Source organism: Streptomyces sp. NBC_00083, assembly GCF_026343295.1.
In the GTDB taxonomy this organism is placed as follows: domain Bacteria; phylum Actinomycetota; class Actinomycetes; order Streptomycetales; family Streptomycetaceae; genus Streptomyces.
In genome coordinates, this window is sequence record NZ_JAPELY010000001.1 from 1484984 (window position 1) to 1598436 (window position 113453).

General features: G+C 72.3%; 106 protein-coding genes and 1 riboswitch (1 of these 107 cut by a window edge). Of the genes, 72 read left to right on the forward strand and 34 right to left on the reverse strand.

Annotation, left to right across the window (positions count from 1 at the left end; genetic code table 11):
- Both OOJ98_RS06430 and OOJ98_RS06435 read left to right on the forward strand, forming a co-directional pair.
- Positions 1 to 623 carry the 3' portion of an NlpC/P60 family protein gene (locus tag OOJ98_RS06430; protein ID WP_267053637.1) on the forward strand. Its footprint begins 406 nt before the window's first position, so only the last 623 of its 1029 coding nucleotides appear in the window; its start codon lies off the left edge, out of view; it ends in the stop codon at positions 621 to 623.
- Positions 624 to 639: 16 nt separating this feature from the next.
- Positions 640 to 1872 (forward strand): hypothetical protein, encoded by a 1233-nt coding sequence (locus tag OOJ98_RS06435; RefSeq protein ID WP_267053638.1) that lies wholly within the window; start codon positions 640 to 642, stop codon positions 1870 to 1872.
- A 27-nt stretch (positions 1873 to 1899) separates the two neighbouring features.
- Here the strand turns inward: OOJ98_RS06435 and OOJ98_RS06440 are convergent, their stop codons facing one another.
- Complete coding sequence (locus OOJ98_RS06440; protein WP_267053639.1) at positions 1900 to 3156, reverse strand: glycosyltransferase family 87 protein; 1257 nt, start codon at positions 3154 to 3156, stop codon at positions 1900 to 1902.
- 162 nt (positions 3157 to 3318) lie between these two features.
- Here OOJ98_RS06440 and OOJ98_RS06445 point away from each other — a divergent pair, with 162 nt between their 5' ends.
- The gene (locus OOJ98_RS06445; RefSeq protein WP_267053640.1) at positions 3319 to 4461 is read left to right on the forward strand and encodes a glycosyltransferase family 4 protein; all 1143 of its coding nucleotides are present in this window, start codon (positions 3319 to 3321) and stop codon (positions 4459 to 4461) included.
- A 670-nt stretch (positions 4462 to 5131) separates the two neighbouring features.
- On the opposite strand, the gene OOJ98_RS06450 is transcribed toward OOJ98_RS06445, so the two are convergent.
- Positions 5132 to 6928 carry a long-chain fatty acid--CoA ligase gene (locus tag OOJ98_RS06450; RefSeq protein WP_267053641.1) on the reverse strand — a complete coding sequence of 599 codons (1797 nt, stop codon included), beginning with the start codon at positions 6926 to 6928 and terminating at the stop codon, positions 5132 to 5134.
- A gap of 276 nt (positions 6929 to 7204) precedes the next feature.
- Between OOJ98_RS06450 and OOJ98_RS06455 the strand changes: the two genes are divergently transcribed.
- The 6 genes from OOJ98_RS06455 to OOJ98_RS06480 all read left to right on the forward strand — a co-directional run bounded on the left by OOJ98_RS06455 (position 7205) and on the right by OOJ98_RS06480 (position 12196).
- Positions 7205 to 7966 (forward strand): metallophosphoesterase, encoded by a 762-nt coding sequence (locus tag OOJ98_RS06455; protein WP_267053642.1) that lies wholly within the window; start codon positions 7205 to 7207, stop codon positions 7964 to 7966.
- 191 nt (positions 7967 to 8157) lie between these two features.
- Positions 8158 to 8637: an SRPBCC family protein gene (locus tag OOJ98_RS06460; RefSeq protein ID WP_267053643.1), complete on the forward strand. Its 480-nt coding sequence runs from the start codon at positions 8158 to 8160 to the stop codon at positions 8635 to 8637.
- A 2-nt stretch (positions 8638 to 8639) separates the two neighbouring features.
- Entirely contained in the window at positions 8640 to 9770 is a 1131-nt protein-coding gene (locus OOJ98_RS06465; RefSeq protein ID WP_267053644.1) for an ArsA family ATPase, read from the forward strand.
- A 69-nt stretch (positions 9771 to 9839) separates the two neighbouring features.
- Positions 9840 to 10274 carry a DUF5304 domain-containing protein gene (locus OOJ98_RS06470; RefSeq protein ID WP_267053645.1) on the forward strand — a complete coding sequence of 145 codons (435 nt, stop codon included), beginning with the start codon at positions 9840 to 9842 and terminating at the stop codon, positions 10272 to 10274.
- A gap of 138 nt (positions 10275 to 10412) precedes the next feature.
- The gene (locus OOJ98_RS06475; protein ID WP_267053646.1) at positions 10413 to 11366 is read left to right on the forward strand and encodes an ROK family glucokinase; all 954 of its coding nucleotides are present in this window, start codon (positions 10413 to 10415) and stop codon (positions 11364 to 11366) included.
- Positions 11367 to 11443: 77 nt separating this feature from the next.
- Positions 11444 to 12196: an endonuclease/exonuclease/phosphatase family protein gene (locus OOJ98_RS06480; protein WP_267053647.1), complete on the forward strand. Its 753-nt coding sequence runs from the start codon at positions 11444 to 11446 to the stop codon at positions 12194 to 12196.
- A 23-nt stretch (positions 12197 to 12219) separates the two neighbouring features.
- On the opposite strand, the gene OOJ98_RS06485 is transcribed toward OOJ98_RS06480, so the two are convergent.
- A complete protein-coding gene (locus OOJ98_RS06485; RefSeq protein WP_267053648.1) occupies positions 12220 to 12825 on the reverse strand; it encodes a hypothetical protein in 606 nt (201 codons plus the stop codon).
- Complete coding sequence (locus OOJ98_RS06490) at positions 12818 to 13597, reverse strand: carboxylesterase (protein WP_267053649.1); 780 nt, start codon at positions 13595 to 13597, stop codon at positions 12818 to 12820. Before OOJ98_RS06490 ends, OOJ98_RS06485 begins: the two co-directional genes overlap by 8 nt.
- A 156-nt stretch (positions 13598 to 13753) precedes the next feature.
- On the opposite strand from OOJ98_RS06490, the gene OOJ98_RS06495 reads away from it, so the two are divergent.
- The 5 genes from OOJ98_RS06495 to OOJ98_RS06515 all read left to right on the forward strand — a co-directional run bounded on the left by OOJ98_RS06495 (position 13754) and on the right by OOJ98_RS06515 (position 18770).
- Positions 13754 to 14533, forward strand: a complete 780-nt coding sequence (locus OOJ98_RS06495; RefSeq protein WP_267053650.1) for a 1-acyl-sn-glycerol-3-phosphate acyltransferase — start codon at positions 13754 to 13756, stop codon at positions 14531 to 14533.
- A gap of 55 nt (positions 14534 to 14588) precedes the next feature.
- Complete coding sequence (locus OOJ98_RS06500; protein WP_267053651.1) at positions 14589 to 15803, forward strand: MacS family sensor histidine kinase; 1215 nt, start codon at positions 14589 to 14591, stop codon at positions 15801 to 15803.
- Positions 15800 to 16498, forward strand: coding sequence for a response regulator transcription factor (locus OOJ98_RS06505; RefSeq protein WP_267053652.1), 699 nt, complete (start codon positions 15800 to 15802; stop codon positions 16496 to 16498). Before OOJ98_RS06500 ends, OOJ98_RS06505 begins: the two co-directional genes overlap by 4 nt.
- A gap of 142 nt (positions 16499 to 16640) precedes the next feature.
- On the forward strand, positions 16641 to 17669 hold the full coding sequence (locus OOJ98_RS06510) for a 6-phosphofructokinase (RefSeq protein ID WP_267053653.1): 1029 nt from the start codon (positions 16641 to 16643) through the stop codon (positions 17667 to 17669).
- A gap of 102 nt (positions 17670 to 17771) precedes the next feature.
- On the forward strand, positions 17772 to 18770 hold the full coding sequence (locus OOJ98_RS06515) for a 2-hydroxyacid dehydrogenase (RefSeq protein WP_267053654.1): 999 nt from the start codon (positions 17772 to 17774) through the stop codon (positions 18768 to 18770).
- A gap of 22 nt (positions 18771 to 18792) precedes the next feature.
- Here OOJ98_RS06515 and OOJ98_RS06520 read toward each other — a convergent pair whose 3' ends face one another.
- The 3 genes from OOJ98_RS06520 to OOJ98_RS06525 form a co-directional block, all read right to left on the reverse strand.
- Positions 18793 to 20643, reverse strand: a complete 1851-nt coding sequence (locus tag OOJ98_RS06520) for an anthranilate synthase family protein (protein WP_267053655.1) — start codon at positions 20641 to 20643, stop codon at positions 18793 to 18795.
- A gap of 106 nt (positions 20644 to 20749) precedes the next feature.
- Positions 20750 to 20857: a trp operon leader peptide gene (locus tag OOJ98_RS34885; protein ID WP_353963736.1), complete on the reverse strand. Its 108-nt coding sequence runs from the start codon at positions 20855 to 20857 to the stop codon at positions 20750 to 20752.
- A gap of 9 nt (positions 20858 to 20866) precedes the next feature.
- Positions 20867 to 22864, reverse strand: coding sequence for an N-acetylmuramoyl-L-alanine amidase (locus OOJ98_RS06525; protein ID WP_267053656.1), 1998 nt, complete (start codon positions 22862 to 22864; stop codon positions 20867 to 20869).
- A gap of 197 nt (positions 22865 to 23061) precedes the next feature.
- Here OOJ98_RS06525 and OOJ98_RS06530 point away from each other — a divergent pair, with 197 nt between their 5' ends.
- Positions 23062 to 24393 (forward strand): class II 3-deoxy-7-phosphoheptulonate synthase, encoded by a 1332-nt coding sequence (locus OOJ98_RS06530; RefSeq protein WP_267053657.1) that lies wholly within the window; start codon positions 23062 to 23064, stop codon positions 24391 to 24393.
- 166 nt (positions 24394 to 24559) lie between these two features.
- Positions 24560 to 24817 carry a bacterioferritin-associated ferredoxin gene (locus OOJ98_RS06535; RefSeq protein ID WP_267053658.1) on the forward strand — a complete coding sequence of 86 codons (258 nt, stop codon included), beginning with the start codon at positions 24560 to 24562 and terminating at the stop codon, positions 24815 to 24817.
- Positions 24818 to 24857: 40 nt separating this feature from the next.
- Here the strand turns inward: OOJ98_RS06535 and bfr are convergent, their stop codons facing one another.
- Positions 24858 to 25337: a bacterioferritin gene (gene bfr / locus OOJ98_RS06540; RefSeq protein ID WP_267053659.1), complete on the reverse strand. Its 480-nt coding sequence runs from the start codon at positions 25335 to 25337 to the stop codon at positions 24858 to 24860.
- Between the two features lie 154 nt (positions 25338 to 25491).
- Here bfr and OOJ98_RS06545 point away from each other — a divergent pair, with 154 nt between their 5' ends.
- A complete protein-coding gene (locus OOJ98_RS06545) occupies positions 25492 to 26124 on the forward strand; it encodes a sulfite oxidase-like oxidoreductase (RefSeq protein WP_267053660.1) in 633 nt (210 codons plus the stop codon).
- A gap of 24 nt (positions 26125 to 26148) precedes the next feature.
- Here the strand turns inward: OOJ98_RS06545 and OOJ98_RS06550 are convergent, their stop codons facing one another.
- The 5 genes from OOJ98_RS06550 to thiO form a co-directional block, all read right to left on the reverse strand.
- Positions 26149 to 27000, reverse strand: coding sequence for a deoxyribonuclease IV (locus tag OOJ98_RS06550; RefSeq protein WP_267053661.1), 852 nt, complete (start codon positions 26998 to 27000; stop codon positions 26149 to 26151).
- A 7-nt stretch (positions 27001 to 27007) separates the two neighbouring features.
- Positions 27008 to 28987, reverse strand: a complete 1980-nt coding sequence (gene pknB / locus OOJ98_RS06555; RefSeq protein ID WP_267053662.1) for a Stk1 family PASTA domain-containing Ser/Thr kinase — start codon at positions 28985 to 28987, stop codon at positions 27008 to 27010.
- An 88-nt stretch (positions 28988 to 29075) separates the two neighbouring features.
- Complete coding sequence (locus OOJ98_RS06560) at positions 29076 to 29870, reverse strand: thiazole synthase (protein ID WP_267053663.1); 795 nt, start codon at positions 29868 to 29870, stop codon at positions 29076 to 29078.
- A 2-nt stretch (positions 29871 to 29872) separates the two neighbouring features.
- On the reverse strand, positions 29873 to 30073 hold the full coding sequence (gene thiS / locus OOJ98_RS06565) for a sulfur carrier protein ThiS (protein ID WP_267053664.1): 201 nt from the start codon (positions 30071 to 30073) through the stop codon (positions 29873 to 29875).
- Positions 30070 to 31263: a glycine oxidase ThiO gene (thiO, locus tag OOJ98_RS06570; protein WP_267053665.1), complete on the reverse strand. Its 1194-nt coding sequence runs from the start codon at positions 31261 to 31263 to the stop codon at positions 30070 to 30072. Before thiO ends, thiS begins: the two co-directional genes overlap by 4 nt.
- Positions 31261 to 31373, reverse strand: a riboswitch (TPP riboswitch). It overlaps the preceding gene by 3 nt.
- A 140-nt stretch (positions 31374 to 31513) precedes the next feature.
- On the opposite strand from thiO, the gene OOJ98_RS06575 reads away from it, so the two are divergent.
- The 5 genes from OOJ98_RS06575 to OOJ98_RS06595 all read left to right on the forward strand — a co-directional run bounded on the left by OOJ98_RS06575 (position 31514) and on the right by OOJ98_RS06595 (position 36576).
- Positions 31514 to 32737 (forward strand): NAD(P)/FAD-dependent oxidoreductase, encoded by a 1224-nt coding sequence (locus OOJ98_RS06575; RefSeq protein ID WP_267053666.1) that lies wholly within the window; start codon positions 31514 to 31516, stop codon positions 32735 to 32737.
- 614 nt (positions 32738 to 33351) lie between these two features.
- Positions 33352 to 33717: an Rv2175c family DNA-binding protein gene (locus OOJ98_RS06580; RefSeq protein WP_267053667.1), complete on the forward strand. Its 366-nt coding sequence runs from the start codon at positions 33352 to 33354 to the stop codon at positions 33715 to 33717.
- A 154-nt stretch (positions 33718 to 33871) separates the two neighbouring features.
- Positions 33872 to 34522, forward strand: a complete 651-nt coding sequence (gene thiE / locus OOJ98_RS06585) for a thiamine phosphate synthase (protein ID WP_267053668.1) — start codon at positions 33872 to 33874, stop codon at positions 34520 to 34522.
- Between the two features lie 151 nt (positions 34523 to 34673).
- Positions 34674 to 35591, forward strand: coding sequence for a methylenetetrahydrofolate reductase [NAD(P)H] (gene metF / locus OOJ98_RS06590; protein WP_267053669.1), 918 nt, complete (start codon positions 34674 to 34676; stop codon positions 35589 to 35591).
- A gap of 61 nt (positions 35592 to 35652) precedes the next feature.
- Positions 35653 to 36576 carry a hypothetical protein gene (locus OOJ98_RS06595; protein WP_267053670.1) on the forward strand — a complete coding sequence of 308 codons (924 nt, stop codon included), beginning with the start codon at positions 35653 to 35655 and terminating at the stop codon, positions 36574 to 36576.
- Between the two features lie 61 nt (positions 36577 to 36637).
- Here the strand turns inward: OOJ98_RS06595 and OOJ98_RS06600 are convergent, their stop codons facing one another.
- From OOJ98_RS06600 to OOJ98_RS06620, 5 genes are all read right to left on the reverse strand, one after another.
- On the reverse strand, positions 36638 to 38149 hold the full coding sequence (locus OOJ98_RS06600) for an NAD(P)/FAD-dependent oxidoreductase (protein ID WP_267053671.1): 1512 nt from the start codon (positions 38147 to 38149) through the stop codon (positions 36638 to 36640).
- A 31-nt stretch (positions 38150 to 38180) separates the two neighbouring features.
- Positions 38181 to 38798, reverse strand: a complete 618-nt coding sequence (locus OOJ98_RS06605; RefSeq protein WP_267053672.1) for a DUF4126 domain-containing protein — start codon at positions 38796 to 38798, stop codon at positions 38181 to 38183.
- A gap of 349 nt (positions 38799 to 39147) precedes the next feature.
- Positions 39148 to 39756 carry a TetR/AcrR family transcriptional regulator gene (locus tag OOJ98_RS06610; RefSeq protein WP_267053673.1) on the reverse strand — a complete coding sequence of 203 codons (609 nt, stop codon included), beginning with the start codon at positions 39754 to 39756 and terminating at the stop codon, positions 39148 to 39150.
- Between the two features lie 11 nt (positions 39757 to 39767).
- Positions 39768 to 41852, reverse strand: a complete 2085-nt coding sequence (locus tag OOJ98_RS06615) for a YhgE/Pip domain-containing protein (RefSeq protein WP_267053674.1) — start codon at positions 41850 to 41852, stop codon at positions 39768 to 39770.
- Complete coding sequence (locus OOJ98_RS06620) at positions 41824 to 42603, reverse strand: ATP-binding cassette domain-containing protein (protein WP_267053675.1); 780 nt, start codon at positions 42601 to 42603, stop codon at positions 41824 to 41826. The genes OOJ98_RS06615 and OOJ98_RS06620 overlap by 29 nt, the downstream gene beginning before the upstream one ends.
- 198 nt (positions 42604 to 42801) lie before the next feature.
- Here OOJ98_RS06620 and OOJ98_RS06625 point away from each other — a divergent pair, with 198 nt between their 5' ends.
- From OOJ98_RS06625 to OOJ98_RS06635, 3 genes are all read left to right on the forward strand, one after another.
- Positions 42802 to 43341 carry an SAV_6107 family HEPN domain-containing protein gene (locus OOJ98_RS06625; RefSeq protein ID WP_267053676.1) on the forward strand — a complete coding sequence of 180 codons (540 nt, stop codon included), beginning with the start codon at positions 42802 to 42804 and terminating at the stop codon, positions 43339 to 43341.
- A gap of 284 nt (positions 43342 to 43625) precedes the next feature.
- Entirely contained in the window at positions 43626 to 44384 is a 759-nt protein-coding gene (locus OOJ98_RS06630) for a bifunctional 2-polyprenyl-6-hydroxyphenol methylase/3-demethylubiquinol 3-O-methyltransferase UbiG (protein ID WP_267053677.1), read from the forward strand.
- A gap of 276 nt (positions 44385 to 44660) precedes the next feature.
- Entirely contained in the window at positions 44661 to 45050 is a 390-nt protein-coding gene (locus OOJ98_RS06635; RefSeq protein ID WP_267053678.1) for a DUF3040 domain-containing protein, read from the forward strand.
- 562 nt (positions 45051 to 45612) lie between these two features.
- On the opposite strand, the gene OOJ98_RS06640 is transcribed toward OOJ98_RS06635, so the two are convergent.
- The 4 genes from OOJ98_RS06640 to OOJ98_RS06655 form a co-directional block, all read right to left on the reverse strand.
- Positions 45613 to 48051 (reverse strand): DUF3488 and transglutaminase-like domain-containing protein, encoded by a 2439-nt coding sequence (locus OOJ98_RS06640; protein WP_267053679.1) that lies wholly within the window; start codon positions 48049 to 48051, stop codon positions 45613 to 45615.
- Positions 48048 to 49418, reverse strand: coding sequence for a DUF58 domain-containing protein (locus OOJ98_RS06645; RefSeq protein WP_267053680.1), 1371 nt, complete (start codon positions 49416 to 49418; stop codon positions 48048 to 48050). Before OOJ98_RS06645 ends, OOJ98_RS06640 begins: the two co-directional genes overlap by 4 nt.
- Positions 49418 to 50428, reverse strand: coding sequence for a MoxR family ATPase (locus tag OOJ98_RS06650; protein ID WP_267053681.1), 1011 nt, complete (start codon positions 50426 to 50428; stop codon positions 49418 to 49420). Before OOJ98_RS06650 ends, OOJ98_RS06645 begins: the two co-directional genes overlap by 1 nt.
- A gap of 201 nt (positions 50429 to 50629) precedes the next feature.
- Positions 50630 to 51196, reverse strand: coding sequence for a carbonic anhydrase (locus OOJ98_RS06655; protein ID WP_267053682.1), 567 nt, complete (start codon positions 51194 to 51196; stop codon positions 50630 to 50632).
- A 410-nt stretch (positions 51197 to 51606) separates the two neighbouring features.
- On the opposite strand from OOJ98_RS06655, the gene rsmH reads away from it, so the two are divergent.
- The 16 genes from rsmH to OOJ98_RS06735 all read left to right on the forward strand — a co-directional run bounded on the left by rsmH (position 51607) and on the right by OOJ98_RS06735 (position 69302).
- Entirely contained in the window at positions 51607 to 52557 is a 951-nt protein-coding gene (gene rsmH, locus OOJ98_RS06660) for a 16S rRNA (cytosine(1402)-N(4))-methyltransferase RsmH (RefSeq protein ID WP_267053683.1), read from the forward strand.
- On the forward strand, positions 52554 to 53060 hold the full coding sequence (locus OOJ98_RS06665) for a septum formation initiator (protein WP_267053684.1): 507 nt from the start codon (positions 52554 to 52556) through the stop codon (positions 53058 to 53060). Before rsmH ends, OOJ98_RS06665 begins: the two co-directional genes overlap by 4 nt.
- A gap of 4 nt (positions 53061 to 53064) precedes the next feature.
- Positions 53065 to 54981 carry a penicillin-binding protein 2 gene (locus OOJ98_RS06670; protein WP_267053685.1) on the forward strand — a complete coding sequence of 639 codons (1917 nt, stop codon included), beginning with the start codon at positions 53065 to 53067 and terminating at the stop codon, positions 54979 to 54981.
- A gap of 65 nt (positions 54982 to 55046) precedes the next feature.
- Positions 55047 to 56663 (forward strand): UDP-N-acetylmuramoyl-L-alanyl-D-glutamate--2,6-diaminopimelate ligase, encoded by a 1617-nt coding sequence (locus tag OOJ98_RS06675; RefSeq protein ID WP_267053686.1) that lies wholly within the window; start codon positions 55047 to 55049, stop codon positions 56661 to 56663.
- 4 nt (positions 56664 to 56667) lie between these two features.
- Positions 56668 to 58089 carry a UDP-N-acetylmuramoyl-tripeptide--D-alanyl-D-alanine ligase gene (gene murF, locus OOJ98_RS06680; protein WP_267053687.1) on the forward strand — a complete coding sequence of 474 codons (1422 nt, stop codon included), beginning with the start codon at positions 56668 to 56670 and terminating at the stop codon, positions 58087 to 58089.
- Positions 58086 to 59156, forward strand: coding sequence for a phospho-N-acetylmuramoyl-pentapeptide-transferase (mraY, locus tag OOJ98_RS06685; protein WP_267053688.1), 1071 nt, complete (start codon positions 58086 to 58088; stop codon positions 59154 to 59156). The genes murF and mraY overlap by 4 nt, the downstream gene beginning before the upstream one ends.
- Positions 59138 to 60577, forward strand: coding sequence for a UDP-N-acetylmuramoyl-L-alanine--D-glutamate ligase (gene murD / locus OOJ98_RS06690; protein ID WP_267053689.1), 1440 nt, complete (start codon positions 59138 to 59140; stop codon positions 60575 to 60577). The genes mraY and murD overlap by 19 nt, the downstream gene beginning before the upstream one ends.
- A 59-nt stretch (positions 60578 to 60636) precedes the next feature.
- The gene (gene ftsW, locus OOJ98_RS06695; protein ID WP_267053690.1) at positions 60637 to 62019 is read left to right on the forward strand and encodes a putative lipid II flippase FtsW; all 1383 of its coding nucleotides are present in this window, start codon (positions 60637 to 60639) and stop codon (positions 62017 to 62019) included.
- A gap of 6 nt (positions 62020 to 62025) precedes the next feature.
- A complete protein-coding gene (murG, locus tag OOJ98_RS06700; protein WP_267053691.1) occupies positions 62026 to 63111 on the forward strand; it encodes an undecaprenyldiphospho-muramoylpentapeptide beta-N-acetylglucosaminyltransferase in 1086 nt (361 codons plus the stop codon).
- A 65-nt stretch (positions 63112 to 63176) separates the two neighbouring features.
- Complete coding sequence (locus OOJ98_RS06705) at positions 63177 to 63947, forward strand: cell division protein FtsQ/DivIB (RefSeq protein ID WP_267055543.1); 771 nt, start codon at positions 63177 to 63179, stop codon at positions 63945 to 63947.
- A gap of 277 nt (positions 63948 to 64224) precedes the next feature.
- Positions 64225 to 65430, forward strand: coding sequence for a cell division protein FtsZ (ftsZ, locus tag OOJ98_RS06710; RefSeq protein ID WP_267053692.1), 1206 nt, complete (start codon positions 64225 to 64227; stop codon positions 65428 to 65430).
- Between the two features lie 45 nt (positions 65431 to 65475).
- Complete coding sequence (gene pgeF / locus OOJ98_RS06715; protein ID WP_267053693.1) at positions 65476 to 66204, forward strand: peptidoglycan editing factor PgeF; 729 nt, start codon at positions 65476 to 65478, stop codon at positions 66202 to 66204.
- 6 nt (positions 66205 to 66210) lie between these two features.
- Positions 66211 to 66930: a YggS family pyridoxal phosphate-dependent enzyme gene (locus tag OOJ98_RS06720; protein ID WP_267053694.1), complete on the forward strand. Its 720-nt coding sequence runs from the start codon at positions 66211 to 66213 to the stop codon at positions 66928 to 66930.
- 140 nt (positions 66931 to 67070) lie between these two features.
- A complete protein-coding gene (locus OOJ98_RS06725) occupies positions 67071 to 67691 on the forward strand; it encodes a cell division protein SepF (RefSeq protein ID WP_267053695.1) in 621 nt (206 codons plus the stop codon).
- 71 nt (positions 67692 to 67762) lie between these two features.
- On the forward strand, positions 67763 to 68047 hold the full coding sequence (locus tag OOJ98_RS06730; RefSeq protein WP_114035728.1) for a YggT family protein: 285 nt from the start codon (positions 67763 to 67765) through the stop codon (positions 68045 to 68047).
- A gap of 49 nt (positions 68048 to 68096) precedes the next feature.
- A complete protein-coding gene (locus OOJ98_RS06735; protein WP_267053696.1) occupies positions 68097 to 69302 on the forward strand; it encodes a DivIVA domain-containing protein in 1206 nt (401 codons plus the stop codon).
- A 375-nt stretch (positions 69303 to 69677) separates the two neighbouring features.
- On the opposite strand, the gene ileS is transcribed toward OOJ98_RS06735, so the two are convergent.
- Positions 69678 to 72818: an isoleucine--tRNA ligase gene (gene ileS, locus OOJ98_RS06740; RefSeq protein WP_267053697.1), complete on the reverse strand. Its 3141-nt coding sequence runs from the start codon at positions 72816 to 72818 to the stop codon at positions 69678 to 69680.
- 562 nt (positions 72819 to 73380) lie between these two features.
- On the opposite strand from ileS, the gene OOJ98_RS06745 reads away from it, so the two are divergent.
- From OOJ98_RS06745 to OOJ98_RS06765, 5 genes are all read left to right on the forward strand, one after another.
- Entirely contained in the window at positions 73381 to 74184 is an 804-nt protein-coding gene (locus OOJ98_RS06745) for a TraR/DksA C4-type zinc finger protein (protein ID WP_267053698.1), read from the forward strand.
- Positions 74185 to 74245: 61 nt separating this feature from the next.
- Positions 74246 to 74815, forward strand: coding sequence for a signal peptidase II (gene lspA / locus OOJ98_RS06750; RefSeq protein ID WP_267053699.1), 570 nt, complete (start codon positions 74246 to 74248; stop codon positions 74813 to 74815).
- A 114-nt stretch (positions 74816 to 74929) separates the two neighbouring features.
- Positions 74930 to 75871, forward strand: a complete 942-nt coding sequence (locus OOJ98_RS06755) for an RluA family pseudouridine synthase (RefSeq protein WP_267053700.1) — start codon at positions 74930 to 74932, stop codon at positions 75869 to 75871.
- On the forward strand, positions 75868 to 76341 hold the full coding sequence (locus OOJ98_RS06760) for a GNAT family N-acetyltransferase (RefSeq protein ID WP_267053701.1): 474 nt from the start codon (positions 75868 to 75870) through the stop codon (positions 76339 to 76341). Before OOJ98_RS06755 ends, OOJ98_RS06760 begins: the two co-directional genes overlap by 4 nt.
- 178 nt (positions 76342 to 76519) lie before the next feature.
- A complete protein-coding gene (locus OOJ98_RS06765) occupies positions 76520 to 78106 on the forward strand; it encodes a Na+/H+ antiporter (protein ID WP_267053702.1) in 1587 nt (528 codons plus the stop codon).
- An 88-nt stretch (positions 78107 to 78194) separates the two neighbouring features.
- Here OOJ98_RS06765 and OOJ98_RS06770 read toward each other — a convergent pair whose 3' ends face one another.
- Positions 78195 to 79271, reverse strand: coding sequence for a mechanosensitive ion channel family protein (locus OOJ98_RS06770; RefSeq protein WP_267053703.1), 1077 nt, complete (start codon positions 79269 to 79271; stop codon positions 78195 to 78197).
- 30 nt (positions 79272 to 79301) lie between these two features.
- Between OOJ98_RS06770 and OOJ98_RS06775 the strand changes: the two genes are divergently transcribed.
- Complete coding sequence (locus OOJ98_RS06775) at positions 79302 to 79874, forward strand: dienelactone hydrolase family protein (protein ID WP_267053704.1); 573 nt, start codon at positions 79302 to 79304, stop codon at positions 79872 to 79874.
- A gap of 143 nt (positions 79875 to 80017) precedes the next feature.
- Here OOJ98_RS06775 and OOJ98_RS06780 read toward each other — a convergent pair whose 3' ends face one another.
- From OOJ98_RS06780 to OOJ98_RS06790, 3 genes are all read right to left on the reverse strand, one after another.
- Positions 80018 to 80830, reverse strand: coding sequence for a thioredoxin domain-containing protein (locus tag OOJ98_RS06780; protein ID WP_267053705.1), 813 nt, complete (start codon positions 80828 to 80830; stop codon positions 80018 to 80020).
- 54 nt (positions 80831 to 80884) lie between these two features.
- A complete protein-coding gene (locus OOJ98_RS06785) occupies positions 80885 to 81559 on the reverse strand; it encodes a hypothetical protein (RefSeq protein ID WP_267055544.1) in 675 nt (224 codons plus the stop codon).
- A 114-nt stretch (positions 81560 to 81673) separates the two neighbouring features.
- A complete protein-coding gene (locus OOJ98_RS06790; protein WP_267053706.1) occupies positions 81674 to 83002 on the reverse strand; it encodes a DUF2252 domain-containing protein in 1329 nt (442 codons plus the stop codon).
- A gap of 225 nt (positions 83003 to 83227) precedes the next feature.
- Here OOJ98_RS06790 and dnaE point away from each other — a divergent pair, with 225 nt between their 5' ends.
- Complete coding sequence (gene dnaE, locus OOJ98_RS06795) at positions 83228 to 86776, forward strand: DNA polymerase III subunit alpha (protein ID WP_267053707.1); 3549 nt, start codon at positions 83228 to 83230, stop codon at positions 86774 to 86776.
- A 72-nt stretch (positions 86777 to 86848) separates the two neighbouring features.
- On the opposite strand, the gene OOJ98_RS06800 is transcribed toward dnaE, so the two are convergent.
- Positions 86849 to 87028, reverse strand: coding sequence for a hypothetical protein (locus OOJ98_RS06800; RefSeq protein ID WP_267053708.1), 180 nt, complete (start codon positions 87026 to 87028; stop codon positions 86849 to 86851).
- A gap of 263 nt (positions 87029 to 87291) precedes the next feature.
- Between OOJ98_RS06800 and OOJ98_RS06805 the strand changes: the two genes are divergently transcribed.
- The 4 genes from OOJ98_RS06805 to OOJ98_RS06820 all read left to right on the forward strand — a co-directional run bounded on the left by OOJ98_RS06805 (position 87292) and on the right by OOJ98_RS06820 (position 91153).
- The gene (locus OOJ98_RS06805; RefSeq protein ID WP_267053709.1) at positions 87292 to 88542 is read left to right on the forward strand and encodes an NYN domain-containing protein; all 1251 of its coding nucleotides are present in this window, start codon (positions 87292 to 87294) and stop codon (positions 88540 to 88542) included.
- A gap of 73 nt (positions 88543 to 88615) precedes the next feature.
- Positions 88616 to 89623 carry an ABC transporter ATP-binding protein gene (locus OOJ98_RS06810; protein ID WP_267053710.1) on the forward strand — a complete coding sequence of 336 codons (1008 nt, stop codon included), beginning with the start codon at positions 88616 to 88618 and terminating at the stop codon, positions 89621 to 89623.
- Positions 89620 to 90465 (forward strand): ABC transporter permease, encoded by an 846-nt coding sequence (locus OOJ98_RS06815; RefSeq protein WP_267053711.1) that lies wholly within the window; start codon positions 89620 to 89622, stop codon positions 90463 to 90465. The genes OOJ98_RS06810 and OOJ98_RS06815 overlap by 4 nt, the downstream gene beginning before the upstream one ends.
- A gap of 34 nt (positions 90466 to 90499) precedes the next feature.
- Positions 90500 to 91153, forward strand: coding sequence for a hypothetical protein (locus tag OOJ98_RS06820; RefSeq protein ID WP_267053712.1), 654 nt, complete (start codon positions 90500 to 90502; stop codon positions 91151 to 91153).
- A gap of 69 nt (positions 91154 to 91222) precedes the next feature.
- On the opposite strand, the gene ybaK is transcribed toward OOJ98_RS06820, so the two are convergent.
- The 4 genes from ybaK to OOJ98_RS06840 all read right to left on the reverse strand — a co-directional run bounded on the left by ybaK (position 91223) and on the right by OOJ98_RS06840 (position 95447).
- Positions 91223 to 91717 (reverse strand): Cys-tRNA(Pro) deacylase, encoded by a 495-nt coding sequence (ybaK, locus tag OOJ98_RS06825; protein ID WP_267053713.1) that lies wholly within the window; start codon positions 91715 to 91717, stop codon positions 91223 to 91225.
- A gap of 17 nt (positions 91718 to 91734) precedes the next feature.
- Complete coding sequence (locus tag OOJ98_RS06830; RefSeq protein ID WP_267053714.1) at positions 91735 to 92514, reverse strand: LON peptidase substrate-binding domain-containing protein; 780 nt, start codon at positions 92512 to 92514, stop codon at positions 91735 to 91737.
- 5 nt (positions 92515 to 92519) lie between these two features.
- The gene (locus OOJ98_RS06835; RefSeq protein ID WP_267053715.1) at positions 92520 to 93596 is read right to left on the reverse strand and encodes a hypothetical protein; all 1077 of its coding nucleotides are present in this window, start codon (positions 93594 to 93596) and stop codon (positions 92520 to 92522) included.
- A gap of 210 nt (positions 93597 to 93806) precedes the next feature.
- Positions 93807 to 95447: an oxidoreductase gene (locus tag OOJ98_RS06840; RefSeq protein ID WP_267053716.1), complete on the reverse strand. Its 1641-nt coding sequence runs from the start codon at positions 95445 to 95447 to the stop codon at positions 93807 to 93809.
- A 135-nt stretch (positions 95448 to 95582) separates the two neighbouring features.
- Here OOJ98_RS06840 and hisD point away from each other — a divergent pair, with 135 nt between their 5' ends.
- From hisD to OOJ98_RS06890, 10 genes are all read left to right on the forward strand, one after another.
- Complete coding sequence (gene hisD, locus OOJ98_RS06845; protein ID WP_267053717.1) at positions 95583 to 96941, forward strand: histidinol dehydrogenase; 1359 nt, start codon at positions 95583 to 95585, stop codon at positions 96939 to 96941.
- A gap of 32 nt (positions 96942 to 96973) precedes the next feature.
- Positions 96974 to 98098, forward strand: coding sequence for a histidinol-phosphate transaminase (locus OOJ98_RS06850; protein ID WP_267055545.1), 1125 nt, complete (start codon positions 96974 to 96976; stop codon positions 98096 to 98098).
- On the forward strand, positions 98095 to 98688 hold the full coding sequence (gene hisB, locus OOJ98_RS06855; protein WP_053727805.1) for an imidazoleglycerol-phosphate dehydratase HisB: 594 nt from the start codon (positions 98095 to 98097) through the stop codon (positions 98686 to 98688). Before OOJ98_RS06850 ends, hisB begins: the two co-directional genes overlap by 4 nt.
- Positions 98689 to 98690: 2 nt before the next feature.
- Positions 98691 to 98855 (forward strand): hypothetical protein, encoded by a 165-nt coding sequence (locus OOJ98_RS06860; RefSeq protein ID WP_267053718.1) that lies wholly within the window; start codon positions 98691 to 98693, stop codon positions 98853 to 98855.
- On the forward strand, positions 98852 to 99496 hold the full coding sequence (gene hisH, locus OOJ98_RS06865; RefSeq protein ID WP_267053719.1) for an imidazole glycerol phosphate synthase subunit HisH: 645 nt from the start codon (positions 98852 to 98854) through the stop codon (positions 99494 to 99496). The genes OOJ98_RS06860 and hisH overlap by 4 nt, the downstream gene beginning before the upstream one ends.
- Positions 99496 to 100224 carry a bifunctional 1-(5-phosphoribosyl)-5-((5-phosphoribosylamino)methylideneamino)imidazole-4-carboxamide isomerase/phosphoribosylanthranilate isomerase PriA gene (gene priA / locus OOJ98_RS06870; RefSeq protein WP_267053720.1) on the forward strand — a complete coding sequence of 243 codons (729 nt, stop codon included), beginning with the start codon at positions 99496 to 99498 and terminating at the stop codon, positions 100222 to 100224. Before hisH ends, priA begins: the two co-directional genes overlap by 1 nt.
- Positions 100221 to 100625, forward strand: coding sequence for a Rid family hydrolase (locus tag OOJ98_RS06875; protein ID WP_267053721.1), 405 nt, complete (start codon positions 100221 to 100223; stop codon positions 100623 to 100625). Before priA ends, OOJ98_RS06875 begins: the two co-directional genes overlap by 4 nt.
- The gene (gene hisF, locus OOJ98_RS06880; protein ID WP_267053722.1) at positions 100622 to 101377 is read left to right on the forward strand and encodes an imidazole glycerol phosphate synthase subunit HisF; all 756 of its coding nucleotides are present in this window, start codon (positions 100622 to 100624) and stop codon (positions 101375 to 101377) included. Before OOJ98_RS06875 ends, hisF begins: the two co-directional genes overlap by 4 nt.
- 123 nt (positions 101378 to 101500) lie before the next feature.
- Positions 101501 to 102088 carry a transcriptional regulator gene (locus OOJ98_RS06885; RefSeq protein WP_267053723.1) on the forward strand — a complete coding sequence of 196 codons (588 nt, stop codon included), beginning with the start codon at positions 101501 to 101503 and terminating at the stop codon, positions 102086 to 102088.
- Positions 102089 to 102106: 18 nt separating this feature from the next.
- Entirely contained in the window at positions 102107 to 103348 is a 1242-nt protein-coding gene (locus tag OOJ98_RS06890; RefSeq protein ID WP_267053724.1) for an MFS transporter, read from the forward strand.
- Between the two features lie 12 nt (positions 103349 to 103360).
- Here OOJ98_RS06890 and OOJ98_RS06895 read toward each other — a convergent pair whose 3' ends face one another.
- Complete coding sequence (locus OOJ98_RS06895) at positions 103361 to 103993, reverse strand: TIGR03085 family metal-binding protein (protein ID WP_267053725.1); 633 nt, start codon at positions 103991 to 103993, stop codon at positions 103361 to 103363.
- 83 nt (positions 103994 to 104076) lie between these two features.
- Here OOJ98_RS06895 and hisI point away from each other — a divergent pair, with 83 nt between their 5' ends.
- Positions 104077 to 104427 (forward strand): phosphoribosyl-AMP cyclohydrolase, encoded by a 351-nt coding sequence (gene hisI / locus OOJ98_RS06900; RefSeq protein ID WP_100574534.1) that lies wholly within the window; start codon positions 104077 to 104079, stop codon positions 104425 to 104427.
- Between the two features lie 9 nt (positions 104428 to 104436).
- On the forward strand, positions 104437 to 105921 hold the full coding sequence (locus OOJ98_RS06905) for an anthranilate synthase component I (protein WP_267053726.1): 1485 nt from the start codon (positions 104437 to 104439) through the stop codon (positions 105919 to 105921).
- On the opposite strand, the gene OOJ98_RS06910 is transcribed toward OOJ98_RS06905, so the two are convergent.
- Positions 105911 to 107131, reverse strand: a complete 1221-nt coding sequence (locus tag OOJ98_RS06910; protein ID WP_267053727.1) for a S53 family peptidase — start codon at positions 107129 to 107131, stop codon at positions 105911 to 105913. The genes OOJ98_RS06905 and OOJ98_RS06910 overlap by 11 nt on opposite strands.
- 329 nt (positions 107132 to 107460) lie before the next feature.
- Here OOJ98_RS06910 and OOJ98_RS06915 point away from each other — a divergent pair, with 329 nt between their 5' ends.
- From OOJ98_RS06915 to OOJ98_RS06945, 8 genes are all read left to right on the forward strand, one after another.
- Entirely contained in the window at positions 107461 to 108117 is a 657-nt protein-coding gene (locus tag OOJ98_RS06915; protein WP_267053728.1) for a TIGR02234 family membrane protein, read from the forward strand.
- 111 nt (positions 108118 to 108228) lie between these two features.
- Complete coding sequence (locus tag OOJ98_RS06920) at positions 108229 to 108498, forward strand: HGxxPAAW family protein (RefSeq protein ID WP_267053729.1); 270 nt, start codon at positions 108229 to 108231, stop codon at positions 108496 to 108498.
- Between the two features lie 72 nt (positions 108499 to 108570).
- A complete protein-coding gene (locus tag OOJ98_RS06925) occupies positions 108571 to 109110 on the forward strand; it encodes a DUF2752 domain-containing protein (protein WP_267053730.1) in 540 nt (179 codons plus the stop codon).
- 166 nt (positions 109111 to 109276) lie between these two features.
- Positions 109277 to 110086 carry an indole-3-glycerol phosphate synthase TrpC gene (gene trpC, locus OOJ98_RS06930; protein ID WP_267053731.1) on the forward strand — a complete coding sequence of 270 codons (810 nt, stop codon included), beginning with the start codon at positions 109277 to 109279 and terminating at the stop codon, positions 110084 to 110086.
- Between the two features lie 3 nt (positions 110087 to 110089).
- Positions 110090 to 110260 (forward strand): tryptophan biosynthesis modulator TrpM, encoded by a 171-nt coding sequence (gene trpM / locus OOJ98_RS34915; protein ID WP_368081949.1) that lies wholly within the window; start codon positions 110090 to 110092, stop codon positions 110258 to 110260.
- Positions 110261 to 110419: 159 nt separating this feature from the next.
- Complete coding sequence (trpB, locus tag OOJ98_RS06935) at positions 110420 to 111709, forward strand: tryptophan synthase subunit beta (RefSeq protein WP_267053732.1); 1290 nt, start codon at positions 110420 to 110422, stop codon at positions 111707 to 111709.
- Positions 111706 to 112521 (forward strand): tryptophan synthase subunit alpha, encoded by an 816-nt coding sequence (gene trpA, locus OOJ98_RS06940; protein ID WP_267053733.1) that lies wholly within the window; start codon positions 111706 to 111708, stop codon positions 112519 to 112521. Before trpB ends, trpA begins: the two co-directional genes overlap by 4 nt.
- An 84-nt stretch (positions 112522 to 112605) precedes the next feature.
- Positions 112606 to 113433: a thioredoxin domain-containing protein gene (locus OOJ98_RS06945; protein WP_267053734.1), complete on the forward strand. Its 828-nt coding sequence runs from the start codon at positions 112606 to 112608 to the stop codon at positions 113431 to 113433.
- Positions 113434 to 113453: the final 20 nt, after the last annotated feature.

Genomic DNA, 113453 nt, shown 5'->3' on the forward strand with positions numbered 1-113453 from the left:
TCGACCGGCTCAGCGAGCGGCAGACCGGCCAGCTCCACGAACTCCAGCACGAGCAGCGCCGGCTGGCCCAGCAGCGGGCCGAGGCCGGGCGCAAGCTCGCCGAGCTGGAGCGCAGCCGCACGGAGGTGGCCCGGCACAAGCGGACCGTGGAGTCGAAGCTCGCCCAGGCGCGCCGGCTGCTCAACGCGCTGCCCACCGCCGACCGCGCCGCCTTCGACCGCGCCTCCCGCTCCGGGCGGACCGAGCTGCCGCCGCTCGCCGGCGCCGCGCCGGCCTCCTCGCGGGCCGCGGCGGCCGTGATGGCGGCCCGCTCCGCGATCGGCAAACCGTACATCTGGGGCGCCAACGGGCCCTCCGGGTTCGACTGTTCGGGCCTGATGCAGTGGTCGTACGCCCGCGCGGGCGTCGGTCTGCCGCGCACCTCGCAGGAGCAGCGGTACGCCGGCCACCAGGTGCCGCTCTCCGAGGCCAAGCCGGGCGACCTGGTCGCCTACCGGCACGACGCCAGTCACATCGCGATGTACGTCGGCAACGGCCAGGTCGTGCACGCCCCCTACCCGGGCGCCCCGGTGCGCTACGACCCCGTCGGGATGATGCCCATTTCCTCGGTGACGCGGGTCTGACCGTACGATCGGCGGCGTGGCGGGTCAGGGACACGGTCGACGAGCGGGGCGCGGGCGGGCGGCGGGGTGCGCGCTCGCCGTGCTGCTGTCCGCCGTCGGCTGCTCGGCGCCCGGCTCCGCGCCGGACGCCGCGACGGGCGCGGTGCAGCAGGTGCTCGACCGGCGGGCGGCCGCCGTCCTCAAGCACGACGCGGCCGGCTACGCCGACGCGGTGGACCCCGCGGCGAGCGGCCTGCGGACGGCCCAGCGGGCGGAGTTGACCAACCTCGCGCAGGTGCCGCTGGCGTCCTGGACGTACGAGGTCGCCGCCCTCGACCGGGACGGGGCGTCGGCCACCGCCAAGGTGGACCTGCGCTACCGCATCCAGGGGTACGACTCCGCGCCCGTGACCACCGCCCGGACCCTCACCCTCCATCTGCGCGGCGGACGCTGGTACGTCACCGGCGACCGGCCCGCCGCGGGGGCCGCCCAGCTGCTGTGGCAGCAGGGCCCGGTCACCGTGGTGCGGGGCGCCCACAGCCTGGTCCTGGGGGTGGGCCAGGACCGGGCGAGGCTGCACGAGATCGCGGCCGCCGAGGACGCGGCGGTGCCCGCGGTCTCCGCGGCCTGGCCCGGCGCGTGGGCGGGCCGGGTCGTCGTCCTCGTCCCCGGCTCCCTCGACGCCATGGCCGCGCTGCTCGGCGCGCCCGCCGCCTCCTACCGGGGCATCGCCGCGGTGACCACGGGCGAGGCGGGCGGGGCCGGGGCCGCCCCGGCGGACCGGGTGATCGTCAATCCGGACGCGTACGCGGTCCTCGGCGACCTGGGCCGCGCGGTCGTCCTCACGCACGAGACCACCCATGTGGCCACCCGAGCCCACACCTCGGCCGCCACCCCGATGTGGCTCTCGGAGGGGTACGCCGACTGGGTCGGCTACCGCCGCACCGGCCGCACCGCGCCCCAGGCCGCCCCCGAACTCCAGAAGGCGGTCCGCGCGGGCGACCTCCCGGCCGGCCTCCCCTCGGACGCCGACTTCGGCTTCGACGGCGGCGCGGACCGCCTGGCACGGGCGTACGAGGGCGGCTGGCTGGCCTGCCGGATGATCGCGGCCCACTGGGGCGAGGCGACCCTGGCCCGCCTGTACACGGAAGTGGGCGCCCAGCCACACCGCGAGGGCGCCCTGGAAAAGGCCCTCTCGGACCAACTGGGCCTGACCCCGGGGGAGTTCACCACGCAGTGGCGCGCGTACGTCCGCACGCAACTGGGCTGACGGGCCGGGACCGCGGGCCGTGTCGGGTCAGCCGCGCAGGCCCGCACCCTTGTTGGAGCTCGGGCTGCCCGGTGTCTCCCTCGCGGTGGCGCGGGTGGTGTTCGACGGGAAGGAGGCGCGGGGTGGTGGGGCCGAGCGCCACAGGTGACGGCAGGCGAGCAGGGACGCGGTGACCAGGAGGCCGTTGCGGACCACGAGCAGGAGGATTCCCAGCCAGTCGCCGGCCACCACGTGGGAGAACCAGATGGGGAACTCCAGGAAGGTCACGCCCGTCGCGATCAGGACCAGCCGCGCCGGGAGGACCATCGCGGTGCGGCGGAAGACGAGACACACCGCGGCCAGCCCGACCAGCCAGAGCAGGTACTGCGGGCTGATGACCCGGCTCGTGGTGGTGAACAGGAGCACCGCGGTGAAGGCCGCGTCCGCCGGGGTGCTCGGACGCGGCGAGCCGCGGAACCGGACGCGCCACAGCACCAGCCAGCCGAGGGCGAGCACGCTCAGCGCCATCGCGAGGGCGGAGACCAGCGGGACGTACGGTCCGAGGAACTCCACCGAGCCGTAGTTCAGCTGCACCCGGCCCCGCCAGCCGGCGTGCCGGGCCACCTGGAAGACCAGCGCCCCCAGCGACTCGACCTCCGTGCCCCGCTCCCGCTGGAAGGTGAGGAAGGCGAGCGCGCCCGGCGCCGCCGCGGCACAGGCCACCAGGAGCCCCGCCGCGCACACCGCCGCGGTGGTCAGGGCGCGGCGCGGGGCGCGTACCAGGAGCAGCACGGGCCACACCTTCAGCAGTGCGCCGACGGCGGCGAGCGCGCCGAGGATCCGCGGGTGGCGGGCGCCGGCGAGCAGCGCCGCGACGGCGACCGCGGTCACCATCAGGTCGTAGCGGGCGTACGCGGTGGGGCCGAGCAGCGGCACGCCGAGCGCCCACATCCAGGCGCCCTTCGAGGACTTGCCCGGCCGGCCCGCCGCGTACATCAGGAGAGCGAAGACCAGCAGGTCCGCGAGGAAGGCGAGCGCGAAGAACGCCGTCGCGTAGTCGAGGAAGGGCAGCGCGGCGGGGGAGAGGATCGCGAGCGCGGCGAGCGGCGGGTACTGCCAGGTCACGTCGTCGAGCGGATACGTTCCGGTGCCGAGCACCTGCGACCAGCCCTGGTAGATGACATGGACGTCGCTGGTGACGTCGGGGCCGGGCACGACCAGCACCCCGAAGACGCAGAGCAGCAGCAGATAGCGGGTCGCGGCCCAGATGGCCACCACCGCGAGGGTGCGCCGGGGGATGCTCATGGTGTCCGTCTCGTCCTCGTATCGGGGCCGGGGAAGCAGCCATGATGCCCGGTGCGCGGACGCCCGGCCGGTCAGGCGCGGCGGCGCGCCCTCCGGTTCCGCGGCGCCGCCCCGCGAGCGGCCCCTCGGCTCCGCGGCCCCGGTTCGGTACTGTCGGCGGCGATGCACAAGACCTTGATCGTGACCAATGACTTCCCGCCGCGCCCCGGCGGGATCCAGGCGTTCCTGCACAACATGGCGCTGAGGCTCGATCCCGAGCGGATCGTCGTCTACGCCTCGACGTGGAAGCGGAGCCGCGAAGGCGTCGAGGCGACCGCCGCGTTCGACGCCGAGCAGCCGTTCACCGTCGTACGGGACCGCACGACGATGCTGCTGCCGACGCCCCGGGTCACCCGGCGCGCCGTCTCCCTGCTGCGTGAACACGGCTGCTCCTCGGTGTGGTTCGGCGCGGCGGCGCCGCTCGGCCTCATGGGGCCCGCGCTGCGCAGGGCCGGAGCCGAACGTCTGGTGGCGACCACGCACGGGCATGAGGCGGGGTGGGCCCAACTGCCCGTCGCGCGGCAGCTGTTGCGGCGGATCGGCGAGGGCACGGACACGATCACCTATCTCGGTGAGTACACCCGCTCCCGGATCGCGGGCGCGCTCACCCAGCAGGCAGCGGCCCGCATGGTCCAACTCCCGCCCGGCGTCGACGAGAAGACCTTCCACCCCGGCTCGGGCGGCGCCGCGGTCCGCGCCCGGCTCGGCCTCACCGACCGGCCCGTCGTGGTCTGCGTCTCGCGCCTGGTGCCGCGCAAGGGCCAGGACACGCTGATCCGCGCCATGCCGGAGATCCTCGCGCGGGTGCCGGACGCGGTGCTGCTCATCGTGGGGGGCGGCCCGTACGAGGCCGACCTGCGGGCGCTCGCGCTCGACACCGGGGTCTCGGCGTCGGTCCGCTTCACCGGGGCGGTGCCGTGGGCGGAGCTGCCCGCGCACTACGGCGCCGGTGACGTCTTCGCGATGCCGTGCCGTACGCGGCGCGGGGGCCTGGACGTCGAGGGCCTCGGCATCGTCTACCTGGAGGCATCCGCGACGGGTCTGCCGGTCGTGGCGGGCGACTCCGGGGGCGCGCCGGACGCGGTGCTCGACGGGGAGACGGGCTGGGTGGTGCGGGGTGACTCCGCCGCGGATTCGGCGGAGCGGGTGGTGACTCTGCTTCAGGATTCCGCGCTGCGGGAGCGGATGGGGGAGCGGGGGCGGGCCTGGGTGGAGGAGAAGTGGCGCTGGGACCTCCTGGCGGAGAAGCTCCGCGCCCTCCTGTAACCAGTCGAGCGCCAACCCGCCCGGCGGCCCCCGGTGCCGCGTCGGCATGCACCCCTTCAGCCCGTCTTGCGCAGTTCCCCGCGCCCCTGGCCACTTGGTGCCGCGTCGGCATGCACCCCTTCAGCCTGTTTTGCGCAGTTCCCCGCGCCCCTGGGTGCGTTGGCCTTGGCGGCATGCCCAGACCTTGGCAGGGGGCCCCGTCGAGGCCACCTCAGCCTGTCCGGCGTTTGAGGACGAGCGCCCTTCAGGCGCGAACGGGGTCTGGGGCGGAGCCCCAGGCTCCTGAACCCCAGCCCCTTTCCCCCGGAGGGTTTCGGGAAGGGGCTGGGGTGGGGCCTCCCCCGGGGTCTGGGGCGGAGCCCCAGCAACCCCCGGCCTTCGGGTGCGGACCGTGCCCGCGTCTCGCGCAGTTCCCCGCGCCCCTAGGTAGGTGACCCGGCATAGAGCCCGCCGCTCGCGCCCGCTGCGGCGGAGCCGCGTAATCGGCGCAGTCCCGCGCCGCTGAAGACGTAGGTGACCCGGCATCGAGCCCACCGCTCGCGCCCGCTGCGGCGGAGCCGCGTAATCGGCACAGCCCCGCGCCCGTGAAGACGTACGGCACCCGGCACCGAGCCCGCAGCCCGCGCCCGCCGCTGCGGAGCCGCGTAGACGGCGCAGCCCCGCCGCACGCTCAGTGGGAGTAGATCGCCTCGATCTCCCCCGCGAAGTCCTTCGCCACAACATTCCGCTTCAGCTTCAGCGACGGCGTGATGTGTCCCGCCTCCTCCGTCAGCTGTGCCCCGAGGATGCGGAACTTGCGTACCGACTCCGCCTTGGAGACCGCCGCGTTCCCGTCGTCCACCGCCCGCTGCACCTCCGCGAGCAGCTCCGCGTCGTCGCGCAGCGAGATCGCCGTGGACCCCACGGGCTTGCCGTGCTCCTCGGCCCAGCGGCCGAGGAACTCCTCGTCCAGGGTGATGAGCGCGCCGATGAACGGGCGCCCGTCGCCGACCACCATGCACTCCGCGACCAGCGCGTGCGCGCGGATGCGGTCCTCGATCACCGCGGGGGCGACGTTCTTGCCGCCCGCCGTCACGATGATCTCCTTCTTGCGGCCGGTGATCGCGAGGTAGCCGTCCTCGTCGAGGGTGCCGATGTCCCCGGTGTGGAACCAGCCGTCGGCCAGCGCCTCGGCGGTGGCGGCCTCGTTGTTCCAGTACCCCTGGAACAGGTGCTCGCCGTGGAGCAGCACCTCGCCGTCGTCCGCGATCCGTACCACCGAACCCGGCAGCGGCTGCCCGACGGTGCCGATCTTCGGCCGGTCCCACGGGTTGAAGGCGGTCGCCGCGCAGGACTCGGTCAGGCCGTAGCCCTCCAGGACCGTGAAGCCGATGCCGCGGAAGAAGTGGCCGAGCCGCTCGCCCAGCGGCGCGCCGCCGGAGATCGCGTACTCGCCGCGCCCGCCGAGCACCGCGCGCAGCTTGCTGTAGACGAGCTTGTCGAAGACCTTGTGCTTGACGCGCAGGCCCACCGAGGGGCCGGCCTCCGTGCTGAGCGCCGTGCTGTAGGCGATCGCCGTGTTCGCGGCCCTGTCGAAGATCGCGCCCTTGCCGTCGGCCTGCGCCTTGGCGCGCGCCGAGTTGTACACCTTCTCGAAGACGCGCGGCACACCGAGGATCAACGTCGGCCGGAACGAGGCGAGTTCATCGGTGAGGTTCTTGATGTCCGGGACGCAGCCGAGCTTGATCGGCGCCATCACCGAGGCCACCTCGACGAGCCGCCCGAAGACGTGTGCCGCCGGAAGGAAGAGCAGCACCGAACACTCGCCGGTGCGGAAGAGCGGCTTGAGCCGCTCCACCACGTTGCCGCACTCCGCGAAGAACGCGCGGTGGGTCAGCACACAGCCCTTGGGGCGGCCGGTGGTGCCGGAGGTGTAGACGATGGTGGCCGGGTCGTCGGCGTGCGCGGCGGACATCCGCTGGTCGAGCAGCTCGTCGGAGACGTCCGCGCCCATCGCGGTGAGCCGCTCCACGGCCGCGGCCTCGACCTCCCAGACGCTCTTGAGGGCGGGGAGCCCGGCCTGCACCGAGGAGACCGAGGCGTGGTGCGCCGGGGACTCGACGATGGCGAGGGTGGCGCCGGAGTCGCCGAGGATCCACTGGATCTGCTCGGGCGAGCTGGTCTCGTACACCGGCACGGTGACCGCGCCCGCGCTCCAGATCGCGAAGTCGATCAGCACCCACTCGTAACGGGTGCGCGACAGCAGGGCGACCCGGTCGCCCGCCTCGACGCCCGCGGCGATCAGGCCCTTGGCGACGGCGCGCACCTCGGTGAGGAACTGGCGGGCGGTGACATCGGCCCAGGCACCCGCGATCTTGCGGCCCATCACCGCGACATCGGGGTGCTGCGTGGCATTGCGGCGGATCAGATCCGTCAGGTTGCCGTCCGAAGGGACCTCGTACAGGGCCGGAAGGCTGAACTCGCGCAAGACTGCTGCTCCTCATCGGGCGCCGGCGCCACGGCTCTGTGTGATGCACCGGCTGCGGTCCAAGATCGGGCAGGTGCCCGGCGGATCCGTGGGGGGCGGAACTCTCCGAGCACGACTGGACTGCCCGGACGTTACCCATGGGTAGTGGGTTCCCGATAGGGGGTTCTGGCCAGATGTTCGGTGCGTCACACAACTTTGACACTGCTTCGCGCACAGTAGTCCACACCTTTGACCACTCGGAAGTAACCGCAGGTCCGACGCCCTAAGGTGGCTCCCATGCGAGTTCATGTGGTCAGTGACGTGCACGGGAACGCCGAGGGCCTGGCCCGAGCCGGCGACGGCGCGGACGCGCTGGTCTGCCTGGGTGACCTGGTCCTCTTCCTCGACTACGCCGACCACTCCCGCGGCATCTTCCCCGACCTCTTCGGCGTGGAGAACGCCCACCGGATCGTCGCCCTGCGCACCGCGCGCCGCTTCGACGAGGCCCGTGACCTGGGCCGCTCGCTCTGGGCCGGCCTCGACCGCGAGGCCGCCATCGAGGCCGCGGTGCGCCGCCAGTACGCCGAGCTGTTCGCCGCCTTCCCCACCCCGACGTACGCCACGTACGGCAACGTCGACATGCCGGACCTCTGGCCGCAGTACGCGGGGCCGGGCACCACCGTCCTCGACGGCCAGCGCATCGAGATGGCCGGGCGTGTCTTCGGCTTCGTCGGCGGCGGGCTGCCCACCCCGATGCGCACCCCCTACGAGATCTCCGACGAGGAGTACGCCGCCAAGGTCGAGGCGCTCGGCGAGGTCGACGTGCTCTGCTCGCACATCCCGCCCGAGGTCCCCGAGCTGGTCTACGACACCGTCGCGCGCCGCTTCGAGCGCGGCTCGCGCGCCCTGCTCGCGGCGATCAGGAAGACCCGGCCCCGCTACTCCCTCTTCGGCCACGTCCACCAGCCGCTCGCGCGCCGGATGCGGATCGGCCGCACCGAGTGCGTGAACGTCGGCCACTTCGCGGCCACCTCACGGCCCTTCGCGCTGGAGTGGTGAGCCGGCCCCCGGCCCCGCGCCTCCCGCGCCGATCCGGCCACCCCACGGCCCCCGCCCCCGTGGGGTGACCCGGCCACTGGACCGGCCACCGGCCCGTACGCGATAGCCTGCACACACCTCCCCAACGCCGTCGGCCCCGCCGGGCGGGGGAGTCGCAGACCCACGGACCGCGCACTGGAGGAGCCACGACGATGGCGGAACACACCAGCTCGTCTATCACCATCGAGGCGGCCCCCGCCGACGTCATGGGAGTGATCGCGGACTTCGCCCGCTACCCGGAGTGGACCGGCGAGGTGAAGGAGGCCGAGGTGCTCTCCACCGACGCCGCGGGCCACGCCGAGAAGGTACGGCTGCTGCTCGACGCGGGCGCCATCAAGGACGACCACACCCTCGCCTACACCTGGCAGGGCTCCACGGTCAGCTGGACGCTGGTCAAGTCCCAGATGCTGCGCACCCTCGACGGCTCGTACACCCTCGCCGACGCCCCCGGCGGACAGACCGAGGTCACCTACCGGCTGACCGTCGACGTCAAGATCCCGATGCTCGGCATGATCAAGCGCAAGGCCGAGAAGGTCATCATCGACCGCGCCCTGGCCGGACTGAAGAAGCGCGTCGAGAGCGGCCCCGGCGAGGCGCCCGCCGGTCCCGCCGACGGGGCCGAGAAGCTCTAGACGTGCGCACGGTCCTCGTCACCGGCCCCGGCGGCGCGGGCCGCACCACCGTCGCGGCGGCGACCGCACTCGCCGCCGCCCGCCGCGGCACCCGCGTCACGCTGCTGACCCCGGACCGGCTCCCCGGCGACCTCGCCGGCGTCACCGTGCGGCGCATCGACGCGGCGGCCCACTTCCGCGCCGAACTCCTCGCCTTCCAGGACCGCGCGGGCGCCGCCCTCGACCTGCTCGGCGCCTCCCGCCTCGACGCCGAGGAACTCACCGAACTCCCCGGCGCCGAACAGTTCGCCCTGCTCAGCGCCGTACGCGAGGCCGCCGCCGAAGAGCCCGGCCTGCTCGTCGTGGACCTGCCGCCGGCCGACCGTGCTCTTGCCACGCTCGCCCTGCCCGAGCAGCTGCGCCGCTATCTGCGCCGGCTCCTGCCGCCCGAACGCCAGGCCGCCCGCTCGCTGCGCCCGGTCCTCGCCCAGCTCGCCGGGGTGCCGATGCCCGCGCAGTGGCTGTACGAGACCGCCGCGCGCTGGGACCTCGAACTGGCCGCCGTGCAGGCCGTGATCGAGGACCCGGGCACGACCGTACGGCTCGTGGCGGAGCCCGGCCCCGCCGCCACCGACGCCCTGCGCACCGCGCGGCTCGGCCTCGCCGTGCACGGACTCGCCCTCGACGCCGTGGTCGCCAACCGGCTGCTGCCCGCCGAGACCCCCGACCCCTGGCTCGCCGGGCTCGTCGCCCAGCAGCGCAAACACCTGGCCGAGCTGGCCGACGACTACCCCGCCGTGTGGGAGGTCGCGCACCTCGGCCGCGATCCGCGCGGCGACGACGACCTGGAGCTCCTCGGTCCCGGATCCGGCCCCGACGGGCCGCCGGCCGCCGCTCCGCGGTGGACCGTCACCGACCGGCTCGACCAGGACGACGTCCTGGTGTGGAGCCTGCCGCTGCCCGGCGCCGTGAAGGACGGCCTCGCGCTGGTGCGGCGCGGCGACGAACTCCTGCTCACCGTCGGCCCGTTCCGCCGGATCGTGCCGCTGCCGTCCGCGCTGCGCCGCTGCACCGTCACCGGGGCCGGCCTCCACGACGGCGTGCTGGAGATCCGCTGCGCCCCCGATCCCGGGCTGTGGCCCCGCGGAGGCTGAACGCGGTACCCCCGTTCGGGTAACGTCGAAGGAAACACCACCGTGGAAAACCAGCCGCTGGAGTCCGCCATGAGCGAAGCCACCGAGCGCCCCGCACCCGACGCGGATGCCTGGGCCGACGCCTGCGCCGAGGACCTGGCCGCCGAGAAGGAGCGCCTGCGCGCCGAGTACGGCACCCCGCCGGGGTCCGCCGCCGAGGAGCTGCGCAAGCTGTTCGAGGCCGTGACCGACAAGGTCGGCGGGCTCCTCGCGGGCCCGGCGGGCCTGTCCGGCATGGCGGCCCAGGGCGCCGTGCAGCAGTTGATCAGCCAGGCGAAGTCGGCCGTCGAGCCCGTCATCGAGCGCAACCCCGAGGTCTTCGACCACCTGGCCGCCGCCGGTGGCGAGCTGCTCGCCGCCTACCGCTCCGCCGTCGAGGGCCACGAGCGGCGCTGGACGTCCGGCGAGGCGGGGAGCAAGGGCGACGAGGGCCCCGGCCCCACCGAGCACATCGACCTCGACTGAGCCCCTGGTCCGGCGGAACGGCGGGCCGTTCCCCCACCCCGGTCTCACCCCCCGGACGCGGGCGGACGCGGCACGCTGGATGCCGCCCCGCCTCGGGTACGGTTGGCCGTAGCGGGGCTCGACCGAACTGAGGGATTCATGGGACTCACCATCGGTGTCGATATCGGCGGCACGAAGATCGCGGCGGGCGTGGTCGACGAGGAGGGCAACATCCTCTCGACCCACAAGGTGCCGACTCCCGGCACGCCCGATGCCATCGTGGACGCGATCGCCTCGGCCGTCGACGGCGCACGCGCCGGACACGAGATCGTGGGCGTGGGCATCGGGGCCGCCGGTTACGTCAACCGGCAGCGGTCCACCGTCTACTTCGCGCCCAACATCGACTGGCGTCAGGAACCGCTGAAGGAGAAGGTCGAGCAGCGCGTCGGCCTCCCCGTCGTCGTCGAGAACGACGCCAACGCGGCCGCCTGGGGCGAGTACCGCTTCGGCGCCGGCAAGGGGCACCGCAACGTCATCTGCATCACGCTCGGCACCGGCCTCGGCGGCGGCATCATCATCGGCAACAAGCTGCGCCGCGGCCACTTCGGCGTGGCCGCCGAGTTCGGCCACATCCGGATGGTGCCGGACGGCCTGCTGTGCGGCTGCGGCAGCCAGGGCTGCTGGGAGCAGTACGCCTCCGGCCGCGCCCTGGTCCGCTACGCCAAGCAGCGCGCCAACGCCACCCCCGAACGCGCCGAGTTCCTGCTCGGCCTGGGCGACGGCACCCCCGAGGGCATCGAGGGCAAGCACATCTCGATGGCCGCGCGGCAGGGCGACCCGGTCGCGGTCGACTCCTACCGCGAGCTGGCGCGCTGGGCCGGCGCTGGGCTGGCCGACCTGGCCTCGCTCTTCGACCCGTCGGCGTTCATCGTCGGCGGCGGGCTCTCGGACGAGGGCGAGCTGGTGCTCGACCCGATCCGCAAGTCCTACAAGCGCTGGCTGGTCGGCGGGAACTGGCGTCCGGTGGCCGACGTCATCGCGGCCCAGCTCGGCAACAAGGCCGGCCTGGTCGGCGCCGCCGACCTCGCCCGCCAGCCCGACCCGATCATGTAGCAACACCCGGCCCACACCGTAGGACAGCGCCCGCCGTTCCTCCCCGGACCGGCGGGCGCTGTCATACGTTGTGGGCCATGACCACCCACCCTGCCGACGGGCTGCCCGCGTCCGCGACGGAGAACGGCTCCGCCGTCATCCGTGTCCTCAGCTACAACATCCGCTCGATGCGCGACGACAACGAGGCGCTCGCCCGGGTGATCCGGGCCTGCGCGCCCGATCTCGTCCTGATCCAGGAGGCGCCGCGCTTCTTCCGCTGGCGCAAGGCCGCGGCACGCCTGGCCGCGGCGACGGACCTGGTGATCCTCAGCGGCGGCGCCACGGCCGCCGGCCCGATGCTGCTGTGCTCCCTGCGAGCCACCGTCGAACGCACCGAGGACGTGCTGCTCCCGCTCACCCCCGGGCTGCACCGGCGGGGTTTCGCGACCGCCGTGGTACGGATCGGCGGGGCGAGGATCGGTGTCCTGAGCGCCCACCTCAGCCTCCAGGAGGCCGAGCGGTACGGGCAGGCGGGCGCGTTGCTCGACCGGCTCGCGGGGATGGGCGTGGACCATGCGATCGCGGGCGGCGACCTCAACGAACGCCCCGGCGGGCGGAGCTTCGCGCGGCTGGCCGCCACCCTGAAGGACTGCTGGGAAACGGCCCCGTGGGGCGGGGAGTTCACCTCCACACCCCGGGACCCGCATCAGCGCATCGACGCGCTCTTCGCCACCGAGGGGATCGAAGTCCTGGGCTGCGGTGTGCCGTTGGGGCTCGCGGACCCGGCCGACCTGACGGCGGCCACGGACCACCTGCCGGTCCTCGCCGCCCTGCGGGTGCCGACGGGGTGAGGCCCGGCAGGGCCGGCGCGGGGTCAGACCACCGCGCCGCGCCCCGGGTCGTCGTCGTCCTCGTCGGGCTGCATGCGGGCGAAGAGGGTGGCGATGCCGCCGAGGAAGCCGCCCACGCCGAGGGTGGTGAGCCACCACGTCATGTCCCAGCCGAAGACGGCGGCGAGGATCAGCAGCAGCGGGCCGCCGACCACGCCGAGCCAGGCGAACTTCGCCGTGACGTCGGCCTCGGGCAGGGGCGGCGGCTCCGGCGGCACGAAGTGCCCCTCGTCCGATCCGTCCTCGTCGTGGTCGAGGGGCTCGGCCGGCCGGTGGTCGCGCGGTCCGCGCACGCCGGGGGCGAACACCACCGAGCTGCCGAGCGCGGGCTTGTCGAGGCCCTTGGCGGGCGGCTCGGGCGGGGCCGCCGCCGGGCCGGGCTTCCCGTCCTCGCGGTCCTCCCCGCCGGCGCCGCCGCCCTCGTCCGTCCCGTCGGGCTCGCCCTCGGGCAGCGCGAGGTCCTCCACCGATCTGAACGGTCTGGTGCCCGGCGGGTCGGCCGGCTCCTCGCCGTACCCCGCCACGATCGCCGCCCAGGCAGCCTCTTCGTCGATCGGCTGCGGCTCGCGGTCCGCGTCGTGCTCAGCCACCGGTCGTGCTCCCCTTCTCTTTGACCCCAGGAGCGAGGCGGCCGATGAACGAGTAGCTCTCCTCGAAGATCCGCTCCGCGTCGTGGTCCAACGTCGCCACGTGGTAGCTCTGTTCCAGCAGGATCTCCTCGACGTCCGTGGAGGAGACCCGGCTGAGGATCCGCGCGGAGTCGACGGGCGGCACGACATGGTCCTGCGGGCTGTGCAGGACCACCAACGGCTGTGTCACCTGCGGCAGTTCGCCGTCCACCATCTTGAAGAAGTTCCGCAGCGAGTGCGCCGCGTGGAGCGGCACCCGTCCGTAGCCGATCTCCTCGGAGCCCTCCTTGGCGATGTCGCTGGCGATGCCCTTCGTGGACGGCACGAAGTGGCGGACCACCGGCAGCGCCCGCGCGGCCACGCCGTGCACCTTGTTGCCCGGGTTGACGAGCACCAGGCCGCGCACCGTGTCGCCGTGGCGCGCGGCGAGACGCAGCGCGAGGGCGCCGCCCATCGAGAGCCCGAACACGAAGACCTGGGAGCAGCGCTCGGTGAGCTCGCGCAGGGCGCGGTCCACCTCCGCGTACCAGTCCTGCCACCCCGTGAGCTGCATGTCCTGCCAGCGGGTGCCGTGGCCGGGCAGGAGCGGCAGCGAGACCGTGAGGCCGCGCTCCGCGAGGTACTCCGCCCAGGGGCGCAGCGACTGCGGGGATCCGGTGAAACCGTGACAGAGGAGGACGCCGACCTCTCCGCCCTCGTGGCGGAACGGCTCGGCTCCAGGGAGGACCGGCACCAGGGGTCTCCTGTTCATGAGCGGGGCGGGGGGTTGTGCGAGGGAGTCGTACTTCACGGTACGCGACCGGACTGACACCGACCAGAGCCGTCGCGCGGGAGGGCGGGCCACCACACGGGTTAAGGTCTGTTCGACAAGCAAAGGAAGGCATCCGAGTTGATCTACGGCGCAATGAAGTTCTCCATCGGCGGCTCACTGAAGCTCGCCTTCAGGCCGTGGGTGGAGGGCCTGGAGAACATCCCCGCCGAGGGCCCGGCGATCCTCGCGAGCAATCACCTCTCCTTCTCGGACTCCTTCTTCCTGCCGGCCGTCCTCGACCGCAAGGTGACCTTCATCGCCAAGGCCGAGTACTTCACCTCACCCGGAGTGAAGGGCAGGTTGACGGCCGCGTTCTTCAAGGGCGTCGGCCAGCTCCCCGTCGACCGCTCGGGCGCGCGCGGCGCCGGCGAGGCCGCGATCAACGCCGGCATCGACGTCATCAAGAGCGGCGGCCTCTTCGGCATCTACCCCGAGGGCACCCGCTCGCCCGACGGCCGCCTCTACCGCGGCAAGCCCGGCGGTCTCGCCCGGGTCGCGCTCGCCACCGGCGCCCCCGTCATCCCGGTCGCCATGATCGACACCGAGAAGATCCAGCCGCCGGGGAAGGTCGTCCCCAAGCTGATGCGCCCCGGCATCCGCATCGGCAAGCCGCTCGACTTCAGCCGGTACCAGGGCATGGAGGGCGACCGCTTCATCCTGCGCTCGGTGACCGACGAGGTCATGTACGAGATCATGAAGCTCTCCGGCCAGGAGTACGTCGACATCTACGCGACCGCCGCCAAGCGGCAGATCGCGGACGAGGCCAAGCGCGTCGCCGACGAGCAGAAGGCCGCCGAGAAGGCGGAGCGGGCGCGCGAGGCCGAGCAGGCCAAGCGGGCGGAGCGGCCCGGCGACTGACCGCGCGCCGGCCGGGGGGTCGTGCGGAGGTGGGTCGGTCGTCCAGGGGTGGGAAATGGCGAAGCGCGAACGAGTCGTACGGATGTCGGTGGAGCTGCCCCTGTGGCGTGCCCTGGCCGGCTACCGGGTGCTCACCACCCTCTACGCCCTGGCGCTCTTCGCCAACGGGTACGAGAAGTTCGAACGGCCCTGGGTCGGCATCGGCTACCTGACGGCGCTCACGGTGTGGAACGGCGCGACCCTGCCGAGGGTGGCCAACGCGGCCGCCTGCACCAAGCGCTTCCTCGCTGTCGACCTCGCCGTGGTGATCACCGGCATCCTGCTCACCCCGGTCGCCGACCTGGACGCCCAGCACATCGACGGCCCGACGCTGCCGACGATAGCGGCGGCCGGCGCGGTGCTCGCCTACGGGATCAAGGGGGGCTGGCGCTGGGCGGCGTTCGCCTCCTCGCTGGTGGCCGTCGCCAACATCGTGGAGCGCGCCCACCCCACCCGGGACACCTTCCACAACGTGCTCCTGGTGTGGATCGCCTCCATCGCGATCGGCTACATCGTCGAGGTGGCCCGCGCCAGTGAGGCCACGCTCGCCCGCGCCCTGGAGATCGAGGCCGCGACCCGTGAACGCGAGCGCCTGGCCCGCGACATCCACGACAGCGTGCTCCAGGTGCTCGCCATGGTGCAGCGCCGTGCCAGCGCGCTGGGCGGCGAGGCCGCGGAGCTCGGCCGGATGGCCGGCGAGCAGGAGGTCGCGCTGCGCACCCTGGTCTCCAGCGGCCTGGTGCCGACGAGCCGGGCCTCCGAGGACGTGGCGAACGGCGCCGTCGTGCGGGTGGTGGAGGTCGACGACGAGCCGGGTGACACGGGCACCGTCGATCTGCGCTCGCTGCTCGCCCGGCACGCCGGATCGAAGGTCTCCTTCGCGGAGCCAGGTGCCCCGGTGCCCCTCCCGCCGCCCGCGGCACGGGAGTTGGCGGCCGCTGTCAGTGCCGCCCTGGACAATGTCCGTATGCACGCGGGGGAGTCCGCCCAGGCCTGGATCCTCGTCGAGGACTGGGGGGACGAAGTGATCGTGACGGTACGGGACGACGGGCCCGGAATCCCGGCGGGCCGGCTGGAGAAGGCCGAGGGGGAGGGGCGCATGGGCGTCGCCCTCTCGATCCGCGGCCGGCTGCGCGACCTGGGCGGCACGGCGGAGCTGATCTCCGTGCCCGGCCAGGGCACGGAAGTTGAACTGAAGGTCCCACGGGGGAAGGCAGGACGGCACGGATGACGGAGCAGCAGAGCGGGCGGGCGGACGCGACGGTGCGGGTGATGGTGGTCGACGACCACCCGATGTGGCGCGACGCGGTCGCCCGCGACCTGGCCGCCGCCGGCTTCGACGTGGTCGCCACGGCCGGTGACGGGCCGCAGGCGGTGCGCAGGGCGCAGGCCGCGTCGCCCGACGTCCTGGTCCTCGACCTCAATCTGCCGGGCATGCCCGGCGCCCAGGTCTGCAAGGAGCTGGTCGCCGCCAACCCGGCGCTCAGGGTCCTGGTCCTGTCCGCGTCGGGCGAGCACGCCGACGTGTTGGAGGCGGTGAAGTCGGGCGCGCTCGGCTACCTCCTGAAGTCGGCCAGCACCGAGGAGCTGACCGACGCGGTGCGCCGCACCGCCGTCGGCGACCCGGTGTTCACACCGGGCCTGGCCGGCCTCGTCCTCGGTGAGTACCGCAGGCTCGCGAGCGACCCGGCGCCCGCCACCGCCGACGAGCCGAAGGCGCCGCAGCTCACCGAGCGCGAGACGGAGGTGCTGCGCCTGGTCGCCAAGGGCCTGAGCTACAAGCAGATCGCCGAGCGCCTCGTCATCTCGCACCGCACGGTGCAGAACCACGTCCAGAACACCCTGGGCAAGCTCCAGCTGCACAACCGGGTGGAGCTGGTGCGGTACGCGATAGAGCGCGGCCTCGACAGCGTCGGCGACGGCTGAGCGCCATCCCCCGTGAGGGTGAATGACGGAACATCAACTCCCTTTGTTGTCCCATGAATTGACCTTTCGCCCCATCCCGGAGTGACGTACGTCACCACTAGCGTGGACCGCGTACGTCACTCCCAGGTGAAGGGACCATTCCATGCGGGTCGGAGTACTGACCGGAGGCGGTGACTGCCCCGGGCTCAACGCCGTCATCCGGGGCATCGTCCGCAAGGGTGTGCAGGAGTACGGATACGAGTTCACCGGGTTCAAGGACGGCTGGCGCGGCCCGCTGGAGGGCGCCACCGTCCCGCTGGACATCCCGGCGGTGCGCGGCATCCTGCCGCGCGGCGGCACCATCCTCGGCTCCTCGCGCACCAACCCCCTGAAGGCCGAGAACGGCGTCCGCCGGATCAAGGAGAACCTCGCCAAGTACGAGATCGACGCCGTGGTCGCGATCGGCGGCGAGGACACCCTGGGTGTCGCGGCCCGTCTCAGTGACGAGTACGGCATCAAGTGCGTCGGGGTGCCCAAGACGATCGACAACGACCTCTCCGCCACCGACTACACCTTCGGCTTCGACACCGCCGTCGGCATCGCCACCGAGGCGATCGACCGGCTGCACACCACGGCCGAGTCCCACATGCGGGTCCTCGTCGTCGAGGTCATGGGCCGGCACGCGGGGTGGATCGCCCTGCACTCGGGCCTGGCCGGCGGCGCCAACGTCATCCTCATCCCCGAGCAGCGCTTCGACGTCGACCAGGTCTGCGGCTGGGTCACCTCCCGCTTCAAGGCGTCCTACGCCCCGATCGTCTGCATCGCGGAGGGCGCCATGCCGAAGGACGGCGAGATGGTGCTCAAGGACGGCACGCTCGACTCCTTCGGGCACGTACGCCTGTCCGGTGTCGGCGAATGGCTGGCCAAGGAGATCGAGAAGCGCACCGGCAAGGAGGCCAGGACCACCGTCCTCGGCCACGTGCAGCGCGGCGGCACCCCGAGCGCGTTCGACCGGTGGCTCGCGACCCGCTTCGGACTGCACGCCATCGAGGCGGTGCGCGACGGCGACTTCGGCAAGATGGTGGCGCTGCGCGGCACCGACATCGTGCGGGTGCCGATCGCCGAGGCGACCGCCAGGCTGAAGACCGTGGACCCGGCGCTCTACGCCGAGGTCGGCGTCTTCTTCGGCTGACCAGGCCGGGCGCGGCGGGGCTATGGGCCGTATATTCGCGATATCCGGCCCATAGTCCTCAATTCCGGCGAAACGCCGGGCAGTGTCCGCGAGGGGAGCACCGTGGAGATCCTGGCGTTCGGCGTGCAGGCCGACGAGAAGCCGCTGATCGAGCGGGCCTTCGCGGGCCGTCACGAGGTGCGCTGCCTCGATGTCTTCCTCACCGAGGACACGGCACCGATCGCCGCCGGCTACGAGGCGATCTCCACCAGCGTCAACGCCGACCTCGGCGCCCGCGTCCTGCAGAGCCTCGCCGTCGGCGGCACCCAGCTGATCGCCCAGCGCTCCACCGGCTTCAACAACATCGACCTCGACGTGGCCGAACGCCTCGGCCTCACCATCGCCCGGGTCAGCGCCTACTCCCCGTACTCCGTCGCCGAATTCGCCTGGACGCTGGCGATGGCCGTGAACCGCCGCATCGTGCGGGCTTCCAACCGCACCCGCGACTTCGACTTCCGCCTCGACGGACTGCTCGGCCGCGACCTGCGCGGCCGCACCGTCGGCGTCCTCGGCACCGGCAAGATCGGCGAGGCCTTCACCCGGATCGCCCACGGCTTCGGCATGAACCTGCTCGGCTGGGACGTGGCGCGCAACCCGGCCTGCGTCGAGCTCGGCATGACGTACGTCGACAAGGACACGCTGCTCACCGCCGCCGACGTGATCAGCCTGCACGTGCCGCTGCTGCCCTCGACGCACCACATCATCGGCCGTGCGGAGCTGGCCGCGATGAAGGACGACGCGATCCTGGTCAACTCCAGCCGGGGCGGCCTGATCGACACCGACGCGCTGGTCGACGAGTTGCGCAGGGGCCGCTTCGCCGGCGTCGGCCTCGATGTGTACGAGGCCGAGGCCGGGCTCTTCTTCCACGACCGGTCGCTCGACGCGGTCGAGGACGACACCCTGGCCCGCCTGGTGACCTTTCCGAACGTGGTGGTCACCTCGCACCAGGCGTACTACACCGAGGACGCGGTGGGCCAGATCGTCGCGGCGACGGTGGAGAACGTGGCGGCCTACGCGGAAGGCCGCCACACCGAGAACATCCTGGTGCCGGCGGGTCCATGACCCCGGCCGGGCGGGGCGCCGGTCAGCCCACCGCGACCCCCGCCAGCAGCTCCCGGACCACCTCGGGGCCGCGCAGCGTGAGCACCGACTCCGGATGGAACTGGATGCCCGCGAACCCCGGCCCGCGCAGCGCGTGCACCTCCCGGGTCACCGGGTCCGACGACACCTCCACGCCCGCCGGCGGCGCCCCGTCGCAGCGCGCCGCGAAGCTGTTGTAGAAGCCGACCGTCTCCTCCCGCCCGAACAGGTCGATCCGCACCTGCGCGCCCTGGTACGGCTCCCGCTTGCGCACGAGGGGCAGGCCCAGCTCGGCCGCGATCAGCTCATGGCCCAGGCAGACCCCGAGCAGCCCGTGTCGATGCTCGCGCAGCAGCTCGGCGGCGAGGGGGCGCAGCAGCCGCATCTTCGGGTCGGCCGCGTCCGAGGGGTCGCCCGGCCCCGGCCCGAGGACGACCGGGCCCGCGTGGCCGAGCACCCGCGCGCGCAGTCCGGGCGCGTCGTAGCGGAGCACCGACACGTCGAGGCCCGCCGACCGCAGTACGTGCGCGAGCATCGCCGTGAAGGTGTCCTCGCCGTCCACCACCAGCGCGGAGCCGCTCGGCTCGGCCGGGCGGTCCTGCATCCGCAGCCAGAACGGCGCGAGGTCGGCCCGTCGGGCGTCGAGGGCGGCCCGCACCCGGGGGTCGTCGGCGAGCCGGGGCCGCGCCGCGTCCCCGGCCGGCCGGCCGGGCCGCACGCCGAGCGCGGCGAGGACGCCCGCCGCCTTGGCGTGGGTCTCGGCGACCTCGCCGGCCGGGTCCGAGTGACGGACGAGGGTGGCGCCGACCGGCACCCGCAGCCGGCCCTCGGCGGAGATGTCCGCGGTGCGGATCAGGATCGGGGAGTCGAGGGTCTGGGCGCCGCCCGCGTCCCGGCCGAGCAGCGCGAGCGCACCCGCGTAGTAGCCGCGCCCGCCGGGCTCGTGGCGCTCGATGACCCGGCACGCGTTCTGCACCGGCGAGCCGGTGACCGTCGCCGCGAACATCGTCTCCCTGAGCACCTCGCGCACATCGAGCGAGGAGCGGCCCCTCAACTCGTACTCCGTGTGCGCGAGATGGGCCATCTCCTTCAGGCGCGGGCCGACCACGACCCCGCCCATGTCGCCGACCGTGCACATCATCTTGAGTTCCTCGTCGACGACCATGGACAGCTCGTCGGTCTCCTTGCGGTCGGCGAGGAAGGTCAGCAGGTCCTCGGCGGTCGGGCCGCCCGCCGGGTAGCGGTAGGTCCCGCTGATCGGGTTCATGACGACCGTCCCGCCGGACATCCGCACATGCACCTCGGGACTCGCGCCGACGAGGGTCCGCCCACCGGTGTGCACCACGTACGTCCAGTAGGCGCCCCGCTCGCCCGCCAGCAGCCGGCGGAACAGGGCCAGCGCGTCGGCCCGTCCGAAGCCGGGGATCTCGCCGGTGAAGGTGCGCCGGATGACGAAGTTGGCGCCCTCGCCGCGGCCGATCTCCTCGTCGATGACCCGCCGCACGGTCCGCGCGTACGCCTCGTCCGCGACGTCGAAGCCGCCGTTCTCGACCCGTACCTCGTGGGCGGGCAGCGCGGCGAGCACGTCGGCGAGCGGCAGCTCGTGGGTCTCCTCGGCGACCAGGACCGCGAGCGGGGTGCCGTCGTCGCGCACGTCGAAGCCCCGCTCCCTGATCTGGCGGAACGGCACGAGGGCGAGCGTGGGCAGCTCCCCGACGGGCAGGTCGGCGAGGTGTTCGGCCTCGTGGACCGGGCCGATCAGGACCTCGACGGTGTCGTGGTCGCGGCCCGGGGTGCGCCGGCGCAGCAGCGCGAACGGCGGGCCGTTCTCGTCCAACAGCCTCTGGATGAGCATGGGATGGGGTTCCTTCCGGCGGTGTGAGCGGGAGGAACGGCCCCGGAGAAACACGGAAGGCCGCCCCTCGGGGCGGCCTTCGTGTGTCTGTGCGTGCGCGCAGAGATCAGTGGGCCGCCGGATGAGCGGTCCACCACCAGTTCTGGATCAGTTGCGCGAACATGGCGGGCACTCTACCCGACGGCGCCGCCGCCGGGCGGCGCCGTCGGGACATCCGGACCGCCTAGCGGGTCCCGGGGGCGACCGCCTCGACGTCGGCGGTCCTCACCCACGCGATCCGGTGGTTGTACCGGATCGGGTAGAAGGTCTGGGCGCCCTTGACGAGGGTGCCGAGCGTGGTGCCGCCGTAGTAGTAGTCGCCCGCGACCGCGTCACCCGCGGCGACGTAGGCCTGCCCGGCCGGGATGCTGTACTTCGTCAGCGAGGCGGAGTTGCTGCCCTGCACCGGCACCCCGGTGCCCGCGTACGCCGCGTCCTCGGGGTAGGAGCGCCCGTAGACCTGCACCGGAGCGGTGCCCTTGGCCTTCACGACGACCGGGGCCGCCGAGCGTGCCACGACGGAGGTGTAGCGGGCGCCCGGGTTCTGGAACCAGGCCTTCTGCCCGCCGTACCAGATCGCCGTCCAGTCGCCCTGCCGGTCCGCGACGACGTACCGGCCGCCGGCCACGACCTTGTTGGCCCAGTTGGGGCCCTCGGTCGCGACCTGCTCGCCCAGGTACGGGTCGCTCAGCGGGGCGGCGTCGGTGGACGGGGCCGCGTACAGGTAGCCGAAGTTGGCCGGCTGGTCGAAGGTGGTGCGGACCTTCGTCGCGGGGTCGTAGTACGTCGTGGTGCGCGGAGTGAACGGCGGCACGACCTTGACGACCTGGCCGGCCGACGGCATCCGGTGGCCCGCGCAGTCGTCGGAGCCGAGCAGCTCCATGTAGTGGTTCCAGTCCCAGAACGGGCCCGGGTCCCAGTGCTGCCCGGCCACGTAGCCGTCCAGCGGGCCCGGCACCTCGTCGTGGCCGAGGATGTGCTCGCGGTCGAGCGGGATGGAGAACCGGTCGGCCAGGTACTTCACCAGCGTCGCCGACGCGTCGTAGAGCGGCTCGCCGTACCAGCTGCCCTGCTTCATGGCGAAGCCCACGTGCTCGACGCCGAGCGCGTGCATGTTCACCGACTTGTTGCCGGCGTGGTACGCCTCGTCCTTCGTCGCCACGACCTGGGTGACCAGGCTGCCGTCGTCCTTGACGATGTAGTGCGTGCTCGCCGAGCTCTTCGGGTCCTGGAAGACCTTGATGGCACTGTCGTAGGAGCCCTCGGTGTCGTGGATGACGATCTGCCGGATGTCGTATCCGTTGTCCGGCCGCGTCGCCACGTTGTAGTTGTTCGGGTCGGCCGGCTTGTAGTCGCAGTTGAGCCCGGCCGGGCACTCGGGTGCGGGGCCCGCGGGGTCGGCCGCCAGGGCCTTCTTCGCCGGGGCGGCCGGCGTGACGCCCGGCTGCGCGGGCAGGGCGAGGGTCTGCCCGTCGGTGGTGACCCGGCGCTCGCCGGAGCGCACCGAGTCGAAGACGCGCTCCGCGAACGCGTCGGCGCCCTTGGTGTCGGGGGCCTGGCTGTAGCGGGCCACCGCCGGGTACCAGGCACCCGGCTCGGCCGGCAGCGAGCCGGTCGCCGCGCGCTGGTAGTGCGCGAGCAGGGCCGCACCCGCCCGGATGCTCTGCCCGGTGTCGGTGCGCACCGCGTCCACCGGCTCGCCGATGAGCTTCGCGGCCTCGTCCAGGGTGTGCAGGGCGGGCGCCGTGGTGTCGACCGAGGGTTCCGCGGCCGGCGCCTTCTTGGCGTCGAACCGCTTCATGACGGCCGGGTCACCGCTGAGGTCGAGGTGCGCGAGCCGGTCCTGGGCGGTGGGCTGCTCGACATCGCCGGGCAGCACCCGGGTGAGCCCCATGACGTTGTACGCGCCCGACGTGCTGGGCCTGCCGTCGTGGTCCTCCCAGCGCGTCTGGCGGTAGGAGACCGCCATCAGAACGCTCTGCGGAACCTTGAACTCCCGTGCCGCGCCCGCGAACTGGGCCTGAAGCGCGGTGCTTGCCCGCGTTCCCCCGCCGGTGGTCGCGGCCGGGGCCGCGAGCGCCTGGGGGCCGACCGCGGTGAGCGCGAGCGCCCCGGCCACCCCGTACCCCACCAGCTTCCTCTTCGTGTGTTTCTGCTGCCCACTGGTCACGCTTCGGCTCACACCCACCCCTGGTCACGTTTGTCCCACATTCGGTAACTGACGTGACATTAACAAGGGATGATCATGGTCGGTCACGGTCCGGACCTCCCGGACGGCATCTCTGCCCTCGCGGTCATGGCGCCGGTGTCCGGGTGGCCGGTGTCTCATTTGGTGAACGTGGGGATGGACGGCTTGGCCGACCACGTAATGTGGGTGCGGTGACCGTGAACGTAAACACCTGGCGTGACCTTCCCGCGGCGCAGCAGCCCGAGTACCCCGATGCCGAGGCTCTGCGCGATGTGATCGCGGACCTCGAATCGTATCCGCCGCTCGTCTTCGCCGGCGAGTGCGACCAGCTGCGTGCCCGTCTGGGAGCCGTCGCCCAGGGCGAGGCGTTCCTCCTCCAGGGCGGCGACTGTGCCGAGGCCTTCGACGCCGTGTCCGCCGAGCAGATCCGGGCCAAGCTGAAGACGCTCCTGCAGATGAGCGCCGTCCTCACCTACGCGGCCTCCGTGCCGGTGGTGAAGGTCGGCCGGATCGCCGGCCAGTACTCCAAGCCCCGCTCCAAGGGCACCGAGACCCGCGACGGCGTGACCCTGCCGACCTACCGCGGCGACTCCGTGAACGGCTTCGCCTTCACGGAGAAGGACCGTGTGCCGGACCCCGAGCGCCTGAAGCGGATGTACCACGCCTCCGCCTCGACGCTCAACCTGGTGCGCGCCTTCACCACCGGTGGCTACGCCGACCTGCGCCAGGTGCACGCCTGGAACCAGGACTTCGTGAAGTCCTCGCCGTCCGGCCAGCGCTACGAGCAGCTCGCCCGCGAGATCGACAACGCGCTGAACTTCATGAAGGCCTGCGGGACCGACCCGGCCGAGTTCAAGGCCGTCGAGTTCTACGCCTCCCACGAGGCGCTGCTGCTCGACTACGAGTCGGCGCTCACCCGCACCGACTCGCGCACCGGGCACCTGTACGACACCTCGGGCCACATGGTGTGGATCGGCGAGCGCACCCGGCAGCTGGACGGGGCGCACATCGAGTTCGCCTCCCGGATCCGCAACCCGATCGGCATCAAGCTCGGCCCGACGACCTCCGTCGACGAGGCGCTCACCTACGTGGACCGCCTCGACCCGGACCGCGAGCCCGGCCGGCTGACCTTCGTCGTCCGCATGGGCGCCGACAAGGTCCGCGACAAGCTGCCCGAGCTGGTCGAGAAGGTCACCGCCTCCGGCGCGGTCGTCGCCTGGGTCACCGACCCGATGCACGGCAACACCTTCGAGGCGGCCTCGGGCCACAAGACGCGCCGCTTCGACGACGTCCTGGACGAGGTCAAGGGCTTCTTCGAGGTCCACAAGGCGCTCGGCACCCACCCGGGCGGCATCCACGTCGAGCTCACCGGTGACGACGTCACCGAGTGCGTGGGCGGCGGCGACGAGATCTTCGTCGACGACCTGCACCAGCGCTACGAGACGGCCTGCGACCCGCGCCTCAACCGCAGCCAGTCCCTCGACCTGGCGTTCCTGGTCGCCGAGATGTACCGCGACCAGTAGGCCCTCCGTACGCGGAATAGCAGTGGGGCGCGGATCCATGTGATCCGCGCCCCACTGGCGTATCCGGTCTTTTGCGGGCCCCGGGCGTTGGGTAAGGTTAGGTTAGCCTCACCGAGGAATCGGGACGGGCTTTCCTTGACGATCCCGCGCCGAGCGCTCACGGGAGGTGAACCGCGTGTACGTATGCAACTGCTTCGGTATCACCGAGGAGCAGGTCAAGAAGCACGCGGACGGCGGTGCCTGCACCCCCCGCCAGATAGCTTCGGCCTGCAAGGCCGGCACCGACTGCGGTTCGTGCGTACGCCGCATCCAGGCGCTGCTCGGACGCGGCGCCTGCCCCCGGCGCGAGCTGGTGGACCAGGGCGTGCCCGCGCTCACCGCCGTGGTGCCGGAGTTCGCGCCCGCCCTCGACGACGCGGCCTGACGCTCCGCGGGCCCCCGGAAGTCTCCCGCGGCTCTCCCGGCTAGCTCTCCGGCTGCTCGATGAGCTGCGCGATGTAGAGCGCCTCGCCGAGCTTCTCCACGAGCTCCAGCTGGGTGTCGAGGTAGTCGATGTGGTGCTCCTCGTCGGCCAGGATCGACTCGAAGATGTTCGCGGACGTGATGTCGCCCTTGGTCCGCATCACCTCGATGCCGCGCTTGAGCCGGTCGATCGCCTCGACCTCCACCTGCCGGTCCGCCTGGAACATCTCGGTGACCGTCTGCCCGATGCGCACATGGAAGAGCCGCTGGAAGTTGGGCAGACCGTCCAGGAACAGGATCCGGTCGGTCAGCACCTCCGCGTGCTTCATCTCGTCGATCGACTCGTGACGCGTGTACTTGGCCAGCTTCGTCCAGCCGAAGTTGGCCTGCATCGCGCTGTGCAGCCAGTACTGGTTGATCGCCGTCAGCTCGGCACTCAGCTGCTCATTCAGGAATTCGATGACCTCGGGGTCGCCCTGCATCGCAGAGGCTCCTTCCAAGCGGTAACTGGGCAGGTTTCGCGCATCCTTGCACCGTGATCAGAACCCCGTCCAGTAAGTGCATGCTTAGTAGGAGTTGCCCGAATCGGGACGTCCCTGGTCACCACCACCCTCCGGGGTCTGTCACCATGGAGTCATGGGTCAGCCGGAGAGCCGGGAGCGGCAGGGAGCAGCGCAGACGGAGCTTCCGCCGGGCCAGCGGCTCCAGCGAGGCTGGCCCGTCACGCACTACGGGCCGGTGCCCAAGTTCAAGCCGGAGCGCTGGGAGTTCCGCGTCTTCGGGGCCACCGCCGACGGCGACAAGCACTGCTGGAACCACGAGGACTTCTCGGCGCTGCCGTTCGAGAGCGTGGTCGCCGATCTGCACTGCGTCACCAAGTTCTCGATGCTCGGGGCCGAATGGGGCGGGGTGACGGCCCGCACAATCGCCGAACTCGCGCCGCCCGCACCCGATGTCACCCATGTGATGGTCTGGGCCGAGTACGGCTTCAGCTCCAACCTGCGCCTCGCCGACTTCCTCTCCGACCGTACGGTCTTCGCCACCCACAACGGCGGCGACCTGCTCACCGCCGAACACGGCTTCCCGCTGCGCCTCGTCGTGCCGCACCTGTACGCCTGGAAGGGCCCCAAATGGGTCCGCGGCATCGAGTACATGACGGCCGACCGCCGCGGCTTCTGGGAGGAGCGGGGCTACCACAACGTGGGCGACCCCTGGCGCGAGCAGCGCTACTCCTACCAGGAGGAGCCCGGGGACGGCCCCGAGCTCTGAGTCCTGCGAGGGCCGGCCCGCGGGTTACGGGCGCAGCGCCTTCAGGCGGGCGATGTCCGCCGCGTTGCCCTCCCTGCCGCCCGGCGTCTCGATGACCAGCGGCACGCCGTCGGTCGCGGGGTGCGCCAGCAGCTCCCGGAACGGCTCCTCGCCGATGTGTCCGGTGCCGATGTTCTCGTGACGGTCCTTGAGCGCCCCGGCCACGTCCTTGGAGTCATTGGCGTGGATCAGCTTCAGCCGCCCTTCGCCCACGGTCTCCACCAGGAGGTCGAGGGTGTGCTTCGCCCCGCCGGGCGCGGCCAGGTCGTGCCCGGCCGCGAAGATGTGGCAGGTGTCCAGGCAGATGCCGAGCTTGGGGTGGGATTCGAGCGCCTCGAAGTAGGGACCGAAGTCCCAGGTGCGCGAGCAGAGCGAGAAGCCCTGCCCGGCGGTCGACTCCAGGAGCAGGAACGGGTCGTCGTCGTGGGTCAGCTCGTCGAGCAGCGGCAGCAGCCGCTCGTGGACCTGCGCCAGCGCCTCCGCGCGCGGGCGCCCGCCGGTCGCCGACCCGGTGTGCACGACCACGCCGAGCGCGCCGATCTCCCGGCCCCGGCGCAGCGAGTGCCGCAGCGACTCCACCGACTTCTCCACCGTCGCCCCGGTGGCCGAGCCGAAGTTGATCAGGTACGGAGCGTGCACGTACGCCGGGATCGCGGCCTCCGCGCACCCGGCCCTGAACAGCTCGTCCTGAGCCGGATCGCCGACGGGGGTGGCCCAGCCGCGCGGGTTGGCGGTGAAGACCTGCACGGTCTCCGCGCCGATGTCACGGGCGTAGGCGAGACCGGCCGTGGCGAGGCCGCCGGCCACGGGCACATGGCCGCCGATGGGGTTGCGCATGGGGTGACTACAGTCCCTTGGTGGTGATCGTGATGGTGGAGCCCTCGGGGGCCGGAGTCCCGCCCGCGACGGACTGACCGGAGACCTCGTCGCTGAGGAACGGGAAGCCGCGGTCGACCTTCACCTTGAAGCCGGCCGCCTCCAGGGCCTTCTGCGCGTCGTCGGCCTTCTGGCCGGTCACCGTGGGCACCGGCACCATCCGGGGCCCCTTGGACACGGTCAGCGTGACGGTGTCGCCCTTGGTGAGCCGGGCGTGCTCGGGCGCCGACTGCGCGGCCACCTTGCCCGCCTCCTGCTGCGAGTCGACCTGGTCGGGCGAGACGGCGACCTTCAGACCCGCGCCCTGGAGCGCGGCGGTGGCGTCCGCCACCGAGTCGCCGACCACGGAGGGCGTGTCGACGGGGGCGCCCTTGCTGACGACCAGCGCGACCGCGGAGTCGGTGTGCCGCTTGACGCCGGCCGGCGGATCGGTGCGGATCACCGCGCCCTGCGCCACGCCGTCGCTGAACTCGCTGGTGGTGTCGCCCGGCGCGAAGCCCGCCTTCTGCAGCTCGCTCCTGGCCTGCGCCAGCGGCATCCCGTCGAGCTTGGGCACCGGCGCCGTCTCCGGGCCGCGCGAGACGACGAGGGTCACCGAGCCGTTGCCGCGGATGCGGGCGCCGGTGGCCGGGTCGGTCGAGATGACCTGGCCCCGCTCGACGGTGTCGCTGAACTGCCGGTCCACCTTCTTCAGGTCGAGCCCGGCGCCGTCGAGCTTCCGCTTCGCCGCGTCCTCGCTCTGCCCGATGAGCGCCGGGACGCGGGTGAACTGGCCGGAGTTGATGTACCAGACGCCCGCGCCGACCCCGACGATCAGCAGGAGCGCGGTCACCACGGCGATGAGCCCGCGCCGGTTGCCGAAGCGGTCCCGGGGCCCGCGCGGCACCGGCCGCCGCTCCGGCTCCTCCTCGACGCGCTGCGGCATGATCAGCCGGCTGGTGCGGTTGACGACGGGGTCCGCCCCCGCGCTCTCCGCGGGCAGCGGCACACCCGCCGGGGTCACCGGCGTCGGCACGGCCCGCGGGATCACGCTCGTACGGTCGTCTGCGCCGGCCCCCGCCGCCATGGAGTGGGCGCCCGGCGGGACGGCGTCCAGCTGCTCCTCGTCCAGGGCCGCGCGGGCCGTGCGGGCCAGCGCGAGCAGGGCCACCGCGTCGTCGGGGCGCACATCGGGGTTGCGGGCGGTCGCCGCGGCGACCAGCTCGTCGAGTTCCAGGGCGAGGCCCGGCACCGCCGCGGACGGCGCGGGCATGCCTTCGTGGAGGTGGGCGTAGAGGATCTGCGCGGGGGTCTCCCCGCCGTGCGGCTTGGTGCCGGTGAGCATCTCGTACAGGACGACGCCGCAGGCGTACACGTCGGCGCGGGTGTCGGCGGTGCCGTGCTCGATCTGCTCGGGCGCGAGGTAGGAGACGGTGCCGAGGATCGAGCCGGTGCTGCTCGTCACCGAGTCCACGGCCCTGACCAGGCCGAAGTCGGCGACCTTGACCCGGCCGTCGTCGCCGATCAGAACGTTCTCGGGCTTCATGTCCCGGTGCACGAACCCGGCCCGGTGGGCGGCGCCGAGCGCGGCGAGCACCGGCTCCAGGATGTCGAGCGCCGCGCGCGGCTGGAGCGCGCCGCGCTCGCGCAGCACGTCGCGCAGGGTGCAGCCGGCGATGTACTCCATCGCGAGGTAGACGTACTGGTCCTGGGCGCCCTGGTCGAAGACGCCGACCACATTGGGGTGCGCGAGCCGGGCGACCGACTTGGCCTCGCGGATGAAGCGCTCCACGAAGGAGGCGTCGGCGGCGAGGCCGGGGTGCATCACCTTGAGGGCGAGCACACGGTCGAGGCGGGTGTCGACGGCCCGGTAGACCGTGGCCATACCGCCGACGGCGATGCGCGCGTCGACGCGGTAGCGGCCGTCGAGCACCTGCCCGACGAGGGGGTCATGAAGGGTCGTATCCACGGGGAGAGTTTACGAGCGCCACTCGGCCCCCTTCACGCCGCGTGGGTGGTGGGGGCCGTACTGCAGCCGAGCTGTGACGCGGGCCGGCCTAGAAGGCGGGCCGCTCGGGGTCGAGGGCGGCCCGGCCGGCCATGGTGGAGGAGGCCTCGGCGAAGTGGCGGCGCGGGATGCGCCCCGCCCGGTGCGCCAGGCGCCCCGCCTCGACCGCGTGCCGCATCGCCTCCGCCATGAGGACCGGCTCCTGGGCCCGGGTGACGGCGGAGGCCAGCATCACCGCGGCGCAGCCCAGCTCCATCGCGAGGGCCACGTCGGAGGCGGTGCCGGCGCCCGCGTCGAGGATCACCGGGACGTTCGCGCGGTCCACGATCAGCTCGAAGTTGTGCGGGTTGCGGATGCCGAGCCCGGAGCCGATGGGAGAGCCGAGCGGCATAATCGCCGCGCAGCCCACGTCCTCCAGCTTGCGTGCGAGGACCGGGTCGTCGTTGGTGTACGGCAGCACCGTGAACCCGTCGTCGACCAGCACCTCGGCCGCGTCGAGCAGCTCGATCGGGTCGGGCAGCAGGGTGCGCTCGTCGGCCACGACCTCCAGCTTCACCCAGTGGGTGCCGAGCGCCTCGCGGGCCAGGCGCGCGGTGAGCACGGCCTCGCCCGCGGTGAAGCAGCCGGCCGTGTTGGGCAGCACGCGGATGCCGAGCCGGTCGAGCACGGTCAGGACCGAGCCGCGCACGGTCGGATCGAGGCGGCGCATGGCGACCGTGGTCAGCTCGGTGCCGGACACCGCCAGCGCCCGCTCCAGGACGTCGAGGCTGGGCGCCCCGCCGGTCCCCATGATCAGACGGGAGGCGAAGGTGGTGTCGGCGATCGTCAGCACGTCGTCGGCCATGGTCAGCCCCCCTGCACGGCGGTGAGGACCTCGACGCGGTCGCCCTCGCCGAGCGTGGTCGTGGGCCAGGCGCTGCGCGGCACGACGGTCTCGTTGACGGCGGCGGCGACCCCGGAGCGGGACGGTGTGAGGGTGGCGACGAGGGCGTCGAGGGTGGTCCCGGAGGCGAGCGCGCGGGGCTCGCCGTTGACGGAGATGGTCATGCGGTCGTCAGCTCCCGGGGTGCTGAGGTGAAGCGGCGGGGGGTGAACGGGCGTGCCTCGTCGGGCAGTTCACCGGTGGTCAGGACGTGGGCCATGACGTCGCCGGTGACCGCGGTGAGCAGCACGCCGTTGCGGTAGTGCCCGGTGGCGAGCAGCAGGCCGGGCAGCGCGGTCGGCCCGAGCAGGGGCGCGTTGTCGGGCGAGGCGGGACGCAGGCCCGCCCGGGTCTCGGTGAGCGGCAGTTCGGTGATACCCGGCACCAGCTCATGGGCGTCGCGCAGCAGTTGGTAGACCCCGCCGGCGGTGACCGTGGTGTCCCAGCCGAGTTCCTCGCTGGTGGCGCCGACGACCAGCTCGCCGTTCTCGCGCGGTACGAGATAGACGTCGCTGCCCCGCACCACCGCCCGCACGGTCCGGGACAGGAAGGGTGCGTACGCCGGTGGCACGGTGAGCCGCAGCACCTGGCCCTTCACGGGACGCACCGGCGGAACAAGCTCTTCCGGTACGCCGCCGAGCCTGCCGCTGAGGCTTCCCGCGGCGAGGACGACCTGGTCGGCGGTGAGCGCGGTGCCGTCCGCGAGGACGATCCCGGCCGCCCGATCCCGTACGACGGACAGCCGCTCGGCCCAGCCGTGCGCGAACCGCACCCCGGCTTGCGCGCAGGCGGCGACCAGGGCCTTGGCCAGCCGGCGCGGGTCGATCTGGTGGTCCCCGTCCACCCGCAGCCCGCCGCGCACACCCGGCGCGAGCATCGGCTCCAGGCGGCGGCAGTCGCGCCCGGAGAGCCACTCCGACTCCAGGCCGCAGCGGGCCTGGAGGGCGTGCAGGTCCCGCAGATGGGCGCGGTCGTCGGAGTCGAGCGCCACGGCGAGGGTGCCGCAGGCGCGGTAGCCGGTGTCGAGCCCGGTGGCCTCGCTCAGCTCGGCCGCGAAGGCCGGATAGCGGCGGGCGGACTCGACGTTGAGGGCGAGCAGGGTCTGCTCGCCGTAGTGGAGTTCGGTGACGGCGGCGAGCATGCCGGCCGCGACCTGCGCGGCGCCGCCGCCCGGCTCGGGGTCGGCGAGCACGACGTCGAGGCCGCGCTGTGCGGCCCGCCACGCGGTGACGAGGCCGATGATGCCGCCCCCGACCACGAGGACGTCGGACCCGTGACCTGGCCTGTCGTCGGACCTGCTGTGTGAAGAACGCATGGGCGTCCAGCCCCTCCCTTCGCCGGCATGACCCGGATCAGGTTCGTACGGTCGGAGGCCGCCCAGCCTCCCTCTCAGCCCGGTGCGTCCGGGCTCCCGCGAGTGCTTTACGCCAGCCACCATAGCCCGAGCCTCCGGCACGCAGTAAGGGAGCGTCCGGGCGCCCGGGGGGTGTGCGGGGCGGGCCGGCGGGTGTGCGGGCGGGCCCGGCCCCTTACCTGACGAATAGTCAGCTGCTTATGGTGATCGGGTGAGCGAACAGCAGACGCAATCCGAAGCGCGGCACGTGGTGGTCGTCGGTGCGGGCATGGCCGGCGTGCAGACCGCGGTGGCCCTGCGCGAACAGGGCTTCACCGGAGCCGTCACCCTCATCGGCGCCGAACCCCACCAGCCCTACGACCGGCCCCCGCTGTCCAAGGCCGTCCTGCTCGGCAAGGCCGAGGGCTCGGCCTTCGAGGTCGACTTCGACGCGCTCGGCGTGGACCTGCGCCTGGGCCTCGAAGTCACCGGGGTGCGGCCCGGCGAACACCGGGTGGTGACCGAGGCGGGAGAGGTCGGCTACGACACCCTCGTCATCGCCACCGGCGCCGAACCGCTCACCCTGCCCGGCAGCGGGGGAGTGCCCGGGGTGCACCTGCTCCGCACCCTCGACGACGCGCGGCGCCTGCGCCCCGTCCTCGACCAGCGGCACCGGATCGTCGTGGTCGGCGCGGGGTGGATCGGCGCGGAGTTCGCGACGGCCGCGCGCGACGCGGGGTGCGAGGTCACCGTGGTGGAGGCCGCCGACCGCCCGCTGGCCGGAGTGCTCCCCGCGGCGGTCGCGGCCCCCATGACCGGCTGGTACGCGGAGGCCGGCGCCGAACTCCTCACCGGCGCGCGGGTCCGGTCGGTCGTACCCGGCGAGGTGCGGCTCGCCGACGGCCGGGCCCTGCCCGCCGACGCGGTGGTCGTCGGCATCGGCGCCCGGCCCGCCACGGGCTGGCTGGCCGGCTCGGGCATCGCGCTCGGCCCGGAGGGCGCGATCACCGCCGACGCGCGGCTGCGCACGTCGCTGCCCGATGTGTACGCGGTCGGCGACTGCGTCTCGTTCCCCTCGGCGCGCTTCGGCGAGCGCCTGCTCGTCCACCACTGGGACAACGCGCTCCAGGGGCCGCGCACGGTCGCCGCGGACATCGTGGGCGAAGCCCCGGCCGACTACGACCCGGTGCCGTACTTCTGGTCGGAGCAGTTCGGCCGCTTCGTGCAGTACGCGGGGCACCACGCGGACACCGACGAGCTGATCCACCGCGGGGATCCTTCCTCGACGCCCTGGTCGGTGTGCTGGCTGCGCGACGGCGCCCTGGTGGCGGTGCTTGCGGTGGGCCGCCCCCGAGACCTGGCCCAGGGCCGCAAGCTCATCGAATCGGCGGCCCCCCTGAACCCGTCGCTGGTGGCCGACCCCGCGATCCCCTTGAAGTCGACGACGCTCACGTAGGGGCGCCGGGTGCCCTACCGGCTCCGCCGCGGTGGGTGCGGGCGGCGGGCTGCGGCCCCGGGTGCCCTACGTCTTCAGGGGCGCGGGGCTGTGCCGTTTGCGCGGCTCCGCCGCGGTGGGCGCGGGCGGCGGGCTCGGCTCCGGGTGCCCTACTGGCTCCGCCGCGGTGGGTGCGGGCGGCGGGCTGCGGCTCCGGGTGCCCTACGTCTTCAGGGGCGCGGGGAACTGCGCGGGTGCCCCAGCACGGTCCGCACCCGAAGGCCGGGGTTGCTGGGGCTCCGCCCCAGGCCCCGGGGGATGCCCCACCCCACCCCTTCCCGAAACCCTCCGGGGGTTGTGGACGGCTGAGGTTCAGGAGCCTGGGGCTCCGCCCCAGACCCCGTTCGCGCCTTAAGGGCGCTCGTCCTCAAACGCCGGACCGGCTGAAAGGGCGCGCTCGTCCTCAAGCGCCGGACAGGCTGAAGCGCGCTCGTCCTCAAACGCCGGACGGGCTGAAAGGGCGCGCTCGTTCTCGAAGGCCTGGCGGGCTGAAGAGCCGCTCGCGGGGTGGGGGCGGAGCCCCGTGAGGGGGATCCCCGGTACCGAGTGTCAGTCGGAGGTGGCACGCTTGTCCCGTGACCGAGATTGACGCAAAGATTGATGCTCTCGTCCCCGCCTGGCTCCACCTCCCCGACATCGCGGAGATGCTGGACGTGGAGGTGACGCGCGTACGGCAGCTGGTCAAGGAGGGCCAGCTCATCGCCGTACGCCGTGGTGAGAACAGGACCCTTCAGGTGCCCGCCGCCTTCATCGACACCGACAAGGTGGTCAAGGGGCTCACCGGAACCCTGACGCTCCTGCGGGACGACGGTTTCTCCGACGAGGAGATGCTGGAGTGGCTCTTCACTCCGGACCCGTCCCTGCCCGGCACCCCCGCGCAGGCCCTCAGTGAGAACCGCGGCACGGAGGTGAAGCGCCGCGCCCAGGCGCTCGCCCTCTAGCCGGAGCGAGCCCACCCGACAGTGCCGACGCCCGCGGGTGTACGGTCCGGTCCACCCGGCCCGTACACCCGCGCCCGGCCCGCAGCGCAGCTCGCCGCCGATCGGCCCCGGCGCTGCGGAAGAACGAACGAACGACTTCTACGGGGGACCCTCCATGCCCACGGCCCGTGAGCAGCTCGCCGACGCCCGGCTCTACCTGTGCACCGACGCGCGCCGGCGCCAGGGCGACCTGCCGGAGTTCCTGGACGCCGTCCTGTCCTCCGGTGTGGACATCGTGCAGCTGCGGGACAAGGGCATGGAGGCCGCCGAAGAGCTGGATCACCTGGCCGTCTTCGCGGACGCGTGCCGCAGGCACGGCAAGCTGCTCTCGGTGAACGACCGGGCCGACGTCGCCCACGCCATCGGCGCCGACGTGCTGCACCTGGGCCAGGGCGACCTGCCCGTGCCGGCCGCTCGGGCCATCCTGGGCGCCGAGGTGCTGATCGGCCGCTCCACGCACGCCGAGGCGGAGGCCGCCGCGGCCGCCGCGGAGCCGGGCGTCGACTACTTCTGCACCGGCCCCTGCTGGCCCACCCCCACCAAGCCGGGCCGCCACGCGCCGGGCCTGGACCTGGTGCGTTACACCGCCTCGCTCGGCACCGACCGCCCCTGGTTCGCGATCGGCGGGATCGACGCGGACAACCTGGACGAGGTGCTGGACGCGGGCGCGGACCGCGTCGTCGTGGTCCGGGCGATCACCGAGGCGGCCGACCCGGCGGCAGCCGCCGCCGACCTGGCCAAGAGGGTCCGGGAGCGGCTCGGCTAGCCGCGACGGCGAGCCGCCGGGCGGCCCCGGCAGACCGCGCGCCGGCCGTCTCGTGCCGGATCGTGTCCGAGGAGTGGACGGAAGTCCGACAATGTGGACAATTTACCCCCGTTCTGTTGGGGGACCGACCACCCCTGGCTAACCTGCAAGTATGGCCCTTGGCACTGCTTCCACCAGGACTGATCGCGCACGAACGGTGCGCGACATGCTCGCGACCGGCGAGACCACGTACTCCTTCGAGTTCTACGCGCCCAAGACCGAGAAGGGTGAGCGGAACCTCTGGAACGCGCTGCGCCGGGTCGAGGCGGTCGCCCCCGACTTCGTCTCCGTGACGTACGGGGCCGGCGGCACCACCCGTACCGGCACCGTCGAGGCCACCCAGCAGATCGCCGAGGACACCACCCTCACCCCGGTCGCCCACCTCACCGCCGTCGGGCACTCGATCGCCGAACTGCGCCACACGGTGGGCCAGTACGCCGACGCGGGGATCCGCAACATCCTCGCGGTGCGCGGCGACCCGAAGGGCGACCCGATGGGGGAGTGGGTCAAGCACCCCCAGGGCGTGACGTACGCGGCCGAACTGGTCTCGCTCATCCGGGAGTCCGGTGACTTCTGCGTCGGCGTCGCCGCCTTCCCCGAGATGCACCCCCGCTCCACCGACTGGGATTCCGACATCCGGAACTTCGTGGACAAGTGCCGCGCGGGCGCCGACTACGCCATCACGCAGATGTTCTTCGAGCCCACGAACTACGCGCGCCTGCGCGACCGCGTCGAAGCGGCCGGCTGCCAGACCCCGATCATCCCCGAGGTCCTGCCCGTGACCAGCGTGAAGCAGCTGGAGCGACTGCCCCAGCTCAGCACCGCGGTCTTCCCGGCGGACCTCAGGGACAGGATGCTGGCGGCCAAGGACGATCCGGCCGCTGTACGCTCCATGGGCATCGAGTTCGCCACTGAGTTCTGCTCACGGCTGCTCGCCGATGGCGTTCCCGGGTTGCACTTCATTACCCTCAACAACTCCACGGCGACGCTCGAAATCTACGAGAATCTCGGTCTGCACCAGCAGGCGTAGCCGGAAACCGGTACCCGGGTCAGGGGAGAGCCGCACCCGGGGCAGGAGAAGAGGGGCGTACATGGGCTGGACGGTCCTCTACATCGCGTTCGCGTTCGTCGCGCTGTGGCTGCTGGGGGAAGTGCTGCTCCAGTACAAGGCCCGGCTGCGCTGGCGGCTGCTGGCCTTCACCGGCTTCCTCGGCGTGGTCCTCGGCGTCATGCTCTCCTCGGTCTTCGTGATCATCCTGGGCGCGATCGCCTTCGCCGTCGGCCAGGTGTACGTGACGCTCTCCTTCCGGCGCGGCTTCTCCACCGGCTGGGCGCTGGGCGGCAGGCCGGGCGCGAGCCGCCGTCGCAGGGCGGCCCGCAAGGGCGCCCCCGAGGCGGAGCCGGTCCTCGAAGTCACAGGCCTCCAGTACGAGGACGGGGACGGGGACGGGGCCGGGCCGGACGGCAGCACGGACTCCAACGGGCAGGCGCCGCACGGCGATTCGGTCTACGAGCCGCAGCCGATGCCCGACGAGACCGGGCAGTACGGCATCTACAGCCCCGCGCAGCAGGCCCAGGCGCAGGCCGCCCCCCACGGCGAGCCGCAGTACGGCGCGTACGACCCGCAGCAGCCCTACGCCGACCCGTACGCCGATCCCTACGCCCCGCAGTACGACGAGAGCGGCGCCGGACAGCAGCAGTACGCCGCCTACTCCGACCCGTACATCGGCAACAGCGGCCAGGCGTACGGCACCTACCAGGGCTACGACAGCTTCGGCGGGCAGCAGCAGCCCTACTCCGACCCGCTCGCCGCGCAGTACGGCACGGACACCCCGCCCGGCGGCGTCTGGGTGCCGCAACAGCGCGACGGGGAGCAGGCGTACGCCCCGTACGAGCAGTTGCAGGGCCAGCAGCCGCCGCAGCCGTACGACCCGAACCACCCGAACCAGGCGTACGACCCGGCGCACCCGGATCTGCCGCCGTACCAGCCCGAGCAGCAGCACTACCGCTACTAGGGCCGGCCGCTCCGCGCGCCACCGGTGCGGGCGGCGGCCGGGCCGCGCCGGGCGGCGGGGCTCACCGCGAGCCCCGGAAGTCCTCCCCCTCCACGATCAGCCCGGCCACCAGCGCGCCGGACATCCCCGCGTGGGCGAGCCCGCCGCCCGGGTGGGACCAGCCGCCCGCCAGATGGAGGCCCGGCAGGCCGGTGGTGTTGGCGGGGTGCAGCAGCGCGGCGTCGGCGCCGGCCAGCGAGGGGGCGGGCACCGAGCCGCCCTCCGCGCCGGTCGCCAGGGCCACCTCCACCGGGGTGCGGACCTCGTGCCACAGCAGGCGCTCGCGCAGGCCGGGCACGGCCCGCTCGGCAGCCCCGATCAACTCCTCCGCGTACCGCCCGACCAGTGCCCCGTCCGTCCAGTCGACCGGGCCGTGCGGGGCGACGGTCGCCGTCAGGGTCACCGCCTCGTGGTCGTCGTCCGGCCGTACCGCGGGGTCGTCGGGGCGCAGCACCGTGACCGTGGGCGGCGCGGTGTGCGGGCCCGTGAAGGCGGCGCGCGCCTCGGCCGCGGCGTCCGGCGCGTGCACCACCGTGCGGTGCGCGGTGTCCGACGGGCGTGCGCCGCGCAGCGCGAGCAGCACCGTGAACCGGCTCGGCCGGGCCGGGCCGCCGGGGCGGACCTCCTCCGGCCCCCACAGTGTGCGGCCGGGCAGCATGCGGTGGAGGCCGCGCGGATCCGCGCCGCACACCACCCGGTCCGCGTCCACGGCCGTGCCGTCCGCCAGCTCGACGCCCGCCGCCCGGCCGTCCTTCGCGCGGATCAGCGTCACCTCGGCGTCGAAGACGAACGTGACCTTCCTGGCCAGACAGCGCTCGTACATCGCGCGCGCCAGCTCCCGGGTGCCGCCGCGCACGTACCAACTGCCGAAGGTCTGCTCCATGTACGGCAGCACGGCCGCGGCGGCCGGGGCCGTGCCCGGGTCGAGGCCGTACTCCAGCGCATAGCTCTCCAGGAGCGCGCCGAGCCGGCCGCCCCCGAGCTCCTGTGCCGTGACCTCGCCGAGCGTGGTGGCCCGGCGGGGCGAGCGCAGCAGGCGGCGCCGCTCAAGGGCGGGGTAGGGCTCGCGGGCCAGCACCTGCCAGTTGGGCCACAGGGGCTCTTCGAGGAGCGGTCTGCGCGTACGGTCCCAGGTCTCCCTCGCGCGGCCGAGGAAGGCCCCCCAGCGCTCGCCCGCGCCCCCGCCGAGGGCGGTGTCCAGGGCGGCGACCACACCGGCGCGTGAGGCGTTGGGCAGTGAGACCTCGCTGCCGTCGGCGAAGAGGTGGCGCGAGGCCGGGTCCACCGGCGCGAGCTCCACGCAGCTCTCCAGCGGCTCCTTGCCGGTCTTCACGAACAGGTCGCGGTAGACGGCGGGCAGCCGCAGCAGAGCGGGGCCGGTGTCGAACACGAACCCGTCCCGCTCGAACCGTCCCAGTGCGCCGCCGTACGTCGACGAGCGCTCGTACACCGTCACCCGGTGGCCTGCCACGGCCAGCCGGGCGGCAGCCGCCATGGCGCCCGCACCGGCGCCGATCACCGCAATCCGTGCCATGCCGGCGACTTTATCCGCCGCCACCGACACCTCACTCCGGCGGTCGTGCCACCCCGGCCGCGGCCAGCCGCTTCTCCTCGCGGCGCTGCGCCCTGCGCCGCCGGAAACGGCGGATCCTGCGCCACAGCACGACCAGTATCACGATGCCGAGCAGGAGGAGCGTGCCCGCGATCACGGCCGCCGCGACCGGATGGAAGATCGCGAAACTTATGATCCCGGCGACGCCCAGGTCCTCCGCCGTGCTCAGCGCGATGTTGCTGAACGGCTCGGGCGAGGTGTTCACCGCCATCCGCGTCCCGGCCTTCACGAGATGGCTCATCAGCGCGGTCGAACCGCCGACGGCGCCCGCCGCGAGATCCGGCAGCGACCCGTTCTGCCCGGCCAGCAGCGCGCCCACGACGGCCCCGGCGATGGGCCGGATCACGGTGTGCACGGAGTCCCAGACGGAGTCGACGTACGGGATCTTGTCCGCGACCACCTCGCAGAGGAACAGCACTCCGGCGGCGATGAGCACATCGGGCCGCTGGAGGGCGTCGGGCACCTCGTCGCTGAGCCCGGTGGCCCCGAAGATCCCGAGCAGCAGAACCACCGCGTAGGCGTTGATCCCACTGGCCCAGCCACTGGTGAAGACGAGCGGGAGTACGGACACGCCCCAGATCGTAGCCAGTTCCGGCCGGGGTGCACTGAGGACGCGTACGGGCGTCTGAGTACGCGTACTCAGATCACGAGATGAGTAGCCGAACGGATGGGCCGCGACCTGCCCGGACGGGATGGTTGAGGCCACGGAAGGGGCGCGGCGCCGGTACCGCCGGCACGGGGCGGCGGAACCGGCGCGGCTCCCCCGACGTGACGGGGGTACGGGGGGAGACCCGGGGGGACGTACGGGGGAAAGCGCCGGGCCGGCGTGGTTCAGGGGGACTGAACCACGCCGGCCCGGCGTGCTGTCCGGGGCGCGTCCCGGACCGGTGTCCGGCCGCTCGCGCGCCGGGGTGGGTCCGTCAGCGTCCGCCCACGCGGCCGTGGAGCAGCCTTGACAGCGCCGCGTGGACGTCGTCGAGGGAACGCTCGCTCTGGAAGGCCTGCCAGTCGAGCGCGGCCACCAGGACCATGCCGACGAGGGCCGCCGCCGTGAGCGGGATGTCGATCTCCTCGCTCAGTTCGCCGTCCGCCACCGCGTCCCTCAGCACCCGCTCCACGACGGCCACCGCCTCCTGGCGCACCACCAGGAGCGTCGACTGCCAGGCGCGGTTGGTGCGCCACAGCTCGGCGACGTACAGCTGGGTGAAGGCCGGGTAGCGGTGGATGAAGCCGAGGCCGGCCCGGATCATCGCGTCCAGGGCCTCGATCCTGGTGCCGCCCCGCTCGTCCGTCTCGTCCGCCGCCGCCTGCAAGGACGCGGTCAGCAGACCCACGCCGTGGCGCAGCAGCTCCTCGAAGAGCTCGGTCTTGCTCTTGAAGTTGTAGTAGACCGTGCCCTTGGCGACCCCGGCCCGCTCGGCGATCTCGTCCACCGTGGTGGCCGAGAAACCCTGCTCGGCGATGAGCGTCACGGCGGCCTCGTACAACTTCTGCCGGGTCGCCTGGCGTCTGGTGCTGCTGCTCTCCATGGCGTCGATTCTCACAGGCTCAGCTCGGGGTGCAGACGGTCGAGCGACCACACCTGCTTCTGCCGGGCGGACAGCGCGGTCAGGGCGAGGGCGCCCGCGGTGAACGCCGTGAGGACCGCGCAGCCCTGCCACACCACGCCCAGGTCGCCGCCGGTGATCAGCCTGCGCAGGCCGTCCACGACGTAACTCATGGGCAGGTAGGGGTGGATGGCGTTGAAGAACGCCGGGCTCGTCTGGACGGGGTAGGTGCCGCCCGCCGAGGTCAGCTGGAGCATCAGGACGGCGAGCACCAGGATGCGCCCGGCCGCCCCGAACTTGGCGTTCAGCCACTGGACGATCGCCGCGAAGCAGCAGGTGGTCAGCGCCAGATAGCCCAGCGTTCCGGCGGTCCGCTGCATTTCGAGCCCGAGCCCGAAGTGCAGCACCGCCATCAGCGCGGCGACCTGGAGCACCCCGATCGCCGCCACCGGCAGCCATCCGGCGAACGCGATCCGCCAGGCCGAGGCACCGGCGGCGAGAGCGCGCCGGTTGAGCGGCTGGATCAGCATGTACGCCACCATCGCGCCCACCCACAGGGAGAGCGGGATGAAGTACGGGGCGAAGCCGGTGCCGTAGTTGGGCGCCTTGTGCATCGCCTGCGAGGCCAGTTTGACCGGGTCGGCCATCACCTCGGTGCGCTGGTCGCGCTGCTGCTTGTCGTAGTCCGGGATCTTCCCGACGCCGTCGTGCAGGCCGTTCGACAGCTGGACGGAGCCGTCGGACAGCTTGACGATCCCGCCGTCGAGGGCGCCCGCGCCCGTCTTCAGCTTGCCGATGCCCGTGTCGAGGTCGGCGGAGCCGGTCTTGGCGGTGCCGAGGCCCGTGTGGATGTCGGCCGCGCCCTTGGCGACGGCGTGCGCGCCCTTGTTGAGCGTGTTGATCGCGGCGACCTTCTGCTCCAGGTCGCTGGAGAGGTGCGGCGCCTTCGCGGCCAGGCCGCGGGCCTTGGTCTGGAGGTCTTCGAGGCTCTTGTCGAGCTTCTTGAAGTCACCCCCCTGGTCCTTGACGAGGTCGTTGACGTCCGCGGTGAGGGTCGCGCCGGTGGCCATCGCCTTCTTGGCCTCCTTCAGCTTCGGACAGACCTGGCCCTCGGTGGACGTGTCCACACAGAGCTGCTGATAGAGGGCGTCCAGGTCCTGGGAGGCCTTGCGGGTGCCGGCGGCCGCCGCGGGTGCCAGGTCGATGATGTGCGTGAGCTGGTCGCGTACCGGCTGGATCGAGTCGGCGAGGAGCTTCGCCGCGTCGCCGACCGCCTTGCCGTTGTCCTTGAGGTACGGACGCACCTGGCCCGCCACGCCGTTGACCTGGTCCGCGAGTTGCTGGGTGCCGTCGGCGACCTGCTGGGCGCCGCCGGCCAGGGTGCCCGCGCCGGTGTCGAGCTTGGCGACGCCGCCGGCCAGCTTGCCGCTGCCGTCCTTGGCGTCCTTGAGCCCGTCGGCCAGCTGCTGGGAGCCGTCCTTGGCCTTGTCGAGCCCGTCCTTGAGGTCGCCCGCCCCCTTGGCGGCCTTCTCGGTCTGGTCGTGGAGGTCGCCGAACGAGATGAAGATCTTGTCGAGGAACGAACGCGACGCCTTGGTGGAGGCCGCGGCGCGCACCTCGGAGAAGACCGAGCGGGAGATCGAGCCGACGATGTAGTTGTTGGCGTCGTTGGTCCGCACCTGGAGCGCGCCGGTCTCGGGGGAGGCGCCGGAGCTGGACGCGATTCGCTTGCTGAAGTCGGCGGGCATGGTCAGGGACAGGTAGTACGTGCCCTTCTCCAGGCCCCTGCGCGCCTCGGCGTCGCTGACCTCGTGCCATTCGAAGGTCTTGCTGTCGCGCAGCTTCGCGCTGAGGTCGTCACCGGCGTGCAGCTTCTGCCCGGCGGCGTCGGCGCCCTGGTCGTCGTTGACCAGGGCGACGGGTATCCGGTCGAGACGGCCGTAGGGATCCCAGAACGAACACAGGTACAGCGCGCCGTACAGCAGCGGCAGCAGGAGCAGCGCGACCAGGGCGGCCCGCGGCATCCGCCCCCTGCCGAACCGCTTCAGCTCAAGCGCTGCCAGTCGTGGCGAACGCATCGGCCGCCCCCTCCCCGCTCGTGGCCCCGCCCTCGGCGCCGGTCTGTGTCGTCGTCACGGTGGTGTCCGCCTCGGCGGGCGCGTCGCCGCACACCGCGAGCACGGTGGTGCCGCCGTCGGCCAGGGACCGCAGCAGCGCCCAGGCCGCCGCGCGTTCGGCGTCGGAGAGCTTCATGTCGGTGTCGTCCACCGCGAGCAGCCGGGGCCGCTGGATCATCGCGAGGGCCACCGAGAGCCGCAGCGCCTCCAGGCGCTCCAGGTCCCGTACGGAGGTGCGGTCCCGCTTGGGCAGCGAGTCGAGGTCGAGCCCCGCGGCGGCGAGCGCCTCCTCGATCAGCGCGCGGGCCTCGGCCCGGCGCCGCGCGGGGGAGCGCAGCAGCGCCCGTACCGAGCCGTCGTAGCGCCGCTGGAGCATCACGCGCTCCCGCAGGTGCTCGGCGACGGTGAGGGCGGGGTCGAGCTCGCTGACCCCGGGCACCTGGCCGAGCGCGCTGATCCGCCGCACGGCGGCCATCTTGCGGGGGAGCTGGTGCCCGCCCACCCGCGCCCAGCCCTCGGCGGGCTTCATCCGGCCGGTGAGGGCGAGCAGCAGGCAGGTGCGGCCGGAGCCGGATGGCCCGGTGACCGCGACGAGTGAGCCGGGGGCCGCGTCGACGGCGATGCCCCGGAAGGCCCAGCCGCGCGGCCCCTTGAGTCCGAAGCCCTCGGCGCGGATCGCGGCGCCGGTCGCTTCCGAGTGCGGGCTGTCCACATTCCCCCCTGCTCTCGCGTCCCCCGGACCGCATCACCGGCCCACTTTTGAACTGACTGGTCAGTACAAAAGATAGCCGTCCCTGGTGCCCGAGGCAAAGCAGCAGGTCAGAGAGGGATTCGGGGGTAATTGTCAGTGGTGCCCCTCACGATGGGCACATACGGCCACAGTGCCGTCACAGACGACAGGAGGTTCGTCATGGCCAGCTCCCACGCAGCAGCTGTACCCCGGCGCCGCGCAAGCAGCCCTGCCCCCTCACTGAACGGTGCCGCGAACGACGTCCACCCCGTCCTGCGCCGGGCCGGCGCACCGCCCGCCGCGCTCGACCTGCTCGCCCAGGCGCGCGGCGGCCTCGACGAGGCGGCGGTCCTCGACACCCCCAACGAGCGGTACGCGACGGCCCACCTGGCGGCCCTGCGCACGGCGGCCGCCGTCCTCGCCGCGCGGGGCCGCCCCGAAACCAGCGCGCGCCGGCGGCAGCGCATCCGCAGCGCCTGGGAGGTGCTCCCGGAAATAGCGCCCGAACTGACGGAGTGGAGCGCCCTGTTCGCCTCGGGGGCGGACCGGCGGGCCCGCGCCGAAGCCGGCATCCAGGGCGCGGCCACGAGGCGGGACGCGGACGATCTGCTCCGCGACGCGGCGATGTTCCTGCGCCTGGTCGAGCGTCTCCTCGTCCTCCAGCCGGTGCTGCCCCAGCCGAGGCCGCGCGAGCCGGAGGAGGGGCAGGGGCAGGGCTGAGCCGTGCACGCGGGCGGTGCGGGGGAGGGAGGTCTTCGGCGCGGGCCGGTGTCGGTGCGCGCGGCGGGCCGGGGCGTGCCGGAAGCGGGCGCCGAGGGGGCGTCGGCGCAGGCGGGCGGGGAGGGGCGCGGTTGATCGGGGGCGGACCGGGGAGGCAATAGGGTGGACGCGTCGTCACCCTGTTCCCCCTGCCCCGCCCCCTCCGCGTCACCTCGTCCCGCGTCCACTTCCCACGTCTTCCCACGCCGCGTCCGCGGCGGCACCGCGCCAAGGAGTCAACTGCCGTGTCGGACCCCATGCGCCCCCGCGCCTCCCTTCGTACCGCCGTGGTCTGGGAGGTCCTCAAGGAAGCGCTCGACCGCCGGGTCAAGGCGACCGGGCGCGAGGCCCTCGACGTCCTGGACACCGGTGGCGGCTCCGGCAACTTCGCGGTGCCGCTGGCCGCCCTCGGCCACCGCGTCACCGTCGTCGACCCCAGCCCCAACGCGCTCTTCGCGCTGGAGCGCAGGGCCGCCGAGGCCGGGGTGGCCGAGCGGGTCCAGGGCGTCCAGGGCGATGTGCTCGGCCTCTTCGACGTGGTGGAGCGCGGCGGCTACGACGCGGTGCTGTGCCACGGCGTCCTGGAGTACGTCGAGGACCCGGCGGAAGGCGTACGCAACGCGGTGGACGCGCTGCGTCCGGAAGGCGCGCTGAGCCTGCTCGCGGCGGGGCTCGGCGGCGCGGTGCTCGCGCGCGCCCTCGCCGGACACTTCACCGAGGCCCGGCACGCGCTCTCCGACCCGGCCGGCCGCTGGGGCGCCGGCGACCCCGTCCCGCACCGGTTCACCGCGGATCAGCTGATCGAGCTGGTCGGGGCGGCCGGGGCGACCGCCGGGGCGGTGCACGGCGTACGGGTCTTCGCCGACCTCGTCCCCGGCGTCCTCGTGGACACCGAGCCGGGCGCCCTCGACGGGCTCCTCAAGCTGGAGGCCGCCGCCGCCGAACTGCCGGCCTTCCACGCGGTCGCCACCCAGCTGCACGTACTGGGTGAGAAGCGCGGCTGACCCCGTACGGGCTCTCCCCGGCGGGCTGATCAGCGGCGCTGTGCCGCATGGAGTACGCCACAGGCCCCCCGATCGGCGGCTTCGCCCCGTATGATCGGGGGACACCGTCCGGCATGACGGATCGACTCTTGGGGAATTGAATCTCCACAGCCGAGCCGCCGTGGCGGCCCGGCTGGTGAATTGGCGTAGAGGGCGGGTTTCACGGGGGCGATTCCCTGCCTATCCTGAAGGGGCCGCATCCGGTCGCCCCCCGCGACCGACGAGTAGGAGGACTCCGTGCCGCTCTCGGAGCACGAGCAGCGCATGCTCGAGCAGATGGAGCGAGCGCTGTACGCCGAAGATCCCAAGTTCGCGACAGCGCTTGAGGGAAGCGGGCTGCGTACGTACACCCGGCGACGGGTCTACCAGGCGGTCGCCGGCTTCCTGGTGGGTATCGCGCTCCTCATGGCAGGAATGGTCGCGCAGCAGATCTGGATCAGTGTGGTGGGGTTCCTCGTCATGCTCGGATGTGCGGTGCTCGCGGTGACCGGCTGGCGCAAGGCGCCGCGGCCCGGTGAACAGGCTCGTGGTGTCGGTTCCGCGGCGGCTCGGCCGGCTCGGCAGCGGCGGTCCGTCATGGACCGGATCGAGCAGCGCTGGCAGCGGCGTCGCGACGAGGGGCGCTAGCGGCGCCCCGCTCCGACCCGAACCAAGGGGCGACCACCGGTCGAGGTGGCCGCCCCTCGGCATGCGCCGGGCGGGCTGAGGTTGCCTCTGCCGGGCATGCTGCCCGGACCGACCCCGCTGGGGGCGCGGGGAACTGCGCGAGACGCGGGCACGGTCTGCAGACGAAAGCGGGGTTGCCGGGGCTCCGCCCCAGACCCCGTTCGCGCCTGAAGGGCGCTCGTCCTCAAACGCCGGACGGGCTGGGGTGGCCCGGGATCAGCACCCTGCCGGGGTTAGCCCACCTAGGGGCGCGGGGAACTGCGCGACCAGCCACGCACGGTCCGCACCCGAAGGCGGGGTTGCTGGGGCTCCGCCCCAAACCCCGGGGATTGGCCCCACCCCACCCCTTCCCGAAACCCTCCGGGGGTAAGAGTCGGGCTGAGGTACAGGCTCCTGGGGCTCCACCCCAGACCCTGTTTGCGCCTGAACGGCGCTCGTCCTCAAATGCCGGACGGGCTGAAGACGCGGTGACTGGCCACCCTGCCAAGGTCCACCCACCTAGGGGCGCGGGGAACTGCGCGGGCTAAGCCGGATCCGTGAGACCCCCCGCCGCAGAGCCTCCGTCACCGCCCCGCCGCCGGAGGCGGCCCGTGAGGGCCCGGGTGCGGGCCGCGGACGCCTCGCGCAGGCGGGTCCAGCGGAGCGACACCGCCCAGATCACTCGGACAGCTGAGCGCGGCGCGAGAATCGCCCGCACCGACTCGACGCGCGACGCACCCGCCCGAAGCCCCGCCGTCACGCGGGCCACATCGTCCACCAGGCCCGGCGTGGGCCGGGGGTCCGGGGCGTACAGGACCTGCTCCACCGCGCCCGCCGCCCGCTGGACCGAGTCCGCCGCCGCCCCGTCGAGGCGGCCCAGCAGGACCACCCGCGTCGCGGCCTTGCGGGGGGTCAGGGAGTCGTCGGGCGGGATGCCGTGGTCCCAGGCCGTGTCGGTGATCTCCTGCCACGCGGCGAGCGTCCGCGCCACCGTGTCGGCCGGGGTGCGGCCGCCGGAGCCGAGCCGCCGGGACCGCACCCGCCTGCGCCACAGCAGCGGCAGGAAGGGCAGCACCAGCAGCACGGCCACACCCAGGACCGTACCGACGAGGGCCGGGGCCGAGGGGCCGCTGTCCGTCGGGCCCGCCACGGCCGCCGCGGCGCTGGGGCCGCAGTCGCCGAGGCGCCGAGCGCTCGGGGGGCAGGAGTCGGCGGCGGAGGGCGCGGCCGACGGCTCGGCCTGGGCGCTCCTGGCCGGCTGAGCCGGGCCGCTGGGAGTGCCCGCCGGCGTCTCCTGGCGGGTGTAGTCGGGCGCGCTGCCCCGCGTCGGCGTCGGCTCGAAGCGCGTCCAGCCCACACCCTCGAAGTACAGCTCCGGCCAGGCGTGGGCGTCGCGCAGCCCCACCGACATCGTGCCGTCCGAGCGCGGCTCACCCGGGGTGAAGCCCACCGCGACCCGGGCGGGAATGCCCAGGGTGCGGGCCATCGCGGCCATCGAGAAGGAGAAGTGGACGCAGAAGCCCTGCTTCTCCTTGAGGAAGTTGGCTATGGCCTCGGTGCCGCTGCCCGACGAGACGTGCGTGTTGTAGGTGAAGCCGCCGGTGGTGGCGAACCAGTCCTGGAGCTTGACCGCCCGCTCGTAGTTGTTGGCGGCGCCGCTCGTGACCTGCCGCGCGGTCGCGCCCACCACCGAGGGCAGCGAGTCGGGAACGCGCGTGTACTCCTTGATCAGGCTCGCGGGCGGCGTCGAGGCCTGGGCCAGCTGGGCCGCCGTCGGCCGCACCTGGAGGCTGGAGACGGTGTACTGCGCGCCCCGCGTCGTCTGCTTGCGGTCGCCCACCAGGGTCCGGCCCACCGGCTCGAACCGCCAGTCGCCCTTGATCTTCACCTGGGTCGCGGGGAACGGCATCGGCAGCCAGCTCTGCGCGTACCAGCCGGCCGCCGAGATGCTCGTCTGGACCTCCGTGGTGCCGACCGCGGGGCTCAGCCCGTCCGGCGGCGGCAGCGGATCGGGCACGTCCGTGATGTGGCGCTCCGAGGACTTCCAGGACGCCCCGTCGAACTCGTCGAGTGCGACGATCCGCAGATACATCTCCTGGGTGTCCTGCGCGTTGGTGTTGTACCGCATCACCTCGCGGTCCTCGGGCTGGTTGAGGCTGTTCTGCAGCGACACCAGCGGGTTGACCGCGGAGATGGTCCCGCCGACCCCGTCGCCGCCCGCGCCGCCCGCGCCGGGCCCGAGCAGGCCGCTGTCCAGGGCGGGCAGCATCGCCGGGATCACCAGCGCGATGCCGAGTGCGAGCGCCCCGATGCGCCGTCCGGTACGGACCGGGGCCAGCGGCGCCGAGTTCTCGAAGAGGCCCTCCTTGGGCCGGCCCGCCCGCGCCGAGCCGCTGAAGACCCGGCCCCACTGCGACAGCCGGTCGCGGCCCTCGGCGAGCAGGAGCAGCAGATAGCCGGCGGCCGCGAAGACGAACCAGAGCCAGCTCGCGCCGCCCGACGAGAGCCCGGCGGCCACCGAGTACAGGGCGAGCAGCGGCAGCCCCGCGGGCGCGGCACTGCGGAACGTCACCGCGAGCGCGTCCACCGCGAGCCCGATGAGCAGTACCCCGCCGACCATCATCAGGCGGATGCCAGGAGTCGCGGGCGCCGGTATCGCGTACTGCCCGACGTCCGAACCGCCCTGCTGGAGCAGCGCGTTGAGCTGGACGAAGGCGTCGGGCCCCGGCAGCACCCCGGCGATCGCCTGCTGCCGCGCGAAGACCAGCGTCAGCAGCAGGAGCGCCACCGCGGCCTGGGCGAGCACGGTGAGCGGGCGGGCCAGCGGCACCCGGCGCGCCAGTGCCCCCACCGTGCTCACGATCGCCAGCAGGAAGGCGGCCTGGACGATCCACAGTGCGGGATCGACCAGCGGCAGCATCGAGCACGACGCCATCACCGTGGCCGCGTAGGCGCACAGCGCCAGCCGTCCGCGCCCGCTCATGACCATCCCCCTGCCGTGCCGGCCGCGCCACCGGGCGCCGCTCCCGTGTTCGTACGTTCCCGGCCCGCGGTGCGCCACAGGTCGGACAGGACCGCGCCCGGCCGCACCGGGAGCGCCGTCCAGCCGCCCTCGCGCAGCAGCCGCAGCGACTCCTCGACGGGGCCGGGCTCCGGTGCGCCGTGCGTCCACTCGCCGCTGTCGAGCACGAAGGCGACGGCCGAGCCGCTGCGCCGCCGCATCTTCGCGGCGACCGCCGCCTGTTCCTCGTCGAGATCGCCGAAGAAGCCGACGAGCAGCCCTTCGTTGCCGCCGCGCAGCACGTCGTACGCGCGGGAGAGGCCGCCGCCGTCGGAGTGGTCGACGACCGCGAGGGTGTCCATCATCAGGCCCGCCGCGTCCGTCGAGTCCTGGCCGGAGCCCGCGAAGCCGCCCGAGCCCTCGCCCGGCACCGAGGTGCCGGTGTCGGTCAACAGCCGCACGGAGAAGCCCCGTTCGAGCATGTGCACCAGGGCGGAGGCGGCGCCCGAGACCGCCCATTCGAAGGCCGAGTCGGGGCCCGCGCCCGCGTAGGCGATGGACCGGGTGTCGAGCAGCACGGTGCATCTGGCCCGCTGCGGCTGCTCCTCGCGGCGCACCATCAGCTCGCCGTAGCGCGCGGTGGAGCGCCAGTGCACCCGGCGCAGGTCGTCGCCGTGCCGGTAGCCGCGCGGAATGACGTCGTCCTCACCGGCGAGCGCGAGCGAGCGGTGCCGCCCGTCGCCGTACCCCGCGGCCTCGCCGGAGAGCCGCACCGGCGGCAGCGGTTCGGTCCTCGGGATGACGGTGAGCGTGTCGTACGCGCTGAAGGCGCGGGTCAGCTCGCACATGCCGAACGGGTCGGTGAGGCGCAGCTGGAGCGGGCCGAGCGGGTAGCGTCCGCGCAGGTCGGAGCGGACCCGGTAGGACACCTCGCGCTTGCCGCCCGCCTCGACCCGGTCGAGCACGAAGCGCGGGCGCGGCCCGAGCACGTACGGCACCCGGTCCTGGAGCATGAGCAGGCCGGTGGGCAGTCGCGAGATGTTGTCGATCCGCAGCTGGACGCGGGCCTCGGACCCGGCCGGGACCCGGCCGGGGGAGAGCCGGCGGCTGCCGGCCACGCGGTAGCGGGTGCGGTAGAGCACCACCGTGCAGACCACCGGGAGCACCGCGAGCAGCAGTCCGACCCGCAGCAGGTCCTCCTGGCCGAGGACGAAGGCGCAGATCGCGGCGGCCACGCCGGCCGCGAGGAAGGAGCGGCCGCGGGTGGTCAGGCCGGAGAGGGCGGCGCGGACGCCGCCCTTGGCCTGCTCGTCGGCGGAGTCGGCGGGGAGCTCCCCGGCCGCCGCCATCACAGCCGCCGGGCGCCGGGCGGACGCTGGCCGTACACCGGGTTCCCGGCCTGCGGAACGGGCGTGTGCTGGAGGATCTCCAGGACGACCTGCTCGGCGGTGCGCCGGTTGAGCTGGGCCTGAGCGGTGGGCAGCAGCCGGTGCGCGAGGACGGCCACGGCGAGCGCCTGGACGTCGTCGGGCAGCGCGTACTCCCGGCCGCTCAGGGCGGCGGACGCCTTCGCGGCGCGCAGCAGATGGAGCGTGGCGCGCGGCGAGGCGCCGAGTCTGAGGTCCGGGTGGCTGCGGGTCGCGCCGACCAGCTGCACCGCGTACCGCCGTACCGCGTCGGCCACGTGCACGCCGCGGACCGCGTCGATCAGCTTCACGATGTCGTGGGCGTGCGCCACCGGCTGGAGGTCGTCGAGCGGGGAGACGGCGCCGTGCACGTCGAGCATCTTGAGCTCGGCCTCGGCGCTCGGGTAGCCCATCGACACCCGGGCCATGAACCGGTCGCGCTGGGCCTCGGGGAGGGGGTAGGTGCCCTCCATCTCCACCGGGTTCTGGGTGGCGACCACCATGAAGGGGCTGGGCAGTTCGTAGGTCTGCCCGTCGATGGTGACCTGCCGCTCCTCCATGGACTCCAGGAGCGCGGACTGGGTCTTGGGCGAGGCGCGGTTGATCTCGTCGCCGATCACGATCTGCGCGAAGATGGCGCCCGGCTTGAACTCGAAGTCCCGCCGCTGCTGGTCGTAGATCGACACACCGGTGATGTCCGACGGCAGCAGGTCCGGCGTGAACTGGATGCGCCGCACCGAACAGTCGATGGATCTGGCCAGTGTCTTGGCCAGCATGGTCTTGCCCACGCCGGGCACGTCCTCGATGAGGAGGTGCCCTTCCGCGAGCAGTACGGTCAGCGAAAGCCGTACGACCTCGGGCTTGCCCTCGATCACGCTCTCCACCGACTCGCGGACTCGCTCCGCTGTGGCGGTCAGATCGTTGAGGCTCGCTCGGTCGTCATAGGTCGTCACCCGGCCCTCCTCGGCCCTTTCATACGGGCCGCCGCACAGCGAACGGCCCGGCCCACCCCGGCATACGGACACCACGGCCGAAGGGTTCGGTCCGATGTCACAGCCGCATTCTTGTTGCCGTTGCCGCGTCGTGTCACTCGCCCGAGGCCAACCGCGGGGGATTCATACGGAGTTGTCCCCCTATTTCCGTTCCTGGGATGCTCAGTCGACCGGGTCGACCTCCCGCAGCAGACCCGTCGCCACGTCGAAGACGAAGCCCCGCACGTCGTCGACGTGCGGCAGGAACGGCGAGGTCCGCACCCGCTGCATCGACTGGCGTACGTCCTGGTCGGCGTCGCGGAACGACTCGACGGCCCAGGCCGGCCGCTGCCCCACCTCGACCTCCAGGTCGTGCCGGAACTCCTCGGTGAGCGACTCCATGCCGCACCCGGTGTGGTGCACCAGCATGACGCTGGTGGTTCCGAGCGCGCGCTGGCTGATGGTGAGGGAGCGGATCACGTCGTCGGTGACCACGCCGCCCGCGTTGCGGATCGTGTGGCAGTCGCCGAGTTCGAGCCCGAGAGCGGCGTGCAGGTCGAGCCGGGCGTCCATGCAGGCCACGACGGCGACGTGGAGGACGGGGCGGGCGTCCATGCCGGGGTTGCCGAAGGCGGCGGCGTACTGGCGGTTCGCCTCGACCAGCCGGTCGGTCACCGTGCCGCCGTCGCGGACGGTGAGGTGCGGGCGGGGGGCAGGAGCCTCTGCGGGTATGTGCGCAGGAGTCGACATGTATACGACGGTAGCCGCCGCCGATCTCCCGGTCGCGCCCTGCGGGCGGAAAAAGACCGTCAACTCGGGCGCCTGTGAGGTACCCCACAGGCTTCACCACCGCTCACCCGAACGAGTGAAAAAAGTGCTCGGCGGCGCGCTGAAGGGTTGATTGACCGGAAGGACGAGTGGACTAAAGTGGCGCGAAGTGGGAGGCGTGACACGGTCTCCCCGTTTGCGCAACCCAAGCTTCCGGGAAGCACGGCCTCCCGGACCATACGTTTACCCGCGTGCGCGGCGCACGTACGGCTCGGCCTCCTCCCGCCCTCCGGTCGGCCGGCGCCCCTTCACCGGCGCCGGCGGTCCGTCCCCGCGGCGGTGCGGCCCGGCCCGTATGCGCGACGGTGCGCCGGATTTCTGAGAGGGCGGCTTTGAGCCAGCGACACGTCCCGGTGATGCTCCAGCGATGCTTGGACATGTTGGCCCCGGCCCTGACCGAGCCCGGTGCGGTCGTCGTCGACTGCACCCTCGGACTCGGCGGCCACAGCGAGGCCCTGCTCACCCGGTTCCCCGAGGCGCGCCTGATCGCCCTCGACCGCGACAAGGAAGCCCTGCGCCTGTCCGGCGAGCGCCTCGCCCCCTTCGGCGAGCGGGCCACCCTGGTCCACGCCGTCTACGACGAACTCCCCGAGGTGCTCGAACGGCTCGGCGTCCCGCGCGTCCAGGGCGTCCTGTTCGACCTCGGTGTCTCCTCCATGCAGCTCGACGAGGCCGACCGCGGCTTCGCCTACGCGCAGGACGCGCCCCTGGACATGCGCATGGACCAGTCGGCAGGCATGAGCGCCGCCGAGGTGCTCAACACCTACCCGCCCGGTGAACTCGTGCGGATCCTGCGGGCGTACGGCGAGGAGAAGCAGGCCAAGCGGATCGTCTCGGCGATCGTCCGCGAGCGCGAGAAGGAGCCGTTCAGCAACAGCGCCCGGCTCGTCGAGCTGATCCGGGACTCGCTGCCGCAGGCCGCCAAGCGCACCGGCGGCAACCCCTCCAAGCGCACCTTCCAGGCGCTGCGCATCGAGGTCAACGGCGAACTCGCCAGCGTGGAGCGGGCGATCCCCGCGGCCGTCGAGGCCATCGCCGTCGGCGGCCGGGTGGCGGTGCTCTCCTACCAGTCCCTGGAGGACCGCATCGTCAAGCAGGTGTTCGCGGCCGGTGCCGCCAACACCGCGCCGCCCGGACTGCCGGTGGTGCCCGAGCGTTACCAGCCGCGGCTCAAGCTCCTCACCCGCGGCGCCGAACTCCCCACGGAGGAGGAGGTCGCCGAGAACCGGCGCGCGGCCCCCGCCCGGTTCCGAGGGGTCCAGCGGATCAGGGAGGACGTGTGAGCAAACCGGCCAGGCAGCTGCGCGGCACGGCCGCGCGGCTCGGCAGGCTGATGCCGGCGCAGGGCCCGAACAGCGCCGCCCGTACCCCGTTCGTCCTCCTCGTCGTCGCGCTGCTCGGCGGCGGCCTGATCACCCTCCTGGTGCTGAACTCCGCCCTCAACGCGGGCTCGTTCAAGCTCAGCGAGTACCGCAGACAGACCACCGAGCTCACCGACGAGCAGCAGGCGCTCCAGCGGGACGTCGACGATCTGTCCGCCCCCGACGCCCTGGCCCGCCGGGCCGGCGACCTCGGCATGGTCCCCGGCGGCAACCCCGTCTTCCTCGGTCCCGACGGCACCGTCAAGGGCGTCCCCACCCCCGCGGGCGAGCCCTCGCCGGCCGAGGCCGCCGAGCCGTCGCCGCTGCCGGCGGCGCAGAACCAGGCGCCCGCCCCGCCCAGACACCGCACCCCGGCCGCCCGGCCGCACAAGCCCGCGAAGACCTCCCCGACCCCCGGCAGGTGACGCAGTGAGCCCCAAGGAACCCCCGCGCCGCCGGGTGCCCGCGCCGGCCCGCCCCCGGCCGCCGGCCCGGGGACCCGCCGCGAAGAAGTTCAAGCTCGGCAGCCACCGCCCGCGCCTGCGTCTGGTCAGCCTCGGGCTCACCCTGGTCATGCTGGCCTTCGTCGTACGGCTGCTCCAGGTGCAGGCCGTCGACGCCAGCGCGTACGCCGCCAAGGCCGACAAGAACCGGTACGCCAGCTACGCGCTGCCCGCCGAGCGCGGCAAGATCACCGACCGGGCCGGCATCGCGCTCGCCACCAGCGTCGACGCGTACGACATCACCGCCGACCCCACCCTGTTCACCCCCGAGGCGACGAAGATCCCGGACGCCGCGGACCAGGCGGCGGCGCTGCTCGCGCCGCTGGTCGGCAAGGGCCAGACCGAGCTGGCCAAGAAGCTCAAGACGCCCAGGACCCGCTATGTGGTGCTCGCCCGCCGGCAGACCCCGCAGGTCTGGAACCAGATCAAGGACCTGAAGAAGGTCTTCACCGAGAAGGCCGCCACCGACCGCGCCAAGGGCGGTCCCGGCGCCAACGTGCTGGCCGGCGTGCTCAACGAGTCCAGCACCAAGCGGGTCTACCCGAACGGCGATCTGGCCGCCGGGATACTGGGATACGTCAACGCCGAGGGCAAGGGCGGCGGCGGCCTTGAGTCGTCCCTGAACAAGGAGCTGGCCGGCACCGACGGCAAGATCTCCTACGCCCAGTCGGGCGGCCGTCGCGTCCCCACCGCCGGCACCCACGAGACGCCGGCCGTGCCCGGCTCCGACGTCGAGCTGACCATCGACCGGGACATCCAGTGGATGGCGCAGAAGGCCATCGCCGACCAGGTCGCCGAGTCCCACGCCGACCGGGGCTACGTCATAGTGCAACGGTCCGACACCGGCGAGGTCCTGGCCATGGCCAACGCGCCGGGCTTCGACCCCAACAACATCGCCCAGGCCAACGCGGCCGCCATGGGCAACGCGGCGCTCCAGGACGCCTTCGAGCCCGGATCGACCGCCAAGGTGATGTCCATGGCCGCGGTCCTGGAGGAGGGCGTCGCGACGCCCGAGACCCATGTGGTGGTGCCCAACCGGCTCCAGCGCGGCGACCGCCTCTTCAAGGACGACGTCGACCACGCCACGTGGAACCTGACGCTCAACGGCGTCCTCGCCAAGTCCAGCAACATCGGCACCATCCTCGCCGTGGAGCAGCTCGGCAAGACCGACGCCCAGGCCGACAGCGTGCTCTACTCCTACCTGCGCAAGTTCGGCATCGGCCTGCCCAGCGGTCTCGGCTTCCCCGGCGAGACCCCCGGCATCCTCGCCCCGGCGAACAAGTGGTCCACCTCGCAGCAGTACACCGTCCGCTTCGGCCAGGGCCTCTCGCTCAACGCGATGCAGGCGGCCTCGGTGTACTCCACCATCGCCAACGGCGGCGTACGCGTCGAGCCGACCCTGGTGCGCGGCACCAAGGGGCCGGACGGGCGGTTCACGCCCGCGCCTGCGCCCAAGCAGACCCGGGTGGTGAGCGAGAAAACCGCCAAGACCCTCGCCCAGATGCTCGAATCGGTCGTCGGCGACGCCGAGGGCACCGGAACCAAGGCCGCCATCCCCGGCTACCGGGTCGCGGGCAAGACCGGTACCGCCAACCGTGTCGACCCCAAAACCGGCACCTACAAGGGCTACACCGCGTCCTTCGCGGGGTTCGCCCCCGCCGACAACCCGAAGATCACCGTCTACTGCGCCATCCAGAACCCCACCAAGGGCAGCTACTTCGGCGGCCAGATCTGCGGCCCCATCTACAAGCAGGTCATGGAGTTCGCCCTCAAGACCCTCCAGATCCCGCCGAGCGGCGCCCAGCCGCCCAACCTGCCCGTCACCTTCGGCGGCAACGACTGAATCCGGAAGCCTCAGTGACAACCATCACCCAGGGCCCTGGGAACCAGGACGGGACCCAGGACGCCGTGCCCCCCTCTTTTGGCGACCCGGCCGCTGCGCCCGGTACGCTCACCGCCGTGCCACACGCTGATCAGTACCGAACCGCCCCGAAGGACGCCCCCGCGAAGCAGCCGGGAGCGCCCCGACCGGAACAGGCCCGTCCGACCTCACTCGGGGCGCTGGCCGAGCGCCTGGGGACGGGCGACCCCGGACCAGGAGAGGTCACCGGCATCACGCACGACTCCCGGGCAGTGCGCCCCGGAGACCTGTACGCCGCGCTGCCGGGCGCCAACACGCACGGCGCCGACTTCGCCGCCCAGGCCGCGAGCCTCGGCGCGGTCGCCGTCCTCACCGACCCGGCCGGCCGTGAACGCGCCGCCGCGACGGGCCTTCCGGTCCTGGTCGCCGGCGACCCGCGGGGCCGGATGGGCGAGCTCGCCGCCGAGATCTACGGACACCCCGGCCGCGACCTCCTCCAGCTCGGCATCACCGGGACCTCCGGCAAGACCACCACCGCCTACCTCGTCGAGGGCGGCCTGCGCGGCGCCGGACACGCGACCGGCCTGATCGGCACGGTCGAGATGCGCATCGGCGACGAGCGCATCAAGTCCGAGCGCACCACCCCCGAAGCCACCGACCTCCAGGCGCTGTTCGCGGTCATGCGCGAGCGCGGCGTCGACTCGGTCGCCATGGAGGTCTCCAGCCACGCCCTGGTGCTCGGCCGGGTCGACGGCTGCGTCTTCGACGTCGCCGTCTTCAACAACCTCAGCCCGGAGCACATGGAGTTCCACTCCGGCATGGAGGACTACTTCCAGGCCAAGGCGCAGCTGTTCACGCCGCAGCGCGCCAAGCGCGGCGTGGTCAACTTCGACGACGAGTACGGCCGGCGCCTCGTGAAGGAGGCCGGCATCGAGATCACCACCTTCTCCGCCGAGGGCCACCCCGACGCCGACTGGCGGGCCCAGGACGTGGAGATCCGCCAGGACAGCAGCACCTTCACCGTGGTGGCACCCGGCGGCGAGCGGATCTCCGCCACCGCCCCGCTGCCCGGCCCCTTCAACGTGGCGAACACCCTCGCCGCGATCGTCACGCTCGCCATCGCGGGCGTCGACCCGCAGAAGGCCGCCGACGGCGTGGCCGCCGTACCCGGCGTGCCCGGCCGGCTGGAGCGCGTCGACGCGGGCCAGCCCTATCTCGCCGTCGTCGACTACGCCCACAAGACGGACGCCGTCGAATCGGTTCTGCGCTCGCTGCGCAAGGTCACCGAAGGCAAACTGCACATCGTGCTCGGCTGCGGCGGCGACCGCGACACCACCAAGCGGGCCCCGATGGGCGCCGCCGCGGCCCGCCTCGCCGACACCGCCGTACTGACCTCCGACAACCCCCGCTCCGAGGACCCCCTCGCGATCCTCGCCGCGATGCTCGCGGGCGCCGCCGAGGTGCCCGCCCACGAGCGCGGCGAGGTCCAGGTCTTCGAGGACCGTGCCGCCGCGATCGCGTCGGCCGTCGCCCGAGCCGAGCCCGGCGACACCGTGCTCGTCGCGGGCAAGGGCCATGAACAGGGCCAGGACATCCACGGGGTGGTACGCCCCTTCGACGACCGCCTGGTGCTCCGCGCCGCCATCCAGAAAAGTCAGGGATGAAGTTGTGATCGCCCTCTCCCTCGCCGAGATCGCCGCAACCGTCGGCGGGCAGCCGCACGACATACCGGATCCGTCCCTCACGGTCACCGGCCCCGTCGTCATCGACTCCCGCCAGGTGGCGGCCGGTTCGCTCTTCGTGGCGTTCGCGGGTGAAAACGTCGACGGCCACGACTACGCGCGGCGCGCCTTCGACGCGGGCGCCGTCGCGGTCCTCGCGGCGCGGCCCGTCGGGGTGCCCGCGATCGTCGTCGACGACGTGCAGGCCGCCCTCGGGGCGCTCGCCCGTGACGTCGTACGCCGGCTCGGCACCGAAGTCGTCGCGCTCACCGGCTCGTCGGGCAAGACGTCCACCAAGGACCTGATCGCCCAGGTGCTCCAGCGCCACGCGCCGACGGTCTTCACGCCGGGCTCCCTCAACAACGAGATCGGTCTGCCGCTGACCGCGCTCACCGCCACCGCCGAGACCAGGCACCTGGTCCTGGAGATGGGCGCACGCGGCGTCGGTCACATCCGCTACCTCACCGGACTGACCCCGCCCACCATCGGCCTCGTCCTCAACGTGGGGTCCGCCCACATCGGCGAGTTCGGCGGCAAGGAGCAGATCGCCCTGGCCAAGGGCGAGTTGGTGGAGTCGCTGCCCGAGTCGGGCTGCGCCGTCCTCAACGCCGACGACCCGCTGGTCCGGGCCATGGCGGAGCGGACCAAGGCGCGGCTGCTGTTCTTCGGGGAGGCCGCGGACGCCGACGTACGCGCCGAGAACGTCCGGCTCACAGCGGCCGGACAGCCCTCCTTCAGCCTTCACACACCCTCCGGGTGCGGTGATGTGACGTTGCGCCTGTACGGTGAGCACCACGTGTCGAACGCGCTCGCCGCGGCCGCCGTCGCCCATGAGCTGGGCATGTCCGCAGACGAGATCGCCCGCGCGCTCTCCGAGGCGGGCACCCTCTCCCGCTGGCGTATGGAGGTCACCGAGCGTCCGGACGGTGTGACGGTCGTCAACGACGCCTACAACGCGAACCCCGAATCCATGCGAGCCGCTCTCCGCGCGCTCGTGGCCATGGGCCAGGCCTCACGGGCCGAGGGGGGAAGGACGTGGGCGGTGCTCGGTCCGATGGCCGAGCTGGGTGACGAATCGCTCGCCGAGCACGACGCGGTCGGACGGCTCGCCGTCCGGCTCAACGTCAGCAAGCTCGTGGCAGTCGGGGGCCGGGAGGCGTCCTGGCTGCAACTGGGCGCATATAACGAGGGTTCGTGGGGTGAGGAGTCGGTGCACGTGTCCGACGCACAGGCGGCCGTCGACCTACTGCGCAGTGAACTGCGCCCGGGTGACGTCGTGCTGGTGAAGGCATCCAGGTCGATCGGTCTGGAACGGGTGGCGCTCGCGCTGCTCGATGGCGCCGCCGAGGGTGAGGTCGCCGCCCGATGAGGCAGATCCTCTTCGCGGGAGCCATCGGTCTCTTCCTGACCCTGGTCGGCACCCCGCTGCTCATCAAGCTGCTCGCCCGCAAGGGCTACGGCCAGTTCATCCGTGACGACGGGCCGCGCGGCCACGCCGGGAAGAAGGGCACACCCACCATGGGTGGCATCGCCTTCATCCTGGCCACGCTGATCGCGTACGCGCTGACCAAGGTGTTCACCAGCGAGGACCCGACCTTCTCGGGCCTGCTCGTGCTCTTCCTGACGGCCGGCATGGGCATGGTCGGCTTCCTCGACGACTACATCAAGATCGTCAAGCAGCGTTCGCTGGGCCTGCGGGCCAAGGCGAAGATGGCCGGACAGCTGATCGTCGGCATCGCCTTCGCGGTGCTCGCCCTCCAGTTCGCGGACAACCGGGGCAACACCCCGGCCTCCACCAAGCTGTCGTTCATCAACGACTTCGGCTGGTCGGTCGGCCCGGTCATCTTCGTGGTCTGGGCCCTGTTCATGATCCTCGCGATGTCGAACGGCGTGAACCTGACGGACGGTCTGGACGGCCTGGCCACCGGTGCCTCCGTGATGGTCTTCGGCGCGTACACCTTCATCGGCCTGTGGCAGTTCCAGGAGTCCTGCGCCAACGCGCAGACCCTGACCAACCCCAACGCCTGCTTCGAGGTACGAGATCCGCTCGACCTCGCCGTCGTCGCCTCGGCCCTGATGGGCTCCTGCTTCGGCTTCCTGTGGTGGAACACCTCGCCCGCCAAGATCTTCATGGGCGACACCGGCTCGCTCGCGCTCGGCGGCGCGCTCGCGGGCCTGGCGATCTGCTCCCGCACGGAGTTCCTCATCGCGCTCCTCGGCGGCCTGTTCGTGCTGATCACGATGTCCGTGGTCATCCAGGTCGGCTCGTTCAAGATGACCGGCAAGCGCGTCTTCCGGATGGCGCCGCTCCAGCACCACTTCGAACTCAAGGGGTGGTCCGAAGTCCTTGTCGTGGTCCGGTTCTGGATCATCCAGGGCATGTGCGTGATCGTGGGTCTGGGTCTCTTCTACGCGGGATGGGCAGCCGACAAGTGAGCACCACCTGGCAGGGCAAGCGTGTGACGGTGGCCGGTCTCGGCGTCTCCGGGATGCCGGTGGCGCGGGTCCTCAACGGACTCGGCGCCGTCGTCACGGCCGTCAACGAGGGCGCCGACGAACGCTCGCGCAGCCAGGCCGCGGAGCTGGAGGCACAGGGCATCACCGTGCGCCTCGGCGACGGGGACACCCTGCCGGAAGGCACCGAGCTCGTCGTCACCACGCCCGGCTGGCGCCCCGACAAGCCGCTGTTCACGGCGGCCGCCGAGGCGGGCGTGCCGGTGTGGGGAGACGTGGAGCTGGCCTGGCGCCTGCGCGGCCTGGACGGCCGCAGGGCCGCCCCCTGGCTCGCCGTCACCGGCACCAACGGCAAGACCACCACCACCCGCATGCTCGCCTCCATCCTGGAGGCCGCGGGCCTGCGCACCGCCGCCGTCGGCAACATCGGCGTCTCGCTGCTCGACGTGGTCCTCGGCGAGCAGGAGTACGACGTCCTCGCCGTCGAGCTCTCCAGCTACCAGCTGCACTGGGCGCCCTCGCTGCGCGCCCACTCGGCCGCCGTGCTCAACCTGGCACCTGACCACCTCGACTGGCACGGCTCGATGGAGGCGTACGCCGCCGACAAGGGCCGCATCTACGAGGGCAACACCGTGGCCTGCGTCTACAACGCGGAGGACAAGGCGACCGAGCACCTGGTGCGCGAGGCCGACGTGGAAGAGGGGTGCCGGGCGATCGGCTTCACCCTCGCCACCCCCGGCCCCTCCCAGCTCGGCGTCGTCGACGGCATCCTCGTCGACCGGGCCTTCGTGCAGAACCGGCAGAAGAACGCCCAGGAGCTCGCCGAGGTCGCCGACGTCGATCCGCCGGCCCCGCACAACATCGCCAACGCGCTGGCCGCCGCGGCCCTCGCGCGCGCCTTCGGCGTCGAGCCCAGGGCCGTACGCGACGGGCTGCGCGCCTTCCGGCCCGACGCGCACCGCATCCAGCACGTCGCGGACGTCGCCGAGGTCGCCTACATCGACGACTCCAAGGCCACCAACACCCATGCCGCCGAGGCCTCCTTGGCCTCGTACGACCCGATCGTCTGGATCGCCGGCGGCCTCGCCAAGGGCGCCTCGTTCGACGAGCTCGTCCAGCGCTCCGCGAAGCGGCTGCGCGGCGTCGTCCTGATCGGCGCCGAGCGCCACCTGATCGCCGAAGCCCTGGCGCGACACGCCCCCGAGGTCCCGGTGGTCGACCTCGACCGGACCGACACTGGGGCGATGTCGGCGGCGGTCCGCGAGGCGGCGGGGCTCGCCCGGCCGGGGGACACCGTCCTGTTGGCCCCGGCCTGCGCCTCGATGGACATGTTCGCGAACTACAACAAGCGCGGCGAGGCCTTCGCGGAAGCGGTCCGCGACCTCACCGCAGGGCGCGCCTAGCCGGACCACCCGTTCCACGGACCGGCCGGCGCCGGGCACGACTGGAGGGGACAGCACACATGGCGGCCGATGTTCCAGGCGGCTCCGGACACCTCGCGCGGGGGCTCTCCGCACGCGCCGGTCTCCTCCTGCGCAGCCGTACCGCGGGCCCCGTGCGGCGCCCGGCCGTCCGCGGCGGCCCGTCCGGCGCCCCCCGGCGCTCCGGGCCCCGCGGCCCCTGGCGGCTGGTGGAGCAGGCCAGGAGGGCCTGGGACCGCCCCCTGACGGCGTACTACCTCATCCTCGGCAGCGCCCTGCTCATCACCGTGCTGGGCCTCGTGATGGTCTACTCCGCCTCGATGATCAAGGCGCTGGAACTGTCGCTGCCGGGCTCGTACTTCTTCCGCAAGCAGTTCCTCGCCGCCCTCATCGGCGGCGGCCTGATGATCGCCGCGGCCCGGATGCCCGCCCGGCTCCACCGGGCGCTGGCCTACCCGATACTGGCCGGCACGGTCTTCCTGCTGATCCTGGTGCAGGTCCCCGGGATAGGGAAATCGGTCAACGGCAACCAGAACTGGATCTACCTGGGCGGCCCCTTCCAGCTCCAGCCCAGCGAGTTCGCCAAGCTCGCCCTGCTCCTGTGGGGCGCCGACCTGCTCGCGCGCAAACAGGACAAGCGGCTGCTCACCGAGTGGAAGCACATGCTGGTGCCGCTGGTCCCGGTCGCCTTCCTGCTGCTGGGCCTGATCATGCTCGGCGGCGACATGGGCACCACGATCATCCTCACCGCGATCCTGTTCGGGCTGCTCTGGCTGGCCGGCGCCCCCACCCGGCTCTTCGCGGGGGTGCTCGCCATCGCGGGCACGCTCGCCGCGCTCTTCATCAAGATCAGCCCGCACCGGATGGGCCGGCTCGACTGCATCGGGGCCACCGACCCCGGCCCGCAGGACCAGTGCTGGCAGGCGGTGCACGGAATCTACGCGCTCGCCTCGGGCGGCTGGTTCGGATCCGGCCTGGGTGCGAGTGTGGAGAAATGGGGTCAACTCCCCGAGCCCCACACCGACTTCATCTTCGCGGTGACCGGTGAGGAACTGGGTCTGGCGGGGACGCTGTCGGTCGTCGCCCTCTTCGCGGCTCTAGGCTATGCGGGTATCCGCGTGGCCGGACGCACGGAGGACCCCTTCGTGAGGTACGCCGCGGGAGGTGTGACCACCTGGATCGTGGCCCAGGCCGTGATCAACATCGGTGCGGTGCTCGGCCTGCTGCCGATCGCCGGTGTCCCGCTCCCGCTGTTCTCCTACGGAGGGTCCGCGCTGCTGCCGACCATGTTCGCCGTGGGGCTGTTGATCGCGTTCGCGCGGGACGACCCCGCGGCGCGGGCGGCGCTTGCCATGCGGCAGCCTCGGGTGAGTTGGAAGTCGATGAGACGGCGCGTCAAGAAGCGTCCGTCCGGAGAGCGGTGAATTTCGGTGCATGTCGTACTCGCCGGTGGGGGGACCGCCGGCCACATCGAGCCCGCGCTCGCCCTCGCGGATGCCCTGCGCAGGCAGGACCCCACCGTGGGGATCACGGCACTCGGTACCGAGAAGGGTCTGGAGACCCGGCTCGTGCCCGAACGCGGCTATGAGCTCGCGCTCATCCCCGCCGTCCCGCTGCCCCGCAGGCCCACCCCCGAACTGATCACCGTCCCCGGGCGGCTGCGCGGCACCATCAAGGCCGCCGAGCAGATCCTGGAGCGCACCAAGGCCGACTGCGTGGTCGGCTTCGGCGGCTACGTGGCGCTGCCCGGCTACCTCGCCGCCAAGCGGCTCGGGGTGCCGATCGTGGTCCACGAGGCCAACGCCAGGCCCGGCCTCGCCAACAAGATCGGCTCGCGGTACGCGGCAGGGGTCGCCGTCGCCACCCCGGACAGCAAGCTGCGCAACTCCCGCTACATCGGGATCCCGCTGCGCTACTCGATCGCCACGCTCGACCGGGCCCGGGTCCGGCCCGAGGCGCGTGCCGCGTTCGGCCTCGACCCCGGTCTGCCGACGCTGCTCGTCTCCGGCGGCTCCCAGGGCGCCCGCCGCCTCAACGAGGTCGTCCAGCAGGTCGCTCCGGTGCTCCAGCGCTCCGGCATCCAGATCCTGCACGCGGTCGGCCCGAAGAACGAACTGCCGCGTGTCGAGCACATGCCCGGGATGCCGCCGTACGTCCCGGTACCGTACGTGGACCGGATGGACCTCGCGTACGCCGCGGCCGACATGATGCTCTGCCGCGCGGGCGCGATGACCGTCGCCGAACTCTCCGCCGTCGGGCTGCCCGCCGCCTACGTACCGCTGCCGATCGGCAACGGCGAACAGCGGCTGAACGCCCAGCCGGTGGTCAAGGCGGGCGGCGGCCTCCTCGTCGACGACGCCGAACTCACTCCCGAGTGGGTGCAGGGCAATGTCCTGCCGGTGCTCGCCGACCCGCACCGCCTGTACGAGATGTCGCGCTCCGCGGCCGAGTTCGGGCGGCGCGACGCCGACCAGCTCCTCGTGCAGATGGTGTACGAGGCCATCGCAGGACGTTGATCAACTGACGGAAGGCAGGGACCGTGGCCGGACAGGCGACCGCTCAGCGCGGTGGCGGACAGAGCGTGAAGGCGAAGTCCGCGAAGTCCGGCCGGCCCGGCCCCCGTCCCGGGCGCGGCGGCCGGCTCCGGCTGCCCCGCCGGCGCGGACTGATCGTGCTCGCCGCCGCCGTGGCCCTGCTCGGGGCGGGTCTCGTCTGGATCCTGTACGGCTCTTCCTGGCTGCGCGCCGAGCACGTGAAGACCACCGGGACACGGGTTCTGACCACGGCCCAGGTCGAATCGGTCGCCGCGGTCCCGATCGGTTCACCGCTGATTTCCGTCGACACGGGTGCGATTGAGGCGCGGCTGCGCCAGAAGCTGCCCCGCATCGACTCCGTGGAGGCCGTCCGTTCATGGCCGCACGGAATCGGTCTCAAAGTGACCGAACGCCGGCCCGTCCTGGTCATGAAGCACGGCGCGAAGTTCGACGAAGTGGACGCCAAGGGTGTGCGTTTCGCCACGGACGCGCAGCCCCTGAAGGGCGTTCCCCAGCTCGAATTGACGGTCTCCCAGTCCCCGAGTCTGCGCCGCTTCGGCACCGACCGGCTCGTCCTCGAAGCCGTCCGTATCGCGGGCGAACTCCCGGCCGCCGTCGCCAAGGAGACGCGCTCGGTGAAGGTTTCCTCCTTCGACTCCGTCACCCTGGAGTTGAGCGGCGGACGGAGTGTCCGATGGGGAAGCGAGGAGGAGGGCGAGCTGAAGGGACGTACCCTCAGTGCACTGATGAAAGCCCGTCCCAAGTCCGTCCACTTCGATGTGAGCGCCCCCACCGCGCCTGCGGTATCGGGTAGTTGACGGACATATGCGCTGGCCAGCACCCTGGTTGGTCAGCGACACGGGTGATCACATAGGGTGAAAAGAAAAACGGGAGGTTCGGCGTGTTCGTTGAACGTGCGCCACTTGTCGACTTAGTGTCCTGTTCGGAAGAGTCCAGCGAACAGACACACTGGTAACCCTAAACTTCAGCGTTAGGGTTCGGGTCGGCGATACGGACCGTCCCAATCGGCATTCGTCGTCACCTCGCGGCACCCGCGAAGTGACGACCCGTAACTCGAGGCGAGAGGCCTTCGACGTGGCAGCACCGCAGAACTACCTCGCAGTCATCAAGGTCATCGGTGTCGGCGGCGGTGGTGTCAATGCCATCAACCGAATGATCGAGGTCGGTCTCAAGGGCGTCGAGTTCATCGCGATCAACACGGACGCGCAAGCACTGTTGATGAGCGACGCCGACGTCAAGCTCGACGTCGGCCGTGAACTCACCCGCGGCCTCGGGGCCGGAGCCAACCCGGCCGTCGGACGCAAGGCGGCAGAGGACCACCGTGAGGAGATCGAGGAGGTCCTCAAGGGGGCCGACATGGTCTTCGTCACCGCCGGCGAAGGCGGCGGCACCGGCACCGGCGGCGCCCCCGTCGTCGCCAACATCGCCCGCTCGCTCGGCGCCCTGACGATCGGTGTGGTCACCCGCCCGTTCACCTTCGAGGGTCGGCGCCGGGCGAACCAGGCGGAGGACGGCATCGCCGAGCTCCGCGAAGAGGTCGACACCCTCATCGTCATCCCCAACGACCGGCTGCTGTCCATCTCGGACCGCCAGGTCAGCGTGCTCGACGCGTTCAAGTCCGCCGACCAGGTGCTGCTCAGCGGCGTCCAGGGCATCACGGACCTGATCACCACGCCGGGCCTCATCAACCTCGACTTCGCCGACGTCAAGTCGGTCATGTCGGAGGCCGGTTCGGCGCTCATGGGCATCGGCTCGGCCCGCGGGGACGACCGCGCGGTGGCCGCCGCCGAGATGGCGATCTCCTCGCCGCTGCTCGAAGCGTCCATCGACGGCGCCCGTGGTGTGCTGCTCTCCATCTCCGGCGGCTCCGACCTCGGTCTCTTCGAGATCAACGAGGCGGCCCAGCTGGTCAGCGAGGCCGCCCACCCCGAGGCCAACATCATCTTCGGCGCGGTCATCGACGACGCCCTCGGCGACGAGGTGCGGGTCACCGTCATCGCGGCCGGGTTCGACGGCGGACAGCCCCCGGCCCGCCGGGACACCGTGCTCGGCGCCGCCTCCAACAAGCGCGACGAGCCCGCCCCTTCGCGGCAGTCCGAGGTGTCCCGCCCGCTCGGCGGCCTCGGCACGGTCCCGACCCGCGAGGAGCCCCCGGCCCCGCCGGTCCCGGTCGAGCCCGCCCCGGTCAACGAGGCCCCGGCCCCCTCGGCCATCCCGACGGCGCGTCCCTACCCGGACAGCCAGGCCGAGGAGCTGGACGTGCCGGACTTCCTCAAGTGAGCGAACTCCGGTGAGCCGAGCGACGTTTCGAAGCGAATCATCGAAGTGATACGAGAGCAGGGCACTGTGAGCGGCGCGCACTTCGCCTTCACCGACCGGTGGGGCGGGGTGAGCGCCGTTCCGTACGAGGAGCTCAACCTCGGCGGTGCGGTGGGCGACGACCCCGCTTCGGTACGCACCAACCGTGAGCTCGCCGCCAAGGGGCTCGGGCTCGACCCGGCCCGGGTGGTCTGGATGAACCAGGTGCACGGGCGCGAGGTCGCCGTCGTCGAGGACCCCTTCGCCCCGGGCGACCCGGCCGCGGTGGACGCGGTGGTGACGGCGCGCCGGGGAACCGCGCTCGCCGTACTGACCGCGGACTGCACACCGGTTCTGCTCGCGGACCCGGTGGCGGGGGTGGCGGGCGCCGCCCACGCGGGCCGGCCCGGAATGGTCGCGGGCGTGGTGCCCGCCGCCGTCGGGGCGATGGTCTCGCTCGGCGCGGACCCGGCCCGGATCGTCGCCCGCACCGGGCCCGCCGTCTGCGGGCGGTGCTACGAAGTGCCCGAGCGGATGCGGGCCGAGGTCGCCGCGGTCGAGCCGGCCGCCTGGTCGGAGACCAGCTGGGGAACCCCGGCCGTCGACGTCACCGCCGCGGTGCTCGCACAGCTCGCCGCCCTCGGCGTCACCGACGTCGAGGCCTCGCCGGTCTGCACGCTCGAATCGCTCGACCACTTCTCGTACCGCCGCGACCGCACCACGGGGCGGCTCGCCGGATATGTCTGGCTGGACTGACGACTCATGACGGATCGCAAGACCGAACTCGCCTCGAACCTGGCCCGGGTGGAGGAACGTATCGCTTCCGCCTGCGCGGCGGCCGGGCGCGAGCGCGCGGACGTGACCCTCATCGTGGTCACCAAGACCTACCCGGCGAGCGATGTGCGCCTGCTGCACGAACTGGGGGTGCGCGAGGTCGCGGAGAACCGTGACCAGGACGCCGCTCCCAAGGCGGCGGCCTGCGCAGACCTCGATCTGACCTGGCACTTCGTGGGACAGCTCCAGACCAACAAGGTACGGTCCGTGGCGAGTTATGCCGATATGGTGCAGTCGGTCGACCGGGACAAGCTGGCCGGCTCGCTCTCCACGGCGGCGGTCCGCGCCGGTCGCGAGCTCGGCTGCCTCATCCAGGTCGCCCTGGACGCGGAGTCCGGCGAGCGCGGGGAGCGCGGCGGCGTGGCTCCGGACGGGATCGAGGAGTTGGCGGCGTCGATCGCCGAGGCGCCGGGGCTCCGGCTCGACGGTCTGATGACGGTGGCGCCGCTGGCCGGGGAGTACGCCGGAAGGCAACGGGCCGCCTTCGAGCGGCTGCTGGAATTCTCATCCCGCCTGCGCGCGGCCCATCCGGCTGCGAACATGGTGTCAGCAGGGATGAGTGCGGACCTCGAAGAGGCCGTTGCGGCCGGAGCGACACATGTACGCGTCGGAACGGCGGTACTCGGAGTCCGACCCCGGCTCGGGTAACGTCGCCAAGCAAGTCGGACCACAGCAGAAAATATGGTCATTCCCACTCTTCGGTGGGCAGACCGCGTGGATCGTGGGCCCTTGATGACGCTGCCACTCGGCGACAGGAGCGATCCACCACAGAGCGGAGGAATCTGAGCATGGCCGGCGCGATGCGCAAGATGGCGGTCTACCTCGGCCTCGTGGAGGACGATGGGTACGACGGCCGGGGGTTCGACCCCGACGACGATTTCGAACCCGAGCCCGAACCGGAGCGCGACCGTCGGCGGCACCAGCCCCCGCACCAGTCGTCCCCGCTCCAGGACGAACGGGACGAACCGGTACGAGTAACTCAGCCTCCAGCGCCGAGAGAACCGGTTCAGCTATCGGTAGAAAGCGGACGACCGGCGCGAATTGCACCCGTGGCGTCCATCACACCTGAACGTCCGAGCCTGGAGAAGAACGCACCGGTGATCATGCCCAAGGTCGTGTCCGAGCGGGAGCCGTACCGCATCACCACGCTGCACCCGCGGACCTACAACGAGGCCCGTACCATCGGGGAACACTTCCGCGAGGGCACCCCGGTGATCATGAACCTCACCGAGATGGACGACACCGACGCGAAGCGACTTGTCGACTTTGCCGCCGGTCTGGTCTTCGGCCTGCACGGCAGCATTGAACGTGTGACGCAGAAGGTGTTCCTGCTGTCTCCTGCTAACGTCGATGTCACGGCGGAGGACAAGGCCCGCATCGCAGAGGGCGGATTCTTCAACCAGAGCTGAGAACACGACACCGGGAACGAACCGGCCGACAGTGGCCGGAGCTTTGAAGCAAGGGGAGAGGGAAGCGCGAGATGGGCGTCGCACTACAGGTGGTCTACATCGCGCTGATGTGCTTCCTCATCGTGCTGATCTTCCGGCTCGTCATGGACTACGTCTTCCAGTTCGCCCGTTCATGGCAACCCGGTAAGGCGATGGTGGTCGTTCTTGAGGCCACCTACACTGTCACCGATCCACCGCTCAAGCTTCTGCGGCGGTTCATTCCGCCGCTGCGTCTCGGGGGCGTGGCACTCGACCTGTCCTTCTTCGTTCTGATGATCATCGTCTACATCCTGATCAGCATCGTGGTCAGGTTGTGAACGATTCGGTCCTGCCGACTGCCGACGACTACGTAGAGGTGAAGAAGAGATGCCGCTGACCCCCGAGGACGTGCGGAACAAGCAGTTCACGACGGTCCGCCTCCGAGAAGGCTATGACGAGGACGAGGTCGATGCCTTCCTCGACGAAGTCGAGTCGGAGCTGACCCGACTGCTCCGTGAGAACGAGGATCTGCGCGCCAAGCTGGCCGCCGCCACCCGCGCCGCCGCGCAGAACCAGCAGCAGCAGGGCATGCGCAAGCCGGAGCAGCAGGACGGCCGAGGGCCCGGCGCCCCCGTCCCCGCGGCCATATCCGGTCCGCCGCAGGTCCAGCAGCAGCAGCCGCAGATGGGCCCGCCCCAGCTGCCGAGCGGTGCGCCGCAGCTGCCCGCGGGCCCCGGTGGCCACGGCCCGCAGGGCCAGCACGGCCAGGGCCCCATGGGCCAGGGTCCGATGGGTCAGGGCCCCATGGGTCAGGGTCCGATGGGCCAGAACCCGATGGGCCAGAACCAGATGGGCCAGAACCAGCTGGGTCAGGGCCCCATGGGCCAGAACCAGCTCGGCCAGGGCCCCATGGGCCAGCAGATGGGCGGCCCCATGGGCGGCCACGGTCCGCAGATGGGACAGCCGGCCCAGGCGCCCGGTGGCGACAGCGCCGCCCGTGTGCTCTCGCTCGCGCAGCAGACCGCCGACCAGGCGATCGCGGAGGCCCGTTCCGAGGCCAACAAGATCGTCGGTGAGGCCCGGTCGCGCGCCGAGGGCCTGGAGCGCGACGCCCGTGCCAAGGCGGACGCCCTGGAGCGGGACGCGCAGGAGAAGCACCGCGTCGCGATGGGCTCCCTGGAGTCCGCCCGCGCCACGCTGGAGCGCAAGGTCGAGGACCTGCGGGGCTTCGAGCGCGAGTACCGCACGCGTCTGAAGTCGTACCTGGAGTCGCAGCTGCGCCAGCTGGAGACCCAGGCCGACGACTCGCTCGCGCCGCCGCGCACCCCGGCGACGGCCTCGCTGCCGCCGGCTCCGCAGATGAGCGGCTCCATGGCGTCGGCCGGTGCCGGTTCGATGGGGCACCAGATGGGTGGCCAGCCGTCCATGGGCGGTCAGCAGTCCATGCCGAGCGGGCCCTCCTACGGCGGCCAGCAGCAGATGTCGCCGGCCATGACGCAGCCGATGGCTCCGGTGCGGCCGCAGGGGCCCTCGCCCATGCAGCAGGCGCCGTCGCCGATGCGCGGGTTCCTGATCGACGAGGACGACAACTGACGGGCTCTACGCGCGTGCGCCGCGCGTAGCCGTCGGCAGGCTGCAAGGGCCGGTACCGGGTTCCCCCCGGTACCGGCCCTTCGCCGTACCCGGCGGGCGGGTCGCCTGCGGCGGGCCCTCCGGGGGGAGTTCATCGTCTGCGGGCCGTGGGGGCCGTTCGCGCAGTTCCCCGCGCCCCTGGCGATCCCGGGTACGGGCAACCTCAGCCCGTCCGGCGTTTGAGGACGAGCGCCCCTGAGGCGCGAACGGGGGTCTGGGGGCGGAGCCCCCAGCGTCCTTCAGCCCCCGGAGGGTCTCGGGAAGGGGCGGGGCGGGGGTAGACAACGGCCCGCCCCCACGACCGTGGGGGCGGGCCGCCGCGACCGTTGGCCGGCGTTACACCTTGCGGAGGCGGAACGTCAGGGACAGGGGCTCGTCCCTGAACGGGGCGCCGTACGAGGCGTCCGCGGCGCCGGCGGCGTAATCCGTGGCCAGAACCTCGTCCGCGATCAGCGACTCGTGGGCCGAGAGCGCCGAGGCGACCTCCGGGTCCGTGGACTCCCACCGCACCGCGATCCGGTCCGCCACATCGAGCCCGCTGTTCTTGCGCGCCTCCTGGATCAGCCGGATCGCGTCACGGGCCAGGCCCGCGAGGCGCAGCTCCGGGGTGATCTCCAGGTCGAGGGCGACCGTGGCGCCGGAGTCGGACGCCACCGACCAGCCCTCGCGCGGGGTCTCGGTGATGATGACCTCGTCGGGGGCGAGCGACACGGACTCGCCGCCGACCTCGACCGTCGCCGTGCCCGTGTCGCGCAGGGAGGCCGAGAGGGCCGCCGCGTCGGCCGCGGCCACGGCCTTCGCCACGTCCTGCACGCCCTTGCCGAACCGCTTGCCGAGCGCCCGGAAGTTCGCCTTCGCCGTGGTGTCGACCAGGGAGCCGCCCACCTCGGAGAGGGAGGCCAGCGACTCCACGTTCAGCTCCTCCGTGATCTGCGCGTGCAGCTCGGGGGAGAGGGCCTCGAAGCCCGCCACCGCGACCAGGGCCCGGGAGAGCGGCTGGCGCGTCTTGACGCCCGACTCCGCACGCGTCGCGCGCCCCAGCTCCACCAGGCGGCGCACCAGCGCCATCTGGCGCGACAGCGCCGGGTCGATCGCCGAGGTGTCGGCCTGCGGCCAGGTCGAGAGGTGGATGGACTCCGGGGCGTCCGGCGTCACCGGCACCACCATGTCCTGCCAGACCCGCTCGGCGATGAACGGCGTCAGCGGAGCCATCAGCCGGGTGACCGTCTCGACCACGTCGTGCAGGGTGCGCAGCGCCGCCTTGTCGCCCTGCCAGAAGCGGCGGCGCGAGCGGCGTACGTACCAGTTGGAGAGGTCGTCGACGAAGGAGGAGAGCGCCTTGCCGGCCTTCTGGGTGTCGTACGCCTCAAGGGCCGAAGTGACCTGCTCGACCAGCGAGTTGAGCTCGCCGAGCAGCCAGCGGTCGAGCACCGTGCGGTCGGCCGGGGCCGGGTCCGCCGCGCTCGGCGCCCAGCCGGACGTGCGGGCGTACAGGGCCTGGAAGGCGACCGTGTTCCAGTACGTGAGGAGCGTCTTGCGGACGACCTCCTGGATGGTGCCGTGGCCGACCCGGCGCGCGGCCCACGGGGAGCCCCCGGCCGCCATGAACCAGCGCACCGCGTCGGCGCCGTGCTGGTCCATCAGCGGGATCGGGTCCAGGGTGTTGCCCAGGTGCTTGGACATCTTGCGGCCGTCCTCGGCGAGGATGTGGCCGAGGCAGACCACGTTCTCGTAACTGGACTTGTCGAAGACCAGGGTGCCGACCGCCATCAGCGTGTAGAACCAGCCGCGGGTCTGGTCGATGGCCTCGGAGATGAACTGCGCCGGGTAGCGGCTCTCGAACAGCTCCTTGTTCTGGTGCGGGTAGCCGTACTGCGCGAACGGCATCGAACCCGAGTCGTACCAGGCGTCGATGACCTCGGGCACGCGCACCGCTTCGAGCGAGCAGCCCTCGGCGGTGCAGGTGAACGTCACCTCGTCGATGTACGGGCGGTGCGGGTCGAGCGAGGACTGGTCGGTGCCGGTCAGCTCCGTCAGCTCGGCGCGCGAGCCGACGCACGTCAGGTGGTTCTCCTCGCAGCGCCAGATGGGCAGCGGGGTGCCCCAGTACCGGTTGCGGGAGAGCGCCCAGTCGATGTTGTTCTTCAGCCAGTCGCCGAAGCGGCCCTCCTTGACCGAGTCGGGGAACCAGTTGGTCTTCTCGTTCTCCCGCAGCATCGCGTCCTTGACGGCGGTGGTGCGGATGTACCAGGACGGCTGCGCGTAGTACAGCAGCGCGGTGTGGCAGCGCCAGCAGTGCGGGTAGCTGTGCTCGTACGGGACGTGGCGGAAGAGGAGGCCGCGCTCCTTGAGGTCCTCGGTGAGCTTCTCGTCGGCTTTCTTGAAGAAGACGCCGCCGACCAGCGGGACGTCCTCCTCGAAGGTGCCGTCGGGGCGGACCGGGTTCACCACCGGCAGGCCGTACGCCTTGCAGACCAGGAGGTCGTCGGCGCCGAAGGCGGGGGACTGGTGGACCAGACCCGTGCCGTCCTCGGTCGTGACGTACTCGGCGTTCACCACGTAGTGGGCGGGCTCGGGGAACTCGACCAGCTCGAAGGGGCGCTGGTAGGTCCAGCGCTCCATGTCGGCGCCGGTGAACGACTGGCCGGTGGTCTCCCAGTTCTCGCCGAGGGCCTTCGCCAGGAGCGGCTCGGCGACGACGAGCTTCTCCTCGCCGTCGGTCGCGACGACGTAGGTGACCTCGGGGTGGGCCGCGACCGCCGTGTTGGACACCAGGGTCCAGGGGGTCGTCGTCCACACCAGGAGCGCCGCCTCGCCGGCGAGCGGGCCGCCGGTCAGCGGGAACCGGACGAAGACCGACGGGTCGACGACGGTCTCGTAGCCCTGCGCCAGCTCGTGGTCCGAGAGGCCGGTGCCGCAGCGCGGGCACCAGGGGGCGACGCGGTGGTCCTGGACCAGCAGGCCCTTGTTGAAGATCTCCTTCAGGGACCACCACACGGACTCGACGTACTGCGGGTCCATCGTGCGGTAGGCGTCGTCCAGGTCGACCCAGTACCCCATCCGCGTGGTGAGGTCGGCGAAGGCGTCGGTGTGGCGGGTCACGGACTCGCGGCACTTGGCGTTGAACTCGGCGATGCCGTACGCCTCGATGTCCTTCTTGCCGGTGAAGCCGAGCTCCTTCTCGACCGCCAGCTCGACGGGCAGGCCGTGGCAGTCCCAGCCGGCCTTGCGGGCCACGTGGTAGCCCTGCATCGTGCGGAAGCGGGGGAAGACGTCCTTGAAGACGCGGGCCTCGATGTGGTGGGCGCCCGGCATGCCGTTGGCGGTGGGCGGGCCCTCGTAGAAGACCCACTCGGGGCGGCCCTCGGACTGTTCGAGGCTCTTGGCGAAGACCTTGGACTGCTCCCAGAAGTCGAGCACGGCGTGCTCCAGGGCGGGCAGGTCTACCTGGGCGGGCACCTGGCGGTACTGCGACATCCGTTCATCCTCCGGCGGATCATCGTGCGACTCCGTCGAAGGGACGAGAGCGGGCCCACGTGGGGCGCTCCCGCGGTACCACCCTCCTTGGCGGTGTGCGGAACACCGCCCCCTCATTGGGGCGCGAAGCCGGGTCTACTGGACCCCGGGGACCCGGGGTCGTTCTTCCGGCGGCTCGGGGGTGATCTTCACCGCGCGCTCGCCTCCGGGCTCACACCGTCCCCGGATCGCTCTTGGCTGCGTACGCCGCTACTCGTCCCGTCCACGCCTCTCGCTGGGGCCAGTGTACGGGGCTCGGAGAAGGGCGGCCCACCGGATTTCGGGCGGGCCGCGCGGGGGCGGCGCGTGACCCGAATGGCCATACGGGCCGGGACGCTCCCGTGACCCGCCCGTACGGCGGATTCGCCGGGCCGGGAGCTGGGCACAACCGATGCAGGTTCGCCGTGTCCCCCGCCGGGGCGGGGCGAACCGGCGGCGTGCCCCGTTGCCGCGGGCCTGGAGTCGATTTATCGTCCCAGCACGATTCGCGAGCAAGATCACAATATGTGAAGGGGCCGCGGCCATGGTGGCGAAGAAGACCGCCGTAGAGACCACAACGGCGTCCAAAAAAACGTCCGCCGCCGCCAAGAAGACGGGGGCCACGAAGACGTCGGCCACCAAGGCGGCGGCCAAGAACGCCGCCAAGAAGGTTTCGGCGAAGAAGGCCGTCGCCAAGAAGACGGCGGCCCGCAAGGCAACCGGGACGGCGTCCGCCGCGTCCGACAAGGCGACCGACAAGACGGCGCCGGCGAAGTCGGCCGGAGCGGGCGCCAAGAAGGCCGCGACCGCGGCCGAGGGGGCGGCTGCGGCCGCGGAAGAGACGGGAGCCAACAAGGTGGTTGCGAAGAAGACTGCGGGAGGGGCGACGGCGGCCAGGGCCGCCGCGGCGTCGGCGGTGCCGACGGCTCGTGCTGTGGCCACGGCCACCCCCGGTGAGCTTCCGGTCCGGCCGGGCGAGGACCCGTGGACGCCGGACGAGGTCGCCGAGGCCCGCAACGAGCTGTCCAGCGAGGTGCTGCGGCTGCGCAACGAGATCGAGTCGTCCGAGGCGGCGCTGGCCGGCCTGATGCGCGACTCCGGCGACGGCGCCGGTGACGACGACGCCGACACCGGCACCAAGAACATCACCCGCGAGCACGAGATGGCGCTCGCGGCCAACGCGCGGGAGACCCTGGAGCAGACCGAACACGCCCTGGAACGGCTCGACGCCGGGACGTACGGCTACTGCGAGGTCTGCGGGAAACCGATCGGCAAGGCCCGGATGCAGGCGTTCCCGCGCGCCACCCTGTGCGTGGAGGACAAGCAGAAGCAGGAACGGCGGGGCTGACCCCGCACAAGTGTGCCGTACCCTCGTGCTCAGTCAGGCACCTAGCGGTTGAGGGACTCACGTGGCAGAGGCGGAGCGCATCATCGGTACGCCGGATGCGGAAGGGGCGGCCGACGGTCAGGCGGCCCCTTCCGAGCAGCCGAAGGGCAAGCGGAAGATCGCCGTGCTGTTCGCGGTGGCGGCCTTCGCCTACCTTCTGGACCTCGGCAGCAAGATGCTCGTGGTGGCCAGGCTCGAACACCACGAGCCGATCAAGGTCATGGGCGATCTGCTCCAGCTGAACGCGATCAGGAACGCGGGCGCCGCCTTCGGGATCGGCGAGGCCTTCACGGTGATCTTCACGATCATCGCGGCGACCGTGATCGTGGTGATCGCCCGGCTCGCGCGCAAGCTCCGCAGCATGCCCTGGGCGATCGCGCTCGGTCTGCTGCTCGGCGGCGCGCTCGGCAACCTCACCGACCGGATCTTCCGCTCGCCCGGCATCTTCAAGGGCGAGGTCGTCGACTTCATCGCGCCCCAGGGCTTCGCGGTCTTCAACCTCGCGGACTCGGCGATCGTCTGCGGCGGCATCCTCATCGTGATCCTCTCCTTCCGCGGCCTCGACCCGGACGGCACCGTCCACAAGGACTGAACCCGCCCCGCGCCCCGCTCCCGGGCCCGCCCCGGGTCCCGTCCCGCACCCGCCGGGCACCCGCCCGCCGGACGCGCGGCGGGTGACGCCGGTGCGGCAAGGCATACTCGACGGGTGAGTACGATTCCCGAGATCCGCACCCTGCCCGTTCCCGACGGCCTCGAAGGCGAGCGCGTCGACGCCGCCATCTCCCGCATGTTCGGGTTTTCCCGTACCAAGGCGGCCGAGCTCGCCGCGGCCGGGAAGGTGCAGGTCGACGGCGCCGTGGTCGGCAAGTCCGAGCGGGTGCACGGCGGGGCGTGGCTGGAGGTCGAGATGCCGCAGGCCGCCGCCCCCGTGCAGATCGTCGCCGAGCCCGTCGAGGGCATGGAGATCGTCCACGACGACGACGACATCGTCGTGATCATGAAGCCGGTGGGGGTCGCCGCCCACCCGAGCCCCGGCTGGACCGGCACCACCGTCATCGGCGGCCTCGCCGCGGCCGGCTACCGCATCTCCACCTCCGGCGCCGCCGAGCGCCAGGGCATCGTGCACCGCCTCGACGTCGGCACCTCGGGCCTCATGGTCGTCGCCAAGTCCGAGCGCGCCTACACCTCGCTCAAGGCGCAGTTCCGCGAGCGCGTGGTCGACAAGCGCTACCACGCCCTGGTCCAGGGCCACCCGGACCCGATGAGCGGCACCATCGACGCCCCGATCGGGCGCCACCCCAACCACGACTACAAGTGGGCCGTGACCGCCGAGGGCAAGGCGTCCGTCACGCACTACGACCTGATCGAGGCCTTCCGCGCGGCCTCCCTGCTCGACATCAAGCTGGAGACGGGCCGCACCCACCAGATCCGGGTGCACATGTCGGCCCACCGCCACCCCTGCGTCGGCGACCTCACCTACGGCGCCGACCCGACGATCGCCAAGCGCCTCAAGCTGACCCGCCAGTGGCTGCACGCGGTCAGGCTCGGCTTCGAGCACCCCTCGGACGGCCAGTGGGTCGAGTTCGAGAGCGTCTACCCGGCCGATCTGCAGTACGCCCTGGACGCGATCCGGGCCGAGAGCGAATGACGGCCTTCGCCGTCCGCGTCGCCGAGGACCCGGCCGACCGCGAGGCCTGCTTCGCCGTGCGCCAGGCGGTCTTCGTCACCGAGCAGCAGGTCCCCGAGGACGTGGAGTACGACACGTACGACGCGGTCGCGCTGCATGTCCTCGCTGTCGGGAAGGCCGGGCCGCTCGGTACCGGCCGGCTCCTGTACGGCCCGGAGGCGCTCGCCAAGACCGGCGCCGCGGAGATCGGCTCGCTCGGCAGGCTCGCGGTCACCGCGGCGGCCCGTGGGCTCGGCGTGGGCGCCGCCCTGGTGCGCGCCATCGAGGCCGCCGCCCTCGACCGGGGCCTGAGCGCGGTCGACCTGCACGCGCAGACACACGCGCTGGGCTTCTACGAGCGGCTCGGCTACGTGGCGTACGGCCCGGAGTTCCCCGACGCGGGGATCCCCCACCGGGCGATGCGGCGCGCCCTGTCCGCGCCCGCCGCCTGACCCGCTCCGCGGGCCCGCCCCTCCGCCCGAGCCGCGCCCCGGCTCCCTCCCGGCCTCTTCCCGGACCCTCCCGTCCGATCCCTTTGCGCCCCGATGGGCGGTTCGGCCGGGTTGCGTGGCACGCTTGAGGTCTTGATCGTCAAGGCCGTCCAGGCCCGCACCGCCCGGAGGGCATCCAGTGGACCAGCTCGCCCTGCTGCTCGTGCTCCTACTCGGCGCGGTGGTGACGGTCCCTCTGGGGGAGCGCCTCGGGCTGCCCGCCCCGGTGCTCATGACGCTCGGCGGGATCGCGATGGCGCTCCTGCCGTTCGTGCCGAACGTGACGATCGAGCCCGAGTTCATCCTGCCGCTCGTACTGCCGCCGCTGCTCTACGCGTCGGTGCAGCGCACCTCCTGGCGGCAGTTCACCGCCAACCTCCGGCCGATCTTCCTGCTCGCCGTCGCGCTGGTCTTCGTGACCACGGCGGCCGTCGCGGCGGTCGCCAATTCCATCGTGCCCGGCCTGCCGATCGCCGCCGCCGTCGCGCTGGGCGCGCTGGTGGCGCCGCCCGACCCGGTGGCCGCGACCGCGGTGGCCGGCTCGCTGGGGCTGCCGCGCCGCCTGGTGTCGATCCTGGAGGGCGAGGGCCTGTTCAACGACGTCACCGCGATCGTGCTCTACCACGTGGCGATCACCGCGGTCGTGACCGGGAGCTTCTCCTGGGCGTCGGCCGCGGGCAAGCTCGTGCTGTCCGCCGTGGTCGCCGTCGTCGTGGGTCTCGCGCTCGGCTGGCTCGCCAACAAGCTGATGGGGCTCCTTGGCGACCCCACGCTCCAGATCGGCCTCACCCTCCTCGTCCCGTTCGTCGGCTACGTCCTGGCCGAGGAGTTCGGGGGCTCGGGCGTCCTCGCCGTCCTGACGGTGGCCCTGTTCCTCGCCGAGCACACGATGGACGCCGACGACGTCCAGGGCCGGCTCGCCGGAGCCACCTTCTGGCAGATCGTCGACACCCTGGTGACCGGCGTCGCGTTCGGCCTGATCGGGCTGGAGCTCCACAACGTGTTCGGCACCGCGACCGGCAGCGAATCGCACATGTTCGGCTGGGCGGCGGTCGTGGTCGGCGTCGTCGTGGGCGTACGGCTGCTGTGGCTGCTCCCGGCGACCTGGCTCGCCAAGCGGCTGCACACCAAGCGCGACTACGACGAGGAGATCCCGACGTCGTGGCGGGAGACCATCGTCATGTGGTGGGCCGGGATGCGGGGCGTGGCCTCGGTCGCCCTCGCCCTCGCCATCCCGCTGAAGACGGACGACGGCGCTCCCTTCCCCGGCCGCGACGAGATCATCTTCATCGCCTTCGCCGTGATCATGACCACCCTGGTCTTCCAGGGACTCACGCTGCCCTGGCTGGTCAAGAGGCTGGGCGTGCGCGCCGACACCGACGCCGAGCGCCTCCTGGAACGGGACCTGGCGATCCGCGCCGCGAAGGCCGCCAAGCGCCGCCTGAAGGAGATCCAGGACGTCGAGGAGCTGCCCGAGGAGGTCATGGAGCAGCTGCACCGCAGGGCGTACGACGTCGGCGCGAAGATCAGCCCCGACATGGTCGACGAGGAGCGCCGCGCCTCGTACGCGAAGCGGGTGGAGCGGATCCGGGCCGTGCAGCGCATCCAGCGCGAGATGATGTCCGCCGCCCGGCACGAGGTGCTGTCCGCGCGCAACGAGCCGGGCGCGGACCCGGAGATCGTCGACCGGGTCCTGCGCCAGCTGGACGTCCGCAGCCTGCGCTGACCCCGGGGGCTCCGGGTCCGGACGGGCCCTAGGGCCTGTCCTACAAGGCCGAACGACCTCGACGGCGACCAGATCCGCCGGACAGACCCTAGGGGCGCTCGTCCTCGACGGCCGGGCGGGAGCGGGGGGTCGGCGGCTGCGCCTCGGTGGTGATCCTCGGCAGCGCGTACGGGTGCTCCTCGTACAGCCAGGCCACCATCTGCTCGCGGACCGTGACGCGGACCGTCCAGATGTCGTCCGCGTCCTTCGCGGTCACCACGGCGCGCACCTCGATCGTCGAGGGGGTGGTGTCGGTGACGGTGAGGGAGAAGTCGCGGCCGTCCCAGGCGGGGCACTCCTTGAGGATCAGGGCGAGCCGCTCGCGCATCAGCGGGATCGGCGCCGAGTGGTCCAGGTGGAAGTAGACGGTGCCGGTCATCTGCACCCCGCCGCGCGACCAGTTCTGGAACGGCTTGCTGGTGAAGTACGACACCGGCATGGTCAGGCGGCGCTCGTCCCAGGTGCGCACCGCGAGATAGGTCAGCGTGATCTCCTCGACCACGCCCCACTCGCCGTCGACGACCACGGTGTCGCCGAGCCGCACCATGTCGCCGAAGGCGATCTGGAGCCCGGCGAAGAGGTTGCCGAGGGTGGACTGGGCGGCGACACCGGCGACGATGCCCACGATGCCGGCCGAGGCCAGCAGGGAGGCGCCCGCCGCCCGCATCGCGGGGAAGGTGAGCAGCATCGCCGCGATCGCCACCACGATGACGATCGCGCTGACCACCCGCTGGATCAGCGTGACCTGGGTCCGGACCCGGCGGACCCGGGCGGGGTCACGCGTGGAGGCCGCGTACCGGGTGTACGAGGACTCCACGACGGCCGTGGCGATCCGCACCACGAGCCAGGAGCTCGCGCCGATGAGGACCAGCGTCAGGAACTGGCCGAGGCCGGCTTCGTGCTCCTGGACGGGGTTCCATTTGATCTCGTCGTAGGAGCCGCGCAGGATCGCGGTGAGCATGACGAGGTTGAGCGGTATGCGGCAGCGGCGCAGCAGCCCCCACAGCGGGGTCTCGCGGTCCCGGGCGTCGGCCCGGCTCAGCAGTCGGTCGGCAAGCCATCCCACGAAGAGCGCGAGGACGACCGAGCCGCCGATGACGATCAACGGACGCAGTACGTTCTCCATGCCCCCGACCGTAACTGGCACGATGGCCTCATGAACATCATGCTTTTCCATTCGGTCTACGGTCCGCGTCCCGCCGTACAGGAGGCGGCGGAGCGGCTGCGGGCCGCCGGTCACCAGGTGCACGTCCCCGACCTGTACGAAGGCCGCACCGTGGAGACCGTCGAGGAAGGCAGCGGGATCAGGGAGGAGATCGGCAAGGACGAGCTCCTGAAGCGGGCCGTCCTGGCCGCCGCGCCCTACTCGGAGCGTGGGCTCGTCTACGCGGGGTTCTCGCTCGGCGGGTCCATCGCGCAGACCCTGGCGCTCGGTGACGCCAACGCCCGCGGCCTGCTGCTGTTCCACGGCACGTCGGACATGGCGGAGAACGCGGCCGTGGACGAGCTGCCCGTCCAGCTGCACGTCGCCGACCCCGACCCGTTCGAGTCCGCGGACTGGCTCAACTCCTGGTACCTCCAGATGCGGCGGGCCGGCGCGGACGTGGAGATCTACCGCTACCCGGGCGCCGGCCACCTCTACACCGACCCGTACCTGCCGGACTACGACGAGGCCGCCGCGGAGCAGACCTGGCGCACCGCGCTCGGCTTCCTCGACAGCCTGGCGTAGCCGCGAAAACCCCGAACGGGCAGTACGGACCCGGAGGTTCGCACTGCCCGTTCGTGTCGGCCGTCCGCGTCGGTTCTTCGCGCGCCCGGACGGGCCGCGCACGCGTCGCGGGCCGCCGGGTTCAGGCCGGGTTCAGGCTGTGATCAGCCCTTGAGCGCCTTGTCGATGGCGGTCGCGTAGCTCGCGGCGTCCATCGGGGCGTTGTCCGACGCACCGTCGGTGATCTTCTTGCCGTCCATCTTCAGCGTCGGCGTGCCCTGGACGCCGCTGCTGTTGAACTTGTCCGACATGGTCAGCGCCCACTTGTCGTAGGTGCCGTCCTTCACGGCCTTCTGGAAGCCCGCGTTGCCCTTGAGCGCCGGGACGGTGTCCGCGATCTGGATCAGGTAGTCCCGGTCCTTGAACTTGTCCTGGGTCTCCTCGGGGTGGTACTTCGCCGAGTAGAGCGCCGACTTGTAGTCCAGGAACGCCTCGGGGCTCACGTTCAGCGCCGCGCCGAGGGCGCTCAGGGCGGTCTTGGAGCCCGTGCCGGGGCTGCCGTTGTCGATGAACGTGGCGCCGATGAACTGGATCTTGTACTTGCCCGCGTCGACGTCCTTCTTGATCGTCGGGCCGACGGTCTGCTCGAACTGCGAGCAGATCGGGCAGCGCGGGTCCTCGTACATCTCCAGGGTCTTCTTGGCGTCGGCCTTGCCGATGACGACGGTCGTGCCGTCGCTGCCCGCCGTGTTGGCGGGCTTGACCAGCGTCTTGTCCTTGGCGGCCGTCCACGCGGAAGGCTTCATGGACTCCTTGATCAGGTAGGCGCCGCCGCCGACGACGGCGAGGACGGCGACGACGGACACGCCCACGATGATCTGGCGGCGGGTCTTGGCCTTCTTCGCCTCGCGCTCGCGCTCCGCCCGCAGTCGGTCGCGGGCGGCAGCCTTGTTGGCCTGGCTGTTGCGGGAACTCATGATGTTTCTCTCCGGATGGCAGGTGGGGAAGGTCGGGGAACTGCGGTGCTGTGCTCAGACCAGGCCGAGCGACGGGCAGGGCGGTCCCCTTCGTGCCAGGGAGTGCACCAGGAGCCGGGTGCGCGAGGGGCCGGGCCGGTGGTGTGCCGGGCGGGCGGGCCCGCGGGCGCCGTCGGCGGCGGCGCGCACCACGGCGACCGCGACGAGCAGCGGCCGGAAGGTGCGGGCGGCGACCGCGCGCACCAGCCGGGCCAGGGCCGCCTCGCCGCGCCGCAGCCACAGGGCGGCGAGCAGCCCGACGCCCAGGTGGGCCGCGAGCAGCAGCCAGGGCACGGCGGGGCCGGGATGGGTGAGCAGGGTGGCCGCGCTGGCCGGAGCGGGCACCGCCCCGAGGGTGCCGCCGCCGCACAGCACGTCGACGCCGACCGCGCGCAGGGCGCCCGCCACGGGACCGCCCGCCGGTCCGTAACAGACGTGCTGGCCGGTGGTGAACAGGGTGTCGGCGGCCAGTTCCAGCGGGACCAGGGTCCCCGCGATCGCCCAGAATCCGCGCTCGCGGCCGGCCACGGCGTACGCGATGACGAAGACCGCGCAGGCCGCGCCCGCCACCAGCGTCAGCGGCAGCGGGACCCGGGAGAGCAGCACGTGGGACGCGGCGGAGAGCGTCACGACGAGCGCCGTGAAAAGCGCCGCGCGTGCCGCTCTGAGCTGCGTCCCGGATATGTCCATCGCGGGTGAGTGTGCCATGCCGTGCCGTATGCCGTGCCTAAGAGTTCGGTGAGACCGGCGGGACCGGCGGGTCACGGCCGCGGCGGCCCGCCCGCCCGGCCCGCCGGACAGGCCCTAGAGCCCCGGGATCCGGCCGTTGCGGAACAGGTCGACGAAGATCTGGTGATCCGCCCGAGCCCGCGCCCCGTAGCCGTGCGCGAACTCGACGAGCAGCTCCGCGAAGCCCTCCTCGTCGGCGGCGATCGCCGCGTCGATGGCGCGCTCCGTGGAGAACGGAACCAGCTCGGAGTGGCCGCTCTCGTCGTCCGCCGCCGCGTGCATCGTGGCGGTGGCCCGGCCGAGGTCGGCGACGACCGCCGCGATCTCGTCCGGATCGTCGATGTCCGACCAGTCGAGGTCCACCGCGTACGGCGAGACCTCGGCGACCAGCTGGCCCGCGCCGTCCAGCTCGGTCCAGCCGAGCCACGGGTCGGCGGCGGCCTGCAGCGCCCGCTGCGAGATCACCGTGCGGTGCCCCTCGTGCTGGAAGTAGCCGCGCACCGCCGGGTCCGTGATGTGCCGCGAGACGGCCGGGGTCTGGGCCTGCTTGATGTAGATCACCACATCGTTCTCCAGGGCGTCGCTGTGCCCTTCGAGCAGGATGTTGTACGAGGGCAGGCCCGCCGAGCCGATCCCGATGCCGCGCCGCCCCACGACGTCCTTGACGCGGTAGGAGTCCGGCCGCACCAGGCTCTCCTCGGGCAGCGTCTCCAGATAGCCGTCGAAGGCCGCGAGCACCTTGTACCGCGTCGCCGCGTCGAGCTCGATCGAGCCGTCGTCCTCGGTGAACCGGCGCTCGTGGTCGCGGATCTCGGTCATCGAGTCGAGCAGCGCGAACCGGGTCCGCGCCCGTGCGTCGCGCAGCGCGCCCAGGAGCGGGCCCTCGGCCGTGTCGAGCGTGAAGGGCGGGACCTCGTCCTCCTTGGCGCCCGAGGCCAGCGCCCGGATGCGCTCGCGGTAGGCGGTGGCGCAGGTGCGCACCAGGGCGGTGATCTGCTCGTCGCTGAACGCCTTGGTGTAGCCGATCAGCGCGAGCGAGGCCGCGAGCCGCTTCAGGTCCCAGGTGAAGGGGCCCACGTAGGCCTCGTCGAAGTCGTTGACGTTGAAGATCAGCCGGCCGTTGGCGTCCATGTACGTGCCGAAGTTCTCGGCGTGCAGATCGCCGTGGATCCAGACCCGGCCGGTGCGCTCGTCCAGATAGGGGCCGCCGTGCCGCTCCTTCTCCAGGTCGGAGTAGAACAGGCAGGCGGTGCCCCGGTAGAAGGCGAACGCGGAGGCGGCCATCTTGCGGAACTTGACCCGGAAGGCGGCCGGGTCGGCGGCCAGGAGCCGGCCGAACGCGGTCTCGAAAACGGCGAGTATCTCTTCGCCGCGCGTCTGCGCGCTGGGCTGCGTGGCCGACATCGCTGGGTGCCTCCTGGTGCGTACTGCCTGGATCACGATCGGAACGGGGTGTGCCCCTTCCAACGCGCGACCGTACCGCCAAGTGCCCGCGCGCCGCGCCCGGCCGCCGCCCCTCGCCGGCGGGCTTCCCGACCCGGTTCCCCCTCGGCTGTCGGTGCGGCGACGTAGACTCCGAGGCTGTCCCACCCGCTCCGTGAACCCCCCTCGCCGCTGGAGGCCCCACCCGTGACTGGCACGTCCAAGACACCGTTCACGCACCTTCACGTCCACACCCAGTACTCGCTGCTGGACGGTGCCGCGCGGCTCAAGGACATGTTCGAGGCCTGCAACGAGATGGGCATGTCGCACATCGCCATGTCCGACCACGGCAACCTCCACGGCGCCTACGACTTCTTCCATACGGCGAAGAAGGCGGGCGTCACGCCGATCATCGGCATCGAGGCGTACGTGGCCCCCGAGTCGCGGCGCAACAAGCGCAAGATCCAGTGGGGCCAGCCGCACCAGAAGCGCGACGACGTGTCCGGTTCGGGTGGTTACACGCACAAGACGATCTGGGCGGCGAACAGGACGGGTCTGCACAACCTCTTCCGCCTCTCCTCCGACGCCTACGCCGAGGGCTGGCTCCAGAAGTGGCCCCGGATGGACAAGGAGACGATCTCGCAGTGGTCGGAGGGGCTCATCGCCTCCACCGGCTGCCCCTCGGGCGAGGTCCAGACGCGGCTGCGGCTCGGCCAGTTCGACGAGGCGGTGCGGGCGGCCTCCGACTACAAGGACATCTTCGGCGAGGGCCGGTACTTCCTGGAGCTGATGGACCACGGCATCGAGATCGAGCGCCGGGTCCGCGACGGCCTGCTGGAGATCGGCAAGAAGCTCAACATTCCGCCGCTGGTCACCAACGACTCGCACTACACCTACGCCCACGAGGCGACCGCGCACGACGCGCTGCTGTGCATCCAGACCGGCAAGAACCTCTCGGACCCGGACCGCTTCCGCTTCGACGGCACGGGCTACTACCTCAAGTCCACGGACGAGATGTACGCCATCGACTCCTCGGACGCCTGGCAGCAGGGGTGCGCCAACACCCTGCTCGTCGCCGAGCAGATCGACACGACCGGCATGTTCGAGGCCAAGAACCTCATGCCGAAGTTCGAGATCCCGGACGGCTACACCGAGGTCACCTGGTTCCAGGAGGAAGTCCGGGTCGGCATGGAGCGCCGCTATCCGGGAGGTGTCCCCGAGGACCGCCAGAAGCAGGCGGAGTACGAGATGGACATCATCATCCAGATGGGGTTCCCGGGATACTTCCTGGTCGTCGCCGACTTCATCATGTGGGCCAAGAACAACGGCATCGCCGTGGGCCCCGGCCGTGGTTCGGCGGCCGGTTCGATCGTGGCGTACGCGATGGGCATCACCGACCTCGACCCGATCACGCACGGCCTGATCTTCGAGCGGTTCCTCAACCCCGAGCGCGTGTCCATGCCCGATGTCGACATCGACTTCGACGAGCGCAGGCGCGTCGAGGTGATCCGGTACGTGACGGAGAAGTACGGCTCCGACAAGGTCGCCATGATCGGCACCTACGGAAAGATCAAGGCGAAGAACGCCATCAAGGACTCCGCGCGCGTCCTCGGCTACCCGTACGCGATGGGCGACCGCCTCACCAAGGCGATGCCGGCCGACGTCCTCGGCAAGGGCATCGACCTCTCGGGCATCACCGACCCCAAGCACCCGCGCTACAGCGAGGCCGGCGAGATCCGGGGGATGTACGAGAACGAGCCGGACGTGAAGAAGGTCATCGACACCGCCAAGGGCGTCGAGGGCCTGGTCCGGCAGATGGGCGTGCACGCGGCCGGCGTCATCATGTCCAGCGAGCCGATCGTCGACCACGCGCCGATCTGGGTGCGGCACACCGACGGTGTGACGATCACGCAGTGGGACTACCCGCAGTGCGAGTCGCTCGGCCTGCTGAAGATGGACTTCCTGGGCCTGCGCAACCTGACCATCATGGACGACGCCGTCAAGATGGTGAAGGCCAACAAGGGCATCGACCTGGAGATGCTCTCCCTCCCGCTCGACGACCCCAAGACCTTCGAACTGCTCTGCCGCGGCGACACCCTCGGCGTCTTCCAGTTCGACGGCGGCCCCATGCGCTCGCTGCTGCGCCAGATGCAGCCCGACAACTTCGAGGACATTTCCGCCGTCTCGGCCCTGTACCGGCCGGGCCCGATGGGCATGAACTCGCACACGAACTACGCCGAGCGCAAGAACGGCCGCCAGGAGATCACCCCGATCCACCCGGAGCTGGAGGAGCCGCTCAAGGAGACCCTGGGCCTCACCTACGGCCTCATCGTCTACCAGGAGCAGGTCCAGAAGGCCGCGCAGATCGTCGCCGGCTACTCGCTGGGCGAGGCCGACATCCTGCGCCGCGTGATGGGCAAGAAGAAGCCCGAGGAGCTGGCGAAGAACTTCGTCCTCTTCCAGGCCGGCGCGAAGGAGAAGGGCTACTCCGACGCGGCGATCCAGGCCCTGTGGGACGTCCTGGTCCCGTTCGCCGGATACGCGTTCAACAAGGCGCACTCCTCGGCGTACGGCCTGGTCACCTACTGGACCGCGTACCTGAAGGCCAACTACCCGGCCGAGTACATGGCGGCGCTGCTCACCTCGGTCAAGGACGACAAGGACAAGTCCGCCGTCTACCTCAACGAGTGCCGGCGCATGGGCATCAAGGTGCTGCCACCCAACGTGAACGAGTCGGTGCACAACTTCGCCGCCCAGGGCGACGACGTGATCCTCTTCGGCCTCGAAGCCGTGCGCAACGTCGGCACCAACGTGGTCGAGTCGATCATCCGGTCGCGCAAGACCAAGGGGAAGTTCAGCTCGTTCCCCGACTACCTCGACAAGGTCGAGGTGGTGGCCTGCAACAAGCGCACCACGGAATCGCTGATCAAGGCGGGCGCCTTCGACACGATGGGCCACACCCGCAAGGGCCTCACCGCCCAGTTCGAGCCCATGATCGACAATGTGGTGCAGGTCAAGCGCAAGGAGGCCGAGGGGCAGTTCGACCTCTTCGGCGGCATGGGCGAGCAGGACACCAGCGAGCCGGGCTTCGGGCTCGACGTCGAGTTCGGCGACGTGGAGTGGGAGAAGTCCTACCTGCTGGCCCAGGAGCGCGAGATGCTCGGCCTGTACGTCTCCGACCACCCGCTCTTCGGCCTGGAGCACGTCCTGTCCGACAAGGCGGACGCGGGCATCGGCCAGCTCACCGGCGGGGACTACTCGGACGGCTCGATCGTCACCATCGGCGGCATCATCTCGGGCCTCCAGCGCAAGATGACCAAGCAGGGCAACGCCTGGGCGATCGCCACCGTGGAGGACCTGGCCGGCTCCATCGAGTGCATGTTCTTCCCGGCCACCTACCAGCTGGTGTCGACGCAGCTCGTCGAGGACGCCGTGGTGTTCGTCAAGGGCCGCCTCGACAAGCGCGAGGACATCCCGCGTCTGGTCGCGATGGAGCTGATGGTCCCCGACCTCTCCTCGGCCGGCACCAACGCCCCGGTCGTCCTGACCATCCCGACCGTCAAGGTCACCCCGCCGATGGTCAGCAGGCTCGGTGAGATCCTCGGGCACCACCGGGGCAACACCGAGGTGCGGATCAAGCTCCAGGGGCCGCGCTCGACGACCGTGCTCCGGCTCGACCGGCACCGGGTCCAGCCCGATCCCGCCCTCTTCGGCGATCTGAAGGTGCTGCTCGGCCCGTCCTGCCTGGCCGGCTGAGGTCCGGCACCGCCCGTGCACGAGAAAGGGACGCACCCCGTCGGGTGCGTCCCTTCCTCATGGGATGACGGGCTAGTTATGACCGAAGCGACGCTGGTGCTTACGGGCAACATCGGACGGGCTTCCCTGGCCCATCGACTGGCTCGCGGACTGGGCTTCCATCGCGGATTCCTTCGCCTGCTCCTGCCCGCGCTCGGCGGCGCTGGAGCGGTCCTGCTGACTGCCCGACTTGCGGTTCTTGTTCTTGGCCATGGTGCTGCCTCCTGTGGGGGAACTCGGGGCCAGGGCCGCTGCCAGACTCACACAGAAGGACAAAGGTCGCATTTCGGATCATTACCGTGCGTGACGGTGAGGTGACGCCCCAATCCGCCACGCCGATGATCGAGTTCCGGTGCTCAACCCCCGCACGGTCGGGCAGACTCGAAGGAAACCCGAAGTTCATTCGGTGATCCTCCGCATCCCGCTCCTGATTTCTTTTTCTTCGGCTTTTCCGTTCCCGAAAGAGGGTGGAACGCATGGACCGCTGCGTCGTCCTGGTGGACGCCGGTTACCTGCTCGGTGCCGCCGCGAGTCTGCTCGCCGGAGAACCGGCCCGTTCCCGCATCACCGTCGACCACGCCGCCCTGATCCAGGGGCTGCGCGAGCGCGCCGAAGCCGATACGCAGCAGCCGCTCCTGCGCATCTACTGGTTCGACGGCGCCCCCGACCGTGTCCCGCAGCCCGAACACCGCCGGCTGCGCGTGATGCCCAGGGTGACGGTCCGCCTCGGCGCCCTGACCCGCAGCGACGGCCGCTGGGCGCAGAAGGGCGTGGACGCGGCGATGCACGCCGAGCTGACCGAACTCGCCCGCAACCGCGCCTGCTCGGACGTGGTCCTGGTGACCGGCGACGGCGATCTGCTCCCCGGCCTGATGTCCGCCAAGGAACACGGCGTCGCCGTCCACCTGTGGGCCGTGCAGGCCGCCGACGGCGACTACAACCAGTCCGAGGACCTCGTCGCCGAGGCCGACGAGCGCCGGGTCCTCGACCGCGCCTGGATCACCCGCGCCGTACGCGCCCGCGACCTCACCGGCATCTGCGCCCCCGCCCCCGCGCCCCGCCCCGAGATCGCCGCCATCCTCTCCGCACCGCTGCCCGAGTCGGCGCTCGCCGCCTCCGCCGAGCGGGCCGCCGAAGCCGCCCAGGCCGCCGCCGGACGGGGTCCCGCCGCGCCCGCCGAGGCCCCCGGTGAGAACGGCGCCGCCGCGCCCGCCCCGGCCGGCGCCAAGGGCGTACCGACCCCGAAGGACCTGGCCTCCCTGCGCGGCCCCGGCAGCACCCCGGCCGCCCCCGCGCCCGCATCGGCCACCCTGCGCTGGTCCTCCGACAAGGGCTGGGTGGAGCGGCCCGGCTCCGCGCTCGGCGAATCCCCCGAGACGGCCTCCCTGCCCACCCTCGCCCAGCTCACCAGCGCGGAGCAGCGCTGGGCCGACCGCGAGGAGGACATCACCACCGTCGGCGGCGACCCCTACGAAGTGGGTCAGGTCTTCGCGCGCCGCTGGATGGAGCGGCTCCCCGAGCCCACGCACGTACAGAAGCTGTCCACCATGTACCCGCGCATCCCGCACCGCATCGACGGCGAACTCCTGCGCTACGCCGCCCGGTTCGGCCTCCTCGCGCACAAGGACGACCAGATCGACGAGCACGACCGGTACGCGATCCGGGCCGGGTTCTGGCGCGAGATCGACGTCCGGGCCGCCGCCGAGCGCCAGCCGGCCGGCGAGTAGCCCCGCACCGAGGGGCGGTTCGGGGCCGCCCCCGGGGCCGGAGCGGTCCCGGGACCCCTTAGGCTCGTTCTCCGTGAGTACCGGCACAGCAGCGGCACGGGCCGGCACCGTTTGCACGGTGCGGGGCCTGGTCAAGACATACCCCGCGGCCCGGGGCGGGCGAGGTGCGCCCGGTACGCCCGAGGTCCGGGCCACCGACGGGATCAGCCTGGACGTGCGGCGCGGCGAGATCTTCGGCCTGCTCGGCCCCAACGGCGCCGGCAAATCCACCCTCGTGCGCCAGCTGACCGGATTGATGCGGCCCGACGCCGGCTCGGTCGATGTGCTCGGCCACGACCTGGTCCGCCACCCCGAACGCGCGGCGCGCCTCATCGCCTACCTCGGCCAGGAGTCCACCGCGCTGGACGAGCTGACCGTGTCGCTCGCCGCCGAGACCACCGGCCGGCTGCGCGGCCTCACCCTGCGCGAGGCCCGCGCCGAACGCGACGCCGTCCTCGTCGAACTGGGCCTCGACGAGATCGCCGGGCGCCCGCTCAAGAAGCTCTCCGGCGGGCAGCGGCGGCTGGCCTGCTTCGCCACCGCCCTCGTCGGCGAACGCCCCGTCCTCGTCCTCGACGAGCCCACCACCGGCATGGACCCGGTCGCCCGGCGCGCCGTGTGGGCCGCCGTCGACCGGCGCAGGGCTGAACGCGGCGCGACCGTCGTGCTCGTCACCCACAACGTCATCGAGGCCGAGACCGTGCTCGACCGGGTCGCCGTCATCGAACGCGGCAGGGTCATCGCCTGCGACACCCCCGCCGGGCTCAAGGCCCGCGTCGCCGACGAGGTGCGGGTCGAACTCGTGTGGCGCGACCGCGCCCCCGTCGAGGTCCCCGAAGTCGCGGCGCTGCGCGCGTCCGCCCAGGAGTCCGGCCGGCGCTGGACGCTGCGGCTCAGCCCCGAGCGGGCCCGCGCCGCTGTCGCCACCGTCACCGGCGGCCCCGCGTTCGCCGCCCTCGACGACTTCACCCTGGCCACGCCGAGCCTGGAAGACGTCTACCTCGCCCTCGGCGGCCGCACGGAAGGGCTGGTGAAGGCGTGAGCGCCATTCCCCTGGAGAGCAGCGTCGAGACCGTCGGCGGCCGGGCCCCGGCGAGCGGAGCCGCCGAGCGCCCCGGCGCCGTCGACGCGGCGGCGCTCGCCCCCCGCGCCCGGCTGCTGCCCGCGCTCGCCGCCGTCTACCGCGCCCAGCTGTCGCGGGCCCGGGTCTCGCGCATCCCGCTCCTGTTCGTCGCCACGTTCCAGTCCGTCGGCATCATGATCCTCATGCGGGGCGTCGTGGACGGCGGCGGCGAGGCCCGCGCGGTGGTCGCCGGATCGAGCGTGCTCGTCGTCGCCTTCGTCGCCCTCAACCTGCTCGCCCAGTACTTCGGCCGGCTGCGCGCCGACGGCGGCCTCGACCACTACGCGACGCTGCCCGTGCCGCCCGCCTCCGTGGTCCTCGGCACGGCCGCCGCGTACGCCTCCTTCACCGTGCCCGGCACCGCCGTCACCGCCGTCTTCGGCTGCCTCCTGTTCGGGCTTCCGATGGGGCACCTGTGGATCCTGGCCGCGGTGATCCCGCTCGCCGGAGCCGCCCTCGCCGGGCTCGGCGCGGCCCTCGGGCTCCTCGCGCCCCGTCAGGAACTCGCCACGCTCTTCGGCCAGTTGGGCATGTCGGCGGCGCTGCTGCTCGGCGTGCTCCCGCCCGGCCGGCTCCCCGCCCCGATCGCGTACGCCCGTGATCTGCTGCCCTCCACCTACGGCGTGGAGGCCTTCGCGCACAGCTTCGACGCGCACCCCGACTGGGGTCTGGTCGGGCTCGACCTCGGTGTGTGCGCGGCCGTCGGCGTCGTCTCGCTCGCCGTGGCGGCGTGGGCCTACCGCCGGGCAGCGGTCCGGTGAGGCGGCGCACAGACACGCCTGGCACGATGTCAGGGTGACCGCACCTCTGACACCGCCCCATCAGCAGCCCTCGGGCGACGACCCGTGGCAGACGCACGCCGGGGGAGCCCACCTCGGAGCCGTCGAGGAGGCGCCCACCATGAAGAAGGACGTGCGGGACGCGGTGATCGTCGCCGTCGCGGTGGCGGTGGCCGGGGTGGCCCTCGGACTGCTGTGGCTGTGGCTGGCGCCGCGGGTGCCGCTCATCGCCGACGACAAGGCCGTCTTCCTCAAGGACACCGAGGGGGAGGAGGCGATCGGAGCTGACGGAACGTTCACCCTGATCGCGCTCGGGCTCGGCGTGGTGAGCGCCGCCGCGGTCTTCCTCTTCCGCCGCACGGGCGGAATCGCCCTGGTGGCCGGGCTCGCCGTGGGCAGCCTGCTCGGCTCGCTCCTCGCCTGGCGCCTCGGCATCTGGCTCGGGCCCAACCAGGACGTGGTGGCCGCGGCGAAGGCGGCCGGCAAGGGCGTCACCTTCGACGCCCCGCTCAAGCTCGACGCCAAGGGCGCGCTGCTCGCCTGGCCGATCGCCGCGATGGCCGTCCATCTGGGCCTCACGGCCCTGTTCGCGCCCCGCGATCCGGAACCGGCGTGGCAGGTGCCCCCGCTCGACGCGGACCCGCAGGGACCCGGCGCCTCCGGCTTCTGAGAACCGCTTCCCGGCAACCGCCGACCGCGGCCCCGGGCTGCCGCGCGGCCGGGCCGGCCCCGAGATCCGCTAGCCGCGCCCGATCGGTGCGAGCAGCGCCCCCGTGAGGGCCGCGAGGTCGGCGGGGGACAGCTCGACCTCCAGGCCGCGGCGGCCCGCCGAGACGCAGATCGTGGCGTGCGCCGACGCCGAGTCGTCCAGGACCGTACGGAGCTTCTTGCGCTGGCCCAGCGGCGAGATGCCGCCGCGCACGTAGCCCGTGGTGCGTTCGGCCGCCGCCGGGTCGGCCATCGCGGCCCGCTTGCCGCCGACCGCCGAGGCGAGCGCCTTGAGGTCGAGGGAGCCCGCCACCGGGACCACCGCCACCGTCAGCTCGCCGTCCACGTCGGCGACCAGCGTCTTGAACACCCGCTCCGCGCTCACCCCGAGGGCCTGCGCGGCCTCCTCGCCGTACGAGGCGGAGGCCGGGTCGTGCGCGTAGGCGTGCACGGTGAACGCGGTGCCCGCCGCCGTCAGGGCCACCGTCGCCGGAGTGCCCGCGCTCTGCTGCTTCTTCTTGGCCAAGGCGGCCCTCCGCTGGGTCAGTTGGGGCTGGTCGGGGTGCGCGTCAGATCCACCGCGGGCAGCGACGGCAGATGGCGGATGACCGCGGTCTCCGCGCGCAGCAGCTGGAGCTCCTCGCGCAGCCGGGTCGCGGTGTCGGGCGCCTGGAGCAGGCGCTGCTTGGCCGGGACGTCGAGGACCGCGGCCGCGGCGACCAGGAAGGACACCACCGAAGGCTCGTCGGGCAGGTCGGCGGTCCCGGCGAGGGAGCGCTCACGGGCGCCCGCGAGCCGCTTCTGGTACGAGCGGAAGGCGCGCAGCACGCCCTCGGCGAGCGCACCCGCCTCCTCGCCCGGCTCCTCCGGCACCTCTTCGTACTCGGCCGTCAGATACGGCCCGCTCGCGTCGACCGACAGGATGCGGATGCGGGTGGTGCCGGTGGCGAGCACCTCGAAGCTGCCGTCCGAGCGCTCCCGGATGGTGGCCGCGTCCGCGATGCAGCCCACCCGGTGGAAGGCCTGGATCGGGTCGGCGCCGAAGCCGGCCGCGGGGCCCTTGTCGGCCTGGGCGGTCTGGTCGGGGAGCCCCGGGGCGGTCGGGGCGACCTCCCGCCCGTCCCGGATCGCCACGACGGCGAAACGGCGCGGCTCGTCGCCGGCCTCGCCCTCGGGCCGGGAGAGGCCGGAGGCGTCGGTGCCGGTCTTCAGCAGATCGCGCATCATGGCGCGATAGCGCTCCTCGAAGATGTTCAGCGGCAGGACGAGCCCGGGGAACAGGACCGAGTTGAGCGGGAAGAGGGGGAGGCGTGCGGTGGTCACAACGCTCAAGCGTAATGGCCGTCGGACCGGGCTCGTCCTGGCTTCTGCCGCTCCCGTCCCCAGGGCATGGTCGCGGCGACCTCGCAGCGGACGAACTCGCGCAGCTCCAGGAACTGCCCCAGCGGATCCGCGGCCAGATGCAGCCAGGGGAAAGACGTCGCGTACGGCCCGATCCGCCGGAACTCCTCCAGGGTCTCCGGCCAGCGCCGGCGGACGACGAGGACGTACGCGAGCAGATTGCGCACCTCGGCCGGCCACGGGTCGCCCGGCTCGTAGGCGGCGGACAGCTCGATGCCGAGATCGGCCGCCGCGTCGATCCGCTCGTACGGAATGCTGTGCCCGCCGCCGCCCACCATGTAGGCGAAGGCGGCCCGCGCCGGCAGCGCGCGGATCAGGGAGCCCGGCAGGGAGTCCTCGGCGGCCCGCTCGGCGAAGTCGAAGCACTCGCGGTGCGAGCCGTACCACTGGGCCGAGAGGTACTGGAGCGCCGCCACATGACAGCCGTAGTGGTGGGAGGAACGCCGTATGGCCTCGCCCCACAGTTCCTCGAAGACGGTGTGTGAGGCATGGGTGCCGCGGGCGTGGTCGAGGGCGATCCGCCACGGCACCGGGTCGGCGGGGTCGCCGTCGGCCGCGGAGAGGATCAGCGGGGCCACGTCGCGCAGCCGCTCGGCCCGCGCGGGCGATCCCCAGGCCTCGACGATCGCGAGCTCCGCCTTGACGAGCAGCGCGTCCGGGTCGCGGGGCGCCGCGGCCAGCCAGTCGGCGAGCCACTCCGGTCTGTTCACCGCGAAGGCCGCGAGCCGCACCGTGTAGCGGTCGCGGTTCTCCCACTCGGCCAGCTCGCGGGTGGTGGCGAGGAGCTTGGCCGCCGCCTCGTACTCACCGAGCGCGGCGGAGACCAGCGCGGGGGCGAGCCGGGCGTCGGGGGCGTCGAGGAGCACGTCCCGGCCGTCGGACATCCCGGCCGCGGTCAGGCCGTGGGGTCGCCCCGGCTCGAAGGGAGCCGAGAGCTTGGTCACGTGCCGGGCCCGCCGTGCGGTGCGGATCAGCGCGGATACGAAAGTCATGGTGTGGACCATTGAAATCCGCAGGTGGGGGTGGCGCCAGGGGGCCGCTGTGAAGCTTTCGTATCGGTGGTGAGGGTTGTACGACGCGGGGTCAAGGCCCGGCAAATTCGGCCACCTCGTGCCCCACGGGGAACGCGTGAAGACCTCGGGCACGGCCCGCGAAAACGCTGCGGAAAGCACCCGGGCGCCCCTCGCCGCCCCAGCTCTCCCACGGCCCGTGGCTCACCTGCGCCGCAGCAGCCGGGACGCGCCCGCCGCCACCGTCGTCGCCAGGATCCAGCCAAGCAGGATGAGCAGGGCCGCCGCCCACTGCCAGACGCCGGAGAGCCGCCAATAGCCGTCCTGGCCCAGGTTGACCACCGGGACGAGCAGATCCAGGGCGTACAGCGCCGCGTTCCAGTCGGGGTGTTCGTCGGCCTTGATCGGCCGGGGGTCGTAGTGCGAGAAGGCGAGGGTGCCGGCCGCCCACAGGACGGCCATCCACAGCGCGGCCCGGCCCGGCCGGTAGCCGTACGCCACCGTCATGTCCTGGAGCACGCCCCAGGCCTTCCCGGCCAGCGGCAGCGTCTCGCGGCGCCTGCGCTGCTTGGCGAGCAGCACCTCGCGGGCGTCCGCGTCCTCGCCGCTGCCCCGCAGCACGCCGGCGAGCCGCTCGTAGGGCTCGGGCCCGTACTCGGGGGTCGCCGCCGTCACCCAGTCCAGGCGCTGGGCCAGCGTGAACGCGCCGATCGGGATGAGGTTCTCGTAGGCGAAGCCGTTCATGGTCAGGTGGCCCGGTCCCGGCCAGCTGTCCGCCATGTCGACCAGGTTGACGACCCGGGCGCCGGAGAGCACCACCTTGCCGTGCTCGGAGCGCTGCCCGGTGAAGCGCAGCTCCGGCGTCTGGATGCGGCGCAGCGACAGCTCCTGCGCGTCGCTCATCACGATGCGGGACTGCGCCAGGTCCACCGCGTCCCCGAACCGCCCGTCGTCCAGACGCAGACCGCCCCGGCATTCGAACGGCTGAATAAGGGTGCCCCGCACCGGCGTGTTGGTGTAGTTCGTCCCGTAGGGCGACCCGTACGAAGCGCCGTACGGAGTCCCGTACGGCGGGGTGGTGCCCGCCTGGTTGCCGCTGGGGTAGACGGCCGCCGAGGTCAGGTACAGGGTGCGCTCCACGGTCAGTTGCGGCGCGTTCAGCGCCCGTTGGCCGTCCGGGTTGATCAGCCTGCTGCCGCGCAGGCTCAGCGTCACGCCCACCTTCGCGGCGCGCAGGCTGACCTCCCCGTAGGACTCGATGAGGTCGGCCTGGAGGTCCTGGGCGACCAGGAGCCCGTCCGCCGCGATCGAGCGTCCGTTGCGGTCGGCGTGCACCACGGCCTGGCTGAGCAGCAGGTCGGTGCCGATGTGCGCGTCGGTCAGGCGGATGCCGCCCGCGATCCGGCAGCGCGCCAGATGCAGGTCGCCCTCGGTGGTCAGCCGGGCCGCCTCGACCCGGGGAAGCGCGCAGCTCACCATGCGTACGGTGGTGAAGTGGGCCTCGGGGAGCAGGAGTTCGTTCTCGAACCGGCAGCTGTTCAGCTCCACGTACGGGGTGATCCGGCCGCCCGACAGGTTGAGCGTGCCGGTGATCTGCACCCCGGTGAGCTTCAGCGCGGCGACCCGGCCGGGCAGCGCGGGCGGCCCGCTCAGCAGGAGCAGCGCCACGACCCTGGCCCGCACACTGCGCTCGGGGCCCCAGGGGCGCGCCGCGAACGGGTCGTCACGGACCGGATTGCGGGAGCGCAGATCGTACGTACTGCCGTTGCGGAAGGCCTGCCACATGCCCAGCTCCGCCGGGCTGAGCCAGTCCGGTGCCTCCCCGAGATCGGGCGCTTCGGTCAATGCCGTCCCCCTCGCCGTCCACCCTGACAGGAGGAACGCTAGTGGCCGGAGGTGACAGGGGGTGACGCCCGTGTCGCGTATCAGCCACTGATACAGGCGTCCAGTCCTCCGGAGCCGTCTGAGAGAATTGGATACGTGATCTCCCGAATCGATCTGCGCGGCAACACCCTCCCCGAGGGTGGCGCCCTGCGCGACCTGCTGCCCCGTGCCGAGTTCGACGTGGAAGCCGCCCTGGACAAGGTGCGGCCCATCTGCGAGGACGTGCATCATCGTGGCACGGCGGCGCTGATCGAGTACGCGGAGAAGTTCGACGGTGTGCGCCTCGACCGGGTGCGAGTGCCGGCCGAGGCGCTCAAGGAAGCCCTCGCCGAGCTCGACCCGCAGGTCAGGGCCGCCCTGGAGGAGTCCATCCGGCGCGCCAGGATCGTCCACGGCGAGCAGCGCCGCGCTCCCCACACCACGCAGGTGGTGCCCGGTGGTTCCGTGACCGAGAAGTGGGTGCCGGTCGAGCGCGTGGGCCTGTACGCGCCGGGCGGCCGCTCGGTCTACCCGTCCTCGGTGATCATGAATGTGGTCCCGGCCCAGGAGGCCGGGGTCGGCTCGATCGCGCTCGCCTCCCCGCCGCAGGCCGACTTCGACGGCCTGCCGCACCCCACGATCCTGGCGGCCTGCGCGCTGCTCGGCGTCGACGAGGTGTACGCGGTGGGCGGCGCCCAGGCCGTCGCGATGTTCGCGTACGGCACCGAGGGGCCGGACGGGTGCGCCCCGGCCAACATGGTCACGGGCCCCGGCAACATCTGGGTCGCCGCCGCCAAGCGGTACTTCACCGGACGCATCGGCATCGACACCGAGGCCGGACCGACCGAGATCGCCGTCCTCGCCGACGACACCGCCGACCCGGTGCACGTCGCCGCCGACCTGATCAGCCAGGCCGAGCACGACCCGCTGGCCGCCGCCGTCCTGGTCACCGACTCCCTCGCGCTCGCCGAAGCCGTCGAGAAGGAGCTGGAGCCGCAGGTCGCCGCGACCAAGCACATCGAGGACCGGGTCAAGCCCGCCCTCGCCGGGCGCCAGTCCGCGATCGTCCTCGTCGACTCCCTGGAGGACGGCCTCAAGGTCGTCGACGCGTACGGCGCCGAGCACCTGGAGATCCAGACCGCCGACGCCGCCGCCGTGGCCGACCGGGTCCGCAACGCGGGCGCGATCTTCGTCGGGCCCTGGGCGCCGGTCTCGCTCGGCGACTACTGCGCCGGCTCCAACCACGTGCTGCCCACCGGCGGCTGCGCCTGCCACTCCTCGGGCCTGTCCGTGCAGTCCTTCCTGCGCGGCATCCACATCGTCGACTACACGCGCGACGCGCTCGCCGAGGTCACCCACCACGTGGTGACCCTCGCCGAGGCCGAGGACCTGCCCGCGCACGGTGCCGCGCTCAAGGCGCGTTTCGGCGGAGCCGAACCAAACGGGCACAGCGGGTGGAAGGTGCCGACCGCATGACCGACACCGACGGCATGACCACCGCCGAGCGCATGACCACCGCCGAGCGGGTGACCTCCATCGACGACCTGCCCGTGCGCGACGAGCTGCGCGGCAAGTCCCCCTACGGCGCGCCCCAGTTGGACACCCCCGTCCAGCTGAACACCAACGAGAACCCGTACCCGCTGCCCGAGCCGCTCGTCGCGCGGATCGCGGAGCGGGTCGCCGAGGCGGCCCGGGGCCTCAACCGCTACCCGGACCGCGACGCGGTGGAGCTGCGCACCGAGCTGGCGCGCTACCTCACCCGTACCGGCAAGCACCCGGTCGCCACCGGGAACGTGTGGGCGGCCAACGGTTCCAACGAGGTCATCCAGCAGCTGCTCCAGACCTTCGGCGGCCCCGGCCGCACCGCGATCGGCTTCGAGCCCTCGTACTCGATGCACGCCCTGATCGCCCGCGGCACCGGCACCGGCTGGATCTCGGGACCGCGCAACGAGGACTTCACCATCGACCTCGCCGCGGCCGAGCAGGCCATCGCCGAGCACACCCCGGACGTCGTCTTCATCACCTCGCCCAACAACCCGACCGGCACCGCGGTCACCGCCGAGACGGTCCTCGCGCTGTACGAGGCGGCCCAGGCGGCGAAGCCGTCGATGGTGATCGTGGACGAGGCGTACGTGGAGTTCAGCCACCGCGACTCGCTGCTCCCGCTCATCGAGGGCCGCCCGAACCTGGTGGTCTCGCGGACCATGTCCAAGGCGTTCGGCGCCGCCGGGCTGCGCCTCGGCTACCTCGCCGCGCACCCCGCGGTGGTCGACGCCGTCCAGCTGGTACGGCTGCCGTACCACCTGTCGGCCGTCACCCAGGCCACCGCGCTTGCGGCCCTGGAGCACACCGACATCCTGCTCGGCTACGTCGAGCAGCTGAAGGCCGAGCGGGACCGGCTCGTCGCCGAGCTGCGGGCGATCGGCTACGAGGTGACCGAGTCGGACGCCAACTTCGTCCAGTTCGGCCGCTTCGACGACAGCCACACCGCGTGGCAGCGGATCCTCGACCGGGGCGTCCTGGTCCGGGACAACGGAGTGCCGGGATGGCTGCGGGTCACCGCGGGCACCCCGGCCGAGAACGACGCGTTCCTCGACGCGGTCCGTCAACTCAAGAAGGAGCAGAGCGCATGAGCCGCGTTGGCAGGGTGGAACGCACCACCAAGGAGACGTCCGTCCTCGTCGAGATCGACCTCGACGGCAGCGGAAAGGTCGATGTGTCGACCGGGGTCGGCTTCTACGACCACATGCTCGACCAGCTCGGCCGCCACGGCCTGTTCGACCTCACGGTCAAGACCGACGGCGACCTGCACATCGACACCCACCACACCATCGAGGACACCGCGCTCGCGCTCGGCGCCGCCTTCAAGCAGGCCCTCGGCGACAAGGTCGGCATCTACCGCTTCGGCAACTGCACCGTGCCGCTCGACGAGTCGCTCGCCCAGGTCACCGTCGACCTCTCCGGCCGCCCCTACCTCGTGCACACCGAGCCCGAGAACATGGCGCCGATGATCGGCGAGTACGACACCACCATGACCCGGCACATCTTCGAGTCGTTCGTGGCCCAGGCGCAGGTCGCGCTGCACATTCACGTACCGTACGGACGCAACGCGCACCACATCGTGGAGTGCCAGTTCAAGGCGCTCGCCCGCGCGCTGCGCTACGCCTCCGAGCGGGACCCGCGGGCCGCCGGAATCCTTCCTTCCACCAAGGGTGCCCTGTAAGCATGAACGGCCTCAACACCATCCTGATCGTGCTCGGCCTCTTCCTGGTCGGCGGAATCATCTCCTTCGTCAAGCAGGGGATGCCGAAGAGCCTGATCGTGGTCCTCTCCTTCGGCGCCGTGATGTGCCTCGCCGCCGGCATCCTGCGACTGGACGTCTGGTCATGAGCGCAGCCGCCAAGAAGGTCGTCGTCTTCGACTACGGATTCGGCAACGTCCGCTCCGCGGAGCGGGCCCTGGCCCATGTCGGCGCGGACGTGGAGATCACCCGCGACTACGACCGGGCCATGAACGCCGACGGGCTGCTCGTGCCCGGCGTCGGCGCCTTCTCCGCCTGCATGAAGGGGCTGCGCGACGCGCGCGGCGACTGGATCGTGGGCCGCCGGCTCTCCGGCGGGCGCCCGGTCATGGGCATCTGCGTCGGCATGCAGATCCTCTTCGAGCGCGGCATCGAGCACGGCGTCGAGACCGAGGGCCTCGACGAGTGGCCGGGCGTGGTCGAGCCGCTCAACGCGCCGGTCGTGCCGCACATGGGCTGGAACACCGTGAAGGCGCCCGAGGACAGCGAGCTCTTCGCCGGCCTCGACGCCGAGGCCCGCTTCTACTTCGTGCACTCCTACGCCGTGCGCGACTGGAGCCTCGAAGTGACCAACCCCAAGATCCGTTCCCCCCGGGTCAGCTGGGCCACCCATGGCGAGCCGTTCGTGGCCGCGGTGGAGAACGGCGCCCTGTGGGCCACCCAGTTCCACCCCGAGAAGTCCGGCGACGCCGGAGCCCAGCTGCTCACCAACTGGATCGGAACCCTGTGATGGCTGCCCCCCTCGAACTCCTTCCCGCCGTCGACGTCCGCGACGGCCAGGCCGTACGGCTCGTCCACGGCGAGTCCGGCTCCGAGACCTCCTACGGCTCGCCCCTCCAGGCGGCCCTCTCCTGGCAGCGCTCCGGGGCCGAGTGGCTCCACCTGGTCGATCTGGACGCGGCGTTCGGCACCGGCGACAACCGCGCCCTGATCGCCGAGGTCGCGGGCGCCATGGACATCAAGGTCGAGCTGTCCGGCGGCATCCGTGACGACGCCACCCTGGAGGCGGCCCTCGCCACCGGCTGCACCCGCGTCAACCTCGGCACCGCGGCCCTGGAGACGCCGGAGTGGGTCGCCAAGGTCATCGCCGAGTACGGCGACAGGATCGCGGTCGGCCTCGACGTGCGCGGCACCACGCTGCGCGGCCGCGGCTGGACCCGCGACGGCGGAGACCTGTACGAGACCCTGGCCCGCCTGGACTCCGAGGGCTGCGCGCGGTACGTCGTCACCGACATCGCCAAGGACGGCACGCTGACCGGCCCCAACCTGGAGCTCCTGAAGAACGTCTGCGCCGCCACCGACAAGCCGGTCGTGGCGTCCGGCGGGGTCTCCTCCCTCGACGACCTGCGCGCGATCTCCGAGCTGGTCCCGCTCGGCGTCGAGGGCGCGATCGTCGGCAAGGCCCTGTACGCGAAGGCCTTCACGCTGGAAGAGGCACTCAAGGTGGTGGCGGCATGAGCGGCGAGATCCGCAGGACCTCCTCCGGCGGCGCCGCCGAGGAGCGCTTCGGCTCCTCGCGCGTCGTGGAACTGCCGGGCGGCCTCGTCCTGGTCGGCGGCTGTACGTCGACGGTGAACGGCCGCATCGACGATTCGGGCCCCTACAAGCAGGCGGTCACCGCGTTCGGCGTCGCCATCGAGGCGCTGGAGTCCGTGGGCCTCGGCCGCCAGGACGTGGTGCGCACCCGTATGTACATCTCCCACGCCCGGGACGTCGACGAGGTGGGCCGCGCCCACAAGGAGCTCTTCGACGGCGTGCGGCCCGCCACCACGATGCTGATCGTGTCGGGTTTCGTCGACCCGAGCCTGGTCGTCGAGGTCGAGGTAGAGGCGTACCGGCGGACGGCGGCGGACGCATGACCCTCGCCGTACGCGTGATCCCCTGCCTCGACGTGGACAACGGCCGGGTCGTCAAGGGCGTCAACTTCCAGAACCTGCGCGACGCCGGTGACCCCGTCGAGATGGCGAAGCTGTACGACGCCGAGGGCGCGGACGAGCTGACGTTCCTCGACATCACGGCGTCCTCGGGCAACCGGGAGACCACCTACGACGTGGTGCGCCGCACCGCGGAGCAGGTCTTCATCCCGCTCACCGTCGGCGGCGGTGTCCGCAGCGCCGACGACGTGGACAAGCTCCTGCGGGCGGGCGCGGACAAGGTGGGCGTCAACACGGCCGCCATCGCCCGCCCCGACCTGATCCGCGAGATCGCCGAGCGCTTCGGCCGCCAGGTGCTCGTCCTCTCGGTCGACGCCCGCCGCACCGAGTCCGGCTCCTTCGAGGTGACGACGCACGGCGGCCGCACGGGCACGGGCATCGACGCCGTCGAATGGGCGCACCGCGCGGCCGAGTTGGGGGCGGGCGAGATCCTGCTCAACTCGATGGACGCGGACGGCACCAAGGACGGCTACGACACCGAGATGATCGCGGCGGTCCGCCGCCACGTCACGGTGCCGGTGATCGCGTCGGGCGGCGCGGGGCGCCTCGACCACTTCCCGCCGGCGATCGAGGCGGGCGCGGACGCGGTCCTGGCCGCGTCGGTCTTCCACTTCGGTGATCTGCGCATCGCGGAGGTCAAGCAAGCCCTGGCGGCGGCGGGCCACCCGGTTCGCTGACCGGCGCCGACCTGCGAGAAGGGCCCGGGGCGGCGCTCCGGGCCCTTCTTCGTGGGCCTATGTGCAGCATTTATTGCGCAATTTATATTGCGCAAGTTTTCTTTCCTATCTAGCCTGGGGGGCATGACGGACAAGGGCACCCGCAGGATCACCGACGTCGACACGCTCAAGGCGTTCGGCCACCCGCTGCGCATGCGGCTCTACCGCGGGCTCTACATCGCCCGCACCGCCACCGCCTCCCAGCTCGCCGAGCAGGTCGACGAGGCGGTCTCGCTCGTCAGCTACCACCTGCGCAAGCTCGCCGACCACGGCCTGATCGAGCAGGCCGAGTCGCCCGGCACGGACGGGCGGGAACGGTGGTGGCGGCTCGCGTCGGAGGGGATCAGCTACCGGCACGAGGACTTCAGGGACGCCCCCGAGAAGGTGGCGGCGCACACCTCCGTCACCCGCCTCCTCGTGGAACAGCGCATGGACCTCTACCGCGCGTACCTCGACGAGATGTCCGCCTGGAGCGCCGAGTGGACCGGCGCCTCGTTCAGCAGCGAGCACCCCCTGCGGCTCACCGCGTCCGAACTGACCGAGCTGGAGGGCGAGTTGGACACGGTGCTCAAGAAGTTCAAGGAGCGCGGCGACACCGCGACGGCCGACGGCGACACCGAGGGCCGCGAAAACGTGTCGGTCCACCTGTACGGCTTCCCCTTCCGCTTCTGAGGCTCCGAGAGGCCCGCCATGTCCGTCGCCACCCTCATACCGCCGGCCCCCGCCCGCCCCGCCCACCGCGACGGCAACGTGCTGCGCTGGCTCGCCGCGTACACCTCGTCGGTCGTCGGCGACAGCGTGTACTACATGGCGCTGGCCTGGGCCGCCGCCCGCTCGGGCAGCGCCGGGCAGGCCGGGCTCGTGCTTGCCGTCGGCGCCGTGCCCAGGGCGCTGCTCATGCTCGGCGGGGGAGTGGTCGCCGACCGGTTCGGGCCGCGCCGGGTCGTCATCGGCAGCGACGCCCTGCGCAGCGTGATCATCCTGGGCATGGCCGGGGCGCTGCTCGTCACCGGCCCGCACCTGTGGCTCCTGATCGCGCTCGCCCTGGTCTTCGGCGCCGTCGACGCGGTGCTCCTGCCCGCGCTCGGCGCACTGCCGCCCAGGATCACGGCACCCGGCGAACTCGCCCGGGTGCAGGGCCTCAAGGGCCTCGCCTCACGGGTCGCGAGCATCGCCGGGGCTCCGGTCGGCGGGCTCGCCGTGGCGCTCGGCGGCACCGCCACCACCTTCGCCGTGGCGGGCACCCTGTTCGCGGTCTCCACCGCCCTGCTCGTACGCGTCCGCATGGCCCGGCTCGACGGCGACGGGCAGCGGACCGGGGAACACCCGCTGCGCGAACTCACCGACGGCCTGCGCTACATCCGCGGACACCGGCTGCTCGCCCCGCTGATGCTGGTCATCGCCGTCGGCGAGCTGGGCTTCGCGGCCCCGCTCAACATCGGGCTCGCGCTGCTCGCCAAGGAGCGCGCCTGGGGAGCCTCCGGCATGGGCTGGATCGTGGCGGCGTTCGGCGCGGGCGCGGGTGCCGCGTCCCTGCTGCTCTCCGTGCGCGGCCGCATTCCGCGCGCCGGGCTCGTCCTGCCGGTCTCCCTGCTCGGCGGCACCACGGCCATCGCGGGCCTCGCGTACGCCCCCTCGGTCCCTCTCGCCGCCGTAGCCGGGGTGTGCATCGGCCTGCTGGCCGGGCTGAGCGGCGCCCTGTGCGGCGCGCTGATGCAGACCGCCACGGAGCCGGCCTATCTGGGCCGGGTCACCGCGGTGGCCTCCCTGTTCACCATGGGGATCGCGCCGCTCGGCTATCCGCTGGCGGGCGCCGCGATCGGCGCCTGGGGCACCGGGCCGGTCTTCCTGGCGAGCGCGGGCGTCTGCGCGGCGGGCGCGGTGGCCGGGCTCGCCTCACGCCACCTGCGCCGCGCCGAACTCCCGCGCTGAGGGGCCGGGCCCTCAGATCCCGAGCTTCGCCTCCAGGGCCCGCGTCGCCGCCTCCTTCTCGCCCTCGATCTCGACCCGCGCCGCGTCCTGGCGCCCGTACGCGAAGAGCATCAGCTCGCCGGGCTCGCCGGTGACCGTCACCACCGGGGTGCCCTTGTGGGCCACCGCCGTCTGCCCGTCCGGGCGGCGCAGCACGATCCCCACCGGGGCCTTGCGGCCCATCACGCGGGCCGCCTTCTCCAGCCTGGCCCACAGGGCGTCGGAGAACACCGGGTCGAGCACGCGGGGCGTCCAGTCGGGCTGGGCCCGGCGCACGTCCTCCGCGTGGACGTAGAACTCCACCGCGTTGGCGCCCTCGTCGATCTGCTTGAGGCTGTAGGGCGAGAACTTCGGCGGGCCGGTGCGGATGAGCTGGATCAGTTCCTCGAACGGCTTCTCCGCGAACTCGGCCTGCACCCGGTCGAGGCGGTTCTTGAGCGCGCCGATCAGGATCCCGCCGGCCGCGTCGAGGCGCCGTTCGCGCACCACGACATGGGCCGCGAGTTCGCGGGCCGTCCAGCCCTCGCACAGGGTCGGAGCCTCGGGGCCCGCCGCCTCCAACAGGTCGGCGAGCAGAAGCCGTTCACGCTTGGCATGGGTCGACATGTCCGCCAGCGTACGGCGGCCGGGGTCGTCCGGACAGTGGACGCACCGCCCGGCCGCCCCGCGGGCCACGGCAGAATGGAGGCATGACCAGCAATCTCGACCCCGCCATCGCCGCCCGCCTCAAGCGCGGCGCGGATGGTCTGGTCCCGGCCATCGCCCAGCAGTACGACACCGGTGAGGTGCTCATGCTCGGCTGGATGGACGACGAGGCCCTGCACCGCACCCTGACCACCGGCCGCTGCACGTACTGGTCGCGCAGCCGTCAGGAGTACTGGGTCAAGGGCGACACCTCCGGTCACGTCCAGCACGTGAAGTCGGTCGCCCTGGACTGTGACGCGGACACCGTCCTGGTCAAGGTCGACCAGGTGGGCGCCGCCTGCCACACCGGGGACCGCACCTGTTTCGACGCCGACGTACTCGACCTCGGGAAGTAGCAAGCAGTCATGGACCTCGACACCTTCCGCAAGCTCGCCGTCGACCGCCGCGTCATCCCGGTCCACCGCCGCCTCCTCGCCGACGGCGACACCCCGGTGGGCCTCTACCGCAAGCTCGCCGCCGAGCGGCCGGGCACGTTCCTGCTGGAGTCGGCGGAGAACGGGCGCTCCTGGTCGCGGTACTCCTTCGTCGGCGTACGCTCCGCCGCCACCCTCACCGTGCGCGACGACGAGGCCCGCTGGATCGGAACGCCGCCCGTCGGGGTCCCCACTTCGGGTGATCCGCTGGCCGCCCTGAAGGCCACCGTCGAGGCGCTGCACACCCCGCGCGACCTGGTCGCCGGGATGCCGCCCTTCACCGGCGGCATGGTCGGCTACCTCGGCTACGACATCGTGCGCCGCCTGGAGAAGATCGCCGAGCACGGCGGCGACGACCTGCGGCTGCCCGAGCTGACCATGCTGCTCACCTCCGACCTCGCGGTGCTCGACCACTGGGACGGCTCGGTCCTGCTCATCGCCAACGCGATCAACCACAACCACCTCGACACCGGGGTGGACGAGGCGTACGCGGACGCGGTGGCCCGGCTCGACGCGATGGAGGCCGACCTGGCGAAACCCGCCGAGTACGCGCCGGTCGCGCTGCCCGCCTCCGAGCTGCCCGAGTACACCGCGCTGTGGGGCGGAACCGAGTACCAGGGTGCCGTCGAGGACATCAAGGAGCGCATCCGGGCCGGCGAGGCCTTCCAGGTGGTGCCCTCGCAGCGCTTCGAAACCCCGTGCGCGGCCAGTGCGCTGGACGTCTACCGGGTGCTGCGGGCGACCAATCCGTCGCCGTACATGTACCTGTTCCGCTTCGAGGGCTTCGACGTCGTCGGTTCCAGCCCCGAGGCGCTCGTCAAGGTCGAGGACGGCCGGGCGATGGTCCACCCGATCGCCGGGACCCGGCCGCGCGGCGCCACCCCGCAGCGCGACCAGGCGCTCGCCGACGAACTCCTGGCCGATCCCAAGGAGCGCGCCGAGCACCTCATGCTCGTCGACCTGGGCCGCAACGACCTGGGCCGGGTCTGCGAGCCCGGCTCGGTGGAGGTCGTGGACTTCATGTCGATCGAGCGGTACTCCCATGTGATGCACATCGTGTCGACCGTGACCGGCCGGGTCGCCGAGGGACGCACCGCGTTCGACGTCCTGACGGCCTGCTTCCCGGCCGGCACGCTCTCCGGTGCCCCCAAGCCCCGCGCGATGCAGATCATCGAGGAGCTGGAGCCCAGCCGCCGCGGGCTCTACGGCGGCTGTGTCGGCTACCTCGACTTCGCCGGTGACTCCGACACCGCGATCGCGATCCGCACCGCGCTGCTGCGGGACGGCACCGCCTACGTGCAGGCCGGAGCCGGCGTGGTCGCCGACTCCGACCCGGTCGCGGAGGACGACGAGTGCCGCAACAAGGCGGCCGCCGTCCTGCGCGCGGTCAACACGGCCAACCGGCTCAGCCGGTGAACGCGGCGGTCCCGTTCGGGGTGCCGAGCCCCGACGGGCCGTCGTAGCCGCTGCCTCCCTTGCACAGGTAGGCCGGGGAGCAGCTGCCGTTGGAGCCGCTCGTCACGTCGTTGAGCGAGCCGGTGTGGGCGTACGGGAACGAGGCCGGCGTGGAGCCCGACGACGGGGTGCCCGCGAGCGCGTACACCGCGGCGATCAGCGGCGAGGACGCGCTGGTGCCGCCGAACACCTCCCAGCCCGGGTCGCCGCCGTAGGTGTCGTACACCGCGACGCCCGTGGCCGGGTCGGCGACCGCCGAGACGTCGGCCACGGTCCGCTTCGCGCAGCCGGTGTCCTTCTGCCAGCTCGGCTTCGCGTCGTAGGCGGAGCAGCCGGAGCCTGCGCCGCTCCACACGCTCTCGCTCCAACCACGGCTGTTGGAGGCCGACTTGAGCGAGGTGCCGCCGACCGCGGTGACATAGCGGGAGGAGGCCGGGTACTCGGCGCCGTAGCCCTCGTCACCCGAGCTCACGGTGATGGCGACGCCCGGGTGGTTGAAGTACTGGCTGTCGTAGGACGTGTCGGACGACGACTCGCCGCCGCCGTAGCTGTTCGAGACGTACTTCGCGCCGAGCGAGACCGCCGTGTTGACGGCCGTCCCCAGGTTGGCCATCGAGGCGGACTTGGCCTCGACGAGCAGGATCTTGCAGTTGGGGCAGGCCGCGCTGACCATGTCGAGGTCGAGGGATATCTCCTCGGCCCAGCCCGCGTCCGCGCTCGGAAGCGTCGACGTGCCGGTCTGGCCGACCTTCTTGAAGCAGCCGTTGGCGGTGGTGCACGCCGGAAGTCCGTACTGGGAGCGGTACTTGGCGAGGTCGGCGGCGGCGCTGGGGTCGTCGTAGGCGTCGACGATCGCCACTGTCCGGCCCGAACCGGCCGTCGAGGACGGCAACTTGTACGCGGACTGGAGCTGGGAGGGCCCGAGGCCGGAGGGCGCCGCCGCGGCGGCCGTCGAACGCCCGGCGCCCGCCGGCGCGAGCGTGCCGCCGGTCACCTTCAGCGCCTTGCAGGCCATGACGTCCTTGTGCGTCGGAGCCGCACAGGAGCGGACGGTGGTGACGTGCGCCGCGGTGGAGGGGCTGGTGGCCGCCTGGGCGAGGGGAGTTGCCAGGGCGAGCGCCGCCGCGGCCAGCGTGGCGGCCAGGGCGGTGGGGGAGAGGGTTCTGCGCAACTTAACTCCTCCGTGAGGTGGGTGTACCAGGAGTACGTGGGGGTGCGCTGTGCCGGCCGTTCCGCGTGGTGCGCGGTACGGCAGGCGGTGAACCTAGGCTGACTGGGCCATGCCAACAAGAAGCGCGCCGGAATCTCTATCGCCGCTTTGCCTTCGAGGGCCGTTCGGGGGCAGTTCCGGGCCGGTTCGGGAGATTGCGATAACCGTTCGATGGTCGGCCGCTTGCCCGTTCTTGGTTCCGCGCGGAGCGCCCCCGGGGCCCCGCGCACCGCGCGTCGCGACCGGGCCCCGGGCCCCCGGGTGACACGCCGTGCCGCGCGCAGGCGATAGTGGAGTACGTGAGTGCCGCATCCGTACCCCAGCCCCGTGCCGAAGCAGCCGCGCCGTCCGCCCGCGGCGGCGGTCGCCGCAGCCTGGCCGCCGCACTGCTCGCCGGCGCCGTCGGCGCCGCCGTCGTCCTCATGGCCTCCGGCCAGACCTGGGTGCACGGCAACGCCTCCGTCGGCGGCGGCGCACTGCCCCTCAAGGCCTCCGGCGGCGACGTCACCGGCGTGCCCTCCGCGCTCGCGATCGTGGGCCTCGCCGCCCTGGTCGCGGTCTTCGCGGTGCGCGGCGCCGGCCGCGTCCTGGTCTCCGTGCTGCTCGTGCTCAGCGGGGCGGGCGCCGCGGTGACCGCCTGGCTCGGCACGAGTGACAGCGCCGCCCTCGACGAGAAGGCCGCCAAGGCCAGCGGCGACGCCGCCGCCACCGTCGGCGCGCTCACCCACACCGGCTGGCCCTACGTCGCCGTCGCGGGCGGCGTCCTGCTGCTGCTCGCCGGTCTGCTCGCCCTCCGCTTCGGCAAGGCCTGGCCCGCGATGGGAGGCCGCTACGAGCGCGACGGCGCCCCCCGGCCGCGCAAGGCGCGCACCCCTGTCGACCCCGAGCGGCCCGAGGAAATCTGGAAGGCGCTCGACCGCGGCGAGGACCCCACGCGCGAGAGCTGACCCCCGCACTCACCCACCCCCGGGGGTGCGGGACAATGGCACCGAGCGTCGGGTCCGACGACAGCGGCAGCGCCGACCACATCACGGAAACACCTACGAGGAGCAACCCCCATGGCGAAGAGCGGCCACGGCCACACCCCGGCAGCATGGACCGGTGTCATCATTGCCTTCATCGGATTCTGCGTGACCTGCGTCTTCATAGTGGCCGCCAACCCGGTGGGCTTCTGGGCCGGCATCGCACTCCTCGGCATCGCCGCCGTCGTCGGCGGGATCATGAAGATGGCGGGCCTCGGCACCCCGAAGGACACCCCGGAGATCCAGCGCATGCGCGAGGACGCCGCCGCGAAGGTCCGCGCCCGCCTCGAAGCCCAGGCCGGCTGAGCGCACACCACCTCTGCGAGGCGCAGCCCCGACCGGGCTGCGCCTTCCGACGTGAACGGGGAGAATCGGCGCGTGGACGCAGCCCAGTCGAACCCCGGCCCCGCCCCGGCGCACCCGCCCGGCGCGACGGGCTCACCGGCCCATGGCCTCGGATCACCGGCCCATGGCCTCGGATCACCGGCCCCTGGGTTCGGATCACCGGCCCGCGGCCTCGGATCGCCCGTCCGCAGGCTCCTCGTGCCGCTCGGCACGCTCGCCGCGGTGGGCTCTGCCTTCGCGTACGTGGGCCTCGTCGACCCGAACCACCCCGGCCACTACCCGGTCTGCCCGCTGTTCGCCCTCACCGGCGTCTACTGCCCGGGGTGCGGCGGCCTGCGCAGCGCGCACGACTTCATCACCGGGCACCTCGCCGCCGCCCTCGGTGCCAACGCCCTCGCCGTCGCCGGCTACCTGCTCTTCGCCGTGGGCTGGGCGGTGTGGGCGGTGCGCACGGCACGCGGCCTCCCGCTGCGGATCTCGCTGAGCGACCGGCAGTGGTGGATCATCGGATCCGTCGTGCTGATCTTCTCCGTGGTCCGGAATCTGCCGTTCGGCTCGGCGCTCGCGCCATGACCTTCGGAAAGAAACCGCAGGTGGTGTCCCACGTGCTGGGACGGGAGTCAACCGGATGTGATCCCTTGGCCCCGGTACGGATACCATCGACATGGCTGACCGTGACCGTTCCGTACGGTCACCCTCGTCCTGACCGACATCACCGTCCCGGAAGGGGGCCGCTCGCGTGAGTGTGCTCGACGAGATCATCGAAGGCGTCCGCGCCGACCTCGCAGAGCGGCAGGCGCGTGTCAGCCTCGACGAGCTGAAGGAGCGCGCCGACAAGGCGCCCCCGGCCCGTGACGGGGTGGCGGCCCTGCGCGGCGACGGCGTGACGGTCATCTGCGAGGTCAAGCGCTCCAGCCCCTCCAAGGGCGCGCTCGCGGCCATCGCGGACCCGGCGGCGCTCGCCGCCGACTACGAGGCGGGCGGCGCGTCCGTCATCTCCGTCCTCACCGAGGAGCGCCGCTTCGGCGGCTCGCTCGCCGACCTGGAGGCCGTGCGCGCCAAGGTCGACATCCCGATCCTGCGCAAGGACTTCATCGTCACGGCCTACCAGCTGTGGGAGGCCAGGGCGCACGGCGCCGACCTCGCGCTGCTCATCGTGGCCGCCCTCGACCAGCCGGCCCTGGTGTCGCTGATCGAGCGCGCCGAATCGATCGGGCTCACCCCGCTGGTCGAGGTGCACGACGAGGACGAGGTCGAGCGTGCCGTCGACGCCGGCGCCAGGATCATCGGTGTCAACGCGCGCAACCTGAAGGACCTCAAGGTCGACCGCACCACGTTCGAGCGCGTCGCCCCGGAGATCCCGAACCACATCGTGAAGATCGCCGAGTCCGGCGTCCGCGGCCCGCACGACCTCATCGCGTACGCCAACGCCGGCGCCGACGCGGTGCTCGTCGGCGAGTCCCTGGTCACCGGCAAGGACCCGCGCGCGGCCGTCGCCGACCTCGTCGCCGCGGGCGCCCACCCCGCCCTGCGCCACGGCCGGAGCTGACCCGTGCCCATCTCCGCCCGTCTCGCTCCCGGCTGCCGCCCGCGCGGCTGCCGCGCTCCGGCGCGCCGGGTGCACGGGCGGCGCGTGCGGTACGTGATCGGGTCGGAGCCCGGCCAGGTCAACGGCATGCGATGGCGCGGCGGCCCGAGCGCCGCCCGTGTGAGCGCCCTCTAGGGCGCGAGGCTGTGACAGTGTGCGACTCCGTCGCGCGGGCCCGACCCGCCCGCACCGGACGCACGGTCGCGCCCTCACCTCCTCACCCGCGGCGCCTGGGCGCACCCGCCAACCAGCCAACCCAGGACCGGGGCTGCAACGCCCCCGCGAGGTATCCGCATGTCCCACGAGCATGAGTTCTTCGTACCCGACCCCGAGGGTCAAGTCCCCAGCGCCAAGGGCTACTTCGGCGCGTACGGCGGCAAATTCATCCCCGAGGCGCTGGTCGCCGCGGTCGACGAGGTGGCCGTCGAGTACGACAAGGCCAAGCACGACCCCGCCTTCGCGGCGGAGCTCAACGAGCTGATGGTCAACTACACCGGCCGGCCGAGCGCCCTCACCGAGGTGCCCCGGTTCGCCGAACACGCGGGCGGCGCGCGGGTCTTCCTCAAGCGCGAGGACCTCAACCACACCGGCTCGCACAAGATCAACAATGTGCTCGGCCAGGCGCTGCTCACCAAGCGCATGGGCAAGACCCGGGTCATCGCCGAGACCGGGGCCGGCCAGCACGGCGTCGCCACCGCCACCGCCTGCGCCCTCTTCGGCCTCGAATGCACCATCTACATGGGCGAGATCGACACCCAGCGCCAGGCCCTGAACGTGGCCCGGATGCGGATGCTCGGCGCCGAGGTCATCCCGGTCGCCTCCGGCAGCCGCACCCTCAAGGACGCCATCAACGAGGCGTTCCGCGACTGGGTCGCCAACGTCGACCGCACCCACTACCTCTTCGGCACGGTCGCCGGACCGCACCCCTTCCCGGCGATGGTGCGCGACTTCCACCGCGTGATCGGCGTCGAGGCCCGCCGCCAGATCCTGGAGCGCGCCGGCCGGCTGCCCGACGCGGCGGTCGCCTGCGTCGGCGGCGGCTCCAACGCCATCGGCCTCTTCCACGCCTTCATCCCGGACGCCTCCGTACGCCTCATCGGCTGCGAGCCCGCCGGCCACGGCGTGGAGACCGGCGAGCACGCGGCGACCCTCACCGTGGGGGAGCCCGGCATCCTGCACGGCTCGCGCAGTTACGTCCTCCAGGACGAGGAGGGCCAGATCACCGAGCCCTACTCGATCTCGGCGGGCCTCGACTACCCGGGCATCGGCCCCGAGCACTCCTACCTCAAGGACATCGGCCGCGGCGAGTACCGCGCGGTCACCGACGACGCGGCGATGCAGGCCCTGCGCCTCCTGTCGCGCACCGAGGGCATCATCCCGGCGATCGAGTCGGCACACGCCCTCGCGGGCGCCCTCGACGTGGGCAAGGAACTCGGCAAGGACGGTCTGATCTTGATCAACCTGTCCGGCCGGGGCGACAAGGACATGGACACGGCCGCGCGCTACTTCGGCCTGTACGGGACCGACGCCGAGGTGGCCGCCGACGCCGCGGGCCTCGCCGAGATCGAGGGAGACGCCAAGTGAGCGGCAACGTGACCCTGCTGGACGCCACCCTGGCCAAGGCGAAGGCCGAGGACCGGGCGGCCCTCATCGCCTACCTGCCGGCCGGCTTCCCGACCGTCGACGGCGCCATCGACGCGGTCAAGGCGGTCTTCGAGGGCGGCGCCGACGTCGTCGAGGTGGGCCTGCCGCACAGCGACCCGGTCCTGGACGGCCCGGTCATCCAGACCGCCGACGACATCGCCCTCAAGGGCGGCGTGAAGATCGCCGACGTGCTGCGCACGGTCCGCGAGGCCCACGCGGCCACCGGCAAGCCGGTCCTCGTCATGACGTACTGGAACCCCGTCGACCGCTACGGCGTGGAGCGCTTCACCGCCGAACTCGCCGACGCCGGCGGCGCGGGCTGCATCCTGCCCGACCTGCCGGTCGAGGAGTCCGGCGTGTGGCGCGAGCACGCCGAGAAGCACGGCCTCGGCACGGTCTTCGTGGTCGCCCCCAGCAGCAAGGACGCCCGCCTGGCCACGATCACGGCGGCCGGCTCCGGCTTCGTGTACGCGGCGTCCCTGATGGGTGTCACCGGCACCCGCGCATCGGTCGGCGCATCGGCCGAGGACCTGGTGGGCCGCACCCGCGCCACCACCGACCTGCCGGTCTGCGTGGGCCTCGGCGTCTCCAACGCGGCCCAGGCCAAGGAGGTCGCGGCCTTCGCCGACGGCGTCATCGTGGGCTCCGCCTTCGTCAAGCGCATGCTGGACGCCCCCGACCACGCCGCGGGTCTCGTCGCCGTACGGGAACTGGCGGCCGAGCTCGCCGAAGGCGTTCGCCGGGCGCACTAGCGCGCTCATCGCACAGCTCACCCGTACGGGTGGAAGTGGGACCGGGGAGGCACGAGCGTGCCTCCCCGGTTCGTTGCTGCGGGTGTGAGTGACAAGAACCCCGAAGCGAAAAGGGCCGCGCGCGACCGGCTCATCAAGGAACGCGAGCAGCAGAAGGCGGGCGAGCGCCGCCGCCGGCAGCTGATCGTGGCGGGCGCCGTGGTGGGCGTGCTCGCCCTGGCCGCGGTGGTCGGCGTGATCGCCGCCAACGCGGGCGGCGGCGACAGCGCCAAGGGCAGCAGCACCAGCGGCCCGGTGGTGGCCCCCACCGGGGCCGACGGCAAGGACAAGCTCGCCATCCCGGTCGGCGCAACCGACGCGCCCTCCACCCTCACGGTGTGGGAGGACTTCCGCTGCCCGGCCTGCGCCGCGTTCGAGAACGGCTTCAGGACCACCGTCCACGAGTTGGAGAAGAGCGGCCAGATCCGCGTCGAGTACCACCTGGCCACCCTCATCGACGACAAGACCCGCGGCGGCGGCTCGCTCCACGCGGCCAACGCGGCGGGCTGCGCGCAGGACGCCGGGAAGTTCACCGCGTACCACGACGTCCTCTACACCAACCAGCCCGACGAGACGGACGACGCGTACGCCGACAACAACAAGCTCCTCGACCTCGCCAAGAAGGTCCCCGGCCTCTCCACCCCCGCCTTCCGCTCCTGCGTGGAGAACGGCACGCACAACAGCTGGGTCGTGAAGTCCAACGAGGCGTTCCAGGCGGGCAACTTCAACGGCACGCCCACGGTGCAGCTCAACGGCGTGTCCGTGTTCCCGACGAAGGGCAACGAGCAGATCACCCCGGCCAACCTGAAGAAGTGGGTCGCCCAGGCCAACAAGGGCAAGCCCGCGGGCAAGGCCACGGCGCCCGCCTCCTGAGCCCCGGGGCCTCTCGTTAC

Bases quoted from the DNA above. Each gene is read 5' to 3' on its own strand.
- OOJ98_RS06760 (WP_267053701.1), top strand. From the start codon at position 75,868: ATGACGGCCTTCGCCGTCCGCGTCGCCGAGGACCCGGCCGACCGCGAG.
- OOJ98_RS06905 (WP_267053726.1), top strand. From the start codon at position 104,437: ATGGACCTCGACACCTTCCGCAAGCTCGCCGTCGACCGCCGCGTCATC.
- OOJ98_RS06850 (WP_267055545.1), top strand. From the start codon at position 96,974: ATGACCACCGCCGAGCGGGTGACCTCCATCGACGACCTGCCCGTGCGC.
- OOJ98_RS06745 (WP_267053698.1), top strand. From the start codon at position 73,381: ATGGTGGCGAAGAAGACCGCCGTAGAGACCACAACGGCGTCCAAAAAA.
- OOJ98_RS06640 (WP_267053679.1), bottom strand. From the start codon at position 48,051: ATGAGCGGGCGCGGACGGCTGGCGCTGTGCGCCTACGCGGCCACGGTG.
- metF (WP_267053669.1), top strand. From the start codon at position 34,674: ATGGCCCTTGGCACTGCTTCCACCAGGACTGATCGCGCACGAACGGTG.
- OOJ98_RS06500 (WP_267053651.1), top strand. From the start codon at position 14,589: ATGGCGAAGCGCGAACGAGTCGTACGGATGTCGGTGGAGCTGCCCCTG.
- OOJ98_RS06890 (WP_267053724.1), top strand. From the start codon at position 102,107: ATGTCCGTCGCCACCCTCATACCGCCGGCCCCCGCCCGCCCCGCCCAC.
- OOJ98_RS06875 (WP_267053721.1), top strand. From the start codon at position 100,221: ATGAGCGGCGAGATCCGCAGGACCTCCTCCGGCGGCGCCGCCGAGGAG.
- OOJ98_RS06730 (WP_114035728.1), top strand. From the start codon at position 67,763: ATGGGCGTCGCACTACAGGTGGTCTACATCGCGCTGATGTGCTTCCTC.
- OOJ98_RS06520 (WP_267053655.1), bottom strand. From the start codon at position 20,643: ATGCTCATCCAGAGGCTGTTGGACGAGAACGGCCCGCCGTTCGCGCTG.
- OOJ98_RS06805 (WP_267053709.1), top strand. From the start codon at position 87,292: ATGGACCGCTGCGTCGTCCTGGTGGACGCCGGTTACCTGCTCGGTGCC.
- trpB (WP_267053732.1), top strand. From the start codon at position 110,420: ATGTCCCACGAGCATGAGTTCTTCGTACCCGACCCCGAGGGTCAAGTC.
- OOJ98_RS06610 (WP_267053673.1), bottom strand. From the start codon at position 39,756: ATGGAGAGCAGCAGCACCAGACGCCAGGCGACCCGGCAGAAGTTGTAC.
- OOJ98_RS06445 (WP_267053640.1), top strand. From the start codon at position 3,319: ATGCACAAGACCTTGATCGTGACCAATGACTTCCCGCCGCGCCCCGGC.
- OOJ98_RS06720 (WP_267053694.1), top strand. From the start codon at position 66,211: ATGACGGATCGCAAGACCGAACTCGCCTCGAACCTGGCCCGGGTGGAG.
- hisB (WP_053727805.1), top strand. From the start codon at position 98,095: ATGAGCCGCGTTGGCAGGGTGGAACGCACCACCAAGGAGACGTCCGTC.
- OOJ98_RS06735 (WP_267053696.1), top strand. From the start codon at position 68,097: ATGCCGCTGACCCCCGAGGACGTGCGGAACAAGCAGTTCACGACGGTC.
- OOJ98_RS06470 (WP_267053645.1), top strand. From the start codon at position 9,840: ATGAGCGAAGCCACCGAGCGCCCCGCACCCGACGCGGATGCCTGGGCC.
- OOJ98_RS06835 (WP_267053715.1), bottom strand. From the start codon at position 93,596: ATGGTCCACACCATGACTTTCGTATCCGCGCTGATCCGCACCGCACGG.
- OOJ98_RS06595 (WP_267053670.1), top strand. From the start codon at position 35,653: ATGGGCTGGACGGTCCTCTACATCGCGTTCGCGTTCGTCGCGCTGTGG.
- OOJ98_RS06645 (WP_267053680.1), bottom strand. From the start codon at position 49,418: ATGGCGGCGGCCGGGGAGCTCCCCGCCGACTCCGCCGACGAGCAGGCC.
- OOJ98_RS06725 (WP_267053695.1), top strand. From the start codon at position 67,071: ATGGCCGGCGCGATGCGCAAGATGGCGGTCTACCTCGGCCTCGTGGAG.
- OOJ98_RS06800 (WP_267053708.1), bottom strand. From the start codon at position 87,028: ATGGCCAAGAACAAGAACCGCAAGTCGGGCAGTCAGCAGGACCGCTCC.
- OOJ98_RS06455 (WP_267053642.1), top strand. From the start codon at position 7,205: ATGCGAGTTCATGTGGTCAGTGACGTGCACGGGAACGCCGAGGGCCTG.
- OOJ98_RS06510 (WP_267053653.1), top strand. From the start codon at position 16,641: ATGCGGGTCGGAGTACTGACCGGAGGCGGTGACTGCCCCGGGCTCAAC.
- hisI (WP_100574534.1), top strand. From the start codon at position 104,077: ATGACCAGCAATCTCGACCCCGCCATCGCCGCCCGCCTCAAGCGCGGC.
- thiO (WP_267053665.1), bottom strand. From the start codon at position 31,263: ATGCGTTCTTCACACAGCAGGTCCGACGACAGGCCAGGTCACGGGTCC.
- OOJ98_RS06480 (WP_267053647.1), top strand. From the start codon at position 11,444: ATGACCACCCACCCTGCCGACGGGCTGCCCGCGTCCGCGACGGAGAAC.
- murD (WP_267053689.1), top strand. From the start codon at position 59,138: ATGGGCAGCCGACAAGTGAGCACCACCTGGCAGGGCAAGCGTGTGACG.
- OOJ98_RS06885 (WP_267053723.1), top strand. From the start codon at position 101,501: ATGACGGACAAGGGCACCCGCAGGATCACCGACGTCGACACGCTCAAG.
- thiS (WP_267053664.1), bottom strand. From the start codon at position 30,073: ATGACCATCTCCGTCAACGGCGAGCCCCGCGCGCTCGCCTCCGGGACC.
- OOJ98_RS06785 (WP_267055544.1), bottom strand. From the start codon at position 81,559: ATGGACATATCCGGGACGCAGCTCAGAGCGGCACGCGCGGCGCTTTTC.
- OOJ98_RS34885 (WP_353963736.1), bottom strand. From the start codon at position 20,857: ATGTCCCGACGGCGCCGCCCGGCGGCGGCGCCGTCGGGTAGAGTGCCC.
- hisF (WP_267053722.1), top strand. From the start codon at position 100,622: ATGACCCTCGCCGTACGCGTGATCCCCTGCCTCGACGTGGACAACGGC.
- thiE (WP_267053668.1), top strand. From the start codon at position 33,872: ATGCCCACGGCCCGTGAGCAGCTCGCCGACGCCCGGCTCTACCTGTGC.
- OOJ98_RS06860 (WP_267053718.1), top strand. From the start codon at position 98,691: ATGAACGGCCTCAACACCATCCTGATCGTGCTCGGCCTCTTCCTGGTC.
- OOJ98_RS06550 (WP_267053661.1), bottom strand. From the start codon at position 27,000: ATGCGCAACCCCATCGGCGGCCATGTGCCCGTGGCCGGCGGCCTCGCC.
- OOJ98_RS06655 (WP_267053682.1), bottom strand. From the start codon at position 51,196: ATGTCGACTCCTGCGCACATACCCGCAGAGGCTCCTGCCCCCCGCCCG.
- ileS (WP_267053697.1), bottom strand. From the start codon at position 72,818: ATGTCGCAGTACCGCCAGGTGCCCGCCCAGGTAGACCTGCCCGCCCTG.
- bfr (WP_267053659.1), bottom strand. From the start codon at position 25,337: ATGCAGGGCGACCCCGAGGTCATCGAATTCCTGAATGAGCAGCTGAGT.
- hisH (WP_267053719.1), top strand. From the start codon at position 98,852: ATGAGCGCAGCCGCCAAGAAGGTCGTCGTCTTCGACTACGGATTCGGC.
- OOJ98_RS06505 (WP_267053652.1), top strand. From the start codon at position 15,800: ATGACGGAGCAGCAGAGCGGGCGGGCGGACGCGACGGTGCGGGTGATG.
- OOJ98_RS06770 (WP_267053703.1), bottom strand. From the start codon at position 79,271: ATGGAGAACGTACTGCGTCCGTTGATCGTCATCGGCGGCTCGGTCGTC.
- OOJ98_RS06475 (WP_267053646.1), top strand. From the start codon at position 10,413: ATGGGACTCACCATCGGTGTCGATATCGGCGGCACGAAGATCGCGGCG.
- OOJ98_RS06460 (WP_267053643.1), top strand. From the start codon at position 8,158: ATGGCGGAACACACCAGCTCGTCTATCACCATCGAGGCGGCCCCCGCC.
- OOJ98_RS06790 (WP_267053706.1), bottom strand. From the start codon at position 83,002: ATGTCGGCCACGCAGCCCAGCGCGCAGACGCGCGGCGAAGAGATACTC.
- mraY (WP_267053688.1), top strand. From the start codon at position 58,086: ATGAGGCAGATCCTCTTCGCGGGAGCCATCGGTCTCTTCCTGACCCTG.
- OOJ98_RS06440 (WP_267053639.1), bottom strand. From the start codon at position 3,156: ATGAGCATCCCCCGGCGCACCCTCGCGGTGGTGGCCATCTGGGCCGCG.
- OOJ98_RS06895 (WP_267053725.1), bottom strand. From the start codon at position 103,993: ATGTCGACCCATGCCAAGCGTGAACGGCTTCTGCTCGCCGACCTGTTG.
- OOJ98_RS06615 (WP_267053674.1), bottom strand. From the start codon at position 41,852: ATGCGTTCGCCACGACTGGCAGCGCTTGAGCTGAAGCGGTTCGGCAGG.
- OOJ98_RS06545 (WP_267053660.1), top strand. From the start codon at position 25,492: ATGGGTCAGCCGGAGAGCCGGGAGCGGCAGGGAGCAGCGCAGACGGAG.
- OOJ98_RS06560 (WP_267053663.1), bottom strand. From the start codon at position 29,870: ATGGCCGACGACGTGCTGACGATCGCCGACACCACCTTCGCCTCCCGT.
- OOJ98_RS06920 (WP_267053729.1), top strand. From the start codon at position 108,229: ATGGCGAAGAGCGGCCACGGCCACACCCCGGCAGCATGGACCGGTGTC.
- OOJ98_RS06600 (WP_267053671.1), bottom strand. From the start codon at position 38,149: ATGGCACGGATTGCGGTGATCGGCGCCGGTGCGGGCGCCATGGCGGCT.
- priA (WP_267053720.1), top strand. From the start codon at position 99,496: ATGGCTGCCCCCCTCGAACTCCTTCCCGCCGTCGACGTCCGCGACGGC.
- OOJ98_RS06775 (WP_267053704.1), top strand. From the start codon at position 79,302: ATGAACATCATGCTTTTCCATTCGGTCTACGGTCCGCGTCCCGCCGTA.
- OOJ98_RS06625 (WP_267053676.1), top strand. From the start codon at position 42,802: ATGGCCAGCTCCCACGCAGCAGCTGTACCCCGGCGCCGCGCAAGCAGC.
- ftsW (WP_267053690.1), top strand. From the start codon at position 60,637: ATGGCGGCCGATGTTCCAGGCGGCTCCGGACACCTCGCGCGGGGGCTC.
- OOJ98_RS06780 (WP_267053705.1), bottom strand. From the start codon at position 80,830: ATGAGTTCCCGCAACAGCCAGGCCAACAAGGCTGCCGCCCGCGACCGA.